The organism is Mucilaginibacter tolerans (assembly GCF_030519375.1).
Classification (GTDB): Bacteria; Bacteroidota; Bacteroidia; order Sphingobacteriales; family Sphingobacteriaceae; genus Mucilaginibacter.
Genome location: NZ_JAUMKB010000008.1, coordinates 1 through 115,343, shown reverse-complemented (window position 1 = coordinate 115,343; position 115,343 = coordinate 1). Strand labels below are relative to the sequence as shown.

The 115,343-nt window shown below is 42.3% G+C and carries 105 protein-coding genes and 1 riboswitch (1 of these 106 running past the window's edge); of the genes, 45 read left to right on the top strand and 60 right to left on the bottom strand.

What is annotated here, in order from left to right; all coding sequences use genetic code 11:
- The 4 genes from Q3A68_RS12925 to Q3A68_RS12910 all read right to left on the bottom strand — a co-directional run.
- Positions 1–536: the 5' portion of an NYN domain-containing protein gene (locus Q3A68_RS12925; RefSeq protein ID WP_302901515.1), read on the bottom strand. 103 nt of this gene lie to the left of the window's left edge; the window shows 536 of its 639 coding nt (coding positions 1–536); the start codon lies at positions 534–536; the stop codon falls past the left edge of the window.
- 223 nt (positions 537–759) lie between these two features.
- Positions 760–1,311 carry a hypothetical protein gene (locus tag Q3A68_RS12920; protein ID WP_302901514.1) on the bottom strand — a complete coding sequence of 184 codons (552 nt, stop codon included), beginning with the start codon at positions 1,309–1,311 and terminating at the stop codon, positions 760–762.
- Positions 1,312–1,313: 2 nt separating this feature from the next.
- Positions 1,314–1,820: a helix-turn-helix domain-containing protein gene (locus tag Q3A68_RS12915; protein ID WP_302901513.1), complete on the bottom strand. Its 507-nt coding sequence runs from the start codon at positions 1,818–1,820 to the stop codon at positions 1,314–1,316.
- Positions 1,795–2,211, bottom strand: coding sequence for a hypothetical protein (locus Q3A68_RS12910; RefSeq protein WP_302901512.1), 417 nt, complete (start codon positions 2,209–2,211; stop codon positions 1,795–1,797). Before Q3A68_RS12910 ends, Q3A68_RS12915 begins: the two co-directional genes overlap by 26 nt.
- Before the next feature lie 162 nt (positions 2,212–2,373).
- Between Q3A68_RS12910 and Q3A68_RS12905 the strand changes: the two genes are divergently transcribed.
- Entirely contained in the window at positions 2,374–3,102 is a 729-nt protein-coding gene (locus Q3A68_RS12905; RefSeq protein WP_302901511.1) for a hypothetical protein, read from the top strand.
- 145 nt (positions 3,103–3,247) lie between these two features.
- Here Q3A68_RS12905 and Q3A68_RS12900 read toward each other — a convergent pair whose 3' ends face one another.
- Together Q3A68_RS12900 and Q3A68_RS12895 are read right to left on the bottom strand one after the other, a co-directional pair.
- Positions 3,248–3,553 carry a YbaB/EbfC family nucleoid-associated protein gene (locus Q3A68_RS12900; RefSeq protein WP_302901510.1) on the bottom strand — a complete coding sequence of 102 codons (306 nt, stop codon included), beginning with the start codon at positions 3,551–3,553 and terminating at the stop codon, positions 3,248–3,250.
- A gap of 139 nt (positions 3,554–3,692) precedes the next feature.
- Positions 3,693–4,913, bottom strand: coding sequence for a serine hydrolase domain-containing protein (locus Q3A68_RS12895; protein ID WP_302901509.1), 1,221 nt, complete (start codon positions 4,911–4,913; stop codon positions 3,693–3,695).
- 116 nt (positions 4,914–5,029) lie between these two features.
- Here Q3A68_RS12895 and Q3A68_RS12890 point away from each other — a divergent pair, with 116 nt between their 5' ends.
- From Q3A68_RS12890 to Q3A68_RS12865, 6 genes are all read left to right on the top strand, one after another.
- Positions 5,030–6,067, top strand: coding sequence for a tetratricopeptide repeat protein (locus tag Q3A68_RS12890; protein WP_302901508.1), 1,038 nt, complete (start codon positions 5,030–5,032; stop codon positions 6,065–6,067).
- A 108-nt stretch (positions 6,068–6,175) separates the two neighbouring features.
- Positions 6,176–6,682, top strand: coding sequence for an SMI1/KNR4 family protein (locus Q3A68_RS12885; protein ID WP_368045675.1), 507 nt, complete (start codon positions 6,176–6,178; stop codon positions 6,680–6,682).
- A 94-nt stretch (positions 6,683–6,776) separates the two neighbouring features.
- Positions 6,777–8,174, top strand: coding sequence for a class II fumarate hydratase (gene fumC / locus Q3A68_RS12880; protein WP_302901507.1), 1,398 nt, complete (start codon positions 6,777–6,779; stop codon positions 8,172–8,174).
- A gap of 58 nt (positions 8,175–8,232) precedes the next feature.
- Positions 8,233–8,751 carry a fumarate hydratase gene (locus tag Q3A68_RS12875; protein ID WP_302901506.1) on the top strand — a complete coding sequence of 173 codons (519 nt, stop codon included), beginning with the start codon at positions 8,233–8,235 and terminating at the stop codon, positions 8,749–8,751.
- A 1-nt stretch (position 8,752) separates the two neighbouring features.
- Positions 8,753–9,550 carry a S1/P1 nuclease gene (locus Q3A68_RS12870; RefSeq protein ID WP_302901505.1) on the top strand — a complete coding sequence of 266 codons (798 nt, stop codon included), beginning with the start codon at positions 8,753–8,755 and terminating at the stop codon, positions 9,548–9,550.
- A gap of 63 nt (positions 9,551–9,613) precedes the next feature.
- A complete protein-coding gene (locus Q3A68_RS12865) occupies positions 9,614–10,111 on the top strand; it encodes a low molecular weight protein-tyrosine-phosphatase (RefSeq protein ID WP_368045674.1) in 498 nt (165 codons plus the stop codon).
- A 64-nt stretch (positions 10,112–10,175) separates the two neighbouring features.
- On the opposite strand, the gene Q3A68_RS12860 is transcribed toward Q3A68_RS12865, so the two are convergent.
- From Q3A68_RS12860 to modA, 3 genes are all read right to left on the bottom strand, one after another.
- Entirely contained in the window at positions 10,176–10,799 is a 624-nt protein-coding gene (locus Q3A68_RS12860; RefSeq protein WP_302901504.1) for an ATP-binding cassette domain-containing protein, read from the bottom strand.
- Positions 10,796–11,467 carry a molybdate ABC transporter permease subunit gene (gene modB, locus Q3A68_RS12855; protein WP_302901503.1) on the bottom strand — a complete coding sequence of 224 codons (672 nt, stop codon included), beginning with the start codon at positions 11,465–11,467 and terminating at the stop codon, positions 10,796–10,798. Before modB ends, Q3A68_RS12860 begins: the two co-directional genes overlap by 4 nt.
- A gap of 64 nt (positions 11,468–11,531) precedes the next feature.
- Complete coding sequence (modA, locus tag Q3A68_RS12850; RefSeq protein WP_302901502.1) at positions 11,532–12,281, bottom strand: molybdate ABC transporter substrate-binding protein; 750 nt, start codon at positions 12,279–12,281, stop codon at positions 11,532–11,534.
- A 209-nt stretch (positions 12,282–12,490) separates the two neighbouring features.
- On the opposite strand from modA, the gene Q3A68_RS12845 reads away from it, so the two are divergent.
- The 3 genes from Q3A68_RS12845 to Q3A68_RS12835 all read left to right on the top strand — a co-directional run bounded on the left by Q3A68_RS12845 (position 12,491) and on the right by Q3A68_RS12835 (position 16,757).
- Positions 12,491–13,720, top strand: coding sequence for a glycoside hydrolase family 5 protein (locus Q3A68_RS12845; protein WP_302901501.1), 1,230 nt, complete (start codon positions 12,491–12,493; stop codon positions 13,718–13,720).
- A 48-nt stretch (positions 13,721–13,768) separates the two neighbouring features.
- Entirely contained in the window at positions 13,769–14,626 is an 858-nt protein-coding gene (locus tag Q3A68_RS12840) for a glycoside hydrolase family 16 protein (protein ID WP_302901500.1), read from the top strand.
- A 166-nt stretch (positions 14,627–14,792) separates the two neighbouring features.
- Positions 14,793–16,757 (top strand): retaining alpha-galactosidase, encoded by a 1,965-nt coding sequence (locus tag Q3A68_RS12835; protein ID WP_302901499.1) that lies wholly within the window; start codon positions 14,793–14,795, stop codon positions 16,755–16,757.
- 56 nt (positions 16,758–16,813) lie between these two features.
- Here the strand turns inward: Q3A68_RS12835 and Q3A68_RS12830 are convergent, their stop codons facing one another.
- Positions 16,814–17,095 carry a hypothetical protein gene (locus tag Q3A68_RS12830; protein WP_302901498.1) on the bottom strand — a complete coding sequence of 94 codons (282 nt, stop codon included), beginning with the start codon at positions 17,093–17,095 and terminating at the stop codon, positions 16,814–16,816.
- Positions 17,096–17,735: 640 nt separating this feature from the next.
- Between Q3A68_RS12830 and Q3A68_RS12825 the strand changes: the two genes are divergently transcribed.
- Positions 17,736–18,212, top strand: coding sequence for an Lrp/AsnC ligand binding domain-containing protein (locus tag Q3A68_RS12825; protein ID WP_302901497.1), 477 nt, complete (start codon positions 17,736–17,738; stop codon positions 18,210–18,212).
- Positions 18,213–18,289: 77 nt separating this feature from the next.
- On the opposite strand, the gene Q3A68_RS12820 is transcribed toward Q3A68_RS12825, so the two are convergent.
- The 3 genes from Q3A68_RS12820 to Q3A68_RS12810 form a co-directional block, all read right to left on the bottom strand.
- Positions 18,290–20,548, bottom strand: a complete 2,259-nt coding sequence (locus Q3A68_RS12820; RefSeq protein ID WP_302901496.1) for a Tex family protein — start codon at positions 20,546–20,548, stop codon at positions 18,290–18,292.
- Positions 20,549–20,693: 145 nt separating this feature from the next.
- Positions 20,694–21,962, bottom strand: coding sequence for a DUF6895 family protein (locus Q3A68_RS12815; RefSeq protein WP_302901495.1), 1,269 nt, complete (start codon positions 21,960–21,962; stop codon positions 20,694–20,696).
- Positions 21,949–22,179 (bottom strand): hypothetical protein, encoded by a 231-nt coding sequence (locus Q3A68_RS12810; RefSeq protein WP_302901494.1) that lies wholly within the window; start codon positions 22,177–22,179, stop codon positions 21,949–21,951. Before Q3A68_RS12810 ends, Q3A68_RS12815 begins: the two co-directional genes overlap by 14 nt.
- 1,105 nt (positions 22,180–23,284) lie before the next feature.
- A riboswitch (SAM riboswitch) is annotated at positions 23,285–23,395 on the top strand.
- A 202-nt stretch (positions 23,396–23,597) separates the two neighbouring features.
- Here Q3A68_RS12810 and metH point away from each other — a divergent pair.
- The 4 genes from metH (at position 23,598) to Q3A68_RS12790 (ending at position 30,982) form a co-directional block, all read left to right on the top strand.
- Entirely contained in the window at positions 23,598–27,317 is a 3,720-nt protein-coding gene (gene metH / locus Q3A68_RS12805; protein ID WP_302901493.1) for a methionine synthase, read from the top strand.
- A gap of 134 nt (positions 27,318–27,451) precedes the next feature.
- Positions 27,452–28,408, top strand: coding sequence for a methylenetetrahydrofolate reductase [NAD(P)H] (gene metF, locus Q3A68_RS12800; RefSeq protein ID WP_302901492.1), 957 nt, complete (start codon positions 27,452–27,454; stop codon positions 28,406–28,408).
- Positions 28,409–28,447: 39 nt separating this feature from the next.
- Positions 28,448–29,671 carry a hypothetical protein gene (locus tag Q3A68_RS12795; RefSeq protein ID WP_302901491.1) on the top strand — a complete coding sequence of 408 codons (1,224 nt, stop codon included), beginning with the start codon at positions 28,448–28,450 and terminating at the stop codon, positions 29,669–29,671.
- A 69-nt stretch (positions 29,672–29,740) separates the two neighbouring features.
- Complete coding sequence (locus Q3A68_RS12790; RefSeq protein WP_302901490.1) at positions 29,741–30,982, top strand: outer membrane protein; 1,242 nt, start codon at positions 29,741–29,743, stop codon at positions 30,980–30,982.
- A gap of 22 nt (positions 30,983–31,004) precedes the next feature.
- On the opposite strand, the gene thrC is transcribed toward Q3A68_RS12790, so the two are convergent.
- The 4 genes from thrC to Q3A68_RS12770 form a co-directional block, all read right to left on the bottom strand.
- On the bottom strand, positions 31,005–32,315 hold the full coding sequence (thrC, locus tag Q3A68_RS12785; RefSeq protein ID WP_302901489.1) for a threonine synthase: 1,311 nt from the start codon (positions 32,313–32,315) through the stop codon (positions 31,005–31,007).
- 71 nt (positions 32,316–32,386) lie between these two features.
- Positions 32,387–33,322, bottom strand: a complete 936-nt coding sequence (locus Q3A68_RS12780; protein WP_302901488.1) for a homoserine kinase — start codon at positions 33,320–33,322, stop codon at positions 32,387–32,389.
- Between the two features lies 1 nt (position 33,323).
- A complete protein-coding gene (thrA, locus tag Q3A68_RS12775) occupies positions 33,324–35,774 on the bottom strand; it encodes a bifunctional aspartate kinase/homoserine dehydrogenase I (protein WP_302901487.1) in 2,451 nt (816 codons plus the stop codon).
- Positions 35,775–36,148: 374 nt separating this feature from the next.
- Positions 36,149–37,144, bottom strand: coding sequence for a hypothetical protein (locus tag Q3A68_RS12770; protein ID WP_302901486.1), 996 nt, complete (start codon positions 37,142–37,144; stop codon positions 36,149–36,151).
- A 238-nt stretch (positions 37,145–37,382) separates the two neighbouring features.
- On the opposite strand from Q3A68_RS12770, the gene rsgA reads away from it, so the two are divergent.
- Positions 37,383–38,303, top strand: coding sequence for a ribosome small subunit-dependent GTPase A (rsgA, locus tag Q3A68_RS12765; RefSeq protein ID WP_302901485.1), 921 nt, complete (start codon positions 37,383–37,385; stop codon positions 38,301–38,303).
- A gap of 1 nt (position 38,304) precedes the next feature.
- Here the strand turns inward: rsgA and Q3A68_RS12760 are convergent, their stop codons facing one another.
- Entirely contained in the window at positions 38,305–39,363 is a 1,059-nt protein-coding gene (locus tag Q3A68_RS12760; RefSeq protein ID WP_302901484.1) for a hypothetical protein, read from the bottom strand.
- A gap of 123 nt (positions 39,364–39,486) precedes the next feature.
- Between Q3A68_RS12760 and dtd the strand changes: the two genes are divergently transcribed.
- The 3 genes from dtd to Q3A68_RS12745 all read left to right on the top strand — a co-directional run bounded on the left by dtd (position 39,487) and on the right by Q3A68_RS12745 (position 41,224).
- The gene (dtd, locus tag Q3A68_RS12755) at positions 39,487–39,945 is read left to right on the top strand and encodes a D-aminoacyl-tRNA deacylase (RefSeq protein WP_302901483.1); all 459 of its coding nucleotides are present in this window, start codon (positions 39,487–39,489) and stop codon (positions 39,943–39,945) included.
- 17 nt (positions 39,946–39,962) lie between these two features.
- On the top strand, positions 39,963–40,289 hold the full coding sequence (locus tag Q3A68_RS12750) for a nucleotide pyrophosphohydrolase (RefSeq protein WP_302901482.1): 327 nt from the start codon (positions 39,963–39,965) through the stop codon (positions 40,287–40,289).
- Between the two features lie 77 nt (positions 40,290–40,366).
- On the top strand, positions 40,367–41,224 hold the full coding sequence (locus Q3A68_RS12745) for a DUF4349 domain-containing protein (protein ID WP_302901481.1): 858 nt from the start codon (positions 40,367–40,369) through the stop codon (positions 41,222–41,224).
- A 288-nt stretch (positions 41,225–41,512) separates the two neighbouring features.
- On the opposite strand, the gene Q3A68_RS12740 is transcribed toward Q3A68_RS12745, so the two are convergent.
- The 9 genes from Q3A68_RS12740 to Q3A68_RS12700 form a co-directional block, all read right to left on the bottom strand.
- Positions 41,513–42,244, bottom strand: coding sequence for a 2-phosphosulfolactate phosphatase (locus tag Q3A68_RS12740; RefSeq protein ID WP_302901480.1), 732 nt, complete (start codon positions 42,242–42,244; stop codon positions 41,513–41,515).
- A 46-nt stretch (positions 42,245–42,290) separates the two neighbouring features.
- A complete protein-coding gene (gcvT, locus tag Q3A68_RS12735) occupies positions 42,291–43,370 on the bottom strand; it encodes a glycine cleavage system aminomethyltransferase GcvT (RefSeq protein WP_302901479.1) in 1,080 nt (359 codons plus the stop codon).
- A gap of 60 nt (positions 43,371–43,430) precedes the next feature.
- Positions 43,431–44,618 carry a glycosyltransferase family 4 protein gene (locus tag Q3A68_RS12730; protein WP_302901478.1) on the bottom strand — a complete coding sequence of 396 codons (1,188 nt, stop codon included), beginning with the start codon at positions 44,616–44,618 and terminating at the stop codon, positions 43,431–43,433.
- A gap of 84 nt (positions 44,619–44,702) precedes the next feature.
- On the bottom strand, positions 44,703–45,299 hold the full coding sequence (rnhB, locus tag Q3A68_RS12725; protein WP_302901477.1) for a ribonuclease HII: 597 nt from the start codon (positions 45,297–45,299) through the stop codon (positions 44,703–44,705).
- 117 nt (positions 45,300–45,416) lie between these two features.
- Positions 45,417–46,655 (bottom strand): PP2C family protein-serine/threonine phosphatase, encoded by a 1,239-nt coding sequence (locus Q3A68_RS12720; RefSeq protein ID WP_302901476.1) that lies wholly within the window; start codon positions 46,653–46,655, stop codon positions 45,417–45,419.
- Between the two features lie 40 nt (positions 46,656–46,695).
- Positions 46,696–47,880 (bottom strand): ABC transporter permease, encoded by a 1,185-nt coding sequence (locus Q3A68_RS12715; protein ID WP_302901475.1) that lies wholly within the window; start codon positions 47,878–47,880, stop codon positions 46,696–46,698.
- 60 nt (positions 47,881–47,940) lie between these two features.
- Entirely contained in the window at positions 47,941–49,071 is a 1,131-nt protein-coding gene (locus Q3A68_RS12710; RefSeq protein ID WP_302901474.1) for a glycosyltransferase family 2 protein, read from the bottom strand.
- Positions 49,055–50,026, bottom strand: a complete 972-nt coding sequence (locus tag Q3A68_RS12705; protein WP_302901473.1) for a lysylphosphatidylglycerol synthase domain-containing protein — start codon at positions 50,024–50,026, stop codon at positions 49,055–49,057. The genes Q3A68_RS12710 and Q3A68_RS12705 overlap by 17 nt, the downstream gene beginning before the upstream one ends.
- Positions 50,027–50,147: 121 nt before the next feature.
- Entirely contained in the window at positions 50,148–50,990 is an 843-nt protein-coding gene (locus tag Q3A68_RS12700; RefSeq protein WP_302901472.1) for a dienelactone hydrolase family protein, read from the bottom strand.
- Positions 50,991–51,728: 738 nt separating this feature from the next.
- Here Q3A68_RS12700 and Q3A68_RS12695 point away from each other — a divergent pair.
- Complete coding sequence (locus tag Q3A68_RS12695; protein WP_302901471.1) at positions 51,729–51,983, top strand: hypothetical protein; 255 nt, start codon at positions 51,729–51,731, stop codon at positions 51,981–51,983.
- A gap of 361 nt (positions 51,984–52,344) precedes the next feature.
- Here Q3A68_RS12695 and Q3A68_RS12690 read toward each other — a convergent pair whose 3' ends face one another.
- The 3 genes from Q3A68_RS12690 to Q3A68_RS12680 form a co-directional block, all read right to left on the bottom strand.
- On the bottom strand, positions 52,345–55,239 hold the full coding sequence (locus tag Q3A68_RS12690) for a DEAD/DEAH box helicase (protein WP_302901470.1): 2,895 nt from the start codon (positions 55,237–55,239) through the stop codon (positions 52,345–52,347).
- A gap of 109 nt (positions 55,240–55,348) precedes the next feature.
- The gene (locus Q3A68_RS12685) at positions 55,349–55,996 is read right to left on the bottom strand and encodes a hypothetical protein (RefSeq protein ID WP_302901469.1); all 648 of its coding nucleotides are present in this window, start codon (positions 55,994–55,996) and stop codon (positions 55,349–55,351) included.
- A gap of 5 nt (positions 55,997–56,001) precedes the next feature.
- The gene (locus Q3A68_RS12680) at positions 56,002–56,550 is read right to left on the bottom strand and encodes an O-acetyl-ADP-ribose deacetylase (RefSeq protein WP_302901468.1); all 549 of its coding nucleotides are present in this window, start codon (positions 56,548–56,550) and stop codon (positions 56,002–56,004) included.
- 86 nt (positions 56,551–56,636) lie between these two features.
- On the opposite strand from Q3A68_RS12680, the gene Q3A68_RS12675 reads away from it, so the two are divergent.
- The gene (locus tag Q3A68_RS12675; protein WP_302901467.1) at positions 56,637–57,014 is read left to right on the top strand and encodes a response regulator; all 378 of its coding nucleotides are present in this window, start codon (positions 56,637–56,639) and stop codon (positions 57,012–57,014) included.
- Between the two features lie 44 nt (positions 57,015–57,058).
- Here Q3A68_RS12675 and dapF read toward each other — a convergent pair whose 3' ends face one another.
- Positions 57,059–57,844: a diaminopimelate epimerase gene (dapF, locus tag Q3A68_RS12670; RefSeq protein ID WP_302901466.1), complete on the bottom strand. Its 786-nt coding sequence runs from the start codon at positions 57,842–57,844 to the stop codon at positions 57,059–57,061.
- A 277-nt stretch (positions 57,845–58,121) separates the two neighbouring features.
- Between dapF and Q3A68_RS12665 the strand changes: the two genes are divergently transcribed.
- From Q3A68_RS12665 to Q3A68_RS12645, 5 genes are all read left to right on the top strand, one after another.
- The gene (locus Q3A68_RS12665; RefSeq protein WP_302901465.1) at positions 58,122–59,678 is read left to right on the top strand and encodes a Do family serine endopeptidase; all 1,557 of its coding nucleotides are present in this window, start codon (positions 58,122–58,124) and stop codon (positions 59,676–59,678) included.
- A 116-nt stretch (positions 59,679–59,794) separates the two neighbouring features.
- Positions 59,795–60,460 carry a ligase-associated DNA damage response endonuclease PdeM gene (gene pdeM, locus Q3A68_RS12660; RefSeq protein ID WP_302901464.1) on the top strand — a complete coding sequence of 222 codons (666 nt, stop codon included), beginning with the start codon at positions 59,795–59,797 and terminating at the stop codon, positions 60,458–60,460.
- Between the two features lie 113 nt (positions 60,461–60,573).
- Entirely contained in the window at positions 60,574–61,353 is a 780-nt protein-coding gene (locus tag Q3A68_RS12655; RefSeq protein ID WP_302901463.1) for a succinate dehydrogenase cytochrome b subunit, read from the top strand.
- A gap of 39 nt (positions 61,354–61,392) precedes the next feature.
- Entirely contained in the window at positions 61,393–63,327 is a 1,935-nt protein-coding gene (locus Q3A68_RS12650) for a fumarate reductase/succinate dehydrogenase flavoprotein subunit (RefSeq protein ID WP_302901462.1), read from the top strand.
- A gap of 91 nt (positions 63,328–63,418) precedes the next feature.
- On the top strand, positions 63,419–64,210 hold the full coding sequence (locus Q3A68_RS12645; protein WP_302901461.1) for a succinate dehydrogenase/fumarate reductase iron-sulfur subunit: 792 nt from the start codon (positions 63,419–63,421) through the stop codon (positions 64,208–64,210).
- Positions 64,211–64,262: 52 nt separating this feature from the next.
- Here the strand turns inward: Q3A68_RS12645 and Q3A68_RS12640 are convergent, their stop codons facing one another.
- Complete coding sequence (locus Q3A68_RS12640) at positions 64,263–64,457, bottom strand: hypothetical protein (protein WP_302901460.1); 195 nt, start codon at positions 64,455–64,457, stop codon at positions 64,263–64,265.
- A 220-nt stretch (positions 64,458–64,677) separates the two neighbouring features.
- Positions 64,678–66,003 carry an amino acid permease gene (locus Q3A68_RS12635; RefSeq protein ID WP_302901459.1) on the bottom strand — a complete coding sequence of 442 codons (1,326 nt, stop codon included), beginning with the start codon at positions 66,001–66,003 and terminating at the stop codon, positions 64,678–64,680.
- 346 nt (positions 66,004–66,349) lie between these two features.
- Between Q3A68_RS12635 and Q3A68_RS12630 the strand changes: the two genes are divergently transcribed.
- The 3 genes from Q3A68_RS12630 to Q3A68_RS12620 all read left to right on the top strand — a co-directional run bounded on the left by Q3A68_RS12630 (position 66,350) and on the right by Q3A68_RS12620 (position 69,814).
- Entirely contained in the window at positions 66,350–67,795 is a 1,446-nt protein-coding gene (locus Q3A68_RS12630) for a circularly permuted type 2 ATP-grasp protein (protein ID WP_302901458.1), read from the top strand.
- Positions 67,796–67,870: 75 nt separating this feature from the next.
- Positions 67,871–68,803: an alpha-E domain-containing protein gene (locus Q3A68_RS12625; RefSeq protein WP_302901457.1), complete on the top strand. Its 933-nt coding sequence runs from the start codon at positions 67,871–67,873 to the stop codon at positions 68,801–68,803.
- 24 nt (positions 68,804–68,827) lie between these two features.
- Entirely contained in the window at positions 68,828–69,814 is a 987-nt protein-coding gene (locus Q3A68_RS12620; RefSeq protein WP_302901456.1) for a transglutaminase family protein, read from the top strand.
- Positions 69,815–69,817: 3 nt separating this feature from the next.
- Here Q3A68_RS12620 and Q3A68_RS12615 read toward each other — a convergent pair whose 3' ends face one another.
- Positions 69,818–70,312, bottom strand: coding sequence for a TlpA family protein disulfide reductase (locus Q3A68_RS12615; protein ID WP_302901455.1), 495 nt, complete (start codon positions 70,310–70,312; stop codon positions 69,818–69,820).
- A 92-nt stretch (positions 70,313–70,404) separates the two neighbouring features.
- On the opposite strand from Q3A68_RS12615, the gene Q3A68_RS12610 reads away from it, so the two are divergent.
- Entirely contained in the window at positions 70,405–71,511 is a 1,107-nt protein-coding gene (locus Q3A68_RS12610; RefSeq protein WP_302901454.1) for a Kelch repeat-containing protein, read from the top strand.
- A gap of 23 nt (positions 71,512–71,534) precedes the next feature.
- Here the strand turns inward: Q3A68_RS12610 and Q3A68_RS12605 are convergent, their stop codons facing one another.
- From Q3A68_RS12605 to Q3A68_RS12590, 4 genes are all read right to left on the bottom strand, one after another.
- Complete coding sequence (locus tag Q3A68_RS12605) at positions 71,535–72,551, bottom strand: Gfo/Idh/MocA family oxidoreductase (RefSeq protein WP_302901453.1); 1,017 nt, start codon at positions 72,549–72,551, stop codon at positions 71,535–71,537.
- 16 nt (positions 72,552–72,567) lie between these two features.
- Complete coding sequence (locus Q3A68_RS12600) at positions 72,568–74,991, bottom strand: zinc-dependent metalloprotease (protein ID WP_302901452.1); 2,424 nt, start codon at positions 74,989–74,991, stop codon at positions 72,568–72,570.
- Between the two features lie 65 nt (positions 74,992–75,056).
- Positions 75,057–75,494: a hypothetical protein gene (locus Q3A68_RS12595; protein WP_302901451.1), complete on the bottom strand. Its 438-nt coding sequence runs from the start codon at positions 75,492–75,494 to the stop codon at positions 75,057–75,059.
- A gap of 109 nt (positions 75,495–75,603) precedes the next feature.
- Positions 75,604–76,266 carry a DUF4142 domain-containing protein gene (locus Q3A68_RS12590; RefSeq protein WP_302901450.1) on the bottom strand — a complete coding sequence of 221 codons (663 nt, stop codon included), beginning with the start codon at positions 76,264–76,266 and terminating at the stop codon, positions 75,604–75,606.
- A 117-nt stretch (positions 76,267–76,383) separates the two neighbouring features.
- On the opposite strand from Q3A68_RS12590, the gene gcvH reads away from it, so the two are divergent.
- The 5 genes from gcvH (at position 76,384) to Q3A68_RS12565 (ending at position 80,412) form a co-directional block, all read left to right on the top strand.
- Positions 76,384–76,764: a glycine cleavage system protein GcvH gene (gene gcvH, locus Q3A68_RS12585; protein ID WP_302901449.1), complete on the top strand. Its 381-nt coding sequence runs from the start codon at positions 76,384–76,386 to the stop codon at positions 76,762–76,764.
- Positions 76,765–76,769: 5 nt separating this feature from the next.
- A complete protein-coding gene (locus Q3A68_RS12580) occupies positions 76,770–77,159 on the top strand; it encodes a VanZ family protein (protein ID WP_302901448.1) in 390 nt (129 codons plus the stop codon).
- 238 nt (positions 77,160–77,397) lie between these two features.
- Complete coding sequence (locus tag Q3A68_RS12575) at positions 77,398–77,613, top strand: FeoA family protein (RefSeq protein ID WP_302901447.1); 216 nt, start codon at positions 77,398–77,400, stop codon at positions 77,611–77,613.
- Positions 77,614–77,623: 10 nt separating this feature from the next.
- On the top strand, positions 77,624–79,735 hold the full coding sequence (gene feoB, locus Q3A68_RS12570; RefSeq protein ID WP_302901446.1) for a ferrous iron transport protein B: 2,112 nt from the start codon (positions 77,624–77,626) through the stop codon (positions 79,733–79,735).
- Positions 79,736–79,797: 62 nt separating this feature from the next.
- Positions 79,798–80,412, top strand: a complete 615-nt coding sequence (locus tag Q3A68_RS12565; RefSeq protein ID WP_302901445.1) for a SprT-like domain-containing protein — start codon at positions 79,798–79,800, stop codon at positions 80,410–80,412.
- Between the two features lie 35 nt (positions 80,413–80,447).
- On the opposite strand, the gene Q3A68_RS12560 is transcribed toward Q3A68_RS12565, so the two are convergent.
- On the bottom strand, positions 80,448–81,779 hold the full coding sequence (locus Q3A68_RS12560) for an alpha-L-fucosidase (protein ID WP_302901444.1): 1,332 nt from the start codon (positions 81,777–81,779) through the stop codon (positions 80,448–80,450).
- A 127-nt stretch (positions 81,780–81,906) separates the two neighbouring features.
- Positions 81,907–83,796 carry an alpha-ketoacid dehydrogenase subunit alpha/beta gene (locus Q3A68_RS12555; RefSeq protein WP_489671734.1) on the bottom strand — a complete coding sequence of 630 codons (1,890 nt, stop codon included), beginning with the start codon at positions 83,794–83,796 and terminating at the stop codon, positions 81,907–81,909.
- A gap of 148 nt (positions 83,797–83,944) precedes the next feature.
- Between Q3A68_RS12555 and Q3A68_RS12550 the strand changes: the two genes are divergently transcribed.
- The gene (locus Q3A68_RS12550; RefSeq protein WP_302901442.1) at positions 83,945–84,805 is read left to right on the top strand and encodes a DUF4198 domain-containing protein; all 861 of its coding nucleotides are present in this window, start codon (positions 83,945–83,947) and stop codon (positions 84,803–84,805) included.
- 38 nt (positions 84,806–84,843) lie between these two features.
- Here the strand turns inward: Q3A68_RS12550 and Q3A68_RS12545 are convergent, their stop codons facing one another.
- The 12 genes from Q3A68_RS12545 to pdxA all read right to left on the bottom strand — a co-directional run bounded on the left by Q3A68_RS12545 (position 84,844) and on the right by pdxA (position 95,709).
- On the bottom strand, positions 84,844–86,229 hold the full coding sequence (locus Q3A68_RS12545; protein WP_302901441.1) for a LutB/LldF family L-lactate oxidation iron-sulfur protein: 1,386 nt from the start codon (positions 86,227–86,229) through the stop codon (positions 84,844–84,846).
- 89 nt (positions 86,230–86,318) lie between these two features.
- Positions 86,319–87,866, bottom strand: a complete 1,548-nt coding sequence (locus tag Q3A68_RS12540) for a M28 family peptidase (RefSeq protein WP_302901440.1) — start codon at positions 87,864–87,866, stop codon at positions 86,319–86,321.
- Positions 87,867–87,941: 75 nt separating this feature from the next.
- Positions 87,942–88,376, bottom strand: a complete 435-nt coding sequence (gene rpiB, locus Q3A68_RS12535) for a ribose 5-phosphate isomerase B (RefSeq protein WP_302901439.1) — start codon at positions 88,374–88,376, stop codon at positions 87,942–87,944.
- A 64-nt stretch (positions 88,377–88,440) separates the two neighbouring features.
- On the bottom strand, positions 88,441–89,310 hold the full coding sequence (gene tatC / locus Q3A68_RS12530) for a twin-arginine translocase subunit TatC (RefSeq protein WP_302901438.1): 870 nt from the start codon (positions 89,308–89,310) through the stop codon (positions 88,441–88,443).
- 69 nt (positions 89,311–89,379) lie between these two features.
- Positions 89,380–90,720: an acetyl-CoA carboxylase biotin carboxylase subunit gene (gene accC, locus Q3A68_RS12525; RefSeq protein ID WP_302901437.1), complete on the bottom strand. Its 1,341-nt coding sequence runs from the start codon at positions 90,718–90,720 to the stop codon at positions 89,380–89,382.
- A 132-nt stretch (positions 90,721–90,852) separates the two neighbouring features.
- On the bottom strand, positions 90,853–91,332 hold the full coding sequence (gene accB, locus Q3A68_RS12520) for an acetyl-CoA carboxylase biotin carboxyl carrier protein (protein ID WP_302901436.1): 480 nt from the start codon (positions 91,330–91,332) through the stop codon (positions 90,853–90,855).
- A gap of 75 nt (positions 91,333–91,407) precedes the next feature.
- A complete protein-coding gene (locus tag Q3A68_RS12515; RefSeq protein WP_302901435.1) occupies positions 91,408–92,397 on the bottom strand; it encodes a beta-ketoacyl-ACP synthase III in 990 nt (329 codons plus the stop codon).
- Between the two features lie 15 nt (positions 92,398–92,412).
- A complete protein-coding gene (gene plsX, locus Q3A68_RS12510) occupies positions 92,413–93,351 on the bottom strand; it encodes a phosphate acyltransferase PlsX (protein ID WP_302901434.1) in 939 nt (312 codons plus the stop codon).
- Between the two features lie 15 nt (positions 93,352–93,366).
- On the bottom strand, positions 93,367–93,558 hold the full coding sequence (rpmF, locus tag Q3A68_RS12505) for a 50S ribosomal protein L32 (protein WP_302901433.1): 192 nt from the start codon (positions 93,556–93,558) through the stop codon (positions 93,367–93,369).
- An 18-nt stretch (positions 93,559–93,576) separates the two neighbouring features.
- Positions 93,577–94,095 (bottom strand): YceD family protein, encoded by a 519-nt coding sequence (locus Q3A68_RS12500; protein ID WP_302901432.1) that lies wholly within the window; start codon positions 94,093–94,095, stop codon positions 93,577–93,579.
- Between the two features lie 146 nt (positions 94,096–94,241).
- The gene (locus tag Q3A68_RS12495) at positions 94,242–94,601 is read right to left on the bottom strand and encodes a DUF1398 family protein (protein ID WP_302901431.1); all 360 of its coding nucleotides are present in this window, start codon (positions 94,599–94,601) and stop codon (positions 94,242–94,244) included.
- A 52-nt stretch (positions 94,602–94,653) separates the two neighbouring features.
- The gene (pdxA, locus tag Q3A68_RS12490) at positions 94,654–95,709 is read right to left on the bottom strand and encodes a 4-hydroxythreonine-4-phosphate dehydrogenase PdxA (protein ID WP_302901430.1); all 1,056 of its coding nucleotides are present in this window, start codon (positions 95,707–95,709) and stop codon (positions 94,654–94,656) included.
- 155 nt (positions 95,710–95,864) lie between these two features.
- On the opposite strand from pdxA, the gene rsmA reads away from it, so the two are divergent.
- Positions 95,865–96,644: a 16S rRNA (adenine(1518)-N(6)/adenine(1519)-N(6))-dimethyltransferase RsmA gene (rsmA, locus tag Q3A68_RS12485; RefSeq protein WP_302901429.1), complete on the top strand. Its 780-nt coding sequence runs from the start codon at positions 95,865–95,867 to the stop codon at positions 96,642–96,644.
- A gap of 167 nt (positions 96,645–96,811) precedes the next feature.
- Here rsmA and Q3A68_RS12480 read toward each other — a convergent pair whose 3' ends face one another.
- On the bottom strand, positions 96,812–97,414 hold the full coding sequence (locus Q3A68_RS12480; protein ID WP_302901428.1) for a hypothetical protein: 603 nt from the start codon (positions 97,412–97,414) through the stop codon (positions 96,812–96,814).
- A gap of 94 nt (positions 97,415–97,508) precedes the next feature.
- Between Q3A68_RS12480 and Q3A68_RS12475 the strand changes: the two genes are divergently transcribed.
- The 3 genes from Q3A68_RS12475 to Q3A68_RS12465 all read left to right on the top strand — a co-directional run bounded on the left by Q3A68_RS12475 (position 97,509) and on the right by Q3A68_RS12465 (position 99,623).
- Positions 97,509–98,438 carry an NAD(P)-dependent oxidoreductase gene (locus tag Q3A68_RS12475; RefSeq protein ID WP_302901427.1) on the top strand — a complete coding sequence of 310 codons (930 nt, stop codon included), beginning with the start codon at positions 97,509–97,511 and terminating at the stop codon, positions 98,436–98,438.
- Between the two features lie 207 nt (positions 98,439–98,645).
- Positions 98,646–99,119 (top strand): transcription elongation factor GreA, encoded by a 474-nt coding sequence (gene greA / locus Q3A68_RS12470; protein ID WP_302901426.1) that lies wholly within the window; start codon positions 98,646–98,648, stop codon positions 99,117–99,119.
- Between the two features lie 105 nt (positions 99,120–99,224).
- Positions 99,225–99,623, top strand: a complete 399-nt coding sequence (locus Q3A68_RS12465; protein ID WP_302901425.1) for an HIT family protein — start codon at positions 99,225–99,227, stop codon at positions 99,621–99,623.
- 46 nt (positions 99,624–99,669) lie between these two features.
- On the opposite strand, the gene ruvC is transcribed toward Q3A68_RS12465, so the two are convergent.
- The 6 genes from ruvC to Q3A68_RS12435 form a co-directional block, all read right to left on the bottom strand.
- Positions 99,670–100,266, bottom strand: a complete 597-nt coding sequence (ruvC, locus tag Q3A68_RS12460; RefSeq protein WP_302901424.1) for a crossover junction endodeoxyribonuclease RuvC — start codon at positions 100,264–100,266, stop codon at positions 99,670–99,672.
- Between the two features lie 133 nt (positions 100,267–100,399).
- Entirely contained in the window at positions 100,400–101,038 is a 639-nt protein-coding gene (aat, locus tag Q3A68_RS12455; RefSeq protein ID WP_302901423.1) for a leucyl/phenylalanyl-tRNA--protein transferase, read from the bottom strand.
- A gap of 9 nt (positions 101,039–101,047) precedes the next feature.
- On the bottom strand, positions 101,048–102,985 hold the full coding sequence (locus Q3A68_RS12450; protein WP_302901422.1) for a DUF3857 domain-containing transglutaminase family protein: 1,938 nt from the start codon (positions 102,983–102,985) through the stop codon (positions 101,048–101,050).
- Positions 102,986–102,995: 10 nt separating this feature from the next.
- Positions 102,996–104,975, bottom strand: a complete 1,980-nt coding sequence (locus tag Q3A68_RS12445) for a DUF3858 domain-containing protein (RefSeq protein WP_302901421.1) — start codon at positions 104,973–104,975, stop codon at positions 102,996–102,998.
- 66 nt (positions 104,976–105,041) lie between these two features.
- Entirely contained in the window at positions 105,042–106,955 is a 1,914-nt protein-coding gene (locus Q3A68_RS12440; protein ID WP_302901420.1) for a DUF3858 domain-containing protein, read from the bottom strand.
- A gap of 63 nt (positions 106,956–107,018) precedes the next feature.
- Positions 107,019–108,929 (bottom strand): DUF3857 domain-containing protein, encoded by a 1,911-nt coding sequence (locus tag Q3A68_RS12435; RefSeq protein ID WP_302901419.1) that lies wholly within the window; start codon positions 108,927–108,929, stop codon positions 107,019–107,021.
- 114 nt (positions 108,930–109,043) lie between these two features.
- Here Q3A68_RS12435 and Q3A68_RS12430 point away from each other — a divergent pair, with 114 nt between their 5' ends.
- Both Q3A68_RS12430 and Q3A68_RS12425 read left to right on the top strand, forming a co-directional pair.
- Positions 109,044–110,423: a DUF1800 domain-containing protein gene (locus tag Q3A68_RS12430; protein ID WP_302901418.1), complete on the top strand. Its 1,380-nt coding sequence runs from the start codon at positions 109,044–109,046 to the stop codon at positions 110,421–110,423.
- Between the two features lie 9 nt (positions 110,424–110,432).
- Positions 110,433–111,635, top strand: a complete 1,203-nt coding sequence (locus tag Q3A68_RS12425; RefSeq protein WP_302901417.1) for a DUF1501 domain-containing protein — start codon at positions 110,433–110,435, stop codon at positions 111,633–111,635.
- Between the two features lie 83 nt (positions 111,636–111,718).
- Here Q3A68_RS12425 and Q3A68_RS12420 read toward each other — a convergent pair whose 3' ends face one another.
- Positions 111,719–112,297, bottom strand: coding sequence for a porin family protein (locus Q3A68_RS12420; RefSeq protein WP_302901416.1), 579 nt, complete (start codon positions 112,295–112,297; stop codon positions 111,719–111,721).
- Between the two features lie 131 nt (positions 112,298–112,428).
- Here Q3A68_RS12420 and Q3A68_RS12415 point away from each other — a divergent pair, with 131 nt between their 5' ends.
- The 3 genes from Q3A68_RS12415 to Q3A68_RS12405 all read left to right on the top strand — a co-directional run bounded on the left by Q3A68_RS12415 (position 112,429) and on the right by Q3A68_RS12405 (position 115,193).
- Positions 112,429–112,644, top strand: coding sequence for a hypothetical protein (locus tag Q3A68_RS12415; RefSeq protein WP_302901415.1), 216 nt, complete (start codon positions 112,429–112,431; stop codon positions 112,642–112,644).
- A gap of 160 nt (positions 112,645–112,804) precedes the next feature.
- Entirely contained in the window at positions 112,805–114,535 is a 1,731-nt protein-coding gene (locus Q3A68_RS12410; protein ID WP_302901414.1) for a S41 family peptidase, read from the top strand.
- A gap of 145 nt (positions 114,536–114,680) precedes the next feature.
- Complete coding sequence (locus Q3A68_RS12405; protein WP_302901413.1) at positions 114,681–115,193, top strand: hypothetical protein; 513 nt, start codon at positions 114,681–114,683, stop codon at positions 115,191–115,193.
- The last annotated feature ends 150 nt before the right edge of the window (positions 115,194–115,343 follow it).

Below are 115,343 nucleotides of genomic sequence, written 5' to 3'. Positions count from 1 at the left end.
GAATGATTTGCTGCACTGATTAATCGTTCGTTTGCAAAGCTTTTATTGGCTGCGTCTTCATATTCAAAATATGCGACTAAAACTCTAACCCCGTTTTTCATTAATGCTCTTACAAGTGGAACAAAGTCTCCGTCACCAGTTACAAGGACAGCCATGTCTATTTTATCATCCAAACCAACTTGCAATGTTTCTACTGCCATATAAACATCAATTCCTTTTTCTCCCTGTGTTTCTGACATTGGAACATTCTTAGGTTCAATTCCTGCATGTAACAAATCGATTTGCCTTTTTCGGTCTAATCTCAAATTGTTTTCCTGAGCTGTACTTTCCTTGTGAACACCTTGAAACCATGCAGAATAAACTACTTTGTAAGAAACATGCCCTTGTTCTTTTGTTCGAATAAAACTTTCTAAAAGTTTATGAAATTCTTGAAATGATAACCAGCCGTATTTCTTTCCCCAAAAATAGTTTTGAGCTTTAATGAAAAAGGTCCCATCATAAAAGACGCCGATACGTAAGAAATTTTTTGTACTCATATTTTTCTAAAATTGAACGTCAGGTATTAACTAAGTGGTAGTATTACTGATTTATCAATCTAATTTAGTACAAATGCTTATTAAAATTACAAAAGTCGAAGTATGATTTGTTGGAGTGGGATTTGCCAGCATATCGTAGAGACAGACCCCTGCCCCTCTCGAGAGGGCAACAACGTACCAATTTACACTGACTGTTTTGGGTTGCCGGGATGGAGGATAAGTGCTATAACTTGTGCTTCTTTCGGATTTTTTCAACAGACTTCTTTGTGATATTTTCAACGATACTGTTGTATGGGTCTTTTTCTATAGCTTCTCCCTTTTCATTAACTATAGTTGTTTGAAGATTTGGATTATTTGCCATTAAATTCCGAAACGTTTCTACTGGATTAATTATTGGGACGATATATTTAGAAAATTTAGTTGCGCCAATGTTTTTAGCCATAAACGCACGTAAGTGATTAAATGAAATGCCGAACATTGTTTCTAGTGCATTGCTGGGCCACATGATAATTCCATCTTCACCGACGAACGCCTTGAGATTATCAATTCCAAAAAACGTGACAGCAGTACCAGTAGCAAAATTTTTACCGTTTGCTGAAAATTGAGCTGTAACGTTATATTGCACCCAACTTTCGTCAAGATTATGGTAAAATGCTAAGGCGTAGCCAATTTTCACATCTTCTCCATTATTAATACTGACCGCTTCTTCGACCATAAATACACTGTCAAGCACCCGTAAAACGTTAAATGAAAATGGGGGAAACTGTTTTTCCATCGCTATGCTGCTTGATTTGAATTTTCTAATGAATAATCTGGTTTGTAAACATGAAAGTCTTCTACCTTCACATCCGGCTTTACAGATGTCGTTGCATGTCCGCCCCCAGAAGTAGTTGTCCATGTTTGGACTACCCTATCATTGGTAATTGGTGGTATAAACGAACTATAATTTGTAAGGGCAGCAGTTTTTTTCTCAGCATCATTAGATTGTCCATAAAATTCTTGTAGTAGCTTATCTTCGATAAGGACTTGTTCAATAGATTTATATTCTATTTGTGGAACTATTCCGATTGCTAGGCTAACATCGAAAAGCTTTTTTAATGTGCAATTAAGATCACCATTTAGTATTTGAGATACTCTACTTTTTGATATGCCGAGTTTTTCAGAAAGCTTTGTTTGATTTATTTTATTCGTATCCATATACGCATAAAATTGCCTAAAAATTTCATTTTGGGCATGATCAAACCAATAGGTTGGTCTACTAAGTAGTTTTTCTCGTGATGTCATTTTCTTTAGCTGATAAATACCTTTTCTTTATACCTCTAAAAGTATTCAAATCTTGATCTTGTTCTTTATTCTTCCCGGCGTAGAGTATAATATACCCATTTTTATCTAAAATACAGTATGCCCTTAAATCATCGGTTCTGACCTCAAATTCATCTGTTCCTGGAGGGTCTAACTTCTTGAATTTCTTTCCCGGAATCTTGGATTTGTCATTGCCATATTGAGAAACTTCATTCATAATTGACCTCAATTTATCTATCTGAATCTCCCACGTACTTTCTTTTTCAATACGTTGGGCAAATAAATTCCAATAACAGACGGTGTCTTCTATGATTTTGTAAAACTTGGTTTTCCCAATTACGTCATTAAACGGTTCTAATACAAATTTACTCATTTTGTTTAGTTATACCTAAACTTTAGGAAATAAAATTTAGATTTTACAAGCATATTATAAAGTTTAATAACACTGCCGGCGTCGAATTTACGACAAGAAAAATAAAGGAACAACCCGTGTTTTCACGGTAAATTCCGTCTTAAATATTAGGTATATTTGGGGATGGAAGAGCCGGAAATAACCAGTCTTGAGCTATTGCAATTTTTAAAGAAAAACGGCGGGTTACATAAAAAAATTAGCATTTCTAACCTAATAGATCAATGGTATCCTACACCGCTTCTTTTTTACGAAACACAGTTCAAGCTAACACCTCTATATAGATTAATAGGCACGTTGGAGTTAGAGGGTTTTATAAAAAACGTAGATAAACCGAATCCGAATGGTAACACATATACATGGAATGTTCAAAAGAATTTCCAAATGGCATTAACTATTGCCGGAGATGAATATTTAAAAGATAATCTACATAAAGAGGCGGAATTTGAAGTTAACAAACTAACAATCGATAGCCATGATTTAACTGAAATGGTACATAAATCTGTTATTGACACTAACAGAAAAATGATAGAAATTTCAAAAGAACAAGCTATCTCAAATGACATTATTGCAACTAATTCAAGAAGACAGGCTGATTTTTCTAAATTTCAAACATGGATAGCCGCATTTACCGGCTTGTTCATTTTATGCACCTTAGCAGCTACGGTATACGGTATGTGGAGAGACAATCGAATAGAGTCATTAGGGTTAAAACTACGACAAAGAGACTCAACGATACGTAAAGAGAAAACAAACATAGACCTGCTAAAGTCTGACACAGCGCGTTTGGGACTTCAGGTGCGCACTTTGAAAAAAAGTGAAGATTTTTTTCACTCATTTACCGGATTGTCATAGGTAAATACCACACTTAAAAACTTTTTTATCTTATTATACCATTAAAAAATTATCTTTTTTTATTCTAACCTCTTGATTTACAGATATTTATATTGATTTGGTGTAAATTGCGATGTTAGTGCCCTCGAGAGGGGAACCTTCTTTGTTATTTGCCAAACATGCCGCCAAGACCTCCCAGCATTTCTTTGGATAATGCCGCCATCTCACTTTGGCTCACATTCTCGGCCTGGGTCAGTGCTTTATTTACAGCAACTTGCAATAATTCTTCCAGCTCCTCTTTATCAGCTGACTTCAGAAACTCTTCGTCAATAGTAATGGATTGGATCACCTTGTTGCCATTGCAGGTAACTCTGATCTTGCCGCCCTCGGCATCACCCCAAACGGTAATACCATCCAGGCGTTTCTTTACCTCACCTGCCTTTTGCTGTGCTTCAAATAATTTATCGAACATGGTTTTTTAGTTAAGTGGTTGATTGAGTTAGATTAGGTTGATTAAGTTGTAAACATACGATCGATTACAAAGTTGGGAAGAATTTCAATTATCACAATGAAAAACTAATCAACCACTTAACTTAATCAACTAAAGAAAACTAATCCTCCGCTGTATCCCCGGCACCATTATAGGCGCCTTTGCGGATAACCGGCATATCTTCCATCTTGAAAAGCTCGTCCAAATGTAGCAAGCTTCCGTTAACCAGGTTGCCAAGCAATACAATTGTTACGTCGTTTTTCAGGTCGCGCACATAGATGTGGCGGAATCCGTGCCACCAGCCGGTGTGGTAAACTACTTTCTGGCCCGGAGCTTCAAATATCCTCCAGCCATAGCCATAGTTAAAGTGACCGCGTACCATAGGATTGCGCGGTGTATATGCAGAATCTTGAGTAGCAGGTTTGATCAGCATGCCGGCCCTTAACGCCTGGTCGAACAAGAACAAATCGCCAACAGTACTGTAAATGCCTTTGTCCCCTACAGGACCATCCAAAAAGTTAGGAGCAACGGAATATCTCCAGCTATTACGGTCGTGGCCAACCACATCTACAGGTATTTTATCGAAGGCCGCTTTTGAGTAAACAGCAGTATGGGTCATGCCAGCCGGCTTAAATATGTTTTCCTTCATGTAGTCTGCATAGCTCATCCCGGTTACTTTCTCGATGATGGAGCCCAGCACCATGAAGTTGGAATTGTTATATAAAAAGTGCGAATCTGGCTTGCTAAAAGGCCTTGGTTTATACTGGGCGATCATATTCATCGCCTCGGTATTAGTAATACCTTTGCGTTGATTTAAATGCTGTTTACGATAGATATCGTCTATGAAATAAACATAGTTCATCATCCCTGAGCGGTGGGTCAATAACAATTTAATCGTCACACCATCGTATGGAAAATTCGGGAAGAATTCTTTTACATCCTGGTTCAATTTAATCTTGCCACGCTCCAATAATTGCATAATGGCTGTGGATGTCATGGTTTTGGTAACCGATGCCAGCTGGAACTGGGAGTTGATCTTCAGGCTGTCTCTTCTTAGATGATCGGCCCAGCCCAAAGCATTTTCGTAGATTATCTTGCCATGTTTGGCTACCAGTATATTGCCGTTGAAACCGCTTTTTGAATGTAATTTGTGAAAGAATTCATCAATGCGTTTATCGGCATTTTTGGGGTTGTATTCTAAAAGTTTAGCAGGGTTAAATGGTTTGCTGTTATATGTCGGTTTAGCAATACTTGCCGGGTTTGCATTGTTATTGTTTCCGCATGCCATTATCATAACCAGGGGGGCGGAAGTTATCAGGAATCTTCTTAACACTAATCTCATAAATATATACTAAACACTTTAACGCCTGCGAAATTTGTAAATTATCGTCCGGTAAGAAATTAAAGTTTTAAACATTTTTATTGTTTTAGTTAATAACCTTTACATATTTTTAAATTATGAACCGATTATATAAAAACCTGGTCACTTTAGCACTCACCATAATCTCTTTAAACGCATCAGCGCAGGATAAAGGTTCAGTATCCGATTTGATTAAAGAAGGCGTGCAATTGAATGACCAGGGCAAGTACACCGAAGCCATTGCCAAATACGACGAAGCCCTGAAGCTTGAGCCTGAAAATGCACAGGCGAATTACGAGATGGCTTTTACCCTTGTACAATCAGGTAAGGGGAATGATGGTATCCCATATATAGATAAGGCCATAGAAAAAAGCAATAGTCCGCAATTAAAAGCTGCTTGCTATGATATGCTGGGGAGCATTTATGATAACGCTCATCAACCACAAAAGGCTATCGAAGCTTATAAAAGCGGTATACAAATCAACCCACAATATCAGCGTTTATATTACAACCTCGGCCTTACTTATTTCCGAAACAAACAATTTGCCGAAGCCGAAGCGAATGCAATCGAAGCCATCAAGCTCGACCCAAAACATGCCAGCAGCTTACGTATGTATGCGCTGGTAACTTTTCATCAGAACAAACGCGCCAACGCTTTGATGGGGTTTTGCAGTTTTTTATTGCTAAATCCGCAAAGTCCGCAGGCTGCTGAGGCATTCGGCAATATTCAGCACATTTTGCAGGGTGGCGTATTGAAAGATGTCAATGGAAAAAATACGATTCTCCTTTCGCCTAAAGGTGATAAGGAAAATGAATCCATGAACCTGGCTATATCGATGTCGGTACTGACAGGTCAAAATAAAAAGCTAACGGGAATGGAATTACTGGAATACGAACTAAAAAGCATATTTACTATAGCAGGTGAGCTATCCGAAAAGAAAACCGACAAGGGTTTTTACGATAAGTTTTTTGTCGATTATTTCTACAACCTGGCCAAAAGCGATAATATGGCAGCCTTCGCCCGTTTAGTGAGCCTGAGCGCCAACAAAGAAGCCAATAGCAAATGGATGAACGAGCATGAGGAACAGGTAAAAGCGTTGGACGGCTGGCTGGCTAATAGGCCGAGAGAATTTTGAGTTGAGTTATCAATATGCCAGCTCATTAAAACCTAAGTCGACGACGAAAGGAAAGAAAATAGCTAAATTCATATTTATCTGATTGATAAGAAAACAGCCAAATTATATATGATTAAATTGATTTATGAATGCGATAAGTTAATAGCTGAGTTCTCAAAGTTTTCTCGGGATATGCTTTATTTAGGCCCGGCCATTAATGATAACAGGATGGAATTGTTTGAAAAGGAAATAGGTTTTGAACTTCCTTTTGATTTTAAATACATTATGACAAAACATAATGGACTTTCTTTAGATGGAACAGAGGTGTATGGTATTGATAAGAAATTGCGGGGATCATCACTTGATGAAATTTATAATTCCGAACATGTCGATGCAGACAATAAAATGCAAGTAGGTTTTCTGCCTTTTTCACCGGATGGATATGGCAATCACTATTGTTTAGATCTGCTGGCATCAAAAGAAGGAATTTGTCCGATTGTTTTTTGGCAACATGACTGTAACTATGAAAACAATGATGAGGTGGAAAGATGCAATGATAGTTTTATCAACTGGGTAAAAGAGGTAATGATTGAGTGGACACTTGAAGATTATAACTACGATGGTTCAGAAAAATAAACTATAAAATGTAGTAAAAAGATTACCCAACCCTATCAACTCACTTCACATAAAACCCTAACTTTGCCGCGCAATATAATTCATTATAAATACCATGAGTTTCAGAACTGAATACGATACCATGGGCGAGGTACAGGTACCTGCCGATAAATACTGGGGAGCACAAACCGAACGTTCACGCAATAATTTTAAAATTGGTCCCGAGGCATCTATGCCGAAGGAGATCATAGCCGCCTTTGCCTACCTGAAAAAGGCCGCAGCCTATACCAATACCGACCTGGGCGTATTGCCTGCTGAAAAACGCGATCTGATTGCCCAGGTTTGCGACGAAATTCTGGCCGGTAAACTGGCTGGAGAATTTCCGCTGGTGATCTGGCAAACAGGTTCAGGAACGCAGTCGAACATGAACGTGAACGAGGTGGTGGCTAACCGCTCGCACGTATTACAAGGCAATAAATTAGGCGAAGGCAAAACGTTTATCCATCCGAATGATGATGTAAACAAATCACAGTCATCAAACGATACTTACCCTACTGCCATGCACATCGCAGCCTACAAAATGCTGATCGATGTTACGATACCTGGCGTTGAAAAACTGCGCGATACCTTGAAAGCAAAATCAGAAGCTTTTAAAAGCGTGGTAAAGATCGGTCGTACGCACCTAATGGATGCTACACCGCTTACTTTGGGCCAGGAATTTTCTGGTTATGTATCGCAGCTGGATCATGGCCTGAAAGCCCTGAGAAATACATTGGACCACCTGTCAGAACTGGCTTTGGGTGGTACCGCTGTTGGTACAGGCATTAACACCCCAAAAGGATATGATGTTAAGGTGGCTGAATACATTGCAAAATTCACCAACCTGCCATTCCGTACAGCTGAAAATAAATTTGAAGCACTGGCTGCTCACGATGCTATAGTAGAAAGTCACGGCGCATTGAAACAAATCGCTGTTTCGTTAATGAAGATCGCTAATGATATTCGCCTGCTGGCCTCCGGCCCGCGCTCAGGTATCGGCGAAATCCATATTCCGGACAATGAGCCTGGATCATCTATTATGCCGGGCAAAGTTAACCCAACCCAAAACGAAGCGGTTACCATGGTGGCCGCACAGGTAATGGGCAACGACGTTGCCATCTCAATAGGCGGCGCCAGTGGCCATTATGAGTTGAACGTATTTAAACCGGTAATGGCGGCTAACTTCCTGCAATCGGCGCGTTTAATTGGCGATGCCTGCGTATCATTCAACGATCATTGTGCCAAAGGAATAGAGCCGAATTATGATGGCATCAAAAAGCACCTTGAAAATTCACTGATGCTGGTTACTGCACTGAACCCACATATCGGTTATGAAAATGCTGCTAAAATTGCCAAGACAGCATTAAAACAAAACACATCGCTTCGCGAAGCCGCTATCGGACTAGGTTTACTCACCAACGAGCAATTCGACCAGTGGGTACGCCCTGAAGATATGATCGGAAGTTTGAAATAAGAGCCTCACTCCAACCCCTCTCCAAATGGAGAGGGGCTTAAATTTTCGTTTATAAAATATGCGTTCTCCTTTTCGCTTTCAGCTTCTATCTTTCGCTTTTTGCCTTTTGGCTTTCGCCTTACTAAACGGTTGCTGGTTCAATCCAAACGTGCAGGGTAAAGGCGAAGGTTACCTGCAAGGCGAATGGCAGCAGGATTCCGTTCCGAACCAAAAGCGATTGCTGGAGTACTCGCTGCATCATCTGAAGTTTAGCTGTGATTCTTTTTTCATTCAAATAAACTCCTTTAGCAAAGTGAATAACAGTGCCGACACCTGTTTGCATTCAGATCATTGGTCAGAATATATTAAGGGCACTTACCGGCAACGGAACGATACTTTATTCATAAAAGGGCAGTTTTGCAACCCCGATTATTCGCTTAAAGAAGACGCAGGGTGCCTGCGCATTGGTATGTATGAAGAAGCATTTAAAGTAAAAAAGCAAACTGATTCGGTAATTGAATTTGCCAGTACATCCAACGTTATACCTATCAGCGCACGTTTAGTTAAACGTACTACCTGTAATCCAAAACCTTTGTAAAATGAAACTGAGCTTCCTAAAAAAACTGATCATCGGTGCTGCAATCCTTTATGCGCCGCTGCAATCCATGGCATGGGGAACCGAAGGGCACCGTATAGCCGGACAAATTGCCGACAGTTATTTAACTGCTAAAGCCCATGCAGCCATAAAAAACATCCTGGGTAATGAAAGCATCGCCATTAGCAGTAACTGGGCCGATTTTATTAAATCAGATCCCAACTATAATTATCTTTCTGTTTGGCACTACGTCGACCTGGATAAAGAATACACTTTACCTGAGTTGCAGGATTTTTTAAACAAAGACACCCAAACAGATGCCTATACCAAACTTAATTTCCTGATCGCTGAGTTGAAGAAGAAAGATCTGAGCAAAGAGAATAAGCTGCTTTATCTGCGCATGCTGATCCATATTGTAGAGGATGTGCATCAGCCTTTGCATGTGGGCCATACCGAAGACAAAGGTGGCAACGATATCAAAGTAACCTGGTTCAACAACCCAACCAATTTGCACTCAGTATGGGATTCACAACTGATCGATTTTCAGCAACTGAGTTATACTGAATACACAGCAATGATCAACCATACAACTGCAACTGAACGTGCAGAGTGGCAAAAAGCGCCGATAAGTCAATGGATATTTGAGTCGGGCCAGATCGCCAATAAATTATACAGCGAAACAAAAACGGGCGATGTACTTAATGGATATAAATACAATTTTGAACACATCGCCACCGTTAACCAGCAATTGCTGAAAGCAGGGGTTCGTTTGGCGGGGGTATTGAATGGAATTTTTGGTTAATGTTGGTCGAAGAAGTTGGAGTGGTTGTAAAAGTTGTTAGGGTTGAATTAGTCTTATAAACGGATGTCCTTAACTGACCTAACCACTACAACCAATAAAAACTTTACAACCACTACAGCTAATATGAAAATACTAATGGTTTGCCTGGGCAATATTTGCCGCTCACCACTGGCCGAAGGGATCATGCAGTATCTGTCTGATGCGCAGGAACTCGGCTGGCAGATCGATTCTGCCGGCACAGGCAGCTGGCACGTGGGCGAAGGGCCTGACAGGCGTTCGGTTCGTACTGCTCGTAATCATGGCATTGATATCAGCAAGCAGGTTTGCCGACAATTCAGAAGACATGATTTTAACGATTTCGATCATATCCTGGTGATGGATATGTACAACCTATCTGATGTATTATATATGGCGCCTGATGAAGAATCGGCTGCTAAAGTGAAACTACTCTTAGGCAACAGGGAAGTCCCCGATCCATATTATGACGACAGCCAGTTTGAACCTGTTTTTGAACTGATTGAATTGGGCTGTAAGGATTTTATTAAAGAACATTTGTTGTAGAGAGGTAATGCATTGCGTCTTCTTGCATGCCGGGAGACGTGACGCATCATGTCTCTACGTTTTTTTATATGGGGTTAATCTCCATCTCTGTTGCCGTTAAGCCCACCAATTCCTGCGGATTATGACTTACAATAAGTACTGTAGTTCCCAGTTCATCCCATATCGATTTCAGCCCCGGTATCAATTCCGACTTCATTTTAGGGTCAAGTGCCGAAAATGGCTCATCCATTAGCATCAGTTTTGGCTTTATCGCCATAGCTCGCAAAATAGCCAAACGTTGCTGTTGTCCACCTGAGAGATATTCAGGTTTATGCGAGGTAAATGTTTCCAGTTTGCCAATGAAAAGTAAGCGATTGATCCATTGCGTATCATCCGATACATATTCCAGGTGTTGTCGTACCGTCATGTTTGGGAACAACGCATAATTCTGAAATACCAAGCCCACTTTTCTTTTTTGGGGAGAAAGAGAAATTTTTGATAAGGTGTCGAGCCAAACCATATCATCAACCGATATTTTACCATGCTCAGGCTCAACAAGTCCGGCAATGATCCTTAAAAAAGTAGACTTTCCCGCACCCGACGGCCCATATATCTTGGTAATACTACTCTTGTCAAACTGGGCCGAAATTTTCAGTATCTGTTCGCCGCGATAGGCCTTTAGCTTTTTCTCTATGTCTATGCTGATCATTCTAAAGGGCTTTTGGCTTTATATTTATTGAAAACGAATACTGATATGACCATGGCAAACGTGATGCAGAACAAGATCAGTGAATAAATATTGGCGGCATGATAATCCATTATTTCCACGGAATCATACACAGCAATGGATGCGACCCTGGTCACACCGGGTATATTGCCCCCGATCATGAGTACTACTCCGAACTCGCCAAGTGTATGGGCAAAAGTAAGGATGGCTGCTGTTAGTACCGATGCGCGGATATTTGGCAGTAAAATTTTTATAAAAGTTTCCCTTTCCGATTTACCCAGCGTATACGAAGCCTGTGAAAGCGATAGTGGCAACTGCTGCAAAGCAGATTTTATCGGCCCGATCATAAATGGCATACTGTAAATTATGGAGGCCAATACCAATCCCTTAAAAGAAAAAACCAGTTGAATATCGAATGTCTTGTGCAGCCATTCACCGATACCTTGTTTCGGGCTGAATGCCATCAGCAGATAAAACCCCAGCACCGATGGAGGCAATACCAGCGGCATAGTAATAATGGCCTCAATGATAATCTTTGCGATCGATCTTCCCTTTGACAACCAGTAAGCCAAGGGCAAACCAATGATGAGCAATATCACCATGGTGATTGCTGCTAATTTTAGCGTGAGCCATATCGGGGTCAGATCCATTTATTAAAAATAATAGCGATGATCATAAAACCATCGCTATCTGTAAATATTTTATAATTATTTATTACCCGCCATACCCATAGTCCTTCAATATCTTTTTAGCGGCAGGGCTTAGCATATATTCATAAAATTTGAGCGCATTAGCGCTTTCCTTACCTTGTTTCAGGATGATCATACCCTGCTTTATAGGTTTATAGCTTTTCGGATTGATCTCCTTCCAATAAATAGTTGTTTTACCTTCCACATCTTTCACCAATGCCCGTGTTGTAAAGCCGACATCTACAGTTCCGGTTGTGATATAAGTATTCACCTGAGATATACTTTCGCCGGTCACCAATTTTGATTTTATATCATCCAATACCCCTTTTAATTTCAGCGACTCTTCAGCGGCTTTGCCGTAGGGCGCGATTGCTGGGTTTGCAATCGCAATTTTCTTAACGCGGCCACTTAATAATAGTCGTTCCCAATTCTCAAAACCGATATTTTGCGTACTGCAAATGATCAGGCTTCCATAGGCGTAAACATCAGGCTCCTTTGTACTAAAGCCTTCTTTAGCTAAACTTTCCGGGAAACCCATATCTGCCGAAAGAAACAAATCAAACGGCGCACCGTTTTTTATCTGGGTTGATAAATTGCCTGATGAGCCCACAATAGCTTGTATATCAATCCCCGTCTTCTGCTTAAAGTCTTTCCCTAAAACTTTGATTACTCCCTGCAAGTTTGCCGCAACCGCCACTTTCAATTCCTGCGCAAATGATGTTATGGTACTTAAAAGAAAAAATAGAGCAAAAATAATGGGGACTTTTATTTTCATAGGGTTTATTAAACGATATTATTATTTCATTTCTTGTTAAAAATACGAGCCTGTATTAACATTTCGGCAAAAAAGAAATATTTTTTACTATGTATTTTGTACACTAAGTAAAATTAATACTATATTGCATCTGCAAACAACTAATCAACCAATTGCAATCCTCAAGATATGCCTGCGTAAAAACAGGCATATTGATTTTAAAAACAATCATGAACAAGACTGTCGCGCGCCTCATCGTATTGGTGATGCTTTGTTTCTCACCATATTTACATGCCCAAACAGGTTTTATCGCTGTAAAAGGTAAGGCAATCGTTACCCCTGATGGCAAAAACTTCCTGATGCATGGTACCAACCTGGGCAACTGGCTCATCCCCGAAGGTTATATGTTCAAGTTCAAAAATGTGAACTCTCCCCGGTTGATCAATGACGCCATAACAGAGTTGATCGGTCCCGATGAAACCCGGGCTTTCTGGGAAAAATATCTGCATACTTATATTGAAGAGGGTGATATTCACTACCTCAAAACTTTGGGGGTCAACTCAATCCGCATACCATTCAGCTACAGATTGTTTACCAAAGAGGATTATCTCGGGCAAAACAATCCCGACAGAGGTTTTGAATTGCTTGATCGCGTAATTGAATGGTGCAAGCATGAAGGTATTTATGTGATACTGGATATGCACAGCGCACCGGGTGGCCAAACAGGCGATAATATTGATGATGGTTATGGCTATCCGTTCCTTTTCAAGAGCGAAACCAGCCAGCAATTGGTGGCAGATATCTGGAAACGCATTGCAGATCATTATAAGAACGAAACTATTGTAATGGGTTACGATTTACTGAATGAACCCATTGCCACCTACTTTAATGCAACCGAACTAAATCCATACCTGGAGCCGGTTTATAAGAAAATTACTGTAGCGATCAGAACTGTGGACAAAAATCACCTGGTGATATTGGGCGGCGCACAATGGGATAGCAATTTCAAAGCATTTGGCGCTCCGTTTGATTCAAAAGCAGTATATACTTTCCATAAATACTGGACCGATGCAACTAAACAGGTAATACAGGATTACATTGATTTCCGCGATAAATATAACGTTCCCATCTATTGCGGCGAAACAGGTGAAAATAAAGACGAATGGGTGGGCACTTTCAAAAATGTGCTGGAAGAAAATAATATAGGCTGGCATTACTGGCCTTATAAAAAGATGGATAATGTTGCAGGCTTCGTCACTTTTGATGTCCCTGCCGGATACGAAAAAATCATTGAATACACTGAAAAGCCACGGTCAAGTTTTGAAGAAATCCGCAAAGCCACACCTGCCGACCGTGAGCTGATCAAAAAGGCATTGTATGATTTTATCAATAACAGCCGCTTTGAAAATTGCAGGCCGAATAAGGGTTATATCGAAGCCTTGGGTTTAGGCAAAAAATAGAACAGAAAACCAATTTGTTTATACATCGTATATTAAACTGTTGAATGTATGCTATTGCCCTGCAAAAGGAAATCAGCCTTTAAATTAAGTGGTATCAAATTGATAGCTATTGTTCTGCCTTTTACTTTTTTGTCTTGCAGTAAGAAAAATGGCCTGACGACTACAATCCCGCCCCCTATACCGGTTGACACGACAAAAACAGTAAAACCTGTTTACGCGCTAGTATGGTCGGATGAATTTGATGGAACCACCGTGGACACCTCTAAATGGGCATTTGAAACAGGTGGCGGTGGCTGGGGCAACAATGAAAAAGAGTATTATCAGGCGGCAAATGCCACGGTTGCTAACGGTAACCTGATGATAACTGCAAAAAAAGAGAGCGTTGGTGGCGAACCATATACTTCGGCACGCATGACCACCCAGGGTAAAGAAGCTCCAACTTACGGTCGCATAGAGGCCCGTATCAAAACACCATTGGGTATGGGTTTTTGGCCCGCTTTTTGGATGCTTGGTTCCAATATACAAACCGTGTCCTGGCCTTCATGCGGTGAGATGGATATTATGGAACACGTCAATAATACCAATACTTTTTACGGTACTATGCACTGGAACGTAAATGGGCATGTATCGTATGGAAGCACCATCAACATTTCTTCTCCCGGCGACTATCACCTTTATGCGATTGAATGGGATCAAAATTCAATCAGGTGGTATATAGACGATACGCTATATCAAACAGGAAACATTAAGAGCAACATTAACAGTACCGGCGCCTTTCATCTTCCATTCTTTATCCTGCTGAACTTTGCTTTAGGTGGAAATTTCCCTAATGCAGCAGTTGACGAAAGCCTTTTACCCGCAACTATGTATGTGGACTATGTAAGGGTGTATAAGCAGACGAACTAGTCATAAAGTCCGGAAGACAGTAAGACTGAAAGCAAGTGAATCTCCAAACTTTCGAACTTATGCCGGCTTTCCGACTTACGGACTATAAAAAAACAAAATTGTCATTTAGACGGTTTTTATTTAGTTTCGGCTTAGTTTAAACCGTTTCTTATTATAGACCACTCCGATGAAATCTGTTGCCCTGTTTTTCCTCTGCTTCTTGCTGTCGTTTACAGCAACTTTGGCACAAAACGAAAAAGTATATCATGTAAAATCGCCTGATGGCAAGATCGACTTGACTGTGTCGGTTGATAAAACTATCAAGTGGTCGGTAAATCATGAGCAGACCGAAGTAATAACGCCGTCGGAAATTTCCATGTCGCTGGAAAAAGGCGGTGACTTTGGTAAAAACGCAATTGTAAAATCAGCTAAAAACACATCGGTTAACCAGGAGATACACACGCCGATCTACAAAAAAGACATCGTGCGTGATCATTTTAACCAATTGGTTTTGACTTTTAAAGGGGATTATGGGCTAGCATTCAGAGCTTACAATGATGGGGTTGCTTACCGCTTCGTTTCTACCCGGAAAGGTGATATTATCATTAAAAACGAGGAGGCAAATTTCAATTTTAAAAATGATGATAAAGCATTCTTACCTTTTGTAAATGATTATCGTAATCATGATAAGTTCACTACATCTTTTGAGTCGCATTATGATCATATCAATCTATCTGAAATGAAGAAAGATACACCGGCTTTCCTTCCGGTGCTGGTTGACCTGGGAGATGGTAAAAAAGCCGCCATACTGGAAGCGGATTTGCAAAACTATCCGGGCATGTACGTTACCGGGCATGGCAAGAATGATTTGCAGGGCGTTTTTGCTCCATATCCTACAAAAGAATCTGTAAAAAGAATCAATTACGTGGTGGACGACCGCGCTGATTATATTGCTAAATCAACTGGTGTGCGTAGCTTTCCATGGAGAGTGGTGATAATCAGTACCGAAGACAAGCAGCTGGCTAATAACGATATGGTACAGCGTTTGGCAGAGCCCTCAAGAGTTGTAGATGAATCATGGATAAAACCGGGTAAAGTAGCCTGGGATTGGTGGAACGACTGGAATGTCACCCATGTTGATTTCAAAGCGGGTATCAATGTGCCGACTTATAAGTATTATATCGACTTCGCCGCAGCAAACAAACTGGAATATATCATCATTGATGAAGGTTGGTCGGATGACTACGATCTGAATAAAACCACGCTGGACATCCAGCAAATAGTAGATTATGGCAAAGAGAAAAAAGTTGGCGTGATATTATGGTCGACCTGGTACGCGATTACCCGTGACGCAGATGGCCTATTTGCCAAATTTGCCAAAATGGGTGTAAAAGGGTTTAAGATCGACTTTATCGACCGTGACGATCAGAAGGTGGTTATTTCACTCTACGATCTGGCCCAAAAAGCGGCCACGAACCATTTGATGGTTGACTACCATGGCATGTATAAGCCAAGCGGCATTCAGCGTACTTTCCCGAATGTGATCAATGCCGAAGGCGTAAAGGGTTTGGAAAACATGAAATGGGGGACAGATAACGAGCCCGGCTACGACGTAAGCATTCCGTTCATTCGTATGCTTGCCGGACCAATGGATTACACCCCCGGAGCTATGCGCAACGCATCAAAATCGGCTTTCCGCCCAGTCAACAGCAACCCGATGAGCCAGGGCACACGCAGCCACCAACTGGCAATGTATACCATTTTCGAAGCGCCGCTACAAATGCTTTCGGATAACCCGACAGCCTACATGAAGGAAAAAGAAAGTACTGACTTTATTGCCGCGGTACCTACAACCTTTGATGAGACTGTGGCTGTTGATGGCAGGGTTGGCGAATACGTTACCATCGCCCGTCGTAAAGGCTCCACCTGGTACGCTGGCTCTATGACCAACTGGAACGACCGCAAGATTAACATCGATCTTTCATTCCTCGGCGAAGGCAAATACAAAGCAGTAATATTTGAGGACGGCGTTAATGCCGATCGCGATGCAACAGATTATATCCACAAAGAAGTAACGGTAACTGCTAAAGATCATATTGAGATTTCTATGGCCTCCGGTGGCGGATGGGCAGCGAGGTTCGAAAAGCAGTGAAAGTTAACCGGTTATCAGGCATCAGTAACCGGGTTGAAATCAAATAATATCGAATATCAGAATTTCAGGTTGGCTTTAATCCATTCCTGCACAGCTTCCTGGGTATCGATCTCGGCAGGCATTTTATCGTGGATCAGTTTTTCCATTTTATTGCCCGTGTTTGAAAAACGGTAATCCCAAATTATCATTAGTTTATTAATAAGATAGATTACCTCATTTCCTTCGTCCCTGGTAAAGTGAGTATCATCTGGCTTACCATTTATACGCGGATCATTCGGGACGTAGGGGGTCCATTTGTAATCGCCGTAAAATAAATTTCGTTTTGAAAAAAGGATCATGCGCGGCTAATTTCTATAAAGATAGCATAAATAATCAGTTGGCAGTTGTCAGTGCGCAATTTGCATTAACTGTAAGGTGCCAACGGCTCAATGCAAACTCGTCTAAAAACAGTAAAGCCCCTGATGGGCAGGGGTCTTTACTAACCAATTATAAACCTAAATTATGAGAAGGGCTGTAGGAGAAGGAGTCGAACCTTCACGAAGTGGTTATTCTCATTGCTGAGAGTTTCCCATTACTCTTCGCCACCGCGACAAGGAGGTGTGTCTGCCAAAAATTTCACCATCCTACAGTATATTTAAGTCTGAGTCTGTAGTCATAAACTGAAAGAAGGAGTAATGACTCTCAACTTACGGCTTCAGACCTTTGACTTAAGCTGTTGGGGAAGGGGTCGAACCTTCAAGGAGTGGTTAGCCAGCAAGCTGGTTTCCCATGATCTCCGCCACCGGGACAAGGAGGTGTGTCTGCCAAAAATTTCACCACCCAACATTATTGTAAACATTTAAAGAACGGTAGATAATATCTAAATGCTTATTACAAATTTAATGGGACAATCAATTTCTTGCAAATATTTCAATAAAATATTTTTATTTTTAATTTTATTTTAATTAAACTTGTATTTAAATAGAGAATTTAAAATTTATGTCCCACAGAAAAGCTCAAAATTTAGAAATTGATAATCTCGACATTCAAATTTTGTCGATTTTGATGAAAAATGCGACAACTCCCTATACCGAAATAGCCAAAGAGTTGATCGTTTCCGGCGGAACCATCCACGTTCGCATGAAAAAATTAGAGGAAATGGGGGTTATCAAAGGCGCCAGTCTGGAGGTTGATCCGCAGAAACTGGGCTACGATATTACTGCCTTCCTGGGTATTTATCTCGAGAAGGGATCTCAATACCACGAGGCCGTAAAACAGTTGAAAAGCATCAAGGAAATTGTAGAGCTGCATTACACTACAGGCGGCTACAGCATCTTTGCCAAGATCGTTTGCCATGATACTAATCACCTGCGTGAGGTACTGAACGAGCACATCCAAAGTGTAAAGGGCATCCAGCGCACCGAGACTTTTATCTCGCTGGAAGAAAGCATCAGAAGACAGATTACTTTGGAGTAATTCTACAAAGCTTTTATTGGGACGAAATAAAAAGGGTGTCGCACTGAGGCACCCACTACTTTTTATTACGTTTTGATTTATTTAAACTTCCCTTTCAACGCAGCCAGCTTAATGGCCATATCGGTCTCAGGTTGATTTTGAGCTTTTTTCTCTGGTGCCGGTTTATGCTGATATTTCGGTTGTTCTCGCGGCTTCTGCTGCTCACGGGGTTCATGAGCCTTCATAGATAAAGATATCCGCTTGCGGTTCACATCAACTTCTGTCACGGTCACTTCCACTTTCTGATGCACCTTTAATACTTCGTTCGGATCCTTTATATAGCGATGCGTGATTTGGCTCAGGTGAACCAAACCGTCCTGGTGAACACCGACATCGACAAAAGCGCCAAAGTTGGTGATGTTGGTTACAATACCTGGTAATTTCATTCCAACCTTCAAGTCTGTAATCGCATTTACGCCTTCAGTAAAGCTAAAGGCTTCAAATTGTTCACGTGGGTCGCGGCCAGGTTTGGCTAACTCATCCATAATGTCGTTCAGCGTAGGCAAGCCGACGGTTTCCGTTACATATTTTTGCAGCGGGATACTTTTACGCAATTGCTGATTGCTCATCAAATCTTTTACCGAACATTTCAGATCTTTCGCCATCTGCTCTACCACATTATATCTTTCAGGGTGAACTGCACTGGTATCCAATGGATTTTCCGCATCACGGATACGGAGAAAACCTGCTGCCTGCTCATAAGCTTTATCGCCCAAACGGGCTACTTTTTTTAGCTGATCGCGGCGTTTAAAAGCACCATTCTCATTCCTATAATCCACAATATTCTGCGCCAATTGCGGACCAAGGCCCGATACATACGCTAATATTTGTTTGGATGCTGTATTCAACTCCACGCCAACAGCATTCACGCAGCTGATTACCGTATCATCCAATGAGCTTTGGAGTTTATTCTGATCCACATCGTGCTGATACTGGCCCACGCCGATTGATTTCGGGTCGATCTTCACCAGCTCAGCCAAGGGATCCATTAAACGGCGGCCGATAGATACGGCACCTCTCACTGTCACGTCCTTATCCGGGAATTCCTCGCGTGCAGCTTCGGATGCAGAATAGATGGATGCACCGCTTTCATTGACCATCACTATATTTACTGACGGCAAGTTCAAGTTGCGGATGAATAATTCTGTCTCGCGTCCTGCGGTTCCATTACCGATTGCGACAGATTCAATAGCATATTTGCTCACCAAATGACGAGTAGTTTTCTCAGCTTCTACTACACCACCCGCTCCTGTATGAGGGAAAATGGCAGTATATTCCAATAGTTTACCTTGCTCATCCAGGCATACCACTTTACACCCCGTACGGAAACCCGGGTCGATGGCCATAGTGCGTTTCTGACCAAGCGGGGCTGCCATTAACAACTGGCGCGCATTTTCGGCAAACACACGTATCGCTTCTTCGTCTGCTTGTTTTTTGGTGAACAGCCGTATCTCTGTCTCCATCGATGGCTTCAGCAAACGCCTATAGCCGTCGGTTATCGCCAGTTTTATTTGTTGAGATGATTCATTATTGCCGTTTATGAAAATAGTGTCCAATAGCTGGATAGCCTCATCTTCGTCGGGCTGAATATCGAGCCAAAGTATTTCTTCCTTCTCACCACGGCGCATAGCCAATACGCGGTGCGACGGTGCTGATTTTACAGGCTCTGTCCAGTCGAAATAGTCTTTGTATTTGATGCCCGCTTCCTCTTTGCCCGCAATAACTTTTGATTGAAAAGTGCCTTTCTCTAAAAATAGCGCGCGCATTTTGGTACGTACGTCCGCATTTTCGCTGATATGTTCGGCGATAATATCTCTTGCTCCCGCCAATGCTTCTTCAGCGGAGTTTACCCCTTTTTCCTCATCAATATATTTAGCTGCTTCCGGCTCGAGATCAATCCTCTTTTGCTCCAGGATCAGATCGGCCAAAGGCTGCAAACCTTTTTCGCGTGCCGCGGTGGCTCTTGTTTTCCGTTTTGGACGGTACGGTAGATAAATATCTTCCAACAGCACCATTGTCTCTGCTTCGTTGATCTGCTTCTCCAGTTCCGGGGTCAGCTTGCCCATTTCGGCGAGCGATTTCAGGATGGCTTCGCGGCGTTTGTCCAGATCGCGGAGTTGCTGTATGCGGTCGCGGATGGCAGCAACCTGCACTTCGTCCAGGCTGCCGGTCAGCTCTTTGCGGTAACGCGAAATAAAGGGAACGGTCGCGCCTTCATCCAGCAAGCCCACAGTGGTGCTGACCTGTTTTTCGGCAACAGACAATTCAGCAGCAATTTTTTTATAGTGAGTGATCATATCTCAAAAATAAGGATTGCGAAGTTGCCACTCTTTAGGCAGAAAGAGAAATGGTGTTTAAAAGTATTTTGAAGTGTTACATGGAACAGGTGTAACACCTGTAACGATGTGGAACACCCAACAAAGGCGGCGTTTAAAAGCAGTTCTATCCAAATGAAGTTAGCTGGCTAAGCCTGCCCAATAGTTCGGCTGCCTGGGTTACAAGAGCACTGCTCCCTATCTTCTCTTCATAAGCTATTTGGATCAATTCAAAAACTCTATCATATTGCTTTTGCTGCACACTCCTGTATAAAGCAATATTTAGCAGCAAGTCAGCCAATGGATTTTTCTCGTTTTCTTCCAATTGGTCAAAATCCGCCAACCAGTGGGGATTTGAGTTTCCGGCCCTTAAAAATTCAAGCACTTTTTGAGGAATTTTTGGACTGGGTTTATTAGCAGAAATATTTGATGGTGGCCTCATCCCTGTTTGCAAAGAAGCTGAGCATAGCAAGCCCATTACGTAGACGGTGTGATAGGCGGTAGCATGTAAATATTTTTTCTTTTTTTCGCCCTCGAGCTTTTGAAGCGTATCAATACGCGTTGCAGGCGATGGTAAAAAACCAGCCTCATCCTCCACCCGCATCAGCACCTGGAAAGCAAAAACAGCTAAAGGGCTCCAGGCGCTACCGGTGAGTGGCCAGGCTAAAAGCAATTCGCCGGCTAAATCATAATCCTGCTCGTCAATACAACGGGCAAGCATCGCTTCAGCTTCTTCTAAAATCAACTCTGTTTTCTTTCCTATTTTCCAGGGGGAGATATTAAAACAAGTGGCATACATGAGTGCATGGGTAAAAGCGTATAAGTCTTCGCGCGTGCCATGCAACAGGTCTACGGGATATGAGAGCGCCGAATTTGTGATCATATCAGAAATACGCTTCCCGGCCGGCTCGTTGCTGCCGGTCCAGACCCGCTTCACCCATTCCTGCTCCAGCATACGATGCGGCGGCCGCTCGCGTCCGAAATGAGATTGTGCACTGATGCTTTTATCGAGCATTCTATCAAAACAGTTATCGGGATAGCCTATCCGGGTTAAAAAAACATGCGCCTGTGCGAATTCTATAGCCAATGCCGGGTACAGACATATTCCTAAGAGAATCTTTTTGCTGCGTGCATATGGTGCCAGTATTTGCGCAATTTCAAACACTTTATCCTTTATAGCCGCGTGTTCAACTAACGACGCTGCATATAAAAGAAAAGCCGTTTCACCAATCACTTTCTCGGGCAGTATCTTATCCTGTAACGTGTCCGGGTCATCGTATCCTTCCTCTGCCAGCAGGCCAAGGGTATTCCTGGAGAAAGACAAAGCATGCAGTACCCGGTATTCGAAGCCGGTAACCGATGCTTTGTCAGATTGGACCGGATTACCGTAATTCACCTGCTACCTCAGCAAGAGTATTAATATTTTCCACCGGCGAATTTACCCCCGGTAGACGATAAAGGTGGATAAATGTGCGCATGGTTCCGCAGAATCCTTCCCATGGCTCATCTGCCAATGAAAGTGAAGGGCCGATCTCTGCTACCATTTTACCGATTGCGTTAAAGTCAACGGCTTTGCTGTCAAGAAGTTTCTTAACAATGTCATGTTTGTTCATTTTTCGTTTTTTTAAGGTTAAATATTTACTTATTAAAAGAGACCTAAAACCAAAGTTTACCGATGGATTTACAATTGTAAATTTAACCTATAGGCAAATACAGTATCAACCGTGTTTATACGTTATCTGTTGCGTTGAATTACGCTTTCGTTTCCTACTATTGTAGCACTTGGGCTACCGCTATCGTAATGATAAGCAACTAACAGATTAGATCACTGTCAGTTAATAGTTAACCAAGCAGGACGGGGTGGGTGGGTTGTGCAATCCTGCTTTGGTAAAGGATTCCGTTCGAAATCCAATCATGCAGCATTTTTTGCGGTTTACTTTGCCTTTTGCTGCCCGGAAGAAAATAGGCTGAATGATATTGTGTTAACACCGACAACAGCCTGAACTCTTTAATAATATCACCACATATCTTACCTTAGTAGTAAAATTGCCTAAACAACTTTAGCTAATCATGCTATTTGAAAATTTGAGAATACAAAATAAAAGGCCGTTTCTATTCATCTTCATCTGTTTCGCGTTTATTTCAATATTTTATTACCTACAGCCAAAAAGTTCTGACGAGGTTGCTGCGGATAGATTCGTTAAAAGCCTAAATCTAATTTTAACATTGAAGATCAAAGAAATCATACCTACAAACAATGGTAGATAGCCTGTTTTAGTAGGTGATGTAATTCGTTCAAATAAAAGAAATAGTTACCGGGCCAATTTTCAAACGAGCAATAATAACTATGACTATTGTCAGATCAACAGCAACAAGGGCTTAATCGTTTTTCATTGTGTGGAGGCGAAAAATAACGAAGAAGTAAGATTGAATGACAGTTTAGTTATTAATTCGAATCAGAATAGATATTGGTTATATAGGAACGGTAATCTTACCGAATCATATAATCTGCATGTAGGATCTGACGGGGATTTCTCTAATCAACTGACTTACGAGTTAGCAAATAGCAATTATTGGAAAAACTAATGCATTGGTTAGGATTTACAATACCTCCCCCGCAAAACAACTTAATTTGAATCCGCTTCCAAAATGACACTTCCCCAACACTAACAGTCCTTCCCAATTTTGACTTTACAACATTATTGTGCAAATTTGCACTGCTTATAGAGAAAGACGGAGGGATTAGACCCTGCGAAGTCTTAGCAACCTGTGCTTACAAGGTGCTACGTTCTACTTATCCGCCTCAAAAATGGATAGGACAGATAAGCGAAAGTCAGACAATACAACCGACTTTTCGACATAAGCCCTTTTTAGATGTGAGATTTGAGATATGAGATTTGAGATGGTTTTTCAACCTTCTTTCCCTCGCGTCAAGACTCTCTATTCTATGATTTGAGATATCTGTTTGTGATTGGATTATAAACTGTTTTCCGGTCTCATATCTCATATCTCACATCTCAAATTTAAGAGAATGGACATACGAAGAGAATTAGAGAAACGCATACTGGTAATTGACGGGGCAATGGGTACCATGATACAACGGTACCAGCTGACCGAGGAGGATTTTCGTGGGGAAAGGTTTCGTAATCACCCTTCAGACTTGAAGGGCAATAATGACCTGCTGAATATTACCCGTCCGGATGTGATCGAGGCCATACACCAGGAATATATTGATGCAGGCGCGGATATTATTGAGACCAACACTTTCAGCACGCAACGCATTTCGCTGGCCGACTACCACATGGAGGAGTTGGGCTATGAATTAAGCTATGAAGGTGCACGCATCGCCCGCGAGGTGGTGGATGAATACAACAAGAAACATCCTGAAAAACCGCGCTTTGTGGCCGGCGCTATCGGGCCGACAAACCGTACCGCGTCCATGTCGCCGGATGTGAACGACCCGGGTTTCCGTGCCGTTACCTTTGATGACCTGGCCGAAGCTTATTATGAGCAGGTGCGCGGATTGGTTGATGGCGGTTCAGATTTATTACTGATCGAAACAATCTTCGATACTTTGAATGCCAAAGCGGCTATTTATGCAATAAAACGCTATGAGCATGAATGCCGCGCAACGGGTAAGGATCGTTCCTTTTACCGGAGCACCAGCAATATCATGATTTCGGGCACCATTACCGATGCATCAGGTCGTACACTATCCGGTCAAACAGTGGAGGCTTTCTGGAACTCAGTTCGCCATGCTGATCTGTTGTCAGTTGGTTTGAATTGTGCCTTAGGCGCCAAAGAAATGCGCCCGCATTTGCAGGAACTTTCTGAAAAGGCCAACGTGTTCATTTCTGCCTATCCAAATGCAGGCTTGCCGAATGAGTTTGGTGGCTATGATGAAATGCCGCACGAAACTGCGCATTTTATTGAGGATTTCCTGGATTTCAATATGGTGAATATCGTAGGCGGGTGCTGCGGTACCACACCCGAACATATCCGTTGTATTGCCGAAAAAGCAGCCAAAGCAAAGCCCAGGACGCTACCCGAGGTTGAACCTTATTTACGCTTAAGTGGTTTGGAAGCGGTAAATGTAACGCCCGAAACTAACTTCGTCAACATTGGTGAGCGTACCAATATTACAGGATCACCCAAGTTCTCCAAACTCATTTTAGGCGAGGATTACGAGGGCGCGCTTGTAGTAGCCCGTCAGCAGGTAGAGGGTGGTGCACAGGTGATTGACGTGAATATGGACGAGGGCATGATCGATTCGGAAGCAGCAATGGTGAAGTTTTTGAATCTCATTGCATCCGAACCCGATATTGCCAAACTGCCTATCATGGTCGATTCGTCCAAGTGGACGGTTATCGAGGCCGGATTGAAATGCTTGCAGGGGAAAGGTATCGTAAACTCGATCTCGCTGAAAGAAGGGGAAGATAAATTTAAAGAGCAGGCACGTAAAATATTAAGCTATGGCGCGGCTGTGGTAGTGATGGCTTTTGATGAACAGGGCCAGGCCGATTCATTGGCGCGTCGTATAGAAATCTGCAAGCGCAGCTATGATATTTTGGTAAATGAAGTAGGCTTTCCCCCTCAGGATATTATTTTCGACCCGAATATCCTTACCGTGGCAACCGGTCTGGAGGAACACAATAACTATGCAGTCGATTTTATCGAAGCCACCCGTTGGATCAAACAAAACCTGCCGCTGGCTAAAGTAAGCGGTGGGGTAAGTAATATTTCTTTCTCGTTCCGCGGTAATAACGTGGTACGTGAGGCGATGCACTCGGCATTCCTGTATCATGCTATTAAAGCCGGTCTGGATATGGGTATCGTAAACGCCGGAATGCTGGAAGTGTACGAGCAAATACCAAAAGACCTGCTGGAAAAAGTAGAAGATGTACTGCTTAACCGCCGTCCGGATGCTACCGAACGGCTTGTAGAATTTGCCGAAACTGTAAAAAGCAAGGGCAAAGAGGTAGTGAAAGACGAAGAATGGCGCAAGGGCCCGGTTGAGGAACGTTTATCGCATGCCCTGGTAAAAGGGATTATCGAATACCTGGACGATGATGTGGAAGAAGCACGCCAGAAATTCGCCAAACCACTGGAAGTGATCGAAGGACCGCTGATGGACGGAATGAATGTAGTGGGTGACCTGTTCGGCGCCGGGAAAATGTTTTTGCCACAGGTGGTAAAATCAGCGCGTGTGATGAAGAAGGCAGTAGCATATCTACTGCCCTTTATAGAGCTGGAAAAACAGCGGGTAATAGATGCCGGTGAAGACAGCACTGAAAGCCGGGCTAATGCAGGCAAAGTATTGATGGCTACTGTCAAAGGCGACGTACACGATATTGGTAAAAACATTGTCGGTGTAGTATTAGCCTGTAATAACTTCGAGGTGATAGACCTCGGGGTGATGGTTCCGCCCCAAAAGATCATTGAAGAAGCAAAAAAACATCAGGTAGATATTATCGGGCTGAGTGGTTTGATTACACCATCATTGGATGAAATGGTCCATTTTGCTAAAGAAATGGATCGTGAAGGGTTTACCATTCCGCTCATTATCGGCGGGGCTACTACCTCGCGTATTCATGCAGCTGTAAAAGTGGCGCCTAATTATCATCATGGGGTTGTTCACGTACTGGATGCATCACGCAGCGTAACCGTCTGCAGCAACCTGATGAACAGGGAAACACGCAATAGCTACATCCAATCGATAAAAGAGGAGTATGACAAGGCCCGCGAAGCGCACCTGAACAAACGTTCGGACAAGCGCTTTGTAAGCATTGATGAGGCCCGAAACTCCAGGTTACAGATCAACCTGAATGGTTCTATCCCGCCAAAGCCAACCTTTACAGGTACAAAGGTGTTTGAGTCGTTCCCATTAGAAGAGCTGATCCCTTATATCGACTGGACACCGTTTTTCCATACCTGGGAGCTGCGCGGATCGTACCCTAAAATATTTGACGACAAATACGTTGGCACTGAGGCTAAAAAACTCTTTGATGATGCGCAAGTATTGTTAAAAAGGATCATCAAAGAAAAACTATTAAAAGCAAATGCCGTGATCGGTTTTTGGCCGGCCAATAGTGTGGGTGATGATATCGAACTATACACTGATGAAAGCCGCAAACAGGTTTTAACCACCATACATACGCTGCGTCAGCAAGCGGAAAAAGTGAAAGGCGAACCTTACTATGCCTTGTCCGACTTCATCGCGCCAAAAGATAGCGGTGTACAGGATTATTGGGGCGGTTTTGCGGTAACGTCCGGTATAGGTTGCGATGAACTGGTGGCGGAGTTTGAAAAAGACCACGACGACTACAATAGCATAATGGCTAAAGCATTAGCTGACCGCCTTGCCGAGGCGTTTGCCGAAAAAATGCACGAACTGGTTCGCCGGGAATATTGGGGCTATGCCAAAAATGAGGCGCTAAGCAATGAAGACCTGATAAAGGAACAATACCAGGGCATTCGTCCGGCACCGGGATATCCTGCTTGTCCTGACCACACGGAGAAGCTCACTCTATTTGGTTTATTAAAGGCCGAAGAAAACACCGGCATACAGCTCACTGAAAGCATGGCTATGACACCGACCGCGGCTGTCAGCGGTTTCTATTTTGCACATCCACAGGCAAGATATTTCGGTTTAGGCAGGATAAGCCAAGACCAGGTAGAAGATTACGCTAAACGCAAAAACATGCCGGTCAAAGACGTTGAACGCTGGATGGGACCGAATTTGAATTATTAGTCAAACTGTCATTGCCAGGAACGAAGCAATCGCATACTATACAGGGCGAAGAGGCACAGTTCGCGAGTGTCACGCTACGCTCGCAATGACAAAGTATAAATTGTTATTATATATTTGATCCGACTGAATCACAAATGAAGATCACCGAACATATACAAAACGCAAGAGGCAAAACACTTTTTTCATTCGAATTAATACCGCCACTTAAAGGCCACAGTATAGAAGGGCTTTATAACGCCATCGACCCCTTGATGGAATTTAAGCCGCCGTTTATTGATGTCACCTCGCTGCGCGAGGATTTTATTTACAAACAGCATGAAAGCGGCTTGCTGGAAAAAGTAAGTTACCGCAAAAGGCCCGGCACCATAGCCATCTGCGCGGCCATCATGAATAAATATAAAGTAGATACTGTTCCGCACCTGCTGTGCGGTGGTTTTACTAAAGTAGAGACAGAATACGCTTTGATAGACCTGCAGTTTTTGGGTATTGAGAATGTGCTGGTGCTCAGGGGCGATGCGCGCTTAGCCGATTCATCATTTGTGCCCACTCCAGGCGGACATTGTTACGCTACTGATTTGCTTGCACAGGTGGTAAACATGAACAACGGCAAATACCTTCATGATGAAACCCCAGAGAACCTGAAAACGGATTTTTGCGTGGGAGTGGCCGGATACCCTGAAAAGCACTTTGAAGCACCCAACTTAAAAACCGACTTCAAATACCTGAAACAAAAAGTAGATATGGGCGCCAATTTTATTGTAACCCAGATGTTTTTTGATAATCAGAAGTATTTTGAGTTCGTGAATAACTGCCGGGTGAATGGCATCAATGTCCCTATTATACCAGGGCTAAAGCCAATCACTAGTCCAAAACAATTGGTCAATCTTTCAAAGACATTTCATATCGATATGCCTGAAGATCTCTGTGATGCGATAAATGGCTGCAAAAATGATAAAGACGCCCGCGAAGTGGGTATTGAATGGATGATCAACCAATGTAAAGAGCTGATTGAGTTTGGCGCGCCTGTTTTGCACTTTTATACCATGAGTAATGCCGGCCCGACCAGGAAGATTGCAGAAGCGATATTTTAATTGCTATCTTCACTGTCTGAACTATTATCACAATTTCAAATGAAACTTTCCCTTATCGTGCTTTTTATCGCGCTTCCGCTCAGCATTTTTGCGCAATCTAACTACCATTCAGGTTACGCTGTAAAAAACAATGGCGATACTTTAAAGGGGTATATTGATTACCGTGAGTGGGAACGTACGCCAAAATCTATCCAGTTTAAAGTACGGCAAACCGACAAGAACATATTGGAATTTGATCCACAAACAATCAAATCGTTTGAAATTACCGGTATGGAACACTACATAAGCTATTCTGGCATTATCAGCATGGATCAAACCAGCTTTCCTGATCTTCCTACCGGAATAGATACCAGTAAAATGCTACAAAACATATTTCTGAGACAGATAACAACCGGTAAATACCTCAAGCTTTATTATCAGAAGGATGATATCAAGAAAAGATTTTTTGTTTCTACCGACGGCGGCAGTCCGATGACAGAACTAAAATACTATCAATATTACACCGATGAGCATAACGTGATCGAAACAACAACTTACAGAGGCCAACTGAATTATTATATAAATCTGTATGGTACCAGTGATAAAAATTTGGCCAGCTACGTTCAGCATGCACAATTTACCGAAGCCGATCTCAAAAAGGTTGTTGATATGATAAATGGAGATAATGGTGGCGCAAATAATAAAAGTAAAGCTAAAAATAGCCGTTTTTTTGCTGGTTTTGGCGTAAATTATACGCAAACCCTATATGATGTGAGTGGATATTCAGATGGAAATTTTGAAGTCTCCCGTGCAACTGTTTCCCCCAAATTAAGTGCTGGGATTGACTTATTTATTAATCCAAACGTTCAACAAATAATTTTAAGGGCAGAAGTCTCGGTCTCATATGTTAACCCCAGATTTGTATTACCTGACGGAGGTACATATACATTCAATCAATATACAATGGGTATAACACCTCAAATATTATTCAATATTTATAACAAAGATGCTTTTAAGATTTACCTGGATGGCGGTATTTCGTTCAACTTTTCTTCGTATTCTAATAATAAGGCCACCTACGCTAGTTCGGGCTATGTCCAGCAATCACCTTATCAACTGGAGTCTTATTGGGCAAGTTTTCCTCTGCAAACCGGCGTAGTAATCGACAAAAGAATAGAGATCGCATTAACTTATACTGGCGCAGCTGCCTACACAAAATATACTAACTTTTCGGTTGCTAACAGGGCCATATCGGCCGGATTCAAATATTTATTTGGCCGATGATTGACATTGCGTTGTAGAAATGTTTTTTAGATCGACCATATCATCCAAACCAAATTCACAATAATCTATATGAAACTAAATTTAACAGCACTGTTTTTAATAGTCCCTTTTGCTCTTTTCGCCCAATCCAATTACCATCCAGGCTATATTTTAAAAAACAATCGAGATACATTAAAAGGATTTATAAACTATAGGGAATGGCGCCAAAATCCGAAATCAATAGATTTCAAGGTTAACAAAACTGAAAAGCAGGTTCTTCAATTTAATCCTCAATCTATTAAGGAATTCCAGATTACCGGACTTGAAACGTATGTAGCTTATACCGGGGAGATAAGCACGAATCAGACCAATTTTTCAAACCTGCCCGAGAAATTGGATACGACCTTGAAATCAGATACCATATTTCTGCAGCGACTTGCCACCGGTAGTCACATGACCTTATACAAGTACACTGACGAAATTAAAACCAGGTTCTTTGTAGCAGAAACCAACGGCTCCCCCGAAGAGCTTAAATACTATGAGTATTATACCAATGCACACGAAATAGTTGACAAACAGGTTTTCAAGGGTCAGCTAATTTCATATATCAATAAACTAAACTTACAAATCCCGGGCCTTGTAAATAAATTAGATCAGGCTCGTTATGAACAAACAGATTTAGAGCAGTTAATAAATGAAGTCAATAATAACGATAAAAAGACTTTTACTAAGAAAGCTTCCTCAAGCCGGTTTTTTGCCGGTATCTCCGTAGGAAGAACTACTACAGAGGTTTCGGAAATAACCATTGCCGGATTACCAACAGATATATTGCATGGCCAGGCAGCAACATCTCCCAGAATTAATCTTGGTGTTGATTTTTTTGATAATCCAAACGTTCAAAGGTTTGTATTCAGGGGAGAAATAGCTTTTTCGTATGCCAATCCGAATTATGCATACCAGATAGCCCGGGTCGATGGCACAAGCGCACATACGACTTATACATTTAACCAATACACCGCTTCTGTTGCACCACAAATATTGTTCAATTTTTACAATAAGGACGATTTTAAGGTATATATAGATGCTGGCATAGCTTTCAATTTTTCGTCTTATACTAACAACAAATTTGTCATTGACGAATCCGATATAGCCGGACCAGATCTCGCGCCTTTTTGGATTAACTTTCCGCTACAAGCGGGTATGGTCTTAAATAAAAAAATAGAGGTATGCTTCACCTACATTAACAAAGCCTCCTTTTCGCGGACCTCAACCTTTGATGCAAACAATCAAACTGTTAGCCTGGGTGTAAAATTTCTCTTTGGTAAAAAATAGCCCTGCTTACTGGAAAATAATGTTAGTTATTTTCCAGTAAATACTTCTTGAAATCTTCAAAGTCAATACCCAGCGAAGCTGCATGCTTGGTTTTACCTTCCAGCCTCTTCACTTCTTCTGGTATCACAATAGCTTTTGAAACGTGATCGGGTAGTACATCCGGAAATTTACATGGATGTGCCGTTGACAGAAACACGCCCGCAGCTTTTCCCGTAGGCTGATTCTGCTGCCAGTCTTTTAATGCCTGCCATGCTATTGCCGTATGCGGGCATACCACATAGTTGTAGCTACTGTAAATCTTTTCGATAGCCTGTAATGTTTCCTCATCAGTATAACTAAAACCGACTACCTTTTTGGTGAGTTCAACCGGGTCGGCTTTAAACATATCAGCAATCCTCACCCAGTTACTTGGGTTACCCACATCCATCGCGTTAGATATGGTTTGTACCGATGGTTTAGCCTGATAAACACCAGTTCTCAAAAACTCAGGAACAGTGTCATTAGCATTAGTGGCAGCAATAAATTGTTCCACTGGTAAGCCCATTTTCCAGGCCAGAATCCCGGCACCAATATTCCCGAAATTACCGCTCGGCACAGAAAATACCACTTTATTCTTACCTTGTTTCAATAATTGAGCATAGGCATTAAAGTAGTAGAACGTTTGAGGTATTAAACGGGCTATATTGATAGAATTAGCTGAAGTAAGCCTGAATTTTTTATTTAGTTCAGGATCGGTAAACGCTTGTTTAACCAATGCCTGGCAATCATCAAAAGTACCGTCGACCTCAATGGCACGGATATTTTGTCCATTAGTGGTTAGTTGCAATTCCTGTATGCCGCTTACTTTTCCTTTTGGGTAAAGGATGGTAACCCTGGTATTCGGAACACCTAAAAAGCCAAGCGCAACCGCCCCCCCTGTATCGCCCGAAGTTGCCACCAATACATCCAGCTGCTTCTCTCCTTCTTTTAGAAAGTAGCTCATCACCCGACTCATAAAGCGTGCACCAAAATCTTTAAACGCCAACGAAGGGCCATGCCACAGCTCAAGTACATACACACTTTCTTCCAGCCCAACGACAGGCGCGAAAAAATTGATAGCATCAGTAATAATCGCCTTCAGGTCATTGTCCGGAATGTCATCACCCAAAAGGTTCTTAGCCACATAAAATGCTATTTCCGGCAGCGTAAAGCTATCCAGGTTGTTTAAAAACTTATCATCCAGCCTCGGGATTGAAACAGGCATATATAAACCCCGGTCTTGCGGCATACTATTAAAAACAGCCTCTTTGAATGAGACCTGGTGGGAGGTATTGTTGGTACTATAGAATTTCAATTGATGTACGATTTTAGATTTACGAATTACGATTGTTCATTTTCTGTGCTGTGGCCTTTTACCTTTCAGATTCAACCTATTACTCGGGGTCCCTGATCATTAATATCTGATACGTAGATATTGGAACCAATTCCTGCTCCGGCCAGGTGCTTTTGCAGTTTTTGGGCAATCTGTTTTGCTTCTTCTTCACTTTTTGTAAATGCAAATACTGAAGGACCGGAGCCGGATATGCCAAAACTTACCGCACCCATTTCCATAGCCATTTCTCTCATTTTGTAAAAATCAGGAATCAGCATTGAGCGGACCGGCTCTACCAGTATATCCTTCATACTGCGGCCAATTAAGTCGATATCATTCATAAACAAACCGCTTACCAATCCGGCAATATTACCCCATTGGGTAACGGCATCTTTCATATATATCTTATCGCGAATGATCTGCCTGGCCTCACGGGTAGGTACATCTACATCTGGGAATACAATAGCGCAATACAATCCCTTAGGATGCGGCAACCTGATCACATCCAATGGTTCATAGCTGCGAATGAGCACGAACCCGCCCATCAGTGCCGGTGCTACATTATCCGCATGGCCATGCCCGCAAGCCATCTCCTCGCCCTTGATGGCAAAGGGTAATAACTTCGCCACATCGGTTTCATCACCCAATAGTGTTTTAGCAGCAAATAAACCTGCAACGGTGCTGGCCGAGCTCGAACCCAGACCACTGCCTATTGGCATTTTTTTATGCAACTCGATGTCCAGGCCAATATCGGTCCGGTCAATGCTTTTTAAGTAATGCTGAACACTAACACTAACGGTATTTTTAGCCGGATCAAGTGGCAGCCGACCGTTATCCCCGGTTATTTTACTGAGCGTAATTCCTGGCTTGTTGGTTACCCGCATAATTACTTCGTCGCCGGGCTCATTTACGGCAAAGCCCAATACATCAAACCCGCAAACCACATTAGCTACAGTTGCCGGGGCAAAAACTTTTATAGAATCTTTCATATTAATTGGCCCCCACGTTTATTAGGTCAGCAAATACACCAGCTGCGGTAACTTCGGCACCTGCACCCGGCCCTTTAACAACTAATGGGCGGTCTTTATAACGGTCTGTGGTAAACGAAATAATATTATCACTGCCTGAAAGCATATAGAAAGGATGGTTTTCATCAACCATTTGTAATGTGATGGCTGCTTTTCCATCCTCCAGCTTGCCTATATAGCGCAGCACCTTCTTTTCCTTTTCGGCCTGCTCTTTCAGTGTAGTAAAATAGGCGTCCTCTTGTTTAAGCGCGGCATAAAAATCATCTACCGTTTGTGCCTCCATACAGCTTTTGGGGAGGATACTTTCAATCTGTACATCGGCAGCCTCCATGGGGTAACCAGCGTCACGGGCCAGTATCAGTATCTTCCGCATAAAGTCCGTTCCACGCAAGTCGTCACGCGGATCAGGTTCAGTATAGCCCTTTTCCTGTGCCAGTTTCACCACATCATGGAAGTTCGCTTCGCCCTTAAAATGATTAAAAATGAAGGATATAGTTCCTGAAAGAATAGCCTCAATACGCATCACCCTGTCGCCGCTGCTCATTAGGTCTTTTAATGTGCGGATGATGGGTAACCCTGCGCCCACATTGGTTTCGTAAAAGAAATCGACACCGTGTTGTCTGGCAGCGTCGCGGAATGTCTTGTATTGTTTATAAGCGGCCGAGTTGCCGATCTTATTGCAGGTAACTACAGAAATGTTTGACTTAAAGACCTCTTCATAAAACGCAATAGGGCTCGGGCTGGCCGTATTGTCAATAAATACGCAATTCGGCAGGTTCATCTCCTTCATTTTCTTAACAAATGAACCGAGGTCAGCTTTTTCTTGTGATTCTTCCAAATCATCCTGCCAGTTATCCAGTGAAAAACCATCTGAGTTGAACACCATTTTGCGGGTATTGCTGATCCCCACAATCTTTACCTGGATGCCATTATTTTGTTGCAAAAACTCGCTATGCTGATTTAGCTGGCGGAATAACGTTGTACCTATATTTCCTGTACCAAGGCAAAAGGCATGAAGCGTTTTATTCAGTTGTACAAAAAAGGCATCATGCACAGCGTTCAACGCCTTTGCCAGGTCGCTTTGTGAAATAATTACAGAGATATTGTATTCGGATGATCCTTGTGCAATAGCCCTCACATTAACACCATTTCGGCCAAGTGCATGAAACAATTTGCCTGAGATGCCCGGTGTCTGTTTCATGTTTTCGCCTACTATTGCCAGGATGGAAAGTTTTTGTTCGATATCAGGACGATCGAGCTTATTAGCCAGAAGCTCAAGTTCAAATTCCTGTTCTATAACACGTCTTGCCTTTTCAGAATCGTGTGGATTTACAGCAAAAGTGATACTATGTTCTGATGATGATTGGGTAATCAGGATAATATTAATCTGCTCGCGCGCCAATAATGAGAATAAGCGCCCACTGAAACCAGACTTACCCACCATGCCGCTGCCCTGAACGTTAATAATACTGATATCGCTGATAGATGATATACCTTTGATAGGCAGTGAAGATGCTTTGCAATGATGCTGAATTACTGTCCCTTCAAAATCGACCTGAAAAGTGTTTTTTATAACGATCGGGATCTTCTTTAAAAAAGCCGGTATCATAGTTGGCGGGTAGATCACCTTTGCACCGAAGTAAGATAACTCCATCGCTTCAGTATAAGTTAACTCGGGTAATGAAAAAGCTTTCTTAACCATGCGTGGGTCGGCAGTCATCATACCGTTCACATCGGTCCAGATCTGTATTTCGGCAGCATTCAACGCTGCACCAAATATGGCTGCAGTATAATCGCTGCCGCCGCGGCCTAATGTGGTAATCTGCCCGGCTTCGTTGGAAGCGATGAAGCCGGTTACAAACAACATTTTGTTCGGGTTCTCCTGTATGAAGCCTTTAATCAGCAACTCGGTCAGGTCCATATTTACTTTGGCATGGCCGAAATCGCTGTCGGTTTTAATCAGTTCGGAGGCATCTGCAAACAAAGCTTCAGGAAAATATTGTGCTGCTATTTTGCTGATCATCAGTGTAGAACAGCGTTCGCCATAACTTAAGATCAGGTCCTTGGTTTTAGCAGTAAGTTCACGGAGGGTTGATACTCCCTGCAATAGCTCTTCCAGGTGATTAAAATTAATCTTCAGCCGGGTGTATGCCGGGTTTTGGTTCTGTACGCTCAATAAGGTACGGACCATATCGAAATGACGTGTTTCCAGTTCAGCAAGTTCAGCGGTGAAATCTTCGCCACGCGATGCTTTTTCGGCCATTGCCGAAAGCAGGTTGGTTACGCCGCCCATAGCCGATAAAACCACTATCGGCTTTTCACCGACTTCATATTCTTTTTTCAATATGTCGATCACAGTGCTGATGCTTTGCGCAGAACCGACTGAAGTGCCTCCGAATTTTAAAATCTTCATTGTAATAAAGTAAAAAGCCTCCCTCTTTTCGGAGGAAGGCTTGCTGTTGTTTCTTTTTTATGTTTTACACCACAAGATTATCTTCCTCCGGAAATCAATCCGGTGGTAGTTGTTGTTGTAATTATGGTGCTGTTAATTATCATATTCTTTAATGCCTGTAAAGTAAGTAGATATTTTTCGAATATGCAAATAGTAATTGCTTTTAATTCCTGAAGGGTAAACTCATTGATTGAATCTGACAGTTGCAGAATGTAATAAATAGCCAGTTGATCGACAGTCTGGCGCAATACTGAAATTCATAGGTAGATGAGAAAGGCTTAGGCGATACTTTCGTACTGACCCAAAACTAAACACATAGTTCGAATAAAAAGAATTTACCTTGTAACAATCGCGATACTATTTGCTTCGCCATACTTTGGCAAGGTTATCATTGTATTGTTTTTCCAGTAAACAGCATTGTTTTTCCTTGGAGTAGCACTTGTTCGCACGCCGGCTAAATAAACATCGCTTTCATTTAGGGCGACATCGTTAATCACAGTCCCCAGAGGAAATTTGTTTAATACGCCATTTTTCCAGTAAGCCCCGTACGGTCCATGATTGTCTCCTCCGGAAACATATATATCCGCGCCATTTACTGCAATGGCATTTGCCAGGAGTGCTGAACCAGGCTGACTTAAAGTAACCGGGATACCATTTTTCCAATAGGTTGCGCTACCTGTGCTACCAACAAAACCGGCCAGGTATACATCATTCCCATCCAGTAAAATATCCGAACAATTTCCAATATCAGCGGTGGCTAATACCGAGTCTTTCCCGTTTTTCCAGTAGCTCGCATGATTGTTATAACTAGAACCCGCCACATATACATCATTGCCATTCACGGCTATAGCACTAGCCGACGACGCCGATGAATTATCTCCCAGCGTTATTTGGGCACCATTTTTCCAATACACAGCTGTAGATTGAATAGTGCCAATGGTTCCACTCACGTATACATCCGTGCCACTAACCGCTATGCCGGACGCTCGGGTATTCTCGCTCCTATCACTCAGCCTGGTGATTGTACCGTTTTTCCAGAAACAAGCCACCGAGTTTCCAAGTGCCTGACGGGTAAAACCGGCCGTGTACACGTCGCTGCCGCTAACAAAAATGGAGGTGACTACCGAATTAAGCGTACTATCACCAAAAACTGTAGCCACGCCGTTTTTCCAATAGGTTGCCACAAAGTTTCCGTTTGACGCAATGGCAAATCCTCCTACATACACATCAACGGGCTTTGGTTGGTGAGGCGTTATTCTTTCGCCCTTCATACATGCCTGTACAACAAGCATTATGACTAAGCCGTAAAGAAGTAAAAATTTTGATTTCATAATAGACTATAACATTGCATCCGCAATTGAAAATTGTTTTCCAACAGCAATAGTTTATGCCAGAAATAATTTGAGGGGGGGCGACTATCAAATGGTTATTATATAAAGCATCGGCATTACAATTTGTTTTAAGCCAAATGAAAATGATTTTATTTCAAACGAAATATTTAATTGTCAGCTTGGGCGCACTTTAGTCTTTATTTCAGGCACCTTGCTAAATTTGATACCTTTGCATGCAATGGACGGACTCATAACCAAATCTACCGGCAGCTGGTACCAGGTGTTGACTAATGACGGACAAAAATACGACTGCCGTATCAAAGGTATATTCCGCACCAAGGGTATTACAACAACTAATCCGATTGCCGTAGGTGATACCGTTGATTTTGAACTGGAGCCAGAACAGGGAACCGGTGTAATCACCAAGCTCCATCCCCGAAAAAATTACATCATTCGTAAGTCAATCAACCTGTCAAAACAAGCGCAGATCATCGCAGCCAATCTTGATCAGGCCATATTAGTGGTTACTTTGGCGTCGCCGCGTACTTCGTTAGGTTTTATCGACCGTTTCCTGGTAACCGCCGAAGCTTATGACATACCGGCTTCACTGGTTTTTAATAAACTTGATCTTTTTAGCGATGAAGGACTTGAAATATTGGCTGATTATAAGGCGATTTATGAGAATATAGGTTACCCATGTTATGAAGTATCCGCATTAAACGGAACCAATGTAGAACAGGTATCTGCGATTATAAAAGGTAAAATGACGCTTTTTTCAGGCCACTCCGGTGTAGGTAAATCGAGCCTGATCAATGCGCTGGTGCCAGAACTCAAACTGCGCACTACTGAAATATCTGAATGGCACGATAAAGGCGTTCATACTACCACATTTGCCGAAATGTTTGAACTACCGCAAGGCGGGTATATCATCGACACGCCCGGCATCCGCGAACTTGGTGTGATCGACATAGAAAAAAATGAACTAAGCCATTTCTTCCCTGAGATGCGTGCCTTATTAAACCAATGCCGCTTCAACAGCTGCCGCCATATTAATGAGCCCGGTTGCGCCGTGATCAAAGCTGTTGAGGAAGGTGAAATCGAACTATCCCGCTATGAAAGCTATTTAAGCATTTATAATGGGAATGATACTAGGGCGTAAATTAATGTGGTACTACAGCTATACCATATGCGCTCGATTTACCCGCAACGCCCTGAGGCAGCACATTTAACACGCCATTTTTCCAGTAACAAGCATTAATTTTACCATTTTTATCGTGAGTGATACCCGCCACATAGACATTTGATCCGACCACGGTAACTGCATATGCATAGCTGGTTACAGCTCCGTCACCAAGTGGGACCAGGCTGTTATTTTTCCAATAAGCAGGCACCGTCTTTCCATTAAAAAGTGCAGTCCCTGTTATGTAAACATCGTTACCGTTTACTGTTATGGCATAAGTTGATAAACCCTCCGCTAACAAAGTAGGGGTGCCATTTTTCCAGTAGGTGCCAATTGCTGGTTTTCCGCTTTGTTGAGTGAAACCTGTCATATAAACATCGTTGCCGTTTACCGCAATGCCATAAACCTCTCCTATGCCATTGGAGCTTAACAGAGTTGGCGAATCGTTATTTTTCCAACTAGTAGGGAAATATTGATAAGTAGTACTTGACGTCCTTGAATCACCGGCAAAAAAAACATCAGTGCCATTAGTGCCCATAGCATAAGCATCAGAGCCGGTCCATCCAAGCGGCAATAGTGTTTCAACATTATTTTTCCAGTAAGTAGCTGATGGCATTACTACATTATCGGTAGTGATCCCATTGATATAAATATCATTCCCTACAAAGGCAATACCAAAGGCGTCTGATTCATTTTGGCTATTATCCAGCCTTGTAACTACGCCATTTTTCCAATAAGTTGCTACCTGTTCAATCGGAGACGGCTCCCCTAGGTTACCTACAACATAAATGTCGCCGTTTGGTCTTACTGCTATCGACCTGGCTAACGAATTTAAAGAACTATCGGAAAGTTTAACTGCTACGCCATTTTTCCAATAGGTGGCCACACTTTGTCCGCCGGCCGTAGCCATGCTGCCTGAAATGTATATATCTGTGTCGGACTTGGGTGTTGGTTTCGGTGTTGGGCTATTGCCTTTTTTACAAGATGTGATTGCACAAACAGCGATCAACAATAAAACGGGGTAAATTTTTAATCTCATATTAGATAAGGTTAAGTGTAAATATAACATTCTCGTCCATTTGGAGGATTGAGTCAAACATATTAATTTTTACGATGAGTTTCTGTCTTATGTTTTATCTTGCTCAATAAATAATCCGATACAATGAGAGCAGTTCTACAGCGCGTTACCCAAGCCAGTTGCACTATCGACGGCAAAGTCACTGGTGAAATAAAATTGGGTTTTTTGGTCTTACTGGGTATTGAAGATGCTGATACCTATGAGGATCTGCAATGGCTGGCGCAAAAAATTGCTTCAATGCGGGTTTTTGGTGATGAAAATGGCCTGATGAATAAAGCCTTAGCCGACGTCAACGGCGATATACTGCTGATCTCGCAATTTACCCTATTTGCTTCCACCAAAAAAGGAAACCGTCCCGGCTTTACGCGTGCCGCACGCCCGGACAAGGCCATACCGATGTATGAGCAAATGATCAAAGCACTTGAAGAACTGACTAATAAAAAAGTAGCCACAGGTATATTTGGCGCTGATATGAAGACCAGCCTGCTGAATGATGGCCCCGTGACCATCATCATGGACACTAAAGACAAGGACAATCACTAAATTTTTTTTATCATATTATGGAAATTAAGGAAGCACAACATCTTGTAGATGAATGGATAAAAACAACCGGCATCCGTTACTTTAACGAACTGACCAATACCGCCATTTTGATGGAAGAAGTGGGCGAAGTAGCCCGGATAATGGCAAGGCAATATGGTGAGCAATCGTTCAAGAAATCGGATACGGAAGTGAATCTTGCCGACGAGATGGCTGATGTGCTTTTTGTGCTGATCTGCCTTGCGAACCAGACCGGAATTGACTTGACAGATGCACTTGAAAAAAATCTGCTGAAGAAAAGCATCCGCGATATCGACAGGCACAGGAACAACGAGAAGCTAAAATAGGCGCATATACCGTTTCGGGCAAGGAAGCATCCATTTCAAAAAAATTTATAAAATGGAAAAAATTAAAAAAACTTGTCATGAAACGTGTATTAACAATAGTGCTTATCACATTTATATTTACAGGATGCAAACAGGCATCCAATCCTGAAAAAGAGTTAAAAATTGCTACGCTTGACAGAGCCAAAGCTAGTTCTGTAAGCGAAAATACAGACAAAATTGCAGACACAATCGGCGTCGCGAGCAGCTCACAACAACCAATCTCGGATACCTCAAAAAAAATCATCAAAACAGGTGATATCAGCTTCGAAACCGGCGACTTGTACGGCACCCGGAAGAAGATTATAACCTCACTGAAAAATCTAAGCGGCTATGTATCTGAGGAAAACGAAACGAATGATTCCTATCGCCGCAGCTTGACTTTGAAATTGCGTGTTCCTGCCAAAAACTTCGACCTGTTATTGGACTCTGTTTCCGGTAACGCCTCAAAGATCGATTCCAAGAATGTCCGGGTTGCCGATGTTACTTCGCAGTTTATCGATATCAAAACCAGCTTGGTCAATCAGCAGCTTCTTGAGAAACGTTACCAGGATTTATTGAAAAGATCTGACAAAATAAGCGATGTATTACAGATCGAAAATAAGCTCACTGAAATCCGCACGGCTATCGATTCTACGCAGGGCACACTTAATTATTTGAGCAGACAGGTTGCCTACAGTATATTAGAAGTTAACCTCTACAGCGAACAAACACCCCAATATAGCGGAACTACCATAGGCGATAGGTTGAGCGCATCCCTTAAAGGTGGATGGGAATTAATGCAGAACCTGTTTTTTGGCATCATCAATATCTGGCCATTAGCGATAGTTGCAGTGGTTGTTTATCTGATAATAAAAAGGTGGAGGGCCAAAAGAAAGCTCAGGGTAGTACAGCAATAAAAAATGTGGCAGCAGACTATCGGGGTGGAAAACGTGTGTGCATCTGAGAAAAAATCGCTGCTGCCACTATTGAAATTACATACCAATATAAAATATTATTTTGAAAAATTCAATAATATAGATTTATATTTTGATTCAACATTTTTTTACATAATTAAATAATGAACACGACGTTTATAGTGAAGTCCTAGCGATGAGACTGGCTAATGCGATTTTGCAGAGTTAATCATTAGCCGTTGCAGTTGGGCGGTAGCAGTTAAATTTAAGTATTGAGGTTTGCTGCTGCCACTACTGCAATTTTATCAGCCGCTGCCCATGTAAAACAGGAATTGCCGTTGTGATATCTACATTGAGGCAAAATGCGATATCTGCTTCAATGCCTAGTTTCTTTAGGCGTTCACTATGGGAGGTTTTTGCCAGGTAGGCATTCAGATTATTTTTACCATCCTGATAGAGATCGTTTGCAGCAATAGCGGGGTCATCGGTTTTATAATTGCCCGATTTCAATTGATCAACCACCGCGCCTGCAAACAGGGTGTCTTCGAGGTTAAAGTTGTTTTTCCATCCGGCGCAAACAAGCAGGATATTTTCGTTTTGGGCTTTAAGCCAATGGCAAAGTGAAGTGAGGTTCAGGAAAGAGCCGACCACTATTTTTTTTGCTGACCTGGATAAATGCAAAGCCTGTGTGCCATTGGTAGTGGTTAGCACGATGGTTTTGCCTCCAACTTTTTCTTTAGTGTAAGAGAACGGTGAATTACCAAAATCAAAGCCAGTAACCACCTCTCCGTTACGTTCGGCGGCCAACAGAAAGCCGGTTTCCTTATCGCGATAAGCTATACATTCTTCTACCTCGGCCACTGGAATAATAGCTTCGGCACCATTCTCAATGCCATAACAGATAGATGATGTGGCGCGAAAAATATCTATGATAACGGCAATATATTCGTCGACCTTGTACAATGGTAAAAGCGAAGGACTAAGGCAAACGTGCAGGTTTTTAGTCATTTGGAGATTCGTCATTGGTCACTGGTCATTAGCCATGATAAGACTAATGACAGATGACTACTTATTTATAGAATGGTGGTTTTACAACCTTCGCCTTAACTTTATTATCACGGATATTGATGAAAATTTCAGTGCCTTCTTTGGCAAACTCATTCTTTACATAACCCATGCCGATAGCTTTTTGCAGCGAAGGCGATTGTGTACCCGAAGTTACTTTGCCAATTGAATTCCCGTCCGCATCCACAATCTCATAGTCATGACGTGGTATGCCGCGCTCGATCATCTCAAAGCCTATCAGCTTACGTTTTGTCCCGTCCTGCTTTTGTTGCTGCAAAGCAGTTGAATTGGTAAAATCCTTGCTGAATTTAGTCACCCAGCCCAAGCCTGCTTCTAATGGAGAGGTGCCGTCATCAATATCATTACCGTACAAACAAAAACCCATTTCCAGGCGAAGGGTATCACGAGCGCCCAAACCGATCGGTTTTATGCCGAATGCAGCGCCCGCTTCAAAAACAGCGTTCCAAAGTTTTTCAGCGTCTTTATTATCTACATAGATCTCAAATCCACCCGCTCCGGTATAACCTGTTGCCGAAAGCAACACATTATCGATACCCGCAAAAGTTCCTTTTTTGAAAGTGTAGTATTCCATCGCCCCCAGATCGATGTCGGTCAGGCTTTGAAGCGCATCAGCTGCTTTAGGTCCCTGTACGGCTAATAAAGAAGTGCGGTCAGAAATATCTTTCATTTCCACACCTTCAGTATTGAACTTCGATATCCAGTTCCAATCTTTTTCGATATTAGAGGCATTAACCACCAGCATGTAAGTTTTTTCATCAATACGGTAAACCAGCAGATCGTCCACAATACCACCATCTTCATTCGGCAGGCAAGAGTATTGCACCTTGCCATCATATAATTTTGAGGCATCATTACTGGTCACGCGTTGGATTAAATCGAGTGCCTTTTCGCCTTTCAAAATAAACTCACCCATGTGGCTGACATCAAACACCCCAACCCCCTTCCGAACAGTTTCATGCTCAACATTAATCCCCGCGTACTGCACAGGCATATTATAACCCGCAAAAGGCACCATCTTGGCACCCAACTGAATGTGTTTATCGGTTAAAGCCGTATTCTTCATAAAAAACTAATTGGCGGCAAAAGTAATCATTTGGGTTGAAAGGTTGGAAAGTTGTAAAGTTTAAAGTTGCCCGTTAACTTTTAATAATGACTGGTAAATGTTCACCAGTATTTTGGTCACTTTGTTTACATCGTGCTGCTGTTCTATCAGGTTGCGGGCGTTTATACCTACTGCTTTAATATAATCTTCATCCGCTACGCAGCGCTTTATGGCTTTCAAAAACTCATCGCGGGTGTTCGCGATCAGGATATTCACGCCATTTTTGTAATTGATCCCTTCGGCGCCAAGCGAGGTAGAGATAATACATTTTTGCATCGCCATCCCCTCTACAATTTTCACACGCACACCACCGCCCGACAGCAACGGAACGAGCATGATGGATTTGCTATTGACAAACTCCAGTCCGTCGTCCACTTCACCCTGTATAAATACCTTCCCTAATATGTCATAATCATCAAACTCTTCAGGGATGTCATTACCCGCCACATAAAACCGCACGCGCAATTCGTCATTTACAAAATCATTATGAAATGTCTTCAGGAACCATTCGATACCTTCACGATTGGGCATCCAGTCAAGTGAACCCAAAAAAAACAAGCTGGGGAACTCGGTTTTTGAAAAATCAGGCTTGTAATGATCCAGATCAACACCAAGAGGTACTACTTCCACCGGTATTGTGGCCCCGTAGTGCATGATGGTATTCCTGTCCTGCTCGGTAAAAACGGTTATAGCATTAAATTTATTGATCTGCTGTAATTCGTATCGTTTTATACGGCGCGCCATCAGCCTTAAATAGAATTTCTTAAATGGGTCCGTTCTTTGTAAGGCCAGGGTTTCCCATGTATGATGCTCAATATTATGGGCCCTGTAAACCAATTTTGAAGAACAGTTTTTCCTGACCGAATCCACATAAGGCGCAACAAACAATCCTTCGAACTGGATGATATCAAAATTGGTATTTCTTATCGTTCGTATCAGCAGCTTATCGAATTCCTCGTCATAATACTTATCGATATTGTAGGTGCTCTTACTGAAAATATCCAACACGCCATCAAAGAACGATACACTGGTATCAATGTCGTAAGCCCGGTAGTTTATTTTATCCAGCAATTCGTCCCGCTCCTCGCTTTCATGAATATGCTTTTTGGTATTTAACGATACCAGCGATACTTCATGACCGAGATTAACCAAGCCGAGAACGGTATTGCACACCACAATAGGGTAACCCCCATTTCGCGGGAATGGCACTCGGTGTGTTAAAATGAGGATCTTCAACTGGAATAAGTGGTTTCAACAAAAGTAAACACCCTTAAAGCCTAATCAAAGCATCTTTTAGAAAATACTTAGCTGAGGGTCACTTACACGAAATGTGCGGCGATGATAGGGCGTAAAACCCATTTTTAAAACTGTCTGGCGATGCTTTATGGTCGGATAACCTTTGTTGCTGTGCCAGTCGTACTCTGGATGCTCCAAAGCTATCTGCTTCATGAAATCGTCCCTATAAGTCTTTGCCAGGACGGATGCGGCGGCTATGCTAAGGTATTTGGCGTCGCCTTCAACTATACATTGATGAGGAATTTTTTTGTACTTATTAAAACGATTGCCGTCAATAATTAAAAACTGCGGAACAACTGAAAGTCTTTCAATCGCCCGGTGCATAGCCAGGAAGGAGGCGTTTAAGATATTGATCTGATCTATTTCAATATTGTCAACCGAAGCAACAGCAAAAGCAATTGCTGTTTGTTCTATCTCTTCACGGAGCTGGTACCTGATATCTTCGGAGAGTTGTTTGGAATCATTTAACAGCGGGTGATCAAAGCCATCCGGCAATATAACGGCTGCAGCAAAGACTGGTCCGGCAAGACAACCGCGGCCAGCTTCATCGCACCCCGCCTCAATAAATTCATGCTGATACCTGCCTGATAACATTTTTCAAAGATAGAAATTGCTGGAGTTAAGTAGTTGATTGAGTTGGATTTGGTCGATTAAGTTATTCATCCTGAATCAATTACATTTTTAACATAATCAACCATTCAAATCAATCAACTAAAAGATCCTGATCGTAAGTAGAGTAATATCATCTATGGGTTTACCCTTAACAATGAGGTTAAGGTGATCGAGTAAAGTTTGATTAAACTTATCAGGGGAAAGATTGCCGTTGCTTACCACAAAGTCGATCAGCTTGTCTTCATCCCAGGTTTTTTGTGTGGGCACATCATAGTCCATCAAGCCGTCGGTATAATTGAATATCAGGGTGCCTGGTTCGATATCAACCTCGCCCTGGTTCAAAAATGGCAGCTCATCAAAAGCACCAATCATTGTTGTCCCCAGCTTAAGCGGGATTGCTTCGCCGTCGCTGAATAAAATTGAAGGGTTATGCCCCGCGTTAATGAAATTCAATTTGCGCGTTCTCGCGTTGTATTTCGCCAGAAACAAGGTAATAAACCTTTCGCCTTTTGTATTTCTTAGCATGATTTGGTTGAGACGTTCAACAATGTTCGTCAGGTCGTCTTCAACTACTGCCCACGCGCGTAGGCTTGCCTGGAAATTGGCCATCAGCAGCGCGGCAGATATTCCCTTGCCGGAAACGTCGGCGATGCACCACATAAACTCATGCTCGTTAATGCGGATGAAATCAAAATAATCACCTCCAATATTTTGATGTGGGAAGTACTTAGCTCCGATCTCCACTGATGAGTCCTTATGAAATCTCAGCGGGATCAGCATATTTTGCACTTCCTGGGCCAGCTCCATTTCACGTTTAAAACGCTCCGACTCCATCCGCTCACGGAACAGTTTTTTGTTTTCCAATGCCACCACAATAACGTTGATCAGCGTCTGGATGAAATTCAGATCATTGTTCAGCATCTCGTCGGTCGTATTAAATTCACCGATCAATGCATAGGCTAAAGGTTTGCTTTTATGAAAGAAGGGGATAAAATAGTCGTAGTTTTTTAGCAGAGAGTCGGTTTGCTGTGTTAGCGGCGCGGCAACTTTGGTCTTCAATTTCTTACACGCATTGTGCAACGACTTGGTGCTCTCTGTCTCACCGCCACCATAACTCGATATGCAGATAAAGCTACCTTCATGCTCAATCAAAAAGCGTAGCCTTCCCACCTGCAGATAATTCTGCATAATTACTTCGAGCATCTGGATCAGAACAGGTGTCGAAATGTTTTTGTTGATAGCCCTGGTAACCTCAAGCAATGAGTTTAGTTCAGACTGCCTTTTAAGAAGCAACCGGATTAACTCATCCTCGCCAGAAATTTCCTCGATACTTTGCATCTATGGTTTAGAGACTGACCAAAATAATAAATAAATTTTCTTAAATCCGTGTACTTTGTGATTTTATGTCAAATGCGTCCCGCAAACCAACCGTCACCAAATTAAAGGCGTAAACCATCAGCATGATGGCTAAACCCGGCAATACGGCAAGATAAGCAGAATTCATAATAATATAACCATAATGTTCTTTTATCATACTTCCCCATGTTGGCGTTGGCGGTTGCGCACCAAAGCCAAGAAAACTTAGACCAGCCTCCAGCAAAATTGCAGATGCAAAATTTGATGAGGCAAGCACCAAAATCGGACCAATGATATTGGGCAAAATATGTCTGCGAATGATGCGCGCATTATTAAAACCCAATGAACGTGCAGCTTCGATAAACTCCACCTGTTTTAAACTCAATACCTGTCCGCGCACCAGACGACCAACTTCAACCCACATGGATAAACCGACGGCGATGAACACCTCCCATAAACCCTTACCCAAAGCAAAGGAAATGGCAATAACCAACAGCAAAGCCGGCAATGCCCACAAAATATTCATCAGCCAACTGAGACAAGCATCCACCCATCCCCCAAAATAACCCGCAACTGCTCCAATTGTTATGCCTAAAAGCAAACTAATGATCACAGACATAAAACCTACTGCCAGTGATACCCGGGCTCCTAATATCAAACGGCTTAGCAAATCGCGCCCATAGGTGTCGGTCCCAAGCCAGAATGTACGTTTGACAATCTGTTCTGAAACGAGCTTATCTTCCAGTTGCTTTGCGTTTACCAGTACCGGACCAAATTCGGAGTGGAATTTTACCAGGTCGGACGTTTTTTTTCCGGTGATCACCTCAACTATGCTATAGGCTTTTTTTTCAGGTTTATCTTCATCACCAATATATTCATCTACATAAATGGAATCTTGTGCAAAATGATAGCTCTGGATAGGCACATCTTTATAAAAGGCCTGTTGACCAAACAACATTTTAACAAAGGCATTTACGGTATCAACCGGCTCGCTTTTGCGAATGCGCAGCATCGTAAAAGTTGCTCCAGGTTTTTTGATGCTCAATTGTATGGTCATATTATTGGCACGGGGTGTAGAATCTGGCATGATCAGGTAGCCCAGAAAAGCGATCGCTATACAAAGGATGATAAACACTAATCCAGCGACAGCAATTTTATTTTGCTTGAATGTCTTCCAGGTGCGCTGGGATGGAGTTAGTTCTGCCAATGCTTTTCGAAATAGATCAGTTGGCTAAATATCGCTTATTTATGCTCAAAAACAAAGTTTTTATCGCACCACCCGGTCTTTCCATACATAGCTGCGGCCATTTCCGGCGATGCCGATATAAACCATATATAGTACATGGATAATGGTAAGGAATATCAACAGGCCGATTAATTTTGAGCGCTTGAGGAATACAGTGATAGGCAATAAAAAGATCACTTCGATTATATACTTCAGCAGAAACTGTATAGCTGCCAATTTAAAGAAATGAACATTGTAAAAACCCAATGCCAGATTCACTAACAATGAGACATTAAATAACCAGATGCCTACAGCCAGTGCTACTATCTTCTTGTCTTTGTATTTGGTTGATTTGGATGCCCAGCGCCTGCGTTGCTGTAAGAATTCTTTCAACGTATGCTTGGCATGGGTATAAACAATAGCTTCTCTTGACTTCAAAAATCCGATCTGGCCCGGATATTGCACGGCTACCTTTTGCAGCAATAATTCATCGTCGCCTGAAGCCAGGTCATCTATGCCTTTAAATCCGCCTACTTCATAAAAAACATCCTTGCGGTAAGCCAGGTTAGCACCGTTACAGGTGGATGCCCTGCCATTGCCAATGAAGGAGGCGCCTATACCGATAAGATACGAAAACTCGAGCGTCTGCATATACTCAAACAAACTCCGCTCTTCAAAGTAGGCAACCGGCGATGAGATCATTGCCGGGTTATTTGTTTCATAATAATTGACGATAGTCGACAGCCATTTTGGCCCCATGCGACAATCAGCATCGGTTGCTACCATCAGTGTACCGGTGGAAAGATCGATCGCCTTTGCTATCGCTTTCTTTTTGTAGGAATTGAGTGGCTTATCTTCATTCAGTTGAAGCAATTTGATGCCTTTGTTTTCATAGCCGCGGATGATTTGCGCAGTTCTGTCAGCGGAGTGATCGTCCACCATTATGATCTCTATTAAATGCTTTGGGTAATCCTGCGCCAGCAGGTCATCAATGGTGTAGCGTATTCTTTCTTCTTCATTGCGTGCGGCGATCATCACCGTTACTTTAGTTGAGGGAACTGCGCTATTTAGGACGGGTCGTTTCAGCCTCGCCCACCCTACAATAAGGTATGTCAGCACGAAAAGGTACAGACCGGTAAGCAGTAAGCATATGTAACTAAGCAGTGCGATCAAAAAACCTCAATTTTAAAACAAATACTGAACCTAAAACAGCCGGAATGATCAGGTTTACCAGCCATATCGACGATACTGCTGCAATTATAGCTAATTGCTGGTTAGTAATATATGAAAATAAATGCGCCGCGGTAAAACTGCGTACACCGATATCGAGCAGATCGAGCGAAGGCATGGCCGATTGAATGAAAATGAAGACGATAACCGTCATCATCATTTGAAAAAATGGTAACTCGGGTAGCAACAAATGGATAACCAGGTAATATTGAAACGAGAACACAAAAAAGCGTGCAAGGCTGTAGCCAATTACGATTAATAATTCCCGGTGCGAGTACCGCCCCATGATATCAAAAAAGCGACGGTATTTTTCGAGGAATCGTATCCGGTCTAAAAGTCCTACCAGCCATTTTATATTGAAGTAAAAAATATTAAGCAGGATCAGGAACGCAATGGTTAAAACGGCAATCCCGATGTAAAACCAGGTATTGATGTTCAGGAAATAATAGATAAACCACAGCGAAGCGATTAATCCTGTGATGTTAGTAATCACGTTCTGCCCGAATGAGCCCACAGCCATAGCAAAAACGCCATGTATACGTTTTCTATTGGGAAGGAACATTACCCGACCCCCATATTCACCAATCCGATTGGGTGTGAATATGGCCCAGGTTAGTCCGCAAAAAACAGCTTCAATGGCTTCCCAGATGGATATGTTTACCAACGTGCGGGCAAGGTATTGCCATTTAAATGATTCCAGCACCCAATTAACAACCATCAGCAGCACGACAAATGTCATGGTATTGATGACCTGGTTATTGCTTATATGAGAAATCAGGGTTTCGAACTGCCGGAGGTTGGTATTGTTATTTACCCGGTGATAAATAAAAAGACCTGCCAAAACCAGGATCACCGCTTTGAGCAGGTACGAAAATATTTTCTTGGCCGAAGATGTCAACAGGTAAATTTTTGTGCAATGTTACGAAAAGTTCATTGCAGATGGTTCATAGTTCATTGCCGCGGAGAAATCTTACCCGCCAATGGCTATGAACTATGATCCATAAACTATTTGCCAAAACCTATTTCAAACGTGGTTTCAAAAATGCAAGGGTATGTTCGTAAGCGTCTTTAGTAGCCGCACTATCATAAATCGGGTTGCTTGGATTTGCAAAACCGTGGTCGGCGTCGTATTGGTGTACTTCGATCTTTTTGCCGGCAGTCTTCATATTTGCTTCGAATTGAGCCACTACTTTAGGATTTATCCAACCGTCTTTATTAGCGAAATTGCCTAGCACATCAGCGTGCAGGGTTTTCAATTTATTCACATCCTGCTCAGGCATACCATAATACATTACACACGCTACGTCTTGCTTACCTGCTAACATACTGGCCTGCAGGCTCCAGCCTCCACCAAAGCACCAGCCTATGGTAGCGATACGAGCGTTCGGCCCTACATAGGCCACAGCACCTTTTATAATAGCCTGTGCGCGGTCTTCTTTTACAGCCTGCATAAATTTTCCGGCATCTTCACGGGTAGTAGCAACCTTACCGTCGTATAAGTCCAGGTCCAGTACATTTACATCGCCCAGGTCGTTGTAGAGTTTTTCCGATTCATGTTTTACAAAATCATTCAGTCCCCACCATTCGTGGATTACAAATAGCCAGTTGTTGGTTGGTTTTTTTGCTTTTATTTCAAAGGCATTAGCATCCTTTCCATCAGCAACTTTATAGGTTATGGCTTTACCAATAGTGTTTTGAAAATGATACGGCCGTGGGTTGGCATGTGACATCACAAATTTTTTATCGGAGGCCAGCATGGCAAATTTTTGTGTGGCCGATTCTTTACAGCAGGCCATTTTGCTTTGACTAAAGGCAAAAGCACCGCTAAAGGTCATCAGAATAAACAGGGATAGCTTTTTCATGGCGATTGTCGCGTTTTTGAGTATTGGTTATACAATATTAAGGGTAATTTGTTTAAAGTTTAGTTTAAATACGACGTGCCTTTTTGCCGGGGTTGCCCCTCAAAAATAAATTATTGAAAATCAACAAGAAACAATTACACCAGCAGTCTTTTTTCAATTTTTCTCTTGACTTTAAAAATTGTTTTTGGGTAATTTTGCCAGCGAAGTTTTTAACTTTGAGTTATTCCACAGGTATACTAATGAGGCTAAGTGAAAAATATAGACCGGCAAAACTGAAAATAATATTATTGCTTGCTGCTTATGTCTTTGTAAGCCTCACTAATCTTTTTTTTGTAGAGCGATATACCAGAAATATTACGAGCAGCACCCATTATAGTCTTATAGCAAAAAGAAACGTAAAGAGTTTTTTTCGTTTGCAGAAAGCTGCAAGTACTACATTTAATCAAAACCAAACCCAGTATAATGAAATCAATCAAAAAGCAGCTTTATTCTTTGTAGTATTGCTGTTTACACCGGGTTTACTTGTAATTAAAAAGAAGCTCTTTCCCCATTCCAACCAACGCATACCGGATTATCAATACGCCTTTCTCAGGTACCGATCGATACAGATCTGATTTATTCTGTTTTAATTACTGCAGTTAGCAGTTCTTTCAGCTTACGTTTATAAACAGCCAATTGGACATTGATGCCCCTGTCAGTGCTCTTAAATCATCGAGAAAAACAGGAATATCAATTGAAATGACGTACCAACAATATTATAATAAACTTGTAAAAGACCTGACCAACAGCGAAAGAAAACTCATCAATCAAAAGCAATTAAAAGGCAAAAAAGGTTACGGCCAGCAGGACCTGCATACCTATATAGACCTTTGCAACGATGTATATTCATTGGTAAAAAAATGTGAGCATGTATTGAAGCTTATTGCCGATGGGCAGGTAAATGCACACGATAAAGTAGATCCGGCTGTATTGCCAGGAGTTGTGGATGCTTAATACATGTTTAGGATTCATGAAAAAGGTTCTGTTTAATTCAGTATCTTGAGAGTGATGCCGATATAGCTGTTATCAACGAGAAAAGGATTGAAGAACTGAAGGTTCCCGAATCAAGGCAATCAACCTGGATTATTATAGGATACATATGTCCATTAATGGGCGGCGTTTTAGGTCTCTTTATAGGATGGCATTTAAAGTCGCACGAGAAAACTTTACCCGACGGCGAAAAAGTATACTCCTACACTGAACAAGACAGATTGCACGGTAAAATAATATTTTATATAGCCATAATAGGAACCATCTCCTGGTCTTTAGTTAAATTATGGCCTGCCTTCCATGACAGTTAATTACAATTTAGCAATTACCCCAATATCTCCCTGATATCTTCCGGAGAAAGCGATTTGATAAAGCTTTCTTCGGTGGTTATCAGCGAGCGGGCTACTTTTAGCTTGCGATTCTGTAATGCCAGTATCTTTTCCTCAACCGAATCTTTGGTGATAAATTTATAGATGAATACATTCTTGGTCTGCCCGATACGGTGCGTACGGTCTATCGCCTGCTGCTCTACGGCAGGGTTCCACCATGGGTCGAGGATGAATACATAGTCAGCTTCTGTCAAGTTTAACCCAACACCACCTGCCTTAATCGATATCAGGAACACTCTTGTTTTTTCATCCTCCTGAAAACGCTGTACCACGTCGCCGCGGTTTTGGGTGCTGCCGTCAAGGTAAACATAAGGTATACCTTCACGCTCAAAATGGTTGCGGTAAATAGTCAGTTGCTTTACAAACTGCGAGAACACCAATACCTTGTGGCCGCCGTCCAACACGTTGGACAAAGTATGCACCACGTCCTCAAACTTTCCAGAATCCCCTTCATATTGTTCGTCGATCATTGAAGGGTGGTTGGCTATTTGTCTAAGCTTGATCAATCCCTGCAAAACCTGTATCTGCGTTTGCGCGAAAGTCCCGTCTTCCAGGCTCTTCAATAATTCATTGCGGTATTCTGATTTTACCTTTTCGTACACACTGGCCTGTTCGTCGCTCATTTTGCAATAAAACAGGTTCTCTGTTTTCGGCGGCAGTTCAGTTGCTACCTGCTCTTTGGTGCGGCGTAAAATGAACGGCTTTATCAGTGCCTGCAATTTGCGCGCCTTGTCCTCGTCCTTTTTCTTTTCGATCGGTGTTACAAACTCGTTCTGAAAGAACTGCTGGCTGCCCAGCAAACCCGGATTGATAAATGACATCTGTGTCCAAAGATCGTTTACTGAATTCTCCACCGGCGTACCACTCAATATCAGTTTAAAGCGCGATTTTAATTGTTTAACCGACTGGTAGGACTTGGATGAAGGGTTTTTAATATTTTGACTTTCGTCAAGTATGATGTAATCAAAAAAGTAAGTCTTAAACAGCTCAATATCAATCCGGGTTATCCCATAGGTGGTGATTACCACGTCATAGTTGGCAAATGTTTCCGGTGATTTATAACGGAATGTGCCCGTATGCACCATGATACGAAGCTTTGGCGTAAACTTTTTAGCCTCATTCATCCAGTTATAGATAAGCGAGGTGGGCATAATGATGAGCGAAGTACTCTTACCGCCTGCCGCTTCGGTGTCCTCCTTATGTTTTTGCAATAAAGCAAGTGTTTGTATGGTTTTACCCAAACCCATGTCATCCGCCAGGCACCCCCCAAAATGGTAATTCTGCAAAAAGTGGAACCAGTTGAAACCAGCCTTCTGGTATGGTCTTAAACTGCCTTTAAAACTATGTGGCATAGCGATATCACCCACATCCTCGAATTCGCTCAGCTTTTGAAGCTTACGGCTCATACTCACCCCCGCCAATTCACCCTCGGCAAGCTCATTTACCAGACCGATATGATGACGGCGGAGTTTCAACGCTTCACTTCCCTCCGAAAAATGCAACAGGTTACTATACTGCGAGAACCATTTTTCAGGAATCACCGCAATCTCGCCATTTGGCAGTGTGAACTCTTTTTTTCGGTTAAGGATATGATTTTTGAGCTGGATGAACGGTATTTTGTATGGACCGAAATAAACCACGGCGTAAATATCAAACCAGTCGTTGTTTTCGGTTACTTCTACATCGATCTTGCTGCTGCCGAATAAATAGCGTTTTTGCCCTTCGGGTTGCTCTATCTCGAAGCCTTCAGTCATCAGTTCATCATGGTACCTGTTGAGCCACTCGAAAACGGACAGCGACTGGTCAGCCTCTTCATCAGCATTGGTTACCTCAAGATTCTGAAACAACGAGGAAACAATATGCAAACCCTTTTCTTCTAAAAACTGTAATTTATTTTTCTCCCAGGTAACAGAGCGCTTAATTCGGTGGAAGATATAATCGTCGCCGTTTTGCTCCATTCTTACTGATATATGCCTGCCATCGCCATAAGGGAAAATATAACCGGCATACCTGAAACACAGCTGCATCTGCGAAGTACCGCCTTCCACATAAATTGGCTTAAGTATTGGAGTGGCGTCGTATTTTTCAGTATTGATGGTAAAGCCTTCGGCATAAACATTATGCTTTTCTATCAACGGAGCCACAAACTTTTCAAAATAGGATACTTCTGACGAGCGTGGTATAGCGATGTACCGTTTATTCAGGAATGGCACCAGTTTTTTACCCTCTATTTCTTTATCAAAATAATATAGCGTATCATCCAGCAGCATCCATGCCGGATGATTACAGATGATCTCGGCATTTTTGAACATGAACTCGATACGCATTCCCTGATATTTGATGGTAGGGAAATATCTGATTTCCGTATCATCGCGCCTGAAATGGAACAATACTGACGCACCTTCCGTGGCAATCTGTAGCTTTCGTTCGGCAGGATATCCCTCTTTGCTCATCAGGTATATCTCTTTGTTATGAAGCATACCCAAAGCTTCGGCCATACGCTTTTCTATTTTAGGTCGGATGGTATCAAAAAGTTGTTCATTAAATATCTTCCCGAAAAACTCAAACGGACGGATCGGCTTCTTATAAAACTTCTTGATGATGTTGCCCTGCTCCATTTCTTCCAGCAAGCGAACCAGTTTAAAATCGGTTTCATCTAAAAATTCATTGAATTCTTTAGCAGTGGTGCAGAAAAGACGCTGGTAGGTTAAAGAGAACTCGCCGTTTGGATTAAGCTGAACAATGTGCGGCTCAATCACATACGATAGGTACTCATGCCGGCATACGGCATAAATAATCTGGCAGGGTTTGGTGCTATCGACGCGTAACATTCTCTATAGGTAAAAAAGAAAGAGAAGCTACATCAAGAAAAAATTCAAACGTAAAAAGATTCTGGGTTAATTAAAAGGGATTCGTGTTAAATAATTGTCAACATTTTTTTCAATGTTTAGTACCCGGGTCGACGATCCAGAGGGTTCTCGAACTTTCAGGTTCCATTTTAGGCAAATTTTTACATTCAGAGTGACGCTTCAGTATCGTTTCTTCCAATCGGTGGTCACTATACACTTTATTGGGCTGAATTGGTCCACCAAAGGTTAAATACCACATATTATCCAGTGCATTATTAATATTATCATCAAAATCAAACCTTGTAGCATAAATAAAGCTGTGTGCGTTTTTTGCTTCATCGATATAGAAAAAAAAGGTAAACGGAGCCGAAAAACCATACCCTTTAGGAAGCGGTTTATATTTTATTGGATAATTGGGGAACCCACTTCTTGCAAATACTTTATTTAAACTTTGAATTACCCTGTCAGGTACGCGGTAAGAAGTATCCAGCATTTTACCACTAAGAGACAAGGTGTCGTGATCTTTTTCATAAAGATTATTTACTGCATGCAAAACTCCCGCACTATCAATTTCCCTGATATTTTCAATGCGAATTAATTTTTCACTCCCTTTTTCGTAAGAAGTATAAGATACCATTAGAAACTTTTTAAACTTCGGCTTTACATTTTGAGCCTGAACGGAAAAAGAAATAAGGCCGATAGAGACCGCCGTTAGGAGAGATAATTTGATAAGGTTCATTTCTATTATTTAACTGACGATAAATATGCATCTTCACTCAATAATTTTTGATAGATGCCATAATTCTCCTCATCAAAGCAAACAAATATTACTTTTTCGATTTTTTTATCGGATAAAAGGAAATCCTTCACTGTCCGGATTGCGATCTCCGCTGCCTTATCTTTTGGGAAACTGTAAATGCCGGTACTGATGTTTGGAAAAGCAATGGTTTTCACCTTATTTTCTGTAGCCAATTGCAGACTATTCCGGTAGGCATTGGATAGTAAAGCATCCGCTCCTGTATTGCTTTTGCTCCACACCGGCCCTACAGTATGTATTACAAACCTGGCGGGCATGTTTCCGGCGGTTGTTATTACCGCCTCCCCCACAGCACAGCCGCCCTGCCGGTTTCTTATCCGGATACATTCCTCTAGAATTGCCTGTCCACCAGCACGGTGTATAGCGCCATCCACCCCTCCGCCACCTAAAAGAGAGGTGTTTGCAGCATTCACAATTGCATCAACATGCAGCTTGGTGATGTCGCCTTTCAGCGATTCTATCCGAGAGCTATTCATTAAATTTTTCAACCAATAAGCAAAAAAATTGTTTGCGGCATTTTTATTGTTACTTATTTCATGTACTAGCTAAACTACCTTGAGAAATGAAGAAACGTGTATTAATCCTGGAAAATGACCAGGACACTGCTGATATGTTAAAATTCCTGACCAAGCAGCTGAATGTGGACGTTGTAACTTCTGACAAAGCAATGGCTGCTTCGGATGTCAAAAGGTTGTCTCCCGACCTGATCGTTTCCAGCGACCTATTGGGTGCTCAACTTGGTGGCGACCTTTGCAAAACATTAAAATCAAAAGATTCAACCAGGGAAATCCCTGTTATATTGGTATCTGCAGCTGATAATCTTCCCAAAATAGCTAAAGATAATAAGGCTGATGCTTATATCAAAAGGCCATTCAGAATGAATGACCTGGTTGACCTGATGACCGGCTTTTTATACAGGAAGAAGATTAGTTTTGTTTAAAAGATCTAAATAATTCGCAGAGGCGCGATGTATCGCGTCTTCATTTAGATTTCCACCTCCCCCTCAAACACTTGCTTAGCAGGCCCTTCTAAAAAGATGTGGTTGTAATGGGTGCCGTCTGTTTCAAAGCGAATGTTCAGGTCACCGCCCAATACTTTTATGGGCGTATTCAATTTCCCGGTTTGATGATTGTGTTTGGCCATAGCCAAAGCCACTGCTGTTACGCCGGTTCCACAGGCAAAAGTTTCGTCCTCAACGCCACGCTCAAAGGTGCGCACAAAGTAACCTTCGTTCAAAGGCTCCACAAAATTTACGTTGATACCTTTTGCTTTATAAGTACCGTTGTTGCGGATAGCGTGTCCGTCGCTATAAACGTCTTTATCTTTCAACCCATGAACCAACTCAATATAATGCGGCGAGCCTGTGTTAAGCACGTAGGCTTCGCCATCGCGGTTAATGGTATCCACATCTATCATTTGCAGGCTTACCCACTCGCCATCTTCTGAAATTTTGGCATAATGTGGGCCGTCTACTGCCAAAAAGTTGGTCTCGCGGTCTATTACCCCCAGGAATTTAGCAAAAGCTACTATGCACCTGCCGCCATTACCACACATACTGCTGGGTTGACCATCGGAGTTATAGTATACCATTTCAAAATCGTATCCTTCAACGTCTTGTAAAAACATCATGCCATCCCCGCCGATGCCAAACCTTCGGTCGCACAAACGGGAAACAAGCGACGGATTGTGGTGATTTACAACATCTTGGCGATTATCTACCAAAATAAAATCATTGCCCGCGCCCTGGTATTTATAGAATTTAATCTTCACTTATTTTTTATTAATTTCAAGGAAATTTATCAAAATCATAACCGATTATCATAAACCTTTGTAACCGCTTGTTGTCAATTTAACAAAATTTAACAAAAAACCTGATAACTTAAGGTTGATTATAACGTCTTACTGGTATTAAATTTGACACTTCAATTGTAACAAATTAAATATTGTAAAAGAAAAGTGATTTATAATATGAAACTATTATGAAGCGTATAAAGGCCTGTACCCATCAAAGTGGTTTCACAAAACGATTTAAATTAGATTAGAGAAAATGAAAAAGTTTGGTTTAACCGTCCTGACCGCGTTTTTAGGCGGAGCTCTTGCATTAGGCGCATACAAAATTATTGAGAATAAGTATGCTGATAATATGAGCATAGAGGACAAGCAAAAAGTTTACTTTACTAATAACCCTTTAAACAACAATGGGTCCGCTGCAGATGCACCGACTGATTTTACTGAAGCAGCCGCCCAGGTAACTCCGGCTGTTGTGTATATCCGTACGACTTATAAAAGCCAGGAGAACAGCGGCCAAGATCAGATGCAACAATTGTTCGGCGATATGTTTGGCGGTCGTATGCAGCCACAGGGGCCACAAATGGCATCAGGCTCTGGTGTAATCATCTCGCCCGACGGTTACATTGTAACCAATAACCACGTAGTCGACAAAGCTGATAAAATTGAAATTACCACCAATGATCATCAGCACTTTACGGCTAAGGTTATCGGTACTGACCCGAATACCGACCTTGCCCTGATCAAGATCAGCGCTACCAATTTGCCTATCGTAAAATTAGGTAACTCTGATAATGTAAAAGTGGGCGAATGGGTATTGGCAGTGGGCAACCCTTTCCGCCTTACCTCAACAGTTACTGCGGGTATCGTGAGCGCTAAAGGTCGTGGTTTAGGCCTGATCGGCAGCAACCAGGATGAAGAGCAGCAAACACCTTTTGGCCGTATGCGTGTTCAGCGCCAAAACGGTGGCAAGCAATTAAATACAGGTATTGAGTCGTTCATTCAAACTGACGCTGCTATCAATCCTGGAAACAGCGGTGGTGCATTAGTAAACACCAAAGGTGAGCTGATCGGTATCAATGCCGCTATTGCTTCACAAACCGGCTCTTATGAAGGTTATGGATTTGCCATTCCTATCAACCTGGCTAAAAAGGTATTGAATGATATCCAGAAATTTGGTTCTGTAAAACGTGGTTACCTTGGCGTCAGCTTTAAAGAACTTGACCAGGATGCAGCCGACCAATTGCACATCAATCGCAATGTTGGTTTATATGTGGATGACGTTGCTCCAGGCAGTGGTGCCGCACAAGCCGGTTTACAGCATGGCGACATCATCACCAAAGTCAATGGTAATAAAGTTTATGAGTCATCAGACCTGCAGGAACCTGTTGCCCGTTTACAGCCCGGTGATAAAATCAACGTCACCATTCTGCGCGGCAGTGATGAAAAGAATGTAAGCGTAACGCTGAAAGCTGACGCAGGTAATTTGGGCCGTACTACAGCGTCGAGCAAATCAGCTGAAGAACTGTACAACAAATTAGGTGCAAGCTTTAAGCCACTTACCCCGTCTGAAAAAGCTAAATACCATGTGCGTTCAGGTGTTGTAGTTACCCAGGTTCGTCGGGGATTATTGTTTGATGATACCCAAATCCCTGTAGGTTCTATCATTACCAGCATTAACAAACAGCCCGTTAACAATTCAGACGATATCAGCAAAGCTATTACCAGCATGCGTAACGGCAACCTGATCATCACCGGTTATTATCCTGACGGAACGGCATTTAACAACGTGTTCCAGCAAGGAGAGGGAGAATAATTAAAGTGATTAATATAAATTCAGAGAAACCCGGTGATAAGCCGGGTTTTTTTGTTTAGCCTATCTGCGCTCCTCGCAATGGCGGTTAAAAAGAGACAATTTACTACTTTTGCCTTATGACCATCTGTGCCGGGCTCGATTTTAATTTTTCAGGACAAGACCTTGTTCTTTTAGCTCAAAAAGCCATTTACTGGAAACAACAAAAAGCGCTGATTGCTGCTGATGTTCACCTGGGCAAGGTGGGTCATTTCCGCAAGGCAGGCATTGCTGTTCCCCGCAATATGGAACAAAGCGACCTGGCGACTTTATCTGATCTTATTTTTGAATACAAACCCGAAAAGCTCATTTTTTTAGGAGACCTTTTCCACAGCGATATGAATGCCGACTGGGAATGGTTTCGTTTATGGCGGCAGCAAAACAAAAAGCTCGAGATCATCCTTATACGCGGTAACCATGATATTATTAACGACGAGCATTATCAGCAACTGAACGTCGCCCTGCATGATCAGCTAATTATCGGTCCATTTCTGATGCTACATCATCCATTAACGGAGACAGAGCTACAGCAAACCGAAGCATATGCCTTCTGTGGGCATATCCATCCGGGTGTTAATTTATCTGGCCGCGCACGCCAGAGTATCACTTTACCCTGCTTTGCTTTTGGTAAAAAACAGGCTATACTACCTTCATTCGGGAGATTTACCGGTCGGATAGCTATACGCCATGAAAAGCAGGATCGGATATTTGGGGTGCTGGAGGATAAAGTGATTGCGATTGGTTAAACAACCGGTCAATTTAGAACATTTCTAAATAAACTTTTCACGCTCATTTACAGTCAGGCATTTATATCTTTTGTCATATAATAGATACTTTTGCCGAATAAATCTAATTTGTAATGAGCGAATTTAAACAAACCTTTAACTCGTCACTGGGCAAGAAGCTGATCATGGCTTTAACAGGCTTGTTTTTGTGTACATTCCTGATTGTGCACTTAGGTGGCAACCTGCTGCTGTTTAAACACGACGACGGTTATGCGTTTAATGTGTATGCCAACTTCCTGACGCACTTTCCGCCGATAGAAGTGATCGCCTACATCCTGTACCTGTGCATTATTGTACACGCTATTTATGCGCTGGTGCTTACCATTGCCAACCGCAAAGCACGCCCTGTAGGTTATGCTGTAACAGCAAGCGATAATGCTTCCTGGCAATCAAAAAACATGGGCCTGTTGGGTTCAATCCTGCTGCTGTTCATCGTGATCCACATGAGCGATTTCTGGTACCGTTACAAGTATACCGACAGTGTACACTTTAAAGAGTATCGCACTGACTTGTCATCAGGCGAGCGGCAATCGATCGAGTTTGCCCCAGCCTCTGCAGACTTCGAAAACTCTGTACAAACCGTTAACAATTTCGAGATTGTACGGGTGAAAGATTTGCACGATCGTGTTCAGACAAGCTTCAAGCAGTGGTGGTACGTGCTGTTTTATGTGATAGCGATGGTGGCGGTATCGTTCCACCTGAAACATGGCTTCCAGAGCGCATTTCGCACGCTGGGCTGGGTACACCGTAAATACACGCCGATAGTTGAGTTTATCGGCACCTGGCTGTTTGCCGTGATTATCCCGCTGGGATTTGCCGCAATGCCGGTGGTGTATTATTTTACAAGGAGTTAGAGTTTAGTATTTAGAAAATAGAATTTAGAATTTAATAATATGGTTTTAGATGCTAAAATTCCAGCAGGCCCATTAGCCGAAAAATGGAGTACGCATAAGTTTAACCTCAAGCTGGTTAACCCTGCCAATAAGCGTAAGTACGATATTATTGTGGTAGGAACTGGTTTGGCAGGTGGCGCAGCAGCCGCATCGTTGGCGGAGTTGGGTTACAATGTAAAGGCATTCTGCTTCCAGGATAGCCCGCGCCGGGCACACTCTATTGCCGCGCAGGGTGGCATCAATGCAGCAAAAAATTACCGTAATGACGGCGACAGTGTTTACCGTTTATTTTACGATACGATAAAGGGCGGCGACTACCGCGCCCGCGAAGGAAACGTTTACCGGCTGGCGGAGGTATCAGTGAATATCATCGACCAGTGTGTTGCGCAGGGGGTCCCTTTTGCACGTGAATACGGCGGTTTGTTGGATAATCGTTCATTTGGTGGTGCGCAGGTATCACGTACCTTCTACGCCCGCGGTCAAACCGGACAGCAATTGTTATTGGGTGCCTATTCAGCCTTAAATCGCCAGATCAATGCCGGTAAAGTAAAAATGTTCACCCGTACCGAAATGCTGGATGTTGTGATCGTTGATGGCAAGGCCCAGGGTATCGTAACCCGCAACCTGGAGACCGGCAAGATCGAAACACATTCAGGACATGCAGTATTGCTATGTACTGGTGGCTATGGCAATGTATTCTACCTGTCGACTAACGCTATGGGTTGTAACGTAACAGCTGCCTGGAGGGCTCATAAACGCGGCGCTTTCTTTGGTAACCCGTGCTATACACAAATCCACCCGACCTGTATCCCGGTAACTGGTGATCATCAGTCTAAGCTGACTTTGATGTCCGAATCGCTGCGTAACGATGGCCGTGTTTGGGCGCCGAAAACAGTAGAGCTTGCTCAGAAACTACGTAAGGGCGAGCTGAAAGTAACAGACTTAAAAGAAGAAGACAGGGATTACTTCCTGGAAAGGAAATACCCTTCGTTTGGCAACCTGGTACCGCGCGATGTTGCTTCCCGTAACGGTAAAGAGATGGTGGACGAAGGTCGCGGTGTTGGCAGTACAGGTGTTGCAGTTTTTCTTGATTTTGCTGACGCGATCAAACGCCTGGGCGAAGATGCGGTAAGGGCAAAATATGGTAACCTGTTCGACATGTATTACCAGATCACCAATGAAGATCCTTATAAACAGCCGATGCGTATTTATCCTGCCGTTCACTATACCATGGGCGGCCTTTGGGTTGACTATAACCTGATGACCAACGTAGACGGCTTGTATGCCTTGGGTGAAGCCAACTTTTCTGACCACGGTGCTAATCGTCTCGGCGCGTCAGCGTTGATGCAGGGTTTGGCTGATGGTTACTTCGTAATCCCCTATACTGTGGGTGATTACCTGGCTAAGATCGGCCCGAAACCGGTTGATACCAAACATCCGGCTTTTGAGCAAACCAAAAAAGAGGTTGAAGAACGCATTAAGAAACTCCTCGCACTAAGGGGCAGCAAAACTGTTGATGAGTACCACCGCGAACTGGGCCACATTATGTGGGAATATTGCGGCATGGCGCGTAATGAAGAGGGTCTGAAAAAAGCCAAAGGATTGATCCAAAACCTGCGCGCCGATTTTTGGAAAAACGCCATTGTATTAGGCGAAAACGAAGAGCTGAACCAATCTCTGGAGAAAGCCGGCCGCGTAGCCGATTTCCTTGAATTAGGGGAGCTGATGGTGGATGACGCCCTGATGCGTAAAGAATCATGCGGCGGTCACTTCAGGATCGAATCGCAAACACCGGAGGGCGAAGCATTGCGTGATGATGAGCATTTTGCGTTCGTATCAGCCTGGGAATACAAAGGCGACAATCAGCCTGAAGAATTGCATAAAGAAGAACTGGTGTTTGAGAATGTTCATTTAACACAAAGAAGTTATAAATAGTGAATGGTTGATTAAGTTGAATAAGTTGATTGGTTTAAACTGCTCACTTAATCAACTTGATCCAACTCAATCAACTCAAATCTAAATAAGAATGAGTAACGGAAACATGAACCTGACGCTGAAAGTATGGCGCCAAAAGAATGCGCAAACAGCGGGTAAATTTGTGACTTATAAAGCCGAAGGTATTTCGCCGGATATGTCTTTCCTCGAAATGCTGGATGTGGTGAATGAAAGCCTTGTTCACAAGGGCGAAGACCCGATCTATTTTGATCACGACTGCCGCGAAGGTATCTGCGGAATGTGCTCCTTATATATCAACGGTCACCCTCACGGACCAAAACGCGCTATTACCACCTGCCAGTTGCACATGCGCAGCTTTCACGATGGACAGACCATCACTATCGAGCCGTGGCGTGCTGCACCGTTTCCTGTAATAAAGGATTTGGCGGTAGATCGTTCAGCATTCGATCGTATACAACAAGCTGGCGGTTACGTATCGGTAAATACTGGTGGCGTACCTGATGCCAATGAAATAGCTATTCCTAAAGTGATCGCTGATGAGGCTTTCAATTCAGCAACCTGTATTGGCTGCGGTGCTTGCGTGGCTGCTTGCAAAAACGCATCGGCAATGCTTTTTGTCTCAGCGAAAGTATCGCAATTAGGCATGTTGCCGCAAGGCCAGCCGGAACGTTATCGACGTGTACAATCCATGGTGGCACAGATGGATGAGGAAGGATTTGGCAGCTGCACCAATACGGGTGCCTGCGAAGCGGAATGTCCGAAGGAAATTAAGCTGACCAATATTTCGCGCATGAATAATGATTACTTCAGCGCAAAACTGTTCAGGCAGGAAGAATTGCATGAACAGTCGCATGGGGAATAATTAAACAAGGTGATTCTAAAAAATAAGGCTCTTTACTGCTAGTAACGGGCCTTTATAATTTACTCCAGGTGGTGGTGGCAATTAATTCGTCCGGTAGTTGGTATTTCCTTATTTCATCTAGATTGCCAAGCATATAGCCATCGATGTTAGTATAAATTATCGTCTCTTTATCTCCGATTATATCGTCAATAAAATTTATGGCTTCTTTTAATTGTTCATCAGCTGTCGTTGCACCAAGTTGGTTCATATGCAAATGAAAACCAAACTGATTTTCATTTGCTGAAAATCCAATAGTGACTTCCCTGTGCTGAGTTGTAACCCGTAAAGCAACCAGGCCTTGGTTACTTTCATATTGAATATCGATAATTCCATCCGATTTAAACTTGCAGCAATTTTCAAATTGGGGTTAGTATCGTATTCATTCAGATATAATGTAATTACTAAATTCTTGCTGCTCCATCACTAAATTAATTTTCTTCTTCCTGATGCTTCTTATAACTCAACCAAATATAAAACGGAACACCCGCCATCAGGAACAGAAAGCCGTAAAATACGGTCTCTGCACCGGAGCCATATATCTCCCATAAGGAATAAATAAAAGCCAGCAACCCCAAAATCACCACACTGGTAAGACTTGCTTTATGCAGAGCGCTCCTCTTGGTTCCTAAAATAATATAAGCACCTGCTGAGAGCAGGTAAGGTATCAGGATGCTGAGCGTAGCCAATAGCAACAGAAACTTAAACTGTTCCACCAGACCTTTTGTATAATTCATTAATAGCAGCAAGGTTGTCATCCCGCTGCTGATAGCCATACCAATAGCAGGTACACCTTTCTTATTAAGCCGTCCAAATATTCCGGGGAATAATTTATCCTTCGCCACGGCATAAGGTACTTGTCCTTGTATTAATGTCCAGCCGTTCAGAGCTCCGAAAGCGGCAATAGCCACACCTGCGCTTGCAATATACCTTGCGGCCGGGCCATAAATAATAGCCGCCGCATCAGCATAGGGGGTAGCAGATTGTTTAAGCAGAACGGCCGGAATAATACCCATAATACTAATACTGCCCAGGATATACACGACGGTCGAGATCAGCATACCTAACATCGTTGCCCTTGATACAGTTTTCGCTGCATGCTCGGTGCTTCCTGCCGGAATAGTTGCACACTCTATACCCACAAAGGCAAACATGGTCATGGTGGCTGTCCTGGTTATCGTTGAAAAAATTGGCTCACCGCTTAAGTTGAAAGGGTGAAAATTTTCTGCTCTTAAAAAGAATAAACCGCCCACTGATATTAAGATAAGAGGCAATAACTTGAGGATGGTAGTAACCAGTTGAAACCTGCCCGATAACGCTATCCCAAATGAATTGATCCCTGTAATTATCCAGATAGACGCCAATCCTGTAAGAATAGCTGCCGTGGCGTTGGTATTCAGCACCGGGAAGAATACACTCATCCCACTGATGAATGAAATAACAATAGCTGCATTGGCGCCGCAATTGGCTAACCAGTACCCCCATGCCACTAAAAACCCTGCAAAATCGCCAAATCCTTTACGTGTATACACATAAGGGCCACCCGTTAAGTTGGGCACCAGTTTACTTAGGTTACTGAAGACTTTAGCGAGGAAGAAGGTTCCCACGGCTGAAAACAACCAACCCAACAGACCAATCCCCCCATAAGCAGCCATTGCCGCGGGCATCAGGAAAACTCCGGAGCCGATCATATTGCCAACGACAAGTGAGGTGCTTGTCCATAGTCCTAATTTATTGGAGCCTTGCTGACCGGCCATAATTGTGAAGTTGAAACAAAGCGAATATACTAAATGTATTATATGGAAACGCTCCGCATCGCAACCTTAAACATTTTATGAAAACCGATCACAATCCGATAAGAAATTTCCGGTTCATTTTATTTTTAACCAAATTAAAGTTGTTTTTTATTATTTTATACCTAAAAAATCACTCTATATTATTAATATTTCATAAATTTTAAGATTATCAATAAAAATTTCATACATTTAATTAGTTTTTTATGAAAATTTATTAAAAATCATTTGTTTTTTTGATAAAATACTTCATAAATTACAATTTCTTAAAAAATAACTGATCAATTTATCACACATTAGCCGGAGAATCATGCAGGAATCAAGTTATTTTAGTCAATATAGCCCCATTAAAGGCGTTTGGGACGAGATGTATGGCGAGAATGATATACGCGACCATTACAGCAAAGTTATCGATTATTTGTCGAGGGAGTCGGCGGAGGACCTGTCGCGTAAGGAAGAGCTGGCCAAAAGGCTGTTCATGAGCCAGGGTATTACCTTTACGGTTTATAGTAGCGGAGAAGGCATCGAAAAGATCTTCCCCTTTGATATTATTCCACGGATCATCACTGCCGACGAATGGGCCTTCGTAGAGAAGGGCATTAAGCAGCGACTCAATGCGCTTAATCTTTTTCTGAAAGACGTTTATAACAACCAGTTCATCGTAAAGGATGGCATCGTGCCGATCGACATTATTTACTCTTGTCCGCATTTTTTAAGAGAAATGTATCAGTTGCAGGTACCCTACGACATCTATGTTCATATCGCCGGTATCGACCTGATCCGTGATCACGACGGAACATTTTATGTTCTGGAGGACAACCTGCGCACGCCATCAGGTGTAAGCTATATGCTGGAGAACCGGGAGATCACCAAACGTTTATTTCCTGACCTGATGCCGCAATGTTCAGTGCGCAGTGTTACGGAGTATCCAACTATTCTTTATAAGAACCTGCTTTCCTTGTCGCCAAGACAGATCAGCAACCCAACTATCGTTTTATTAAGTCCGGGGATATACAATTCGGCTTATTTTGAACATACTACATTAGCTAGGTTAATGGGAGTAGAATTGGTTGAAGGCCGCGACCTGGTAGTAAAAAATCAAAAGGTGTATATGAAAACCACCATCGGGTTACAACAGGTGGATGTGATCTATCGCCGCGTAGATGATGAATATCTCGATCCATTGGTATTTAACCCGGCGAGTATATTGGGTGTGGCGGGCATTATGGGCGCTTATCGTACCGGAAACGTGGCTATAGTCAATGCAATCGGCAATGGCGTAGCGGATGACAAAGCGGTTTATGCTTATGTACCGGAGATGATTAAGTATTATCTGAATGAGGAACCAATTCTGAAAAATGTGCCGACCTACCAGTTAAGCAATCAGGATGAGCGCGAACACGTGTTTGAGAACATCAATAAGATGGTTGTAAAGAAGACCAACGGCAGTGGCGGTTATGGTATGCTGATGGGGCACGCTTCATCCGATGAGGAAATTGAGGATTATAAAAAAGAAATACTAAAGGATCCACGCAATTTTATTGCACAGCCAACTATCAGCCTGTCGGCGGCACCTTGCTATATGCAGGGTGGCTTACATCCACGCAGGATAGACCTTCGGCCTTATGCCCTTTGCGGACCAGACGGAATAGAAATTGTCCCAGGCGGCTTAACACGAGTGGCTCTGAAAGAGGGCTCACTGGTGGTAAACAGCTCGCAGGGCGGGGGAAGTAAAGATACATGGGTATTGGCATGAGCCTAAAGATTAAATGAAATAATTAAGTAAAATCTAAATTCGAAATCGTAAATCCGATATTCGAAACATCACAATATGTTAAGCAGGGTAGCAGCAAGTTTATATTGGTTAAGCCGTTATGTGGAGCGCAGCGACGGTATTTTACGCATGCTCAAGATCAATTATGCCTCGTCGCAGGATACAGTGCAGGAGTTTACCTGGGAGCCAGTGATCCGCATATTTGCAGGGCATGATGAGGAAACTCAAAAGCTGGGTAACGATAGCCGTGCGGTAATGCGGTATATGGTGTGTGGAAAGAATAATCCGAATTCTATCCTGAACATTATTACGCTGGCCCGAGAAAATGCGCGTGGTGTTCAGGAACATATCACTAAAGATTTATGGCAGTGCCTGAATGAATATTATCATACAGTGAAAGATAACCGCATTGATAACGCCCTGAAAAAAGATGATCCCGTTAGCGTGCTGGATGTGCTCATTAAGCAGGTGATGCTGTATTATGGCACGGTAGAGATCACAATGGAACGTGGCGAAGGTCGTAGCTATATGAACATCGGCAAATACCTGGAGCGTGGGATACAGTCAGTCGACATTCTGGACACCAAATTTGGTTCGATAGATGATAACCCGGACCTTTTGACCGATACCACTTACTGGAAACACCTGCTGCTATCGTTAGGTGGTTATGAGCTTTATCTGAAAACCTACCGCGAGGGTTTTGAGGCAGAAAATGTGTTAGAACAGGTTGTACTGAACAATGATTTCCCTCGTTCGGTGATCTATTCAGTCAATCACATTCAACGCTATTTTGAACGCCTGAAAAACGACAGCAACATTGATGATTACCGGGAGCTTTCTTTTTATATCGGAAGATTGCAGAGCCATATCAAATATAGTTCGGTAAAGACGATAAAAGAAGAAGGGCTGCATCTGTTCCTGACACAGATTCGCAGCCAGCTATATGGTATTGGCGATGCGTTGAATAATCACTATTTTGCCAATTCCTGATTGATAACCTATTGAGATTTTATTATGCCTGAATTTAAGATTCAACACTTAACAAAATATACTTACCCGGCGCCTGTCCGCGACAGCGCTAACCAAATCATTTTATACCCTATACAGGACGAATGGCAGGAGGTAATCAAACAGGAAATACACATTAGCGGTGACCCTGTGATCGATACCTTTATTGATTACTACGGAAACAAAGTGGGAAGTTTCACATACAGCGAACCACATTCAGCCTTGCTGATCAATTCCAAAATACTGGTTCAAACCAAACACAAACAATTGCCAGGCAACGACATTTTTCCTGCACAACAATGGGAAGACCTGAAGCAACTACGCTATATGGTGCCATATATAGACTTTTTGCGACTGGAGCATTTTGAGGGCTTTAACGATCTTAAAGCATTGGTTGAAGCAGAAAAATCCAAAGATGACACGCCTTACCAGGCGGTACTTCGCTTTTCGCGCTATGTGTACGATAATTTCCAATATATAAAGGGGGTCACATCAGTAGAAACGACCATGGATGAAATATGGAAGCTAAAAGCCGGTGTTTGCCAGGATTTCGCCCATATTTTAACATTGATGCTGAGATTAGTTGGTATACCTGCACGTTACGTAAGCGGTTATATCTGCACACACCGAAGCACCACCATGCGCGGCGAAGGTGCAACACATGCCTGGGCCGAAGCTTATATACCAGATTATGGTTGGCTGGGCATCGATCCTACTAATAACTGCATTGCCAATGAAATGCACGTGAGATTGGCCGTGGGCCGAAATTTTTTGGACTGCTCGCCTGTAAAGGGTGTTTACAAAGGCGCATCGGAGCATCGGTTAGATGTTTCGGTGGCAGTCGGCTATGAAGACGATGCGCCGTCTATGCATCAACCCGGAGAGTTTATTGATATGCCCGAGCATAAGCCTGTAACGACGTTTCCTAAAAACAGCTATCAACGCTACATGGAAATGCTGTTACAACAGCAACAGCAACAACAGCAGCAATAAAACTTACGCTTTCTTAACAGTAGCTATCAGGGTATCCAGCTTAGGCACTTTTTCGAAAGCTTTAACCAGGTTGCCTTTGTGGTCATACACAGCTATGTACGGTGTGGTGGTTACCTGGTAATATTTTTGAACCACATAGGTATGCCCTTCAGTACCCACGGTTAGGTTGTGATATTTCGCCAGGTCAAAATCCCGGTTGAAGTTTTTCAGCATCTTCAGCATAGTGTATTCAGTGAAAGTCACCATCACAATTTGTATATCGCTAAGCTGCTTCATTTTAGGCTTCATCTCATACATCAGGTGCTGGCAATGGCTGCAATCGGGCGAAAAATAAATGATCATCACCGGTTTATCTTTTTTTAGATCGGTATAGCTGAAATAGGTGCTATCGGCTTTTAATATTTTAAAATGAGGGATGTGTTCTATATCAGGTTTAGTTTGAGCCTGAGTGCATCCTGCAACAATAATCAGACTTAAAATAAGAGCTAGTTTTTTCATGTTTGTAAATGTAGCCATTTTAATTATTTTTGAATAAGGCTGAGTGCCCAGAAAATTGTATCTATTTAATTACCATAACCTAAACTGAGATCATGAAGCCCCAAATTTTCCTTTCACTTGTTCTATTTTTGTTCATCTATACATCGTGCAACAAGGAATCCAATAAACAGTCCGTTAAGTCGACAGATCAACGATTTACGGTCACATCTGAAAGCCTGTCCGAAGCCCGATATAATATTGCAGGTGCAGCTTTCGGGAATAAGGTTTTGTTCGCTGGTGGAGTCAAGACAACCTATATGGTTTCAAATACGGTTGACATTTATGATGCAGCCAGTGACAGTTGGAGTACGACCCATCTGAGTCAGGGCAGAGCGGTTCCCACTGCAGCTTCTATTGGTGGCAAAATTGTATTTGCTGGTGGATTGCTTGACGGTGCTGAAGGCTTTACAGACATCGTGGATATTTATGATGTTGCATCAAATAGTTGGACGACCGCAAAGCTCAGCTTAGCAAGGTCGGGCATGGGCGCAGCTGCGACAGCTAATAAAATAGTCTTCGCTGGTGGTGACATTGCCTATACAATGTCGGATATAGTAGACATATACGATGTGACGTCAAACGTATGGAGCACTGCTAAACTAAGCCAGCCAAAGATGGGTATGGCGGCGGCCGCTGCCGGAAACAAAATTCTCATTGCTGGCGGCGCAAGTATTGATCCTAGAATTACAGCAAGCGTTGATATTTATGATGCATCAAATAATAGCTGGACAACCGCGCAATTGAGCGAAGCAAGATATAATTTAGCTGGTGCAGCAGTCGGCACCAAGGTTGTATTTGCAGGCGGCACTATTAGTGCCAGCGGAACCCAAGAGTCTAAAACAGTTGACATATATGATGTAACCACTAATAGCTGGACTACCGCTCAGCTCAGTGAAGCGAGGCAGGCCCTTAAAGCAGTGTCGGCAGGAAACAAGATATTCTTTATAGGAGGATATGTTTATTCGAATAATCAACTTACGCAGTCAAAAACTATAGACATTTACGACGTCGAGACTAATAAATGGTCTACTGCTCAATTAGATAAGACAAACGATGCATTCGGAATTGCCAGTACTGGCAATAAGATTTTAATTGCAGGGGGGTTTGAAGCAAATGGCGTCTTTTCAAAAGCTGTCGAAATATTAAACGTTTCAAATTAAAGTAATTGATCAGAATGGCAATATTATGCTTCCAGCAATTCGATCTGCCAGGCAATATGCTCCTCTGTTATTGGATATAGCGCTCCATTCCGGATAGTTTGATAAATTGCTTCAAACAGTTGAAAATATTGACCTTTGCAGGATGAGACCAATTCCGTAATCTTTTGATTATTCTCGTCAAAAGTCACCAGTTTACCCTCGCTGCCTTTTGGTTCAATGCCGTAAGCAGGATCAGTTGGTGGAATACCTTTATCCAATTGCGCCTCCTGTACATCCACCCGGTCTTTAATATAGCTACCCAATGTACCATGAACAACGAAGGAAGGTGTGGGCTGAGCGATCAGCAGACCGGATGTAAGATACACGTTCAACTGATTAGGATAAGATAAATGAAAATGGAAATAATCATCCACCTGTGAACCTTCGCGATAAGTGGCCGTAGTTTTGGTAAATTTCAATGGCCTGCCAAACAAACTTATCACCTGGTCGATCAGGTGCGGCCCAAGGTCGTAGGCCAAACCATTCGGACGCATGCTTTTTGTCTCCTTGAATTGTTTTGGACTGAGCGTTGCCTTATATCTGTCGAAACGGAAATGCACTTCGATTAATTGCCCCAGCCGGCCGCTTTCAATAGCTTCTTTTACCGATAAGAAGTCGCTGTCCCAGCGGCGGTTCTGGTAAACCATCAAATGCTTGTTTACCTGCCTTGACAGATCATATAGTTCCTTTACTTCAGTTACGGTAGCTGCAATAGGCTTCTCAACCAGTACATGTTTCCCCGCTCGCAGGGATCTTTTAGCCAGATCGAAATGTGTATTGTTGGGCGTATTGACTATGATCAGCCCGATCCGCCGATCATTCAGTAACTCCTCGGATTGATTATAACTGGTAATGTAGGGATAACGCTCTGCGGCCTTCTTTTCATGGCGCTCCACTACTGCGCTTAACTCAAAGCCCTGATGCGCATAAATAAATGGCGCATGGAATACCCTTCCAGACATTCCGTAAGCCATTAAACCGGTTTTTATAGGCGATTGCATAGAATCTATTTTAATATTATTCCATCCCAATTGGCGAACCATCAGGCATGTTTAATGTTTCGGCCGGTTTAAATTTATCTGGATTGTTTTCAAATTCCTTGATCTGTGATAAGCCGAACAACAGGTTCGCTTTCTGATCATTTCCGGCTGTCAGAGTAGCTTTATTCATCCATGCTTTTAATTCATTTATTTGCAGCAGGGTAATCCCACGGACATTTTCAGGAGCCTTTGTATCGGCAGCTAACTCCAAAATTTGTTTCAAGACGAGATTGTTTACCAATCGTTGTACTTCTCCTTTATAGCCCGTTTGTTGCGGAGCCCTCCATGTTCTTGTAATCAGTTTAGCCAGGACGGCTTCTAATCCCGGTTGCAAATTGTCTCTTGAATGATATTCCACCAAACGTGCTGCCCTTTGCGGCTGCAACATAAAGGCCAGGGTATTACTTGCTGCGGATTCAGCTGCCGAGAGCGGGTCGAAGGTTAATCCTGTCCTTGATTTAAAAGTTTCGCGAGTACGCGGGTAACCTATTGGTCGCGGTGGTATTTTTTCGATCAGTTTTTCCGGTAATGCTAAAGCGTCCGGCGAGATAGTACCCATTAGCGCATCAAAAGCTTTCCATTGCTCGGCAGGAGGAACAAATTTAGTAGTCGTTTGCCCGTCATTTTTTAGCGCGAATGTATAGTACAAACCGCCGAGCATTTTAGAAGCTGCCTCTACCTGGTAACGGTGCATCAGGTACATCGGCACCAATACTTCTTCAATTGTTGCCATCGGCGCATCCTGCCGGATAGCCTTTTCGGAAAAATTATCGATCACATGTTTCCTGACCGTCATTAACCTGTGCAATTCATCAGCGGCGTTTGCTCCTGCATCCCAGAGATGCGCCTGCGGATGAGCACCACCTGAAGGGCGCGCATCCTCGTCAGAGATATACGAAAACCCTTCTTTAATCGTCTCGGTCATAATGTCTTTTAACGCTTTATCTTCGTCGGTCCCGGCAGGGAAATCCTGGTAACCATACAATACGGTTCGTTTGTCCCATGCACCGATACCCGTGCTGTAGGCATTGCTGAGATCAATGTTTCCATCTGCTCCCAAAGTAAATACCGGCGGAGGGTAATCCATTACCGATGCCCTATTATGCACACTGGATGCAAAATTGTGCTGAAAGCCCAGCGTATGGCCTACCTCATGCGCCGCCAATTGGCGTAAACGCGCTAATGCCAGTTTCAGCATTTTATCACTTGTCGGTTTCCCATCCTCATAAGGCTGAAGAAGGCCTTCGGCGATAAGGAAGTCCTGCCGGTCACGCAGGGAGCCTAATGAAACCTGTCCTTTAATAATTTCTCCTGTGCGCGGGTCATTGATCGACTCACCGTATGACCAACCCCTGGTCGACCGGTGTATCCATTGGATCACATTGTAACGTATATCCATCGGATCCGCATCTTCTGGTAATAGCCTCACCTGGAAAGCATCTTTGTACCCAGCTGCTTCAAATGCCTGGTTCCACCATGACGCACCTTCTATCAGGGCGCTACGCACAGGCTCCGGGGCGCCGCGGTCAATATAATAAATGATCGGTTTTACAGGTTCGCTCACTGCTGCCAAAGGGTCTTTCTTTTCAAGCCGGTGTCTGGTCAACAGCCGTTTCATGATGGGTTGATCGATGGGTGTTGCAAAATCCATATACTCCACATCGTATAACCCACAGCGCGGGTCGAATTTGCGCGGCTTATATTTATTGTCAGGAAGGCGGATGAACGACTGGTGCATCCTCACCGTCACATAATCAGGATTAGGCGTTACCGAGCTGATCTCCGCGCCGGTTCCGCTCCCCGCTAAAGTGATGATTGCCTCGAACTCGGTATTATCTGGGAAACTTTTGGTATTAGGCAAATAAACGGCCGAGCGGGTATCGTCAGCGTGGTAGCTGCCCTGGTTATTGTTGCCTAACTTTTTAGCTAAATTATGGCTATCGCGAAGCAAAAAAGGTGTAAAGTCGACCAGCGCCTTGTCATCATCCTGCGCTTCAGTTGTAAACCCCCAGATAACAGATTGCGCGAATGCCTCCTCTACCGATTTGCGTTCGTCTGCATTATTGCTTACTGCCCGGTAACTATAATTAGGCTGTACAAGCAACACCTTATTGCCTACCCTGATGAATTTTACAATGCGGCTTTCGCCGATTTGCCCGCGATCCATTCCCAAATCATTTGAACCGACACCAGCAGGCAAGGAGCTTACATACAAAAACTCGTCATTAAAACGATCTATTTCTAAAAATATCTGCCCGGTCTTGTCATTCCAGTAAAAATTAAAATACCCGGAATATTTTTTTAGCCCTTTGGTTTTTGACTCGAAATCCTCCGTTTTCTGGGCGTCGGCAATTTGAAAAAGACTGATAAGAAGAAATAGCGACAGGAAAAGTTTTTTCATCGGGTGGCTCTTGTTCTAAAACCTAAAAGTATTGTTTTATCGGGCTTTATACAAAAAAGGCTTAGTCAATCTTCTCTGGATGAGCGAGCACGCTCCATTCCGCTTTTGATGCCCGACCGGATCATGTTGCCATAACCATCTTCCGGCAGAAACTTAGTACACTCAAACGCGGACTGATAATTCTCAGCAGCTTTATCAAAATTCTTCAAATCCTCATAACATTTCGCAACGTTTAGATAAAGCGAAGGCCGTGCAACGTTAACCTCCGGATTATCCAATTCGAGCGCTAGGCTTAGCGCGGTTTCATCCCATTTTAGTTTATCAGCAACGTTAGTTCGATGCCGTGCTACATAATGCGCAGCTATAAATTTTTCGGTTGTATTTGTTGCCTGGTCCCACGCCTGCAGGAATAGTTTGGATGCTTGTTCGTGTTTGGCCTCACCTTCCAATTGCATTCCTTGGGCACAAAGTTGATTGATAGGGTTTTGAGGATCGAAAAGCATAGCGATGAGATGAAAAACCAATTTAGAAATTTTACTTTCAAAACATTGTCATACCAAAGCAAAAAGGGCTAAACGTCTGCCGATCCTATCTCCAAAAACGGACTTTATTTTATTGCAAGCTACTGCGAACAGTCTGTGCTGAGTCGAGGTGCATTTTCAAGACGGGTATTGATTTGGCGGCGAATGCTTTTAATAACCTATCCTTGCAGGTTTTTGATCCATTTTCACAAATATCAAATGCCCTTTTCTCGTCCAATATCATGGCATCCATATAAGCTTTATCAAAATCGCTGCCTTGCTTGATTGCCAAACGATCGGCCTGGCGCATCTCCGCCATTCCAGATAACGCAGGAAGGGTTATCTTTTTGTCTTTTGCAATCCGGTTCAACTCATCGGCCAATTTTGTATGATCGTTTACCAGCATCGATGCAAAATCTTTTACGCGTTTGTTGGTAGATTTTTCCAAGGCCATTTTCCCTGTATTCACTTTGTTCAAAGCATTATTGGTAATAGCTGAAGCAAATTCAACGTCTTTGACGCTTACCGTTGCGGTTAATATCACGGGGTGAACATTCTGTTCCCCTTCCGCTGGTTGGGGCGGCGGATGATTAGCAGCACTCACAGTTGATGCGGTGTCCTTTACATCATTGAGGAAGGTATCAGTTGCTACTTTATCTTTTTCACTGCTGCTTTTACAGGCATACAAACCCGTCATAGCAAATACAATTACTATAACTGTCGGTAATCTCTTTTTTCCTCTGACATTCATCATTTTCAACCTTTAACGTGAGCGTATCGCAATAGGTTTTTCAAGTGTTTGATATAAATAGATTTAAGTCTGGTTATCTAAAAGTTTTTTTATTTTTGAGCCACAAAAAAACAGATCAATATGAATTTCCCGGCTGAATTAAAATACACCAAAGACCACGAATGGGTAAGAGTTGAAGGCAGCGAAGCCTACATAGGTATCACTGAGTTTGCCCAGGGTGAATTGGGTGATATCGTGTATGTCGATATCCCAACAAAAGGAAAAGAAGTAAACAAGGAAGATGTTTTCGGGACTGTTGAAGCGGTAAAAACAGTATCTGATCTGTTTATGCCACTTACCGGTACTGTAGAGGGCACCAACCCTGCGCTCGATAACCAGCCTGAACTGGTAAATTCTGATCCATATGGCGAAGGCTGGATGGTAAAGATCAGCATTAAAGATGCTTCTGAAATTGACGGACTGCTTTCAGCTGATGCTTACAAAGCTTTAGTAGGCGCCTGATTTGAATGATGAAACTCTCAAAATATCAGAGGCCCACTGTTTTGTGGGCCTTATTTATTTTCATTATGTGCTCCATCAAGATTGGAGACAATATTGCGCATGGGCCTTTGTTCTTTCCCGGGTTTGATAAACTGGTGCATAGCGGTTTCTTTTTTCTGTTGGTGGTTTTTTGGTGCAATGGTATTATCAGGCAACAAAATAACCGGCTTGTATCGTATAAAACAGCAGCAATAGTTACTTTTATTTCCATACTATTTGGCGGTTTAATTGAGTTATTACAATTGACCTTCTTTACCTGGCGAAGCGGCGAATGGCCCGATCTTTTTGCCGATGCTGCAGGCGCCTGTATGGGAATTTTAGGGGTGATGATAATTGACAGGGCAAAGAAATTATGAAAAGAGTTAAATATTTGATTTTTCTGGTCGCAGTAGTAAGCCTTTCATCATGCGGCATCTTTAAAAAAGACTGCGGATGCCCTCATTTCGGCCAAATCAGCCGCGCGAAACAAATTGAAAATGCCGCCTAAGTACAATTAATGACAATAATCATGCAAAATTGTGACATAAATCACTAGTCCTTATTTGGATTTAATTTAAATAAGGTCTACATTTGTTCAGTTTAAGTATAAAGAACATGAGGCTTTCACAACTTGAAGTAGGAGAAACAGGAATTGTTAAGGAGTTTACCGATCTTGAAATGTCGGTGAAGTTGATGGAAATGGGATGCTTACCAGGCGAACAGATCACGGTTTCGCGCATTGCCCCTCTTGGCGACCCAATTGCTATTCATGTCTCTGGTTATCAATTAAGTTTGCGCAGAAAAGAAGCTTCAACTATTATCCTGCAGTAATTTTTAACAAGTGGATGCTGATCTGAAAGTAGCGCTTGTAGGAAATCCAAATACCGGTAAATCGACGCTCTTTAATGTTTTAACCGGGCTCAATCAAAAAATCGGGAACTTTCCGGGCGTAACTGTTGATAAAAAGACGGGCTTTTGCGATCTGCCCGATGGCCGTCGTGCTGAAATCATCGATCTCCCGGGCACTTATAGTCTTTATCCTAAAAGCAGGGACGAGTCCATCGTATTTTCTGTTTTAGCTGACAAGGCCAACCCGTTACGCCCCGATCTGGTTGTTGTTATTCTCGATGCCTCCAACCTCAAAAGAAATTTATTACTCTACACACAGGTTGCCGATCTTAAGCTTCCGGTTATAGTTGCATTAAACATGATGGACCTGGCTAAAAAGTCGGGCATTACTATCGATGTAGATGCATTTGCTCAGAAATTAGGGGTGCCGGTTGTTCCGATATCAGCACGCAAAATTGAAGGGATCGATCAACTCAAATCAGCTATTAGTTACGCTAATAAAGTAGCCTTGCAGGAGGATACAATCGATGTTGAGTCGCTTGCGCCCCAACTGATTGCACAGATCAGCAAAGAAATTGACGTAGAGAACCCCTATTATGCCCTGCAACTCGCGCACCAGCACGAAACGCTTAAATTCTTAAGTACCGAGCAAAGTGACCGCATCGAGTCACTGGAACAGGAATTCAGCTTCCATTCGCAAAAAGCCCAGGCAACTGAGACTATAGCCCGCTATAATTTTATTAATGATCTGCTGTATGATACAGTAAAGAAAAATGAAACCGCCCAGGAAGAAGATATCAGTAATAAAATTGATAAAGTATTAACCCATCGGATTTTCGGGTTTATTATTTTTTTTGGAATTCTGTTGTTTATTTTCCAATCAATCTTTGCCTGGTCTGCATACCCGATGGAGTTAATTGGCGACTTCTTTGTATGGGCTCAGACATCATTACACCATATGTTACCCGCCGGGCCATTAGTTAACCTTGTAGTTGATGGTGTACTAGGCGGTTTAAGCGGCGTGATGGTTTTTATACCTCAAATCGCTATACTTTTCGGATTCATATCCATACTGGAAGACACCGGCTATATGTCGCGTGTTACCTTTATGATGGACCGACTGATGCGGAAAGTAGGACTGAATGGTAAATCGGTAGTGCCTCTAATCGGTGGTTTTGCATGTGCGGTACCATCAATCATGAGCACCCGTACTATCGAGAACTGGAAAGACCGTATGATTACCATCATGGTGACGCCACTGGTGACCTGTTCAGCACGCTTACCAATTTATACACTCTTAATTGCTTTGGTTGTTCCTAATCGTAATATATGGTGGGTATTTAACCTTCAGGGGTTGGTATTGACCGGCATGTACCTGTTCAGCCTGGTATCGGCCATTACAGTGGCATTTGTAATGAAATTCTTACTAAAGTCACGTGAACGAGGTTATTTCATTATGGAATTGCCCGTATATCGTATGCCACGCTGGAAGAACGTTGGCCATGATATGTACAATCGCGCCAAGGCCTTCGTTTTACAGGCTGGCAAGGTGATTGTCGCAGTTTCAGTCATCCTTTTCGTGTTGGCTTCCTACGGACCAGGCGATCGTTTTGAGAGGATAGAGCAGAAATACAAGCAACCACAGTATGCACAGCACATGAACGCCGATGATCTGCATCATGCAGTTGCTTCAGAAAAGCTGGAAAACTCATACGCAGGCATGTTAGGTCATGCGATCGAACCAGTGATCAGGCCGCTTGGCTTCGATTGGAAGATAGGCATTGCGCTCATTACTTCCTTTGCAGCCCGTGAAGTATTCGTGGGTACCATGGCTACCATTTATAGTGTAGATGGCGATGCAGAAAAGATAGAGTCGGTTCAGCAAAAAATGCACACTGCCAAGACCCCTGATGGGCAACCCGTATTTACCGTGGCTGTCGCTTTCTCGCTAATGATGTTTTACGCTTTTGCTATGCAATGCGCCAGCACCATGGCCGTAGTATACCGCGAAACCAAAAACTGGCGATGGCCGGCATCGCAGTTCGTTTATATGACCGGCTTGGCTTACATCGTAAGTTTCATTACTTATCATCTTTTGAAGTAAAAGCTTTCCGCTTTAATCTTTCAGCTTTACGCTCAAAATCCTATTTTTGAAAAGAGGTAAAATTGGATAAAGTAAAAGTATTAGAAAGGTATCTCCCCCCGGCGGCAGCGCCGCTGATAGGCCGCTGGATAGATTATTTTCAATGTGAGTTTAAGATTTCCCGCAACCGCAACAGTAAGTTCGGTGATTATCGCCCTCCGCACGGTGGAAAAGGGCATCGCATTTCCGTAAATTATGACTTAAATGCCTACGCCTTCCTGGTGACTACCGTACATGAGTTTGCACACCTGCATACCTGGAATGAGCATAAACACAAAGCTAAACCACATGGCACTGAATGGAAAGCAAACTTCAAAAAAATGATGCAGCCATTTTTTGAAAAGGAGATTTTCCCGCCCGATGTAAAGCATGCTATTGTGAGATACTTAAATAATCCGGCGGCTTCAAGCTGTACGGATTTGCATTTGTATAAATCCTTGCGTCTGTACGACGCACCGAAGCCGGATACCCATCTTACGGTTGACAAAATACCGATGCACTCCCTGTTCAAACTGAAAAACGGCCGAGTATTCAGAAAAGAAGAAAAACTGCGAAAACGCTATAAATGCACCGAGCTAAAAACCAAGCGTGTCTATTTGTTTAGTCCGATAGCAGAGGTGGAATTGGTGGAAGCTTAGAACGGCTCCTTTTTTACTTTATGTACAATGCTAATTTATTTGAGCCCGCCTTTACCGTCGTATAATTTGATAGGATCCTCTAACGTCACCTTCAAGACAGTTACATATTTATCCTGAACGTCTTTGGGAACATTAATATATACGAGTCCGGGAATGGGACTCCACGATATCTTTCCAACTATTTTATGCGTTAATTTAGCCCCATTACCTAATACAGTTATATCCTTAATTTTATTCATCAATCCCTTTAGTGTGATGTTACCGCTAATATTCCCCTGCAGAAACAAAAACAGGGTAGTAGAATCTTTTGACAAGGTAGTGGGCCCATAAAAATGTCCCTGGGGTATTCCGCCTATCGTATTAAAAACGGCTTCTCCGTTTCTTTTGTTCCAGGCACCCAGCTCTTTCAGTACCTTTACTTCTTCTTCCGGAATAGTTCCGTCCTCCTTTGGCCCAATATCCAGTAAAAGGTTTCCTCCATTTGAAATTGCATCCGTGAAAATTGTGATTATTTCATATGGCGTTTTCCAGTTTTTATCTGAGGGCTGATAACCCCAATTATTATTGACGGTCATACATAATTCCCACCAGTTGAATGCAGGCCTCGAAACAGGGAAATTCTGTTCTGGGGTATCGTAGTCCCCATATCCCTGTAGTCTCCCGTTGATGATCGAATTTTTGTTATTTGTCAAAATAATATTACGCACCTTCTGCGATTCCCATTGCTCTGCGCTATGTTCCCAGTCACCATCAAACCACCAAAGGTCTGGTTTAAACACCTGCCCGATCTCTTTGATCTGTCCTTGAAAAAAGGAGCGGAATTTATTCCATCTTTGATAGTCATTTTCAGTTTGATATCTTGAACTATCCTTTAAGAACCCAGGATAGTCGGGAAACGACCAATCAATCAAAGAGAAATACGCGCCGCATTTTATATCTCTTTTTCGCAAAGCATCAAAAAGAGGTTTGACCATGTCACGCCTGGCAGGTGTTGCTTTGACGATGCTTAAATCATCCATTTTAGTGTCGTACATGGCTACTCCATCATGATGCTTGGTGGTAATTACCGCGTACCGGGCACCGCTTTCTTTTATCAGATCAGCCCAATTTTCGGGATTGTAATTTTTAAGGGTGAACCCATTTAGCTGCTTCATGTAATCCGCATAACTTATTTTTTTGTTATGAAAACTCCACGACTCATCAATGCCGTTCACAGCATAAATACCCTCATGAATAAAAATACCCAATTTAGCATCAGCAAACCATTGCATTTTCTCTTTGATAGAAGCAGGATCGATTTTGGATTGTGAGTTTGCTGTCGAAAGTATACTGGTAAAAGCACCTAAGAATAAAAATCTTTTTAGCATCGTCAAATCTATAAATTTTTACTGTTGGAAAATGAACCTGTAATGATCAGGCGGCATAATTACTTTTGAAATTTTTCTGGAGAGGCCGTCGATGTTTTTATGTTAAAGTGTAACCCTTCAGCTACCATTAATATTTCAACAACTTCTCCATCATCTCCTCCAGTCTTGCTTTTGCTAAAAACTGGTCTTCCAGTGCCTTATTCATTGGTATGGCTGTGTCCAGACTGGCGCAACGCATAACGGGTGCATCAAGGTAACTGAAGCAATGCTCAGCGAGATGAGCAGCTATTTCTCCCCCAAACCCGTTGGTTAACGTATCTTCATGCAAAATCATCACGCGTCCGGTTTTCTTTACGCTGGTTTCAACAGCATCTTTATCCCAGGGTTGCAATGATCGCAGGTCAATGATTTCAATCGATTCATCCGGGTGAGCTTTTGCATAATCCAACGCCCAATGAACGCCCAATCCATAAGTAATTATACTGGCCTGTTTACCTTCCCGGACGACTCTGGCTTTGCCTATCTCCATAGCATATGGCTCGTCAGCAATTTCTTCGCTGATGCTGCGGTATAGATATTTATGTTCGAAATAAATCACCGGGTTAGGATCTTCAATAGCAGCGAGCAGCAACCCTTTTGCATCCGACGGAAATGCCGGGCAAACTACTTTTAATCCCGGGGTCTTGGTAAACCAGGCCTCATTGCTTTGCGAATGAAACGGACCGGCACCTGTTCCTGCACCCGTAGGCATGCGCACTACTACATCCACATTCTCGCCCCAGCGGTAATGAGTTTTTGCAACGTTATTGATTACCTGGTTAAAAGCACAGGTCACAAAATCGGCAAACTGCATCTCAACAACCGACTTATAACCGTTGATGGATAAACCCATTGCCGCTCCTACAATTCCTGATTCACAAATAGGCGTATTACGCACCCGTTCACGGCCGAACTCTTCTACGAAACCTTGTGTGATTTTAAAGGCTCCTCCATACTCAGCTATGTCCTGACCCATGAGTACCAAATTATCAAACTTTTGCATTCCCTGGCGCAAACCATCGCTTATGGCATCAATGTACCTTTTATTCGTTTTACTGCTGGAAGGTTGTAAAGTTGAAAAGTTGTAAGGTTTGTACATATCCATCAACTCTACCTCAGTGTCTGGTATAATATCCTGTTCGCTAAATACTTTTTCAATCGCCATATCGATCATGGTGGTAAACCCGCTACGGATCACCAGTATTGATTCATGAGTCAGCACGCCCTCTTCTAACAGAAACTTTTCAAAATTCGTTAACGGGTCCTTCTCTCTCCATTCATCAAACAAATACTGGGGCACATATTTAGTTCCTGAAGCCTCTTCATGACCGCGCATCCGGAAGGTCATACATTCCAGCAAAACAGGTCGTGGATTTTTGCGTATATCCGTTGCTATCTCATTAATAGTATGATAGACTTCCAAAACGTTGTTCCCGTCAATTGTTCGCCCTTCAATTCCATAACCTATTGCCCGGTCGCTCAGTCGTTCACATTTATATTGTTCGTTAATGGGCGTAGATAAGCCATAGCCATTATTTTCGATCAGAAATATCACTGGTAAGTTCCAAACCGATGCTACATTTAACGCTTCGTGAAAATCACCCTCGCTAGTGCCTCCTTCACCGGTGAACACAAGGGTCGCCCGGTTTCGTTTGCTTAATACATCTGCCAAAGCAATACCATCAGCCAAAGCCATTTGCGGGCCCAGGTGCGAGATCATCCCGATGATCTTATACTCTTGTGTGCCGAAATGGAAGGAACGGTCACGCCCTTTAGTAAAGCCCGATGCTTTCCCCTGCCATTGCGCCATTAAACGGGAAAGAGGAATATCCCTCGTCGTAAATACTCCCAGATTGCGGTGCATAGGCAGGATATATTCGTCAGGATGCATAGCAAGCGTGCTACCAACAGCAATGGCTTCCTGGCCAATTCCCGAGAACCATTTGCCGATGCGGCCCTGCCTCAGGAGGATCAGCATTTTTTCTTCAATCAGCCTCGGCCATAGTAAAGCCTTATAAAATGTGACTAATTTGTCATTATCAATGTTTTTCCGATCAAAAACCATGTAGCTAAACTACTGAAGTTTTTAAAACTTTGTATGTTTACATGATTTCTATCATAACAATATGAAACATACCTATTTTCTGCTTCTTTTCCTGTTTTTGCTTATTATAACCAATGCTTCGGCGCAGGAAGATTATGTCCTGCTACCCGAAAACTTTGTTTTGCATAAGGGAGATAAACTCAATCTGCACCTGATTACCGCAAATCAATTTAATCTAACCAACGAGCTGAAGTACGAAGCATCAAAAACGGCAAAATTTAGTATCCAAAATGGTAAAAAGGAAATTGACTTACTAACGGCGGCAAAAGATAGTGCTTCGCCAATCATTTCTATGCCCCTTGAATCTGAGGGCCTTCATACTATCCATATGGTTAGAAAGTCAATCACTGATGATATTGAGTCAGACGATTTTATAAAGTTACTTGAAGACGAGGGTTATACCCAATATGCAGAGAAGGCAAAAAACGGCAGCAAGGATAGCTTCCGGGAGAAATATACCTGGTATTTAAAATCACTTGTAGAAGCTGAAAAAAATAGTCCTAATGGGTTTGAAAAACCATTGAACGATGAGTTTGAGATCGTGCTGAAAGATAATCCGTACAAAGGCAACTATGGCGACGACATTATTGCACAGGTGAGGCTAAGGGGCAAGCCGGCAGTCAATGTGGTGGTAATGTCCTATATCAGAACTTTATCAGGCACCAATATATTTGCACAAAAACTATCAACCGACAAGGAAGGACAGATCTATTTCAAGCTGAGCAGAGAGGGTATTTATCTTTTGCGCGCTTTATACACCGAACCATCCAAAGATAAAGGAGCTGATTATGAAACATGGATGGCCTCCTACACCTTTGGCTTTACCAGCAGCAACGAGATGCCCAATACTTATAAAGAGTTTGGGTTCGGGAATAAACACTGATTTATTTTGTAGCGACGCAATGCATTGCGTCGCTACAATTATGCATCTTCTTTACCCCGTTCCTGCCACATTTTGCTGAATGATTTATCAGCAACTTTCGGCATTTCGCGCAAGTGCCCCCAGGTCTTCTTGAAGAAGAGGTTCATTAGCTTGTTTTTCGTTTTACCGCTGAAGAAGTCGGTCAATTTACGGCTTAGCATGCCCTTTTGCCATATAGCCCATCCCCACTTTTCCTTTTTGGTGACGATGCCCTCTTTCACCGCATCGCGACGGTTAAGCAACAGCATTTTATGTATGTCGATCTTGACAGGGCATACCTCCGTACATCGGCCGCACAGACTGGATGCATAGCTCAGGTGCTTAAAATCTTCCATGCCTTTCATGTGCGGAGTGATGATTGAGCCTATCGGACCGCTATAAGTAGTTTCGTAAGTATGACCGCCGATGTTCTTATAAACCGGGCAGGCATTCAGGCAAGCGCCGCAGCGGATACAGTATAACCCTTGACGCTGATCTTTTTGGGCCAGCAGATTAGTACGACCATTGTCGAGTAATATCACATACATTTCTTCCGGGCCATCAGTCTCATTCGCTTGGCGCGGGCCGCTCAAAATGGTGTTGTACACGGTCATGTTTTGGCCAGTCCCGTGAGTTGCCAGCATCGGCCAGAACATATCCAGATCTGCTATTGAAGGGATCATTTTTTCGATCCCTACTACGGCGATATGTATCTTAGGGAAACTTATGCTTAGACGGGCGTTCCCTTCATTTTCACTGATGGCAATACTGCCGGTATCGGCTATGATAAAGTTGGCACCAGTGATGCCTACATCAGCACGGACATATTTTTCGCGTAGCAGTTCACGGGCCTTTAGGGTCAGTTGTTCAGGAGTAGCATCGATAGGTGTACCAAAGCGCTCGTTAAACAACTTGGCTATATCTTCCTTGGAAAGATGCATCGCCGGCGTTACGATGTGATATGGCCGCTGACCCAATAGTTGCACAATATATTCGCCAAGATCAGTTTCGAGGGATTCGATGTGGTGACTTTCGAGGAATTCATTTAGTTTGATCTCTTCGGTCACCATCGATTTGGACTTCACGACGGTTTTTGCACCTGCTTTTTGGATGATGCCCAGGATCTCGCGGTTGGCCTCTTCGGCATCGTTTGCCCATATCACCTTGCCGCCGCGCTTCAGGAAATTTGACTCAAACTCCGGAAGGTATTTATCCAGGTTTTCGATCACTTTCCACTTGATCACATGCCCTTTGCGCTTGGTGTTTTCAAGATTGATGAGCCGTGATAACCCGCGGTTAACTGCCGCATAGTACTTACCAATATTGTAATTGATAATACGGCGGTGATCCATATCAAACGCCTTATCTTCAGAGGCAACCAAAAACTCTTCAGCGATATGTCCCATGCGGCTAAGTTAGCTATTTTGAAAAAAATAGGGTACCCAATATTAGTTACCCTATCAGCTTTTTCGGCATTTTTTTTAGGAGATGCCTATTACTTTGAAGAAGGGGCGGCATCAACCACAGGACGTTTATCCCTGTTAGCCAGTTCCCAACCTGTATAATAAGCCAATTGCGCACGTTTTGCTAAAAGCGGGAAGTTGATCTTGCTTACTTCATCTCCGGGCTGGTGATAATCATCATGAACACCGTTAAAATAAAAGATGATCGGCACACCATGTTTGGCAAAATTGTAATGGTCTGAACGGTAGTAGAAACGGTTCGGATCGTTCGGGTCGTCATATTTATAATCCTGCTCGATATGAACGTACTTATTGTTCGCGTCTTCGTTTATCTGGTGCAGTTCTTTGCTCAACATTGCAGAACCAATCGTGTATACGTAGTTGGCAGAATCCGGCTTGCCGATGTACTCGTAACCAACGCGACCGATCATATCGATATTCAAATCAGTGATGGTATTAGCCAGCGGGAATACAGGATGATCAGAATAATATTCTGAACCCAGCAATCCTTTTTCCTCACCTACGTTACCCAGGAAAAGCACGCTTCTTCTTGGACCATGTCCTGCTTTTTTAGCTTGCGAAAACGCACGGGCAATTTCCAGTATTCCGGTAGTGCCCGAGCCATCATCATCGGCACCGTTGTTCACCTTGTCTTTTGCATTCGGGTCCGAAACCAAACCGATGTGGTCATAATGCGCCGAGAAGATCAACACTTCATCTTTCAGGTCCGTGCCCGGCATGAAGCCCAACACATCCACCGCTTTGACATCCTTGGCTTCGTTATGGATGTTTAATTTGATATCCGCTTTCAAAGCCAGAGAAGGGCCAGTTTTAATCTGGTCATATGTTTTACCGATTGATTTCAGCACCTGGTCGGCAATGGCCGTAGTGGTATTTAAAACCACAGCCTGAGTATTGGCCGGTTTAGCCGCATCAGCTTTGATTGATAGGCGAGCAGCAGTTAAGCTCGATCCGAATTTTTTTAATATGCCGGTAATTTCTGCATTTACCGCCAGTATCAAGGCCGGATTTTTGCTCTGAAGATTTTTTACGATTTGTGTACGTGTAGTTGATAAACGGTAGCTGGTATTTGGCGTTTTACGTGCTTCGGGTTTATCCTCATTTACCCACAATAACACTTTGCCCGTAAGATCGGTAGTACCTATTTCAGCATCGGTACCGTAGCCAATAAAAACAACATCGGCTGCTTCGACAGGTTGATCAGAAGCTCCTCCTCTGTAGGAGAAATCTTTACCGTTTGAAAAGTCCTGTCCATTTACAGAAAAGTTAACCTTGGTTGAATTTTCGGTTAAAGGCACATCAAAAAAGTAAGAGCCGTTTACAGGTGCCTGCAAGCCTAGTTTTTTGAACTCACCTGCGATGTAATTGGCAGCTTTATCAGCACCAGGTTTACCGGTTTCGCGACCTTCAAAAGCGTCTGACGCTAAAATACTCAGGTGTTTACGTGCATCTTCGGCGCTGATGTATTTTGCATACTTCTGCGGATCGCCGGTGTTTTTTTGAGCATAGACGCCCGCGGCAAGCGTAAGGGCGGCCATGCATAAGGATAGTTTTTTCATTTGCGTTTATATGTTCAGTTGGTAATTGAGACTAATTAATAACCCGTGATATTTTAGGGCTTAGCAATTAGAACTTCAACAAGCTATTTTATTCACCCGGTTTGCATGACGCCCTCCTTCAAATTCAGTAGACAGGAAAGTCTTGACAATGTTTTCAGCTTCTTCTATTGAAATGAAACGGGCAGGGATGCATACAATATTGGCATTATTATGTTTACGGGCTAACGAAGCTAACTCTTCGTTCCAGCAAATTGCTGCACGAATACCCTGGTGCTTGTTAGCCGTAATAGCCACGCCATTTGCACTGCCACAAACCAATATACCATAGTCAAATTCGCCGTTTTCTACCGCAGATGCAACAGGGTGGGCAAAATCGGGATAGTCAGCTGATGCCGACGAGTAAGTACCAAAATCTTTCAGGCTATCTGTATTCAGGCATTTTGCAATCGCTTCCTTGTAGTCAAAGCCGGCATGATCAGCGCCAATGGCAATCTTCAGGGTGTTATTCATCACTCAAATCTATTATAAAATTTAAGCAACGAAGGTAAAGATTTTGTTAGAAAGCCGCTACGAATTAAGCCGCATCTGCTGCTTCTTCACGTTTTTTCTTTCTCCTCTGAACTGCACCTGCCACGCCTATGCTTAATTCATATAGCAGGAATAATGGAATAGCAACCACAGTCATGGTCAGCATGTCGGGCGTAGGTGTTACCACTGCAGCCACAATTAGGATGATCACGATCGCATACCGGCGGCTTTCTTTCATAAACTTAGGCGTCAGGATGCCCAAATTTGCAAGGATATAAACCAGTATAGGTAATTCAAAAACCAATCCTGTGGCAATAGTTAATGTGGAAACAGATGATATATAGGAATCAATAGAGAATAAATTCTGAATACTTGAGCTAACTGTATAACCTGCCAGAAAGTTAAGGGATACCGGTGTGATAACAAAATAGCCAAACATCACACCGCATATAAATAAAATAGACGCGTAAAAAACAAATCCGCTGGCAGCCTTCTTCTCCTTCTCGTGTAATGCGGGTTTAACAAATAACCAAATTTCATATAACAAATAAGGGATACCCAATACTAAACCGATCATTAAAGAAGAGTCGATTTGCAAGGTAAATTGACCCGCCATTTCAGTATTGATCAATTGAATATTGATCTTACCCGGGCACATATCCCGGTGAAGGATTTTACCCAGATCGCACATCATCCTGAAAGTCCAGAAGTCAGACTTACTTGGCGCCATGATTATGTGATCATAGATCCAGCTATAAAAAGCGAAAACAACTATAGTGAATACGACAATGGCCAGTGCCGAGCGGATCAGGTGCCATCTTAATGCTTCCAAATGGTCAAAAAAGGACATTTCACCTTCAAGGCTTTGTCCCTTATCCTTAATCGCTTTAATTATCTTATCACTTGTTTTGCTCATTGCCGTACAAAAATAGCATTCCGTTATTCAGAATGCTATTTACAATTTATTTTGTTACAGTAGGATTGTTTATTTGGTGAAATCAAAGGTTTCCATAAACTTGGTAGTAAAATTACCTGCCCTGAAGTTAGGGTCCTGCAGTAATTTTAAATGGAAAGGTATGGTGGTTTTAATGCCTTCAATCACAAATTCGCTCAATGCGCGCTCCATGGTACTCAAGGCTTCTTCGCGGGTTTGCGCCACACAGATAACTTTTGCGATCATCGAGTCGTAGTTTGGAGGAATGATATAACCTGAATACACATGTGTATCAATCCTTACACCATGACCACCCGGGGAGTGGAAATTGGTAATCTTACCCGGTGCCGGACGGAAGTTATTAAAAGGATCCTCGGCATTTATACGGCACTCTATTGCGTGCATCGTTGGCTCATAGTTTTTACCCGATATCGGAATACCGGCGGCAACCTTGATCTGTTCTTTGATCAGGTCGAAGTTGATCACCTCTTCAGTAACCGGGTGTTCTACCTGGATACGGGTGTTCATCTCCATAAAATAGAAGTTGCGGTGTTTATCCACCAAGAATTCGATGGTACCGGCGCCTTCATATTTTACCGCTTTTGCACCTTTTATAGCAGCATCACCCATTTTCTTGCGAAGCTTCTCCGTCATAAACGGAGATGGTGATTCTTCAACCAGTTTCTGGTGACGACGCTGTATCGAACAATCACGTTCCGAGAGATGGCAAACTTTACCATATTGGTCACCTACAACTTGAATTTCGATGTGACGCGGATCTTCTACATATTTCTCAAGATAGATGCCGTCGTTACCAAAAGCTGCTGCTGATTCAGCTCGTGCCGAATCCCAGGCTGGTTCAAACTCTTCATCTTTCCATACCAGGCGCATTCCACGGCCGCCGCCACCGGCAGTAGCTTTCAGGATAACCGGGTAACCTATTTTGTTGGCTACGGCGAGACCTTCCTTTACGTCCTGTAATAAACCTTCAGAACCCGGAATAGTAGGAACACCTGCCTTTTTCATGGTCGCTTTGGCCGAGGCTTTATCGCCCATGGCGTTGATCTGGTCGGCAGTAGCGCCAATAAATTTAATGCCATATTCTGCGCAAATCGCTGAAAACTTGGCATTTTCTGACAAGAACCCATAGCCCGGATGGATCGCATCAGCATTGGTCAACTCGGCGGCAGATATCAGGTTGGGAATATTCAAATAAGAATCGCGGCTGGCAGGGGGACCAATACATACGGCTTCATCAGCAAAACGTACATGAAGGCTGTCCCTGTCAACGGTAGAATACACAGCTACGGTTTTAATGCCCATCTCCTTACACGTACGGATAATGCGGAGGGCAATCTCACCACGGTTAGCTATTAATATTTTTTTAAACATTTTGACAATTTGAAGATTTGAAAATGTGCTGATTTGAAAATTAATTATCAGCTAATTATTCAATAAATTTTGATTAGGCAATGATTTTGAAGAGACAAGAATTTTCTATCTTCAAATCACCCAATTTTCAAATTACACAGGTTCAACCAAAAACAATGGCTGGTCGTACTCAACAGGTGAAGCATTATCAACTAATATCTTGACAACACGGCCCGAAACTTCTGATTCGATCTCGTTAAACAACTTCATAGCCTCGATGATACAAAGAACTGAGCCGGTTTTGATTTCGTCGCCCACATTTACAAACATTGGTTTTTCGGGTGATGACGAGCGGTAGAAGGTACCTATCATTGGCGATTTTATGGTAATCAATTTCGAAGTATCAGCAACAGGAGCTTCAAGTGCGGCGGCAGCTGCAGGAGCAGTGGCCGCAGAGGCTACAGGAGCAGCATAAACCGGCGCGCTTTCAGCAGACGGAAGGCTCGCTGTAACATACGTAGGGGCCTGGTTGGTTTTTATTGTAATCTTGAAATCGTTCTGTTCAATTGACACTTCATTTACCCCCGACTTTGAAACAAAGCGTATCAGGTCCTGAATTTGTTTAATATCCATATTGTGGAATGAGTTGGTTTTGGATAAAAGATTATATCTAAGTTATAACAAATTAAATAAAAAAAGTTCCTAAAATTAATAGGCCCATTTTAAATAGATCGAACCCCAGGTAAAGCCACCGCCAAAGGCAGCCAGTATCAGGTTATCGCCTTTTTTAAATTTACTTTCCCATTCCCACAGACAAAGCGGGATGGTTCCGTTAGTGGTGTTGCCGTAACGCTCGATGTTGATGATCACTTTATCGGCACTTACACCGGTACGGTTAGCTGTTGCATCGATGATGCGTTTATTTGCCTGGTGCGGAACCAACCATGCAATATCGTCCGACTTAAGGTTATTGCGCTCCATTACTTCGGCAGCTACATCGGCCATGTTGGTTACCGCAAATTTGAACACTGCTTGCCCTTCCTGGTAAGCAAAATGCTCCATGGCATCAATAGTTTCGTGTGATGCAGGCCTTAGCGAACCGCCTGCTTTTTGATGAAGAAACGCACGTCCTGCGCCATCGCTTTTTAAGATCGAGTCTATTACGCCATAGCCTTCGGTATTCGGTTCAAGCAAAGCAGCACCGCAGCCGTCGCCAAAAATGATGCAGGTAGCACGGTCTTTATAATTTACGATGGACGACATTTTATCGCCACCTACAACCAGCACTTTAGTATGTTTTCCGCTTTCGATAAACTGGGCGCCTGTTGCCAGGCCAAAGATGAATCCTGAACAGGCCGCCTGCAAGTCGTATCCCCAGGCATTTTTAGCACCGATCTTATCAGCCAGTATATTCGCCGTAGCCGGGAACGGCATATCGGGAGTCGTAGTACAAAATATGATCAATTCTATTTCTTCAGCACTGATCCCTCTCTTCTTCAGCAACCCTTCAACAGCATGAACCGCCATATCCGATGTTGCAAGGCCTTCGCCTTTTTGTATTCTGCGCTCTTTTATGCCGGTCCGGGTGGTTATCCATTCATCGTTCGTTTCCACCATTGTTTCCAGCTCATGGTTGGTTAAAACATAATCCGGAACATATCCATTCACAGCAGTAATTGCAGCATGAATTTTATTCATTTCTATATGTAGATTTTATTGAAATGCTTTTTTTATTTTATTTATCAGATCGCTCTCAAACATGTCCCTCGAAAGGAGCACCATGTTTTTGATCGCTTCGGGACTCGATATCCCGTGCCCAACCACCACCGGGGCATTTATACCCAGTATTGGACTACCGCCATATTGCTCATAGTTAAACCGGTCGAAAAACTCGTGTTTAAGCTGCAACTTCAAGCCTATTACATAAAATGACTCGGCCATTTTCAGCACCACGTTTCCAGTGAAGCCATCGGCTACATACACATCAGCGCTTTCGTTAAAAAAGTCGCGGCCCTCTACATTTCCGATAAAATTGAACTGGTTGCTTTCCTTCATCAACGGATAGGTGGCCTGACAAAGCAGGTTGCCTTTCTCTTCCTCTTCGCCAATATTCACAAGCGCAACACGTGGGTTAGGTATGTTATAAACAGATTCTGCGAACAAGCTGCCCAGTATACCGAATTGCAGCAGGTTTTCGGCCTTGCAGTCGGCATTGGCGCCCACATCTAACAAAATACCCAAACCGCCTTTCAGTTTGGGTACTATAGTTGTCATTGCTGGGCGTGATACGCCCGGTATGGCTTTTACGCTAAACATGGAACCGACCAGCATAGCCCCGGTATTCCCTGCTGATGAGAAGGCTTGAATTTCGCCATCCTTAAGCATACGGAAACCAACACTGATGCTCGAATCAGGTTTTTGAACGACCGCTTTGGTTGGGTGTTCGCCCATACCGATCACTTCGGTTGTGTGTACAAACTCTAAATGGTCGGGGCTAAAGTTATTTTCATGAAGAATGGACAAGGCAATTTCTTTATCGCCAATAAGCACCAGCTTTTGGTTGCCCGACAAAGCCTTATAAGCTGCTATTGCTCCCAGCACAGTTGCCTTAGGAGCAAAATCACCGCCCATAATATCTAAGCCAATCTTCATATGTGAAAATTAAACTTAGGCTGTTGCGGTGTTTTCGATAAGGACTTTGCCGTTGTAGTATAAGTTACCGTCAACAGTATAAGCTCTGTGAGGCAAATGTACTGCACCAGTAGTTTTACAAGTAGTTAAAGTAGGCGCTTCAGCTTTGTAGTGTGTCCTACGTTTTGCTGTCCTTGATTTTGAGAATTTCCGTTTTGGATGTGGCATAACTTCCTAAATTATCATTTAAATATTCTTCAAAACGTCCCACCTTGGGTCCGTTTTGTCATCGTCACCGCCTTTCGTCGATAGCTGATTTAATCTTTCGATCATCTCTTTATCGCAATAAGACATGTTCCCCTCGTCGTTGCAAACTGCTATAAAAGGAGCCGCAACATTTATGTATTCATATATCAATCCTGCAATATCGATCTCGTGATCATTTTTTGTCAGGGTGATGATTTCTTCGTCTTCGTCAATTTCCTCTTCGGCGAATTTGGCGATCTGCTGCTCATGAACATCAACAGGATGCGGATAGTCAGCCAGGCATTTATCACATGTCATCGTGAGGGTTCCATAAATATGGAAGCTCAAAATGAGCATAGTTTCCTGCTTGTCCAGCTCCACTTTGCACTGCAGATCAGCTTTTTTGACGATGGAATAGTCCATTTCGGCAAAAAATTCGTCTTTGATCACATAGTCAAAAAAGTGCTTTCCCAGCTTCAGACCGGTAAAGGGAATCGAATATGTTCTAAGCGATTTCAATGAGCGACAATTAGCCCGCAAATGTAGGGAAAAATCCTAAATGTGGAAAAAAAAGTTAAAAATGGAATTCCCAATAGATTTCCCGCATCGAGAACGTCAAAAACCGCTATCTGTTTTGCTTCCGGCGGCGAAAGCGTAGTTTGAGATTATTCAATTTTTTCCGACAACAGCACATTTCCTTTCTTATCACAATAGGAAATCGTCACAGCAATGGTATCTACTACCCATTTCTCTATGCCGCTCTCGGCCAATCCGCGAGACATTTCGATATAATTAGCTTTTTTTTGTGCATGTAGCGATAGATGTTTAAGAAAAGTTTCTTTATTGCCAGTATCAGCAATGATCAGTTTTTCATGCACCGGCCGCGATCTCACACCGTACCCGTTAGTTCCAAAGTATTCAGAATGTCCATCCGCCACATATGAGTGATAAGATGCTACGCCAATCTGCTCAAGGGCTTTCACATATTTCAGAAAATCCTTCATTGTGCCCAGCCTTTCGTGCATATCGTTTATTTGTTCGATAGTAAACATAGTGGCAGTGCGCTGATGGGTAAATCTAATCCCTGTCCCGGCTCAATTTTGTAATGGTAAGCGGATTTTCGGTAAGTATTTCGGTCTCCTTACGGTGTTTCACAATATGAAGTGCTGTAAATATCGCTTCGCGAAAAGATATCTCAGAGGCCTGGTTCTTTCCGGCAATATCATAAGCGGTCCCGTGATCTGGCGAAGTGCGTACAAAATTCAATCCAGCCGTGAAGTTCACGCCCGACTCAAAAGATATCTGTTTAAACGGTATCAGCCCCTGGTCATGGTACATGGCCAGCACGGCATCAAATTGCATATAGGTACCATTGGCAAAAAAACCGTCTGCTGAATACGGGCCAAATGCCAGTATATCGTTAGCACGAGCTTCTTCAATAGCAGGTATAATGGTATCTTTTTCCTCAGTACCTATTAAACCATTATCGCCGGCATGAGGATTAAGACCCAAAACAGCGATCCTTGGTTTTTGAATCCAGAAATCCTGGCGCAAGCTGGTATCCATTAATCTGAGCTTCGCTAATATCTTATCAACAGTGATGGAACCGGCTACTTTGTTTAACGGTATATGCCCTGTCACCACACCAACACGCAGGGTATCGCTCACCAAAAACATCAATGATTCGGCTGCGCCTGCTTTTTCCTGCAAATACTCGGTATGTCCCGGAAATTTAAACTCTTCGCTCTGAATGTTATCCTTGTTAATAGGAGCAGTAACCAATGCATCGATGTCGCCATTTACCAGATCGGCAGTAGCGCGTTGTAAGGATAGCAGTGCATATTTGCCGCCCGTTTCGTTGATCACGCCCAGGTCGATTTTCACATCCTCTTCCCAGCAGTTGATCATGTTGGCTTTTCTGTGCTGAGCCTGCGAGGGGTGGTTGATGACATGGAAATTCAGTTCTCCTGCATTGATAGTGCGACGATGAAAAGAGGCCACCTTGGTATGCCCGTAAACTATCGGAGTGAAGTAGTCATAGATATGGTTGTCAACAAGTGTCTTGATGATCACCTCGAGCCCGATCCCGTTAACATCCCCAATACTGATACCTATTTTTAGTTTTTCTGACACGATTACTCCGATTTGTTTATGATTACACTGGTTGTTTGTCTGTGCAGCGCTGTGCACCTACCGCACCCACAAACATACAAATAAAAGATTTTAGACTTATAATTCCGGATTAAAGGACAAATATCACGTAATTTGCGGAAATAATTGAATGAATAATGTCGTTGGTAAGAGCAAAGAAGCATCTTGGTCAGCATTTTCTTACTGATAAAAATATTGCATCCAAGATAGTTGACAGTTTGCAGTTGGCAGCTGGCTATCATGAAGTACTTGAAGTTGGGCCAGGCATGGGTATCTTATCCGATTTCCTTTTGCAGCGCACCGACCTGCAGACTTACCTGATCGATATTGACACTGAATCTTACGAATTCCTTCAAAAAAAATATCCGCAATTGGGCGAACGCCTGATCAATGACGATTTCCTGGAAATGGATTTCGGAAAGATATTCCACAAGCCGTTCGGTATCATTGGGAACTTTCCTTATAACATTTCCTCGCAGATACTATTCAAAGTGCTGGATAACCGTCAGCAGGTAGTTGAAGTAGTAGGCATGTTTCAGAAAGAAGTTGCTGAACGCTGTACCGCCAAAGCGGGAAGCAAGGAATATGGTATCCTGAGCGTATTTCTGCAGGCTTATTATAAGGTAGAATACCTGTTTACGGTAAAGGCCGGGGTATTTAGTCCGCCACCAAAGGTGCTATCTGCTGTCATCCGTCTTACCCGTAATGGTGCTGAAAAACTAGATTGTGACGAAAAGCTGTTCTGGCAGGTAGTAAAGGCCGGATTTAACCAGCGCCGTAAAACGCTTAGGAATGCATTGTCATCTCTAATCAATAAAGAAAAGATGACCAATGAACCTATGCTTGATCTGCGTGCCGAGCGGCTCACTGTCAAGGACTTTGTTAATTTGACGAATAAGATTGCTGAGAATAGATGAGGCTTTTAATTATCAAACTCAATTAATTCTCCATCTTCCTGTGAAGTGTACCATCGGTTTGCAAAATAATAATACGTTTCGCTGCCTAAAATAATTTCAGGGAAATTACCAGGTATCTTGTTTTTGTGATTTTTGCGGTTTTTCGAAAAGGCACTAAAGAAAGTATCCTACCTGTCTTTTTTTATACTATAGAATACATTTCGGCTCAGATCGAAATTTAAAATACTCAAATTATCGTATTTATAATTCTTTTCAGGATGAGACTTGGAATTAAAATCATCATGAATATTTACCTTTAATATGTAGCGGCCTTTATCATTTTTATCGATTTTCATTTTTATATTATAATCACCAGTTGCATCATCACCAATTTCAGACTGTGTATATCTGAGTACATGCATAGCCTCGTATAGTTTATTATTTTGAACGCATAGTATTAAAACGTTACCGAGGGCATAACCAGTTCCTCCTCTAACCTCATATTGCATTTGTATGAATTTTCCATCGAGAATATCTACCTGCGGGGGTACTCCCCAAAAACCTCCTATTCTTATAGTATCCTTTAAGCAAATCATTGTTAAAACTTTTTTCACATAGTCAGGAGCAATCTTTACTTTTTGCCTTGTTCCGTCCAGAGATTGAATCATATAAGTTTTAGTATCTTTTTTACTTGCTTTCGCTTCTAGTATCTGAAGATCATCCTGCGCAATTGAAGTATTTCTAAGTAGAATTAAAACAATCGAGAAGATTAAGGTTATAGGCCGGGTCATTTGTTAGTAATTTGTAGCATAAATTTAAGTGGATTTCAAGAGTGATTTGTCAAATGCATAAAATATTTGCTGCATATCAATAAGTTTGTATCCAATGAGTAAAAACATATTAATTGTTGACGACATCCACCCCATATTTATAGAGCAAGCCGAAGCGATGGGCTACCATTGCGATTATCAGCCTGCCATAAAACCCGACCAGGCTTATGAGATTATCGGCGAATATGAAGGGCTTGTGATACGCTCCAAATTTTTAGTTGAGCGCAAAGTGCTTGACCTGAGTAAAAAGCTTCAGTTTATTTGTCGGGCTGGAGCGGGTATGGATAATATCGATGAAGATTATGCTATAGAAAAAGGCATCACGCTCATCAACGCTCCCGAAGGTAATATGGATGCGGTTGGTGAGCACGCCGTTGGTATGCTGCTCAGCCTGATGAATAATTTTAACCGAGCCGATGCCGAAATACGTGAAGGCGTTTGGAAACGTGAAGCAAACCGGGGTTATGAGTTGAAAGGGAAAACCGTAGGCATTATCGGCTATGGCTTTATGGGCGGAAGTTTTGCAAGGAAACTTGCCGGATTTAGTGTCAATGTGATCGCTTATGATAAATACAAAACAGGCTTCAGCGATCAGTATGTTCACGAGGTAAGTATGGAAGAAATGGTAAAGCTGGCTGATGTAGTAAGTTTTCATATTCCGCTTACACCTGAGACTAACGGACTGGTGGATGATGAATACCTTTTCCATTTCAGAAAGCCGATATTTCTTCTCAATACATCCCGCGGTAAAGTGGTAAAAGTACACGCCGTTTTGAATGCAATAAAGCAAGGGAAAATATTAGGTGCCGGTTTAGATGTGCTGGAGGTGGAGAGATTTCCCGCACTTGCCGAACAGACCTGGTTTGAGGAACTGAAACAATCGGGCAAAGTATTACTTACTCCGCATGTAGCTGGGTGGACGTTTGATTCGTACCGCCGCATCAGCGAGGTAATGGCTGAAAAATTAAGTAAATTAAGTGCCTGATTTTGAAAGATTGATTGAATTAATCACTCAAAAAAATTTGGATTATAAAACTTAAATCACTTATCTTCGTTTTACTTGAAAGCAAGACTATAAAGGCAATTGCCGGTATAGTCTTCTTTGTTTTTATAAGCAACCGCGTCCTTCGCCAAATGGAGGACGGTTTTTTTTGGTATCAATTATTAAACTAAATTATTAATACGGCGATTTATGGCAGAGGTAGCATATTACACCAAGGATGGCTTGGATAAATTAAAAGAAGAATTACAGCAGTTAAAAACTACCGGGAGGGCAGCTATTGCCAAAGCTATTGCTGAAGCGAGAGATAAAGGTGACCTTTCTGAAAATGCGGAGTACGATGCCGCTAAGGAAGCACAGGGTCATCACGAAACAAAAATTGCCAAAATGGAGGAACTGCTTTCAACAGCCCGCTTGCTGGATGAAAGCAAGCTGGATACTTCTAAAGTACTGGCGTTGTCTATAGTAAAAATAAAGAATATAAAGAACGGCGCGACTATGAGTTACCAACTCGTATCTGAAAGCGAGGCCGATCTGAAATCAGGCAAGATATCTGTAAGCTCACCCATTGCAAAAGGCTTATTGGGCAAAAAAGTAGGTGACAAAACCGAAATCACGGTACCTGCCGGTAAAATGGAATTTGAAATTCTTGAAATTAGTCGTTAGATAAATGGTAGATTGAGTTAATTAGGTTAGATTAAGTTGAATAAGTTTATATGCCCGGTAACTCAATCTGACCTAATCAACTTAGTCACTTAATCAACTCAAAAAATGACAATCTTCTCAAAAATAGTAGCTGGTGAAATACCCGCTTATAAAGTAGCTGAAACGATAGATTACCTGGCTTTCCTGGATATCAGTCCGCTGGCTGAGGGACATGTTTTGGTAATCCCCAAAAAGGAAGTTGATTATTTATTCGATCTGGATGATGAGCTTTATACAGGTCTGCAAATATTTGCCAAAATAGTAGCTACTGGTTTAAGGAAAGCCATTCCGTGCAAAAGGATAGGTGTGGCGGTAATAGGTCTGGAAGTGCCGCATGCGCACATTCACCTGATACCAATGAACAATGTGAGTGACCTTAACTTTTCGCGTCCAAAACTGAGCTTTACGCCGGAACAGCTACAGGCTACTGCCGACAAAATAAGAGAAGCGCTGAGAGAAGACTAAGATTTTCAAAAAGAAATTATCGGTAGGGACGCGATGCATCACGTCTCTACTTTTTTTTGGGCAAACCGCTGACGCGGTTTGTATTGTCTTTGACAAAAGTTTCCCACCCAGAGTAGGATTTTTTGCTACTGGTTTTTCCGGTAGATGTACTGATCTTTTGAAAGGAATGGCAAACAGCCACGGCAAGTCCATCCGTTGCATCTAAAAACTCAGGCGCTTCTTTAAATTTCAGCAGGTTTTGCAGCATGGCGGCAACCTGCTCTTTTGTGGCGTTACCATTGCCGGTGATGGATTGTTTTATTTTTCGCGGCGAATATTCAGTAATGTCTATATTTCGTGATAAAGCAGCTGCCATAGCTACGCCCTGCGCACGGCCCAGTTTCAGCATTACCTGTATATTCTTTCCGTAAAACGGCGCCTCAATGGCCAGGCAATCGGGATGATAATTATCGATTAGGGCTACAGTTTTTTCAAATATCCGCTGAAGCTTCAGCATATGGTCGTCCATGTTCTCCATCTTCACTACGCCCAGGCTTATCAGCTCAATTTTGGAGCCAGTTTCTCTCAGTAAACCATAGCCCATTACGGCTGTCCCAGGGTCGATGCCTAATATGATACGTTCTTTATTGTTGGGTTGCTCCATTTATTTGCTAAGCACTCTTTTGCAGAGGGGTGTCACACTGAGGCTCTCGAAGTGCGGCGCGTAGAGGCCTTACACACCATGCTTCGAGAGCCTCAGCATGACACCTCGTTTATGTTATTATGCAAAACTAACTTTATACTTCTATATTTTGTAGTATAGCCAAATATTCCTCCCGACTGATCATCCTAGCCCCCATTGATTCCAAATGCTCAGTATACACCTGGCAATCTATTAGTTTATATTTACCACTATTGCACAAGCTGATCAAAGCTACTTTTGAAGCATTGTTTACCTCGCTGAACATACTTTCGCCGCAAAAAACCTCTCCAACTTGCACGCCATATAACCCGCCAACCAATTTTTCCTCTTCCCAAACTTCTACAGAATGAGCATGCCCTTCCTGGTGCAGCCGGATATATGCATTCTTCATATCAGCAGTTATCCAGGTGCCACCCTGACCTTTCCGGTAGACTGTGGAACATGCATCTATAACTTCGGCAAAACTCTGGTCGTAAGTCACCTTAAAACGGCCCGATAGAAAAACCCTCCGCATGCTTTTAGATATCTTTAATTGATCCGGAAATAACACAAACCGTTCGTGTGGAGAGTACCATAATATTGGCGTATCATCATTGTACCATGGGAAGATACCACTATGATACGCCAATAACAGGCGGTCGGTCGATAAGTCTCCTCCAACAGCCAGCAGGCCGTCTTCTTCTGCCAAAGAAGGATCGGGGAATATGATGCGCTTATCGAGCCTGAATATCATCAGGCAAATTTATGCCTTCTTTTTTATCACCAGCTTTTTATTCTGTGCTTTGGCAACAGCGTCCATATATTGTTGCATCTCGGTATACTTGCCCGCTGGTATTACCTGGTTGTTTAAAACAAATTTAGCTGTGCTCACAACTTGGTTCTTTTCCTTGTTATATGCATAGTTTAGCTCATAGTTGCCATAGGTAAATTTGAGCGCGGCGTTTACAGGTAACGCTTCTACTTCGAATCCGGCAGGGATATCAATTGTAGTAACACAGGATTTTTCCATCGGATGATCAAAATAGAAATCAGTTCTCCTTTTTTCCAGGATAGGTACCGTCAGCGCCCAAAGATCAAATACACGCGGCCTGTAAAACTGCTTATCACCAGCCAGAACGTCACAAAATTTATCATATTCCAGGTCCATACTCAATTCATTAATCTCAGCCTTATCAGGTGAAGTTTTAAAATCAAATGAACTCGGTTGTTTCATTTTGAAATATCTGAGCAAAAATTCCTTTTGTTCATCCAGTTTTTCTGCGGTGAAACCAATAAACATGTCGCGATAGCCTCCGGTACTCAAAACTTTTACATGCGCTTTTGCACCGCCATCCGGCTGAAGTTCGATACGTACTTCGCTATTAAACTGATTTTCCTGTGGGGTGCTTCTTGGCGTATTAACCAGTTTCCCTCCATCTTCCGTTATCAATAAGGCATTCCTGTTTTCAGTGAATGAGCCCAGCTCGCCAAACAGTTGAGTTCTACTGGTGCATTCCAGCCAAACAGTATCTTTTTTTAGTGGAACACATAAAATAGCGTGGGTAAAATTATTGAATGGGAAATCAAGATCAGCGGATTCTTCATTTGCCCCTGCGCGTATTAAAGCATAATAGGATGGAATATCCACCGCTTTCAGCAACGCCTGCATATAGTTAGACAAGGCTTTGCAATCACCATATTTTTTCTCGTCAACAAAAGATGCAGGAAATGGCTTATATCCGCCAATGCCAAGCTGGATGCCCACATAACGCATATTTTGCTGCATATACTTATATAAAAATTTAACCTTCTCCTTTTCCGTTTTAATGGTGTCGGTCATCTTTTTAATTTCAGCAATACGCGGTGCACTCAGTATGCACATATCATTATTTAAACCTTGTATCCATTTCCCAAAGTTCTGCCAGGTACTAAAATCCCCTGCATAACCATAACAATTGAACAGAGAGGTAGCAAAAACGACATTCGGCAAAACTGTCCACGACTCACTTTCCTCTTCTTTTTTTAAGGCTTTCAGGTTTCTTACATTCCAGGAGTACACGTCGTACGATCCGTCAGATGTTTTTACCGGTGTGAGTGATATATTCTTACTCTTATATCTCAATCCGGCCGCGGGTTCACACCATATCTTATAGTGTTCTTCCTGTGCAGATTGTTCGCGTTTTTCCTGAATATACCAGCTTGGCAAATCAATATAACTATTCAGGTCTTCTTCATAGCTTACTTCAATTGTTTCCGGATAACGGCTTACTGTATGTTTTAAACCCAGAAAGCGGTCATCGGAAACCAGTGTCTCATCGCTTGAAGCAGCGCCGTCATACATATCACTTTTGTGATATTTCTTTATCATTTTGCCACTTTCGTCATATACATGAACGTCAATATTGCTATAAGTGTCAAATTTCTTGTTATATGAAAACACAATAACCGCGTCTTTATCGCCCTTTTCGTTTAATATGGTTACCAAACTATGGTGCTTTATCACTGCCTTACCCGGTCCTTTTATTTTCACCTCGTCTGATGAATACCTGATAACCGAGTTAGCGTCTTCTTTTAGGGAATCAGGAATTCCGGAAGCTTTATAAAATTCCTGGGGAATATCTTTATCCTGGCTGTACACTTTTGAAGCTGATAGTAAAAAGCCCCCTAATAAAAATACGCCAGCTTTTAAATAATTATTCAAACACATTGCTTTATCCTTTTTTTAAGATGATCTGTTCATTCAGCATTTGATGCATTTGCTTAAAGAATTCGTGAAAATCGGCGTAATCTTCTTTGGGGTATTCCACCTTATTATAGTTAATGGAATACCGCACTATAATACTCCCATCCTGTTCAGCCACAAGCCTCTTAAAACTCACGCTTTTGTCAGGCATTACAATCGTAACATTTTTTGGTAAAGCGTCAATTTTATAGCCCGCCGGAATTTTATACATACCATTCACAGAGTAATTCCTCAAATACCTAAAATCTATATCTGTCATGCGTTTTTCACTTAAAAATGGATTTGTTTTTAACGAAGTAAACAGATTGGGATTCAGATAAATATAATTTTCGTCTGATCCGGCCAGTTCAAGATTAAACTCAATATTTTGCGTTAAAGGCAGGCTATCCACTTCCATATCCTGCATTTTTAGCGATGATATTTTAAGATTATTATCGTCGTCGCGCAGGTAATCGATATATTTTTTTTCGCCGTCTGTTTTATACTTTTCTACTGCGTTGATCTTATTATAACCATTGCTGCTGATCTGCGCCGTACCTGTCAGTTTACCATCCGGTTTTACTTCTCCCGTTACAAGGACTATTTGTCTCACGGGTACATCATTGTGCAGAAAAACGATATCGTAGTGATTTGATTTTTTATCGATCCAAAGCCCAGATGAATTCAATAACTCAGACGGCGTTTGATTATACAAATTATATTTATTGGTAGCATCCAATACATAACGTTTAGTGCTATCAATAGGAACATAGACGACAGCTCGGTTAAATTGGATCGTTGAAGTATAAAATGGCAGCACTTTTCCATGCTCCTTGGTACTTACCACCATTGGATATACTTCCAGACCGCTTTCTTTAAGCAAGTGATAAAGTATCAGATTTATTTCGGCAGAATTTCCTGTTTTATTTTCCCACGCACGATAGGTACCGTCAATAGTATACCAATCGTCTTTACCATTCCATTTCATCGAATTTTTTACCTCATTAAAAACATAGGCCATTTTTTCAACATCGGTTTTTAAGCCTTTGGCTTTGCTGACGATGGCATCTTCGTTATTTAGCTTTCGCCGCAGCTGACCGCCAAAATCTTCGTCATCAATTAATTTGCCGCCTACTTTAGCCCAGGTGTCTGTTCCTGTACGAACAAATCCCCCTATCGGTTTGATAGACACAAGCTGATAACGAATCTCCTGGACATTGTCGGTGAACGAAGACATGAACGGTTCATCAGGCAGCGATGGCACATTAGCCATGGCCTTTGTTTCCATCTCAAGAGAGTATGGATAAGATCCTGAATTGTCGACTAAGCTTCTGCCTTCAGAAGTACGAGTATTTTTCACTAATGGATAGGTTAGGTGAGGCTGCTCTCTAAAATAAAATAGATCAGGTATCCCCGTTGTGTACTCGCTGTATCTGACAGGGATTTTATCCTGAAACTCCCAGTCGGGAATATCCAAACTATTGTTTGAGTTAAAGTTATATTTATACTCGATTATGCAGCCAGATTTCACATTTGGCATAGTAAACGTAATTTCATTTCGCCACTTGTCGATAGTTTTGGTGTAGATCAGTTTTTTATCCAACTTGGTGATTTCCATTTTACCATCAACCAAATTGATAGTTTCAGCCTGGATGCCCGTAATATATTCTAAGTGGTTACCACCATAGTATGAAATATGGATATCAGCCTGGCTTTTACCGTTATCGTTAAAAATCTTAATACGCCGGTGCACTTCATTGGTAATGGTGCCAAGATCGCTTCCATAATAAACATTGCCCTTATCAAAAAGCACTTCAGCATTGGCATCTTTTTCAAAATCACAGGCTTTCATTTCAAGATCAGCCAGATCTACCTTGCCATAAGGTTGTGTTGTTGGCACTATGGTAGTTTGTGCATTCGCAGCAGTGCAAAATGCACCGAGCAGCATTAGGGTAAAAATTTTATTCATGTAACAAGGTTAAATTGAAAATATATTGAACAATTGTGTATACGTGGTTTTAATAACAGTTGTTTGCTAGCCTTTCTTTAGCACGATCTGCTCGTTCAGCATTTCATACATTTTTTTATAGAAATCATACATTACAGGGTAGTCGTCTTTAAAGAATATAGATTTATTATAGTTTATAGCATATTTAATGGTTATTTCGCCATCCTGTTCGGCAACAATACGCTTAAAAACAATGCTTTGGTCAGGCATTGCCATACTCGCATTTTTAGGCAGGCCATCTGATTTATAACCTGCGGGTATTTTGAATAAACCTACTATGGCGTAATTATTCCGATAGCCAAAATCGATATCGGTCATGCGTACTTCATTCAAAAATGGATTTGGCCCTACAGAGGTAAAAACAGTAGGTTTAAAGTAAATGTAATTCTCATCCGAACCTGTAAGATCAAGCGTGAAGGAAATATTCTGCGTTAATGGCAATGTATCAATTTCCATATTTTCAAATTTTAGCGATTTGATCTTCAGGTTATTATCGTCCCCCTGCAGGTAGTCGATATATTTTTTTTCCCCGTTTTCCTTATAGTTTTTTATGTAGCTGATGCGATTGTTAGCAGGGCTACTGATCTCCGCAGTGCCTTCCATTTTGCCTGTTGCGGCTATTTCGGCATTCACCACAATAACATTTCTTACGGGAGTGGCTTTCTCTATAAAAGCAAGGTCATAATTCTCGTTGTCCTTATCTATATAAAGACCAAAACCGTTCAGTAACTCATCGGGTATATCCCCGTATGTATTGTATTTATTTGTTGCATCAAGCAAATAAAACTTTGTACTATCTATCGGTACATAAACTACAGTTCTATTAAATTGATACCGGTTTGGATATGCCGGGTTCACCTTGCCATTTTGCTTAGTGCTTACCAGCATAGGGTAGCCTTTTACCTTTGCCTTATGAAGTAAGTGATACAAAATGAGGTTGATCTCTGTTGAATTACCTAATTTTTTTTGCCAGGCTTTTGAACAGCCATCATTGGTATATCGTTCATCCACTTCATTCCATTTCATGTGGTTTTTTACTTCGCCAAAGAGATAGGCAATTTTGGCATCATCTGTACTTAAAGTTTTTGCTTTGACAAGAATAGTATCTTCCCCATCAACTCTCTTGTCAAATTCACCGCCAAAATCATTAAACCGAACTTCATCTTCGCCGATTTTTTTCCATGTGTCAGAAAATGTTTTATGATATGCGCCTGAATGAATAGCTAATAATTGATAAAGTATTCTCTGGTAATTATCCTTGCGCGAACCCATATAAGGTTCGTCTTTAATCGAGGGTATATTAGCCATAGCTTTAACATCCGCTGTGTTTTTAACAAAGGGCAGGTTTACCATAACCAGATTTTTATAAACTAATACATTGGGAATAGTACTATTAAGCTCGCTATAACGTGTTGGGAAACGATCCTGAAAATACCAATTCGGGAAATCGCTAAGGTTAGCGGTCATTAATGTATATTTAAACTCGATAATTGAACCTGGCTGCACATTGGGGAACGAAAAGGCTACTGACGAACGCATCCTATCAACAGCTTGCGTGTAAATAAGCTTTTTATCGACCTTCGTTATCTCGATAATACCGTTATTGAGATTAATAGTCTCAGCCTCTACATTTGAGAGCAATTCCATGCCGCCGCCGCCCCAATATGCTAAACGGACACTTGCGGCATCCTTAGCTTTGTCGTTAAAAATTTTAATACGCACATGGCGTTCAAAAATCAGATTAAAGTCAGCCGTAAAAGTAACCGATCCTTTATCAAAAAGCACTTCAGCGTTGGCATCCTTTTCAAAATCGCATGCTTTCAATTCAAGGTCAGCCCGATCTACCTTGCCATAAGGTTGTGTTGTTGGCACTGTGGTGGTTTGCGCATTCGCGGCAGTACAAAATGCACAGAGCAGTATTAGAGTACAAAATTTATTCATGTAACAAGGTTAAATTAAAAGTATCTAAAAAAAATTTGTATATGTCGGTCTAATAATAGTTGTTTACGAACCCTTTTTTAAAATGATAGGCTCATTTAATAAATCATACATTTTTTTATAAAACTCATGCAGATCAGGATATTCCGATCTCGAAAACGTTGTCCGGGTAATTGATACCTCATACTTCAACTGTATGCTGCCATCCTCCTGCGCCAACACTCTCTTAAAGTGGATGCTCTTATCGGCTATGATCATATTGGCATCTTTGGGCAAAGATTCAACTTTGTAACCCGGCGGTAGTTTATAGGTGCCAATTATCAGATGACTATTCGTGTATCCAAAATCAATTTCTGAGGCCCTGTTCTCGCTAAGAAAGGGATTGGCATGAAGAGTGGTAAATATGTTAGGACTGAATAAAAGGTAATTATCGGTATTATTAAGCTCATATGTAAAATCAAAGCTCTGTTTCAAAGGCAATGTGTCTACTTCCACATTTTCCGATTTCAGATTTATCAACTTAAGATTATTATCATTTTCCGTTAGGAATTCCTCATATTTCTTTTGATCAATTGATTTTAAGATCTCCAGTTTGCCGGTTCTGTTGTAACCAGAGCTCACAACTTCAGCGCTGCCGTGCATTTTGGCATCAGCGCCGATTTCGCCGGTCATAACTATCACCTCCCTTGATGACGCATTCGTCTTGAGAAAAACCATATTATACTTATCCTTTTCCTTATCCAGGCACAACCCATATGAGTTTAGCAGGTTAAAGGGGATTTGATTATACGTTTCAAATTTGCTGGTGGCATCCAGCAAATAATATTTGCTGCTGTCTACCGGCACATAGGTAACCAGGCTATTTATCTGGAATATATCCACAAAATCGGGTCGTAACAGTCCATTTTCCCTTGTGCTCACAAGCATTGGATAAGCCTTTATTCCTGATTTTTTCAGCAAATGATAGAGTATTGCATTAACTTCAGCAGAATTGCCCGATCTCTTTTTCCATGCGCTTTTTATGCCATCTTTTGAGGCCCAATGCTCATAGCCATTCCAACTCATGGTTGTTTTAACCTTATTATACAGAAAGGCGATTTTCTCGTCATCCGTTTTTAATGCAACAGCCTGTTTTATTAAATCATCTTCGTCGCCCAGATGCTGGTCAAGCTGCTTGTAATAATCTTTTTCACTTGCCAGTTTTCTGCCTGCTGTTTCCCACGTATCATAAAGGCGAATAGTCTTTCCATCTAAGCCCTGCACTTCATTTAATGATAAAGCAATACTTTCACGTGCATCTCCCTTAGCCCGCATAAAAGATTCGTCTTTTGCTGATGCTATATCCTTTACTACCCAAACATGTCCATTTGGAACAGCGGTATCCCTGGCAAAGGGCTTACTTATTCTGCTGGCTACAGTAAACCCCAACCGGGAATCAAAATAGGCGTCAAATTCGCTATAGCGGGTTGGTATATCGTTTTGAAAATACCATGCAGGAAAATTGACTGATATATTTCTTACAAACCCATATCTGAATTCAACCACTGAGCCGGCTTTAACATTCGGGAATGAAAAAACAAGTTCGTCTTTTCTTTTATCGGTATGCTGAAAATAAAAAAGCTTGGGGTCTATTTTGGTGATTACGATCTTGTTGTTTTCCAGGTTAATGGTTTGAGCCTCTATATTGTAAATGTGCTCAACTCCATAAACATTATCATACTCGATCCGGATATTCCCTTGCTCTTTGCCCCTATCGTTTAATATCTTAATCCTTTTATGCCGCTCCATTGCCAGGGTGCCCATGAAACTAAAGTTCACCTTAGCCCTGTCAAACAAAACCATAGCATTAGCGTCTTTTTCAAAATCACACGACGTTAGTTTAAGATCAGCAGTATCGATATTACCATAGCCACGAACCTGTGCCCTCACAACAGAAACCGAGCACAATAACAGGAGAAGAGTAAATAGTCTATTCAAATTGCAATATGGTTTGGTCGCTCTAATATAATAATTATTTTACTACGAAATAATTTCAAATTAGGTTTAAAGTGTTTAAACCCTTCCAAAAAACAGGAGTCATACAAAGTGCATATGGATAACCTTAAGCTGATAAAGCACTTATATGCCAGGGCCGGCTTCGGCCTCTGTTTTTCGGACAAAAAATCCGCCGACCATCTCTCTGTTAAAAAAGAGCTGAGGGAGTTATTTAAGGCTTCGGAGACCAGCGAACCTTTGACCATGGTTCAGGAAAACATCGATTACATGAAACTGCTCACGGGCGATATGCTCGCAAAAAAACAAGCCTTGCAGCAGCAACGCCAACAGGAGAAGGACCTGAACCTGGCATGGATCAATAAGATGAGCACCACCAATGCACAACTGCGGGAGAAGATGGTTTTATTTTGGCATAATCATTTTGCCTGTCGCACTAATAATGCCCTTTATGCGCAACAACTTAATAATATTCAGCGCACTTATGCGTTGGCCAATTTTCGCGATTTATTGCTGGCGGTCTCTAAATCGCCGGCCATGCTGCAATTCCTGAACAATCAGCAAAATCATAAAGGTCATCCAAATGAGAACTTTGCCCGGGAGCTGATGGAGCTTTTCACGATTGGGCGGGGAAACTATACTGAGCAGGATATAAAAGAATCGGCAAGGGCATTTACCGGCTGGGGTTTCGATAAGGATGGTGTATTTAAGGTTCGCCCTTTTCAGCATGATGACGGTCAAAAAACCTTTATGGGTAAAACGGGGAACTTAAATGGCGAGGATATTATTGACCGCCTGCTGGAGCAAAAACAGACTGCTGTGTTCATCAGCGCTAAACTTTACAAATATCTAGTGAGCGAGATCCCCGACCCTGTTCGCATAAACGAAATGGCTGACGTATTTTACAAGGCCAATTACGAAATAAGGCCTTTACTGGAATTTGTTTTTACCGCCGACTGGTTTTATGATGAACAGAATATAGGCAATATGATCAAATCGCCTGTAGGTTTTCTGGTGGGACTGAACCGGCAGTTTTATATTACTTACCAGCGACCGGAAGTGTTGCTCGAATTTCAGAGAGCCTTGGGACAAGTATTATTTTACCCGCCAAATGTTGCTGGATGGCCGGGAGGAAGGAACTGGATTGACAGCTCGTCGTTAATGTATCGCCTGAAAATACCTTCAATGTTGCTCGATGGCGGCCTGATTGATTTTGCCGGTAAAACTGACCCTGAAGATGAGGCTTACCTGGCAACAATGCGCAACAGGCAGTCGGTTGTAAGCACCAAAGTACAGGCGCAACCCGATTGGGATAAGTTTTTGCAAGCCATACCAAAGAGTCTATCCAACACGGATATCGCTCAATTTATACTCGAACCAAAACTGAGCGCAACGATACAAAACACAGCCACGCAATCGGCAGATATAAAAACATTGGTAGTTGAACTGGTCTCGACGCCGGAATATCAGCTGTGTTAATTAGTGATTATGAAAAGACGTGATTTTCTAAAAAACTCCGCACTCGCCTCCGGCGCGTTTTTGATACCTGCTTTTCTGAAGCCATTGGAAGGTATTGCCCGTGAGCAGATAAGCGGATACAAAAACCTGGTGATGATACAACTGTCTGGCGGCAATGACGGCTTAAACACTATTATCCCTTTTGGTAACGATATTTATTATCAAAAACGCACGTCTATCGCCATCCCCCAAAGTGAGGTGATCAAACTGAATGACATGCAGGGGTTAAATCCCAATCTTAATGCTTTAAAAGAAATTTACGACCAGGGCTGGATGAGTATTATTAATTCTGTTGGTTATCCGAATCCTGACCGCTCCCATTTCAGGTCTATGGATATTTGGCAAACTGCCAGCGACTCGAACCAATTTCTCACTACCGGTTGGATAGGCCGTTACCTGGATTCCTATTGCCAAACTTGTAACAAAAACCCCTACACCGCTATTGAAGTGGATGATACCCTGTCTTTAGCTATGAAAGGTATAAGTATGAAAGGCATTGCCGTACAGGATCCGAACAAATTATACCAAACTACCCGCGAACCATTTTTCAAAGATTTGGTGCATGAATATAGTGACGAACATTTAAATGAAGATAACCTGGGTTATTTGTATAAAACCATGATCGAGACTTATTCCTCGGCTGATTATATCCAGAAAACGTCGAAAACCTATTCTGTCAATGCTGAATACCCGGCTACTCCACTTGGCAATCAATTAAAAACCGTTTCAAAATTTATCAATTCCGGATTGCAAACAAGGGTTTATTATGTATCACTTAGCGGATTCGATACACATGTCGGTCAACAGAATCAGCAGGGCAAGCAGCTAAAAATTTATGGTGACGCAGTTGCTGCCTTTATCAAAGATTTAAAACAAGCGGGTAAACTGGATGATACTTTGGTAATGACTTTCTCGGAATTTGGGCGCAGAGTTGAGCAAAATGCCAGTAATGGAACCGATCATGGTACCGCAAATAATGTTTTTGTTTTTGGTGGAAGACTCAAGAAGGGCGGGATTTTTAATGACGCCCCCGACCTCGCTCAGCTGGATAACGGCGACCTAAAATACCAGATCGATTTCAGGGACGTATACGCCACATTGCTTGATAAATGGCTCGATGTAAACAATAAGATTATACTGAAAAAGAATTTTAAGGGATTAGAGTTTATTTAAAATTCATCACAAAATGTATGTTTTTATATACAAAAAAGCCCCAGGTCAATACCCCGGGGCTTCCCTTTTGTTAGCTATTCAGCTTAAAAAAACTTAAACCCGACGCTCAGCGCCCAAAGGTTTTGGCGTTGACCAAAATCGTCACTTATTTTGGTTAAGCCGCCTTCATAGCGCAGATCGGCTGTGATCGGGCCGATATCCACACCACCGCCAGCCTGAAAGCCGATGGTGCTGTTTTTATAATGGCCAAAATCCTGATAAGCAGTGCCAAACTGACTGGTGACGCTCTGATCTTTGCTTAAAACATAAGTATAAATAGGACCGGCCATAAGCCTGAAATTGAGGTTTTTTGAGCCGAATGAATGGCCTAATAACAATGGGACATTCAAATTTGTAAACTTGATGTCGGCACTAGCGTCAGCATTGTTGGAAACAGTTATTTTACCGCCGCTACTGCTTAGGTAAACTTCTGGCTGTAAATAAAATGCATTGCCAATGCGGGCAAATACACCAGCCTGGTAACCTGTCTTTGTGGATTCATTAAAGTTATCGGTATTGATTTTAGAGAAGTTGACCCCACCTTTTATACCGAGGCTAACTTGTGCCTTTGCACCGATGCAAACCGCTATCAGCAACGCGGCACTTAAAAGTAACTTTTTCATTTATTGTTAAATTTAGTTTTACAAATAGGTTAGATGTACTATTCAACTTAAGGTTTAACAATTAACGAGCCAAAATATTGCACAGGGCATCAGCAGATTTTTTCTATTTTTGCGGAAACATATTTTTTGAAATGGCAGAGATCAGTATCAGCAACCAGGACTGGGCACGTGTAAAGATCAAATTACAACGTAAATACAATCACCTCACCGACGAAGAATTGCAGTATAATGAAGGCCAGGAAGACAACCTTATCAGCAGGATAATGGAACTGGTAAACCGGGACCGTAAGTACGTGGTTTTCACACTGAAGAAGGCCCTGGCCAATATCGACAATAACCGCCTCTAACCCACGTTTAATCACAGGGACCGAATTTCTTTGATTTGATGTAAAACTTTATCGGCTACGTCATTTTTTAATATCAAAGTCGTAATTTTATATTCTGGTAATGAGAAAATTAGATTGTGTATCTGAACCTCTCTCTTTTATTTAATCAACAGGTACTGTGATGAAACGTATTTATAGAAAGTGGAGTTTGCTGGCTGGTATAACAGTACTTGCTATATTGACTTTTGGGTTTCAGGATGATTTGTTCCAGATAGCAAAAAACCTGGATGTTTTTTCATCTGTATACAAAGAAGTTAATATCAATTATGTAGACGATATTAACTCAGCAAAAATGATAAAAACGGGTGTGGACGCCATGTTGGATGGTCTTGACCCTTATACAGAATTTGTACCCGAATCAGAAATTGAGGACTATAAACTTCATTATGTGAGTACCCAATATGGTGGCATTGGTGCAGGTATATTCGCGCGCGAAGGAAAAGTGTATGTTTCGGATGTTTTTGAAGGCTTCCCCGCCCAAAAAGCAGATATCAGAGCAGGCGACAGGTTAGTGAAAATAAACAATGTTGACCTTACCGGAAAAACCAACGATCAGGTAAGCCAGTTGCTAAAAGGCTCAAAAGGCGCAGGTATCAAACTGTTGATCAGGCGCGGTGATGCCGAAGCGGTTGAGAAGAATCTGATACGTGATGAGATAAAACAGCCTAATGTAACCTATTACGGCATGGTCGGTGGCAACATGGGCTATATTAAACTCGATAAATTCTTAGAAAACTCAGCTGACGAAGTAACCACAGCACTCACCAACCTTAAAAAGAATAACCCAAGCGGCATTATTCTCGACCTGAGATCAAACGGTGGAGGTATTTTACAGGAAGCTGTAAAGATCGTCAATTTGTTTGTGACCAAAGGGGTTGAAGTGGTTTCGCAAAAAGGTAAAATAAAAGACAAGAACTTTACTTACAGTACCCAAAATACGCCACTGGAGCCAAATTTGCCATTAGTGGTTTTGGTAAACAGCCGTTCGGCTTCGGCATCAGAGATTGTGGCGGGCTCCTTGCAGGATCTCGATCGTGCAGTGATTATAGGGCAACGCAGCTATGGCAAAGGATTAGTGCAGCAGACATTCAATTTGCCTTACAATAGTTTAGTAAAGATCACTATTGCTAAGTATTATATCCCATCCGGCCGTTGTGTGCAGGCGCTTGACTATACACATCGTAAAGATGATGGCAGCGTGGTAAAAGTCGCCGATTCGCTGATGCATGAGTTTAAAACCAAAGGCGGCCGTTCCGTTTATGACGGTGGTGGTGTTTACCCGGATATTTTTATCAAACAGGAGCATTTCGCAAATATCACCCAAACCCTGGTTTCTAAGCTGTTGATATTTGATTATGCAACTCAGTTCCGCAACACACATAACGCTATTGGGGACGTAAGAACATTTCATCTAAGTGATGGCGAATACAATGATTTTATAAAATTCCTCGGCAATAAAAATTACAGCTATACCACAGGAACTGAAAAGCTGATTACAAACCTGAAGACTGAAGCTACTAAAGAGAAACAATTTACTGATATCCAGGCAGAATACGATGCACTGAAAGCGAAACTGCTGGCCAGCAAAAAGAACGATCTTCAACAAAATAAGGAGGAAATAAAACAGGTGCTTGAAAACGAGATAGCGTCACGTTATTTCTACGAAAAAGGCCGCTATGAGACCAATTTTAAATATGACAAGGAATTGGCCCAGGCCGTAAAAACGATGACGGACAAGAGCCAGGTTGCATCCATTCTAAACGGTGATGGCAACTACAAAGTGATAGGTAAGCCACAACTGGCCATGATCTCAAAAAAGGTTGAAGACAAGGAAAATAATAGCGACGAATAATAATTTATTAAAATATTTAACAACTTAATACCCTCATTCAGAGGGTATTTGTTTTTTATAGGCAATCTATATAGGAAAGGCGTATAAAATATTTAAACTTTTTACGTTAAATGCTGTCATATATACCAAACAATAATATTACAAAATGAAGAAGTTAGTTTTTACAGCAGCCATATTAGTAAGCTGTTTATCGTTCACATTAGCCAATGCCCAGATACATTTAAGTGTAGGAGTAAATATCGGCGCCCAACCTGAATGGGGCCCGGTTGGATATGACCACGCCGACTATTATTATATGCCTGATATAGGTGTTTATTATGACGTGCCCGTACATCAATATGTTTATTTAGATAATGGTGTTTGGATTCGCAGAGCCTATTTACCTGCAAGATGCCGGGATTATGATATTTATCATGGATATAAAGTAGTGGTCAATCGCCCCAATCCATGGCGCTATGACGCTGATTACAGGGTAAGATACGCAGGCTACAGAGGTCGTAGGGATCAAGTAATTATCCGCGACAGCCATGAAGAAAGATACCGCGAGCATTGGCATGACAACGGCCGCCATAACGGTTGGGATAAACATGGCGACGGCGATGATCGGGAACATGGACATGGACGCGGGCATGGTCACGGGCATGGGCATGATGATTAATAATTAAAATCCGGTAATCTTTACAATTACCGCGACTGTTGTAGTCCGTCTGCTTGTTCCAGGACTATTCATTATGTAAGGTCCTAAAATAGGTTGACTATTATTGATGATACAAAAGTTGTTAAAAACTCAAACATCCACCAAAGATGT

Coding starts and splice junctions, on each gene's coding strand:
- Q3A68_RS12920 (WP_302901514.1), bottom strand. CDS start 1,311: ATGGAAAAACAGTTTCCCCCATTTTCATTTAACGTTTTACGGGTGCTT.
- Q3A68_RS12915 (WP_302901513.1), bottom strand. CDS start 1,820: ATGACATCACGAGAAAAACTACTTAGTAGACCAACCTATTGGTTTGAT.
- Q3A68_RS12910 (WP_302901512.1), bottom strand. CDS start 2,211: ATGAGTAAATTTGTATTAGAACCGTTTAATGACGTAATTGGGAAAACC.
- Q3A68_RS12905 (WP_302901511.1), top strand. CDS start 2,374: ATGGAAGAGCCGGAAATAACCAGTCTTGAGCTATTGCAATTTTTAAAG.
- Q3A68_RS12900 (WP_302901510.1), bottom strand. CDS start 3,553: ATGTTCGATAAATTATTTGAAGCACAGCAAAAGGCAGGTGAGGTAAAG.
- Q3A68_RS12895 (WP_302901509.1), bottom strand. CDS start 4,913: ATGAGATTAGTGTTAAGAAGATTCCTGATAACTTCCGCCCCCCTGGTT.
- Q3A68_RS12890 (WP_302901508.1), top strand. CDS start 5,030: ATGAACCGATTATATAAAAACCTGGTCACTTTAGCACTCACCATAATC.
- Q3A68_RS12885 (WP_368045675.1), top strand. CDS start 6,176: ATGATTAAATTGATTTATGAATGCGATAAGTTAATAGCTGAGTTCTCA.
- fumC (WP_302901507.1), top strand. CDS start 6,777: ATGAGTTTCAGAACTGAATACGATACCATGGGCGAGGTACAGGTACCT.
- Q3A68_RS12875 (WP_302901506.1), top strand. CDS start 8,233: ATGCGTTCTCCTTTTCGCTTTCAGCTTCTATCTTTCGCTTTTTGCCTT.
- Q3A68_RS12870 (WP_302901505.1), top strand. CDS start 8,753: ATGAAACTGAGCTTCCTAAAAAAACTGATCATCGGTGCTGCAATCCTT.
- Q3A68_RS12865 (WP_368045674.1), top strand. CDS start 9,614: ATGTCCTTAACTGACCTAACCACTACAACCAATAAAAACTTTACAACC.
- Q3A68_RS12860 (WP_302901504.1), bottom strand. CDS start 10,799: ATGATCAGCATAGACATAGAGAAAAAGCTAAAGGCCTATCGCGGCGAA.
- modB (WP_302901503.1), bottom strand. CDS start 11,467: ATGGATCTGACCCCGATATGGCTCACGCTAAAATTAGCAGCAATCACC.
- modA (WP_302901502.1), bottom strand. CDS start 12,281: ATGAAAATAAAAGTCCCCATTATTTTTGCTCTATTTTTTCTTTTAAGT.
- Q3A68_RS12845 (WP_302901501.1), top strand. CDS start 12,491: ATGAACAAGACTGTCGCGCGCCTCATCGTATTGGTGATGCTTTGTTTC.
- Q3A68_RS12840 (WP_302901500.1), top strand. CDS start 13,769: ATGCTATTGCCCTGCAAAAGGAAATCAGCCTTTAAATTAAGTGGTATC.
- Q3A68_RS12835 (WP_302901499.1), top strand. CDS start 14,793: ATGAAATCTGTTGCCCTGTTTTTCCTCTGCTTCTTGCTGTCGTTTACA.
- Q3A68_RS12830 (WP_302901498.1), bottom strand. CDS start 17,095: ATGATCCTTTTTTCAAAACGAAATTTATTTTACGGCGATTACAAATGG.
- Q3A68_RS12825 (WP_302901497.1), top strand. CDS start 17,736: ATGTCCCACAGAAAAGCTCAAAATTTAGAAATTGATAATCTCGACATT.
- Q3A68_RS12820 (WP_302901496.1), bottom strand. CDS start 20,548: ATGATCACTCACTATAAAAAAATTGCTGCTGAATTGTCTGTTGCCGAA.
- Q3A68_RS12810 (WP_302901494.1), bottom strand. CDS start 22,179: ATGAACAAACATGACATTGTTAAGAAACTTCTTGACAGCAAAGCCGTT.
- metH (WP_302901493.1), top strand. CDS start 23,598: ATGGACATACGAAGAGAATTAGAGAAACGCATACTGGTAATTGACGGG.
- metF (WP_302901492.1), top strand. CDS start 27,452: ATGAAGATCACCGAACATATACAAAACGCAAGAGGCAAAACACTTTTT.
- Q3A68_RS12795 (WP_302901491.1), top strand. CDS start 28,448: ATGAAACTTTCCCTTATCGTGCTTTTTATCGCGCTTCCGCTCAGCATT.
- Q3A68_RS12790 (WP_302901490.1), top strand. CDS start 29,741: ATGAAACTAAATTTAACAGCACTGTTTTTAATAGTCCCTTTTGCTCTT.
- Q3A68_RS12780 (WP_302901488.1), bottom strand. CDS start 33,322: ATGAAAGATTCTATAAAAGTTTTTGCCCCGGCAACTGTAGCTAATGTG.
- thrA (WP_302901487.1), bottom strand. CDS start 35,774: ATGAAGATTTTAAAATTCGGAGGCACTTCAGTCGGTTCTGCGCAAAGC.
- Q3A68_RS12770 (WP_302901486.1), bottom strand. CDS start 37,144: ATGAAATCAAAATTTTTACTTCTTTACGGCTTAGTCATAATGCTTGTT.
- rsgA (WP_302901485.1), top strand. CDS start 37,383: ATGGACGGACTCATAACCAAATCTACCGGCAGCTGGTACCAGGTGTTG.
- Q3A68_RS12760 (WP_302901484.1), bottom strand. CDS start 39,363: ATGAGATTAAAAATTTACCCCGTTTTATTGTTGATCGCTGTTTGTGCA.
- dtd (WP_302901483.1), top strand. CDS start 39,487: ATGAGAGCAGTTCTACAGCGCGTTACCCAAGCCAGTTGCACTATCGAC.
- Q3A68_RS12750 (WP_302901482.1), top strand. CDS start 39,963: ATGGAAATTAAGGAAGCACAACATCTTGTAGATGAATGGATAAAAACA.
- Q3A68_RS12745 (WP_302901481.1), top strand. CDS start 40,367: ATGAAACGTGTATTAACAATAGTGCTTATCACATTTATATTTACAGGA.
- Q3A68_RS12740 (WP_302901480.1), bottom strand. CDS start 42,244: ATGACGAATCTCCAAATGACTAAAAACCTGCACGTTTGCCTTAGTCCT.
- gcvT (WP_302901479.1), bottom strand. CDS start 43,370: ATGAAGAATACGGCTTTAACCGATAAACACATTCAGTTGGGTGCCAAG.
- rnhB (WP_302901477.1), bottom strand. CDS start 45,299: ATGTTATCAGGCAGGTATCAGCATGAATTTATTGAGGCGGGGTGCGAT.
- Q3A68_RS12720 (WP_302901476.1), bottom strand. CDS start 46,655: ATGCAAAGTATCGAGGAAATTTCTGGCGAGGATGAGTTAATCCGGTTG.
- Q3A68_RS12700 (WP_302901472.1), bottom strand. CDS start 50,990: ATGAAAAAGCTATCCCTGTTTATTCTGATGACCTTTAGCGGTGCTTTT.
- Q3A68_RS12695 (WP_302901471.1), top strand. CDS start 51,729: ATGACGTACCAACAATATTATAATAAACTTGTAAAAGACCTGACCAAC.
- Q3A68_RS12690 (WP_302901470.1), bottom strand. CDS start 55,239: ATGTTACGCGTCGATAGCACCAAACCCTGCCAGATTATTTATGCCGTA.
- Q3A68_RS12685 (WP_302901469.1), bottom strand. CDS start 55,996: ATGAACCTTATCAAATTATCTCTCCTAACGGCGGTCTCTATCGGCCTT.
- Q3A68_RS12680 (WP_302901468.1), bottom strand. CDS start 56,550: ATGAATAGCTCTCGGATAGAATCGCTGAAAGGCGACATCACCAAGCTG.
- Q3A68_RS12675 (WP_302901467.1), top strand. CDS start 56,637: ATGAAGAAACGTGTATTAATCCTGGAAAATGACCAGGACACTGCTGAT.
- Q3A68_RS12665 (WP_302901465.1), top strand. CDS start 58,122: ATGAAAAAGTTTGGTTTAACCGTCCTGACCGCGTTTTTAGGCGGAGCT.
- pdeM (WP_302901464.1), top strand. CDS start 59,795: ATGACCATCTGTGCCGGGCTCGATTTTAATTTTTCAGGACAAGACCTT.
- Q3A68_RS12655 (WP_302901463.1), top strand. CDS start 60,574: ATGAGCGAATTTAAACAAACCTTTAACTCGTCACTGGGCAAGAAGCTG.
- Q3A68_RS12650 (WP_302901462.1), top strand. CDS start 61,393: ATGGTTTTAGATGCTAAAATTCCAGCAGGCCCATTAGCCGAAAAATGG.
- Q3A68_RS12645 (WP_302901461.1), top strand. CDS start 63,419: ATGAGTAACGGAAACATGAACCTGACGCTGAAAGTATGGCGCCAAAAG.
- Q3A68_RS12640 (WP_302901460.1), bottom strand. CDS start 64,457: ATGAACCAACTTGGTGCAACGACAGCTGATGAACAATTAAAAGAAGCC.
- Q3A68_RS12635 (WP_302901459.1), bottom strand. CDS start 66,003: ATGGCCGGTCAGCAAGGCTCCAATAAATTAGGACTATGGACAAGCACC.
- Q3A68_RS12630 (WP_302901458.1), top strand. CDS start 66,350: ATGCAGGAATCAAGTTATTTTAGTCAATATAGCCCCATTAAAGGCGTT.
- Q3A68_RS12625 (WP_302901457.1), top strand. CDS start 67,871: ATGTTAAGCAGGGTAGCAGCAAGTTTATATTGGTTAAGCCGTTATGTG.
- Q3A68_RS12620 (WP_302901456.1), top strand. CDS start 68,828: ATGCCTGAATTTAAGATTCAACACTTAACAAAATATACTTACCCGGCG.
- Q3A68_RS12615 (WP_302901455.1), bottom strand. CDS start 70,312: ATGAAAAAACTAGCTCTTATTTTAAGTCTGATTATTGTTGCAGGATGC.
- Q3A68_RS12610 (WP_302901454.1), top strand. CDS start 70,405: ATGAAGCCCCAAATTTTCCTTTCACTTGTTCTATTTTTGTTCATCTAT.
- Q3A68_RS12605 (WP_302901453.1), bottom strand. CDS start 72,551: ATGCAATCGCCTATAAAAACCGGTTTAATGGCTTACGGAATGTCTGGA.
- Q3A68_RS12600 (WP_302901452.1), bottom strand. CDS start 74,991: ATGAAAAAACTTTTCCTGTCGCTATTTCTTCTTATCAGTCTTTTTCAA.
- Q3A68_RS12595 (WP_302901451.1), bottom strand. CDS start 75,494: ATGCTTTTCGATCCTCAAAACCCTATCAATCAACTTTGTGCCCAAGGA.
- Q3A68_RS12590 (WP_302901450.1), bottom strand. CDS start 76,266: ATGATGAATGTCAGAGGAAAAAAGAGATTACCGACAGTTATAGTAATT.
- gcvH (WP_302901449.1), top strand. CDS start 76,384: ATGAATTTCCCGGCTGAATTAAAATACACCAAAGACCACGAATGGGTA.
- Q3A68_RS12580 (WP_302901448.1), top strand. CDS start 76,770: ATGATGAAACTCTCAAAATATCAGAGGCCCACTGTTTTGTGGGCCTTA.
- Q3A68_RS12575 (WP_302901447.1), top strand. CDS start 77,398: ATGAGGCTTTCACAACTTGAAGTAGGAGAAACAGGAATTGTTAAGGAG.
- Q3A68_RS12560 (WP_302901444.1), bottom strand. CDS start 81,779: ATGCTAAAAAGATTTTTATTCTTAGGTGCTTTTACCAGTATACTTTCG.
- Q3A68_RS12555 (WP_489671734.1), bottom strand. CDS start 83,796: ATGCTGATCCTCCTGAGGCAGGGCCGCATCGGCAAATGGTTCTCGGGA.
- Q3A68_RS12550 (WP_302901442.1), top strand. CDS start 83,945: ATGAAACATACCTATTTTCTGCTTCTTTTCCTGTTTTTGCTTATTATA.
- Q3A68_RS12545 (WP_302901441.1), bottom strand. CDS start 86,229: ATGGGACATATCGCTGAAGAGTTTTTGGTTGCCTCTGAAGATAAGGCG.
- Q3A68_RS12540 (WP_302901440.1), bottom strand. CDS start 87,866: ATGAAAAAACTATCCTTATGCATGGCCGCCCTTACGCTTGCCGCGGGC.
- rpiB (WP_302901439.1), bottom strand. CDS start 88,376: ATGAATAACACCCTGAAGATTGCCATTGGCGCTGATCATGCCGGCTTT.
- tatC (WP_302901438.1), bottom strand. CDS start 89,310: ATGAGCAAAACAAGTGATAAGATAATTAAAGCGATTAAGGATAAGGGA.
- accC (WP_302901437.1), bottom strand. CDS start 90,720: ATGTTTAAAAAAATATTAATAGCTAACCGTGGTGAGATTGCCCTCCGC.
- accB (WP_302901436.1), bottom strand. CDS start 91,332: ATGGATATTAAACAAATTCAGGACCTGATACGCTTTGTTTCAAAGTCG.
- Q3A68_RS12515 (WP_302901435.1), bottom strand. CDS start 92,397: ATGAATAAAATTCATGCTGCAATTACTGCTGTGAATGGATATGTTCCG.
- plsX (WP_302901434.1), bottom strand. CDS start 93,351: ATGAAGATTGGCTTAGATATTATGGGCGGTGATTTTGCTCCTAAGGCA.
- rpmF (WP_302901433.1), bottom strand. CDS start 93,558: ATGCCACATCCAAAACGGAAATTCTCAAAATCAAGGACAGCAAAACGT.
- Q3A68_RS12495 (WP_302901431.1), bottom strand. CDS start 94,601: ATGCACGAAAGGCTGGGCACAATGAAGGATTTTCTGAAATATGTGAAA.
- rsmA (WP_302901429.1), top strand. CDS start 95,865: ATGTCGTTGGTAAGAGCAAAGAAGCATCTTGGTCAGCATTTTCTTACT.
- Q3A68_RS12480 (WP_302901428.1), bottom strand. CDS start 97,414: ATGACCCGGCCTATAACCTTAATCTTCTCGATTGTTTTAATTCTACTT.
- Q3A68_RS12475 (WP_302901427.1), top strand. CDS start 97,509: ATGAGTAAAAACATATTAATTGTTGACGACATCCACCCCATATTTATA.
- greA (WP_302901426.1), top strand. CDS start 98,646: ATGGCAGAGGTAGCATATTACACCAAGGATGGCTTGGATAAATTAAAA.
- Q3A68_RS12465 (WP_302901425.1), top strand. CDS start 99,225: ATGACAATCTTCTCAAAAATAGTAGCTGGTGAAATACCCGCTTATAAA.
- ruvC (WP_302901424.1), bottom strand. CDS start 100,266: ATGGAGCAACCCAACAATAAAGAACGTATCATATTAGGCATCGACCCT.
- aat (WP_302901423.1), bottom strand. CDS start 101,038: ATGATATTCAGGCTCGATAAGCGCATCATATTCCCCGATCCTTCTTTG.
- Q3A68_RS12445 (WP_302901421.1), bottom strand. CDS start 104,975: ATGAATAAAATTTTTACCCTAATGCTGCTCGGTGCATTTTGCACTGCT.
- Q3A68_RS12440 (WP_302901420.1), bottom strand. CDS start 106,955: ATGAATAAATTTTGTACTCTAATACTGCTCTGTGCATTTTGTACTGCC.
- Q3A68_RS12430 (WP_302901418.1), top strand. CDS start 109,044: ATGGATAACCTTAAGCTGATAAAGCACTTATATGCCAGGGCCGGCTTC.
- Q3A68_RS12425 (WP_302901417.1), top strand. CDS start 110,433: ATGAAAAGACGTGATTTTCTAAAAAACTCCGCACTCGCCTCCGGCGCG.
- Q3A68_RS12420 (WP_302901416.1), bottom strand. CDS start 112,297: ATGAAAAAGTTACTTTTAAGTGCCGCGTTGCTGATAGCGGTTTGCATC.
- Q3A68_RS12415 (WP_302901415.1), top strand. CDS start 112,429: ATGGCAGAGATCAGTATCAGCAACCAGGACTGGGCACGTGTAAAGATC.
- Q3A68_RS12410 (WP_302901414.1), top strand. CDS start 112,805: ATGAAACGTATTTATAGAAAGTGGAGTTTGCTGGCTGGTATAACAGTA.
- Q3A68_RS12405 (WP_302901413.1), top strand. CDS start 114,681: ATGAAGAAGTTAGTTTTTACAGCAGCCATATTAGTAAGCTGTTTATCG.